We start from the raw sequence: 111,521 nt of genomic DNA, 5'->3' as shown, positions 1-111,521 counted from the left end.
CGGGCCTTCGCCGGGCCGGCCGCGGTGGCAACCGGCCCCGGCCCGGTGCACGGTGGGTGTGTGGATCCCGTGGCGGCGCTGGAGCGGATCGCGTTCCTGCTGGAGCGGCAGGGAGCGGTGACGTACCGCGTGCAGGCGTTCCGCACCGCGGCGTCGGTGATCGGTCAACTGCCCGCGGACGAGCTGCGCGCGCGGGCCGGGAACGGCACGTTGGCGCGCCTCAAGGGTCTCGGCCCCAAGACGACCCGGGTCGTCGAGGAGGCGCTGGCCGGGCAGCGGCCCGCCTATCTCGCACATCTGGAGGAAGAGGCCGGCGGCCCGCTGGTCGACGGCGGGCGGGGGCAGGCGCTGCGGCGGGCCCTGCGCGGCGACTGCCATCTGCACTCGGACTGGTCGGACGGCGGCAGCCCCGTCGAGGCGATGGCCCGGGCCGCCCGCGACATCGGCCACGACTGGTGCGCGCTGACCGACCACTCCCCCCGGCTCACCGTCGCCCGCGGACTGACCGCCGAGCGGCTGCGCAGGCAGCTGGACGTGGTCGCGGAGGTCAACGCGCGCCTGGCGCCGTTCCGGCTGCTGACCGGGATCGAGTGCGACATCCTCGACGACGGCTCGCTCGACCAGGAACCGGAACTGCTGGCGGAGCTCGATGTGGTGGTCGCCTCCGTCCACTCGAAACTGCGGATGGACAAGGGGCCGATGACCCGGCGGATGGTGGCCGCGGTCCGCAGTCCGCTGGTGGACGTCCTGGGCCACTGCACCGGGCGGGTGGTCACCGGCCGGGGCCGCCCGGAGTCGGCGTTCGACGCCGCGGAGGTCTTCGCGGCCTGCGCCGAGCACCACACCGCGGTGGAGATCAACTGTCGCCCGGACCGCCTCGACCCGCCGCGCCGCCTGCTGCGGCAGGCCCTGGACGCCGGCACCCTCTTCGCCGTCGACAGCGACGCGCACGCGCCCGGCCAACTGGACTGGCAGATCTACGGCTGCGCCCGCGCCGAGGAGTGCGGCGTCCCGGCCGGCCGGATCGTCAACACCTGGACGGCCCGCCAACTGGCGGCCTGGAAGCGGACCGGCCGCACTCCGCGCACGACCGGCGGCTGACCACCGCCCGCCCGCGCCGCGCCGCCGACTCGGCACCGGCACACGGCACACGAGCCTCGCCCCGTCAGCCGCCCTGCGCGGCCGCCGCCGTCCGCAGCGCCGCCAGTACCGGACGGAACAGCGGATGGCCCTCCGCACCCCGCCGGACCGCGGCGAACACCCGGCGGGTGGGCGCGACCCCGTCGACCGGCCGCACCACCACACCCCCCAGATCCATCCCGCGCAGCGCCGAGCGCGGCACCAGGGCCACCCCCGCGCCCGCCGACGCCAGCGCCACCACCGCCCGGAAGTCGTCCGAGGAGTGCCGGAGATCCGGCCGGAACCCGGCGTACTCGCAGGCCAGGACGACCACGTCATGGCAGGGATTGCCGGAATAGGGCCCGATCCAGGGGTCCTTGGCGAGCCCGGCCAGCGGCACCGCCGCCGCACCGGCCAGCGGATGGCCGGGCGGCAGCACCGCGTCGAACGGCTCGGCGTAGAGCGGCACGCGGGTCAGCCGGGGGTCGTCGGCGTCCGGCGCGCCCCGGTACTCCACCGCCACCGCCACATCGACCTGCCGGTCCAGCACCATCGGCAGGCTGGCGTCGCCCTCCGCGTCCTGGACCCGGACGCGGATGCCCGGCGCGGAAACGGCGAGTTCGGCCAGGGCCGGGGCGAGCACCAGCCCGATGCCGGTCGCGAACGCCGCGACCGTCACCGTGCCCTCCTCGCCCTTGTCGTACGCGGCCAGCTCCGCCTCGGCGCGCTCCAGCTGGGCCAGCACGGCGTTGGCGTGGCCGAGGAGGATGTCGCCCGCGGCGGTCAGCCGGACGCCGCGGGCACCACGCTCGACGAGGCGGTGGCCGGTCTCCTGTTCCAGCGCGGCCAGCTGCTGGGAGACCGCCGAGGGCGTGAGATAGAGCGCGGCGGCGGCGGCGGTCACCGTGCGGTGGTCGGCCAGCGCACGGAGGATGTGCAGCCGACGTGCTTCGATCATGGATCCAGTTTCGCAGGGCCCGGGCCTGTCCGGTGGATCAGTCGCGGACCCGGCCGTGATCCACATGATCCACCGGACCGGCCCGAAGGCCGCCCTGTGCCCCGGAAACCGTGAGATCAGCTCTCCAGTGCGGCGCGGGCGGCCACGAAGGCGTCCACCGCGCGGTGCACGTCCTCGGTGGAGTGGGCGGCGGAGAGCTGCACGCGGATCCGGGCCTCCCCCTTGGGGACCACCGGGTACGAGAAGCCGATCACGTACACCCCGCGCTCCAGCAGCAGCTCGGCCATCCGGCCCGCCTCGGCCGCGTCACCGATCATGACGGGCGCGATCGGGTGCTCGCCGGGCAGGATCGCGAAGCCCTCCTCGGTCATCCGGGAGCGGAACAGCGCCGTGTTGGCGTGCAGGCGTTCGCGCAGGTCGCCGGCGCCCTCCAGGAGGTCGAGCACCTTGAGCGAGGCGGCCGCGATCACCGGCGCGAGCGAGTTGGAGAAGAGGTAGGGGCGGGAGCGCTGGCGGAGCAGCGCGACGATCTCGGCGCGCGCCGCGACATAGCCGCCGGAGGCGCCGCCCAGCGCCTTGCCGAGGGTGCCGGTGAGGACGTCGACGCGGTCCATCACGCCGCACAGCTCGGGGGTGCCGCGGCCGCCGGCGCCGACGAAGCCGACCGCGTGCGAGTCGTCGACCATCACCATCGCGCCGTAGCGGTCGGCCAGGTCGCAGATCTCCCGCAGCGGCGCCAGGTAGCCGTCCATGGAGAACACGCCGTCGGTGACGATCAGGGTGCGCCGGGCGCCCTGCGCCTCCTTCAACTGCCGCTCCAGGTCGTCCATGTCGCGGTTGGCGTACCGGAAGCGGCGGGCCTTGGAGAGCCGGATGCCGTCGATGATGGAGGCGTGGTTGAGGGCGTCGGAGATGACCGCGTCCTCCGGGCCGAGCAGGGTCTCGAAGACACCGCCGTTGGCGTCGAAGCAGGAGGAGTAGAGGATGGTGTCCTCCTGGCCGAGGAAGCCGGAGATCCGCCGCTCCAGTTCCTTGTGCACTTCCTGGGTGCCGCAGATGAAGCGGACCGAGGCCAGTCCGTAGCCCCAGCGGTCCAGGGCCTCGTGGGCGGCGCCGATGACCTCGGGGTGGTCGGCGAGGCCGAGGTAGTTGTTGGCGCAGAAGTTGAGGACCTCGCCGGGGCGGCCGCCGGCGGTGACCGCGACGGTGGCGGACTGCGGGGTGCCGATCACCCGCTCCGGCTTGTGCAGTCCGGCGGCGCGGATCTCGTCGAGGTCGGTGCGCAGGTCGTCGCGTACGGCGTCGAACATCAGGGGTGTCTCCTTAAGGGTGCGCGAGTCAGTCAGGGCGGGGGGTTCAGGCGCTCCAGTCGAGGATGACCTTGCCGCCCTGGCCGCTCGCCGCGTCGGCGAAGGCGGCGTCGAACTCCTGGTACGGGTAGCGGCCGGTGATCACGGGGGCGAGGTCGAGGCCGCCCTCCAGCAGCACCGACATCGCGTACCAGGTCTCGAACATCTCCCGGCCGTAGATGCCCTTGATCGTGATCATCGAGGTGACGATCCGGGACCAGTCGACCGGGAACTCCTCGGAGGGCAGCCCCAGGACGGCGATCCGGCCGCCGTGCGTCATGTTGGCGATCATGTCGCGCATCGCCTCGGGCCGGCCGGACATCTCCAGGCCGATGTCGAAGCCCTCGCGCAGGCCCAGTTCGCGCTGGCCGTCCTCGATCGAGCGGCCGGCGACGTTGAGGGCGAGGCTGACGCCGACCTTGCGGGCCAGCGCCAGGCGCTGCTCGCTGACGTCGGTGATCATCACGTGGCGGGCGCCGGCGTGCCGGGCGACCGCCGCCGCCATGATGCCGATCGGGCCGGCCCCGGTGATCAGGACGTCCTCGCCGACCAGCGGGAAGGAGAGCGCGGTGTGCACGGCGTTGCCGAACGGGTCGAAGACCGCGGCGATGTCGAGGTCGACGGGCACCCGGTGGACCCAGACGTTGGAGGCGGGCAGCGCGACGTACTCGGCGAAGGCGCCGTCCCGGCCGACGCCCAGGCCGACCGTGGCGCGGCACAGATGGCGCCGGCCGGCCTGGCAGTTGCGGCAGTGGCCGCAGACCAGGTGGCCCTCGCCGCTGACCAGGTCGCCGCCGTTGACGTCGGTCACGTCGCGGCCGGTCTCGACGACCTCCCCGACGAACTCGTGGCCGACGGTCAGCGGGGTGCGCACCGCCTGCTGGGCCCAGCCGTCCCAGGCGCGGATGTGCAGATCGGTGCCGCAGATGCCGGTGCGCAGCACCTTGATCAGCACATCCCCCGGGCCGATCGCCGGCTCCGGCACGTCCGTCAGCCAGAGTCCCGGTTCCGCCTTCTGCTTGACCAGTGCCTTCACCGCATCGGCTCCCGTACGTGAATGAGTGCTGTGACGTCACGGGGGCCAGGTGAGCCCGCCGATCTCGGCCAGAAATCTTCCCTATGGCGGGCTCCGGGTCCATCGAGGATTTCTTAACCGCGCCCTCAGATCACCTTTACGCCCCACTCGTCACATGAATGCGGAGCCGTCACACCAGTCCACGGCCGGCGCCTCCGCGGCCGTCCGGGGATGACAGCTGTCGGCAGCGGCCCGGGCCGAAAACGGCCTGGAGGGGCGGGAGTTGCCGAGGCGCCGGCCGGTGGCCCCCGCTACCGGCATCAGTCCGGCGGTCCAGGCCCCGTCACGGTGAACAGGCCGCCGTCCGGATCGCGCACCATCGCCTGGCTGCCGGTCCCGTCCCGGGTCGCGGTCACCGGGGTGACGGTGCCGCCGGCGTCCACCGCGGCCTCGGTCACCGCCGGCACGTCCGGCACCCGGAAGTGCACATGCCACTGCGGCCGCACCCGCGGATCCGGGGCGGCCTCCACCGCCCCGCCGCGCAGCGCCGCCACCACATGCGTCCCGTCGTGCACGATCACCTCGTCGTGCTCGTACGTCACCTGGCAGCCGCCCGGCTTCTCCGACGCCCAGTCGAAGACCTCGGCGTAGAAGATGGCCGCGGCGAACGCGTCCCTGGTGCGCAGTTCGAGGATCGCCGGGGCGTGGCCGGTGCCCACCGACCAGGCCAGCGTCTGCCCCTCCCAGAAGCCGAAGGTGGCACCGTCGCGGTCCGCGGCGAGGGCGGCCCGCCCCGGGCCGAGCTTGAGCGGCCCCACGGCGACCGTGGCGCCGCGCTCGCGGATCCGGGCGGCGGCGTCGTCGGCGTCCGGCACCGCGAAGTACGCCGTCCAGGCCACCGGCACCTGGAAGCTCGGTGCCAGCGCCCCGATCCCGGCGACCGGCTCCCCGTCGAGCAGGGCGACCGAGAACTCCTCGCCGAGGCTGGCCGAGCGGAACTGCCAGCCCAGCACGGCTCCGTAGAAGCGATGGGCGGACTGCAGGTCGCTGGTCATCAGGCTCACCCAGCAGGGCGCGCCGCGTACCGGAGCGGTCGGGCGGGGCGACGGCATCGGCATCTGCCTCCTGGTGCTCGGGCCGTTCGACGGGTGAACGTGCGTCAGCCGTCAGCCCGCGCGGGACGGCGTGGATCGCGGCCGGGTCCTCGGCGCCCCCTCCCACTGTGCCAGCGACCGCCCGGCCCCGCACCAAGGGACGTCCGCCACCGGTCGCCCGCTCGGGGCAGAGCCGGTTGTGCGGCTCGATACCGGGCTCGATGCTGGAGGTACCGAACCGGGCTGGGTTGATGCCATGAACGCATGGAGCACGGCGACGAGCGCCGACTTCCGTGGTCCCCTCGACGTCACCAGAGCGGCCACGGCGGTACTGGACGCCCGGGGGCTGGTGATCGGGTGGAGCGCGGCGGCCCGGAAGCTGCTGGGCTACGCACCGGAGGACATCGTCGGCCGGCCCGTCGGCGTCTTTCTGCCGGCCACGGCCGACCGTGCCCCGGGCCTCGCGGAGCCGTCGGGCCCGGACATGGCCAGCATCGAGGCCCGGACCGCCCGGCACGCGGACGGCCACCGGCTGCCGGTGGCGGTCACCATGTGCCCGCTGTCCGACGCGCTCCAGGACACCGCTGAGGGGCCGGCCCGGGTCCTGGTGGCGACGGGCCTGGACGACCTGCGGCGGTGGGAGGCACGCCAGGCGATGCTGCACGGGCTGGCGACGCAGTCGCCGGTGGGACTGGCCATCTATGACAACGACCTGCAGCTGACGTGGTTCAACAGCTCGTACGGGCGGGAGATCGGGCTGCCGCTACGGCAGTTGATGGGCAAGCGGGCGGACGAGCTGTATCCGGGCGAGTTCGTGACCGAGGGCTACCCGCACGAGCTGGAGGTGGTGATGCGCCATGTGCTGGCGACCGGTGAGCCCTTCGTCGATCTGCACTTCGTCGGCGAGCAGCCCACCGACCCGGGCACCGAGCACGTCTGGTCCTGCTCGTACTACCGGCTCCAGGACCCGGACGGGCGGGTGCTGGGGGTCTGCGAGGACTCCTTCGACATCACCGACCGCTACCAGGCGCAGCGCCGGCTGAACCTCCTGGTCGAGGCCGGCCGGCGGATCGGCACCACGCTGGACATGGTCGGCACCGCACGGGAGGTGACCGAGGTCGCGGTCCCGGACTTCGCGGCCACGGTCACCGTCGACCTGGTGCGCGCAGTGCTGGAGGGCGGCGATCCGGAGCCGGACGGGGCCGGGGTGCCCGAACTGGTCCGGGTCGCGGCCCGCTCCCGGGACGACCCGCCGGACCGGCCGCCGCTCCCGCCGCACCCGGTCGCCTACCGGCGGGGCATGCTGCCGTACCGGAGCCTGTCGTCGGGCGGGCTGATCCGCACCGAGCGGACGATCGTGGTGCCGCTGCGGGCCGGCGGCCCCCTCATGGGGCTGGTCACCTTCGACCGCGGGGACAGTCCGCGGGTCTTCGACAGCGGCGAGGTCGACCTGGCCGACGAACTGGTCCTCCGTGCCGCGGTCTCCATGGACAACGCCCGCCGGTTCGCGCGCGAGCACACCGCGGCGCTCACCCTCCAGCGCGATCTGCTGCCCCAGCACCTGCCCGCGCAGTCCGCGGTGGACATGGCCTACCGCTATCTGCCCAGCGACGACCGGGCCGGGGTGGGCGGCGACTGGTTCGACGTGATCGGGCTGTCCGGCACCCGGGTCGGGCTGGTGGTGGGGGACGTCGTCGGACACGGGCTCCAGGCCGCGGCCACGATGGGACGGCTGCGCACCACCGTACGGGCGCTGGCCCGGATGGACCTGGCGCCCGACGAGCTGCTCGGCAGGCTCGACGACCTGGTGGGGCAGACCCCGGAGGAACGCGCCGCCGGGGGCGCGGCGGAACCCGGCCCGGACGCCGTCACCCCCGGCGTGACCTGCCTGTACGCGGTCTACGACCCGGTCTCGCGACACTGCACGATGGCCCGGGCCGGGCATCCGCCGCCGGCCGTCGTGGCGCCCGGCGGCGCGGTGTCCTTCCCGGATCTGCCGGCCGGGCCGCCGCTGGGGCTGGGCGGCCTGCCGTTCGAGTCCTGGGAGACCGAGCTGCCGGCGGGCAGCCTGCTGGCGCTGTTCACCGACGGGCTGCTGCGCGGCCGGGAGGGGGACGTCGACGCCGGGCTGGCGATCCTGGCCGAGGTGCTGCGGGCGGACGGGCGGCCGCTGGAGGAGCTGTGCGACCGGGCGCTGGCGGAGCTGCTGCCGGGCGGGACGACGGCCGACGACGCGGCGCTGCTGCTGGTGCGGACCAGAGAGCTGGACGCCCGGCAGGTGGCCGCCTGGGAGCTGCCCGCGGAGCCGGCCGCGGTCGCCACCGCCCGGGAGCTGGCCACCGGGCAGCTGGCGCGGTGGGGCCTGGCGGAGCTGTCCTACGCGAGCGAGCTGACGGTCAGCGAGCTGGTCACCAACGCCGTCCGGCACGCCTCCGGGCCGGTGCACCTACGGCTGCTGCGGGATCTGGCGCTGGTGACGGAGGTCTCCGACACCGCCCACACCTCTCCGCACCTGCGGTACGCCGCCAGCGACGACGAGGGCGGCCGGGGGCTGTTCATCGTGGCGCAGCTGGTGCAACGCTGGGGGACGCGGTACACGCGGACCGGCAAGACGATCTGGACGGAGCAGGCGTTCCCGCCGGACTATCCGGGGGCTCCGCGGCCGGTGGGCTGAGCAGGCAACCCGGGGTACGCCGTGCGGGTCGGCGGAGCCGGTCCCATGATGGAAACCACCAGCGAGGTCCCGGCACTCGGCGGGCGCGGAAAGAGGAGGACCTGTGACGACCAATGGCAGTGAGACCCCGGCCCAGCAGCGGCCAGCGGAGCTGTACACCGGTAGCGAGCGGCCCTTCGACGCGGAGGACCTGGTCAGGGCGTCCGGGCGGGAGCCCACGCCGCACAGTCTGGCCTGGGCCCAGCGCATGATCGATGAGAAGGGGCGGGCCGCCATCGAGCGGTATCTGCCCTAGCAGTGGCGGTGCGGCGAGGTCGCCGCGCCGCCGCCATACGGCCCGGAGGCGGCGGCCCCCGGGCCGCGGCATACAGTGCGGCACGCCGCTACCCTCTCCGTACATGACAATTGAACGGATCGATCCGCCCTCGCAGGCCGGTGAGCGTGAGATGCTCCGCGCCTACCTGGACTTCCACCGGGCCACCCTGGCGATGAAGGTCGAGGGGCTGACCGACGAACAGCTGCGGCGGCGCTCCATGCCGCCGTCGACGCTCTCTCTGCTCGGCCTGGTGCGGCACCTGGCCGAGGTGGAGCGCACCTGGTTCCGCCGGGTGATCAACGGCGAGGACATCCCGCTGATCTGGTCCGACGAGGGCGACTTCCAGGCCGCGTTCGACGACGGCGAGTCCACCGGCGCCGCGGCCTTCGCCATCTGGCAGGCCGAGGTGGCACACTCCCGGCGCATCGAGGAGGCCGCCGAGTCCCTGGACCTCACCGCCCATCAGCCCCGGTGGGGCAAGGACGTCTCGCTCCGCCTGATCATGCTGCACATGATCCACGAGTACGCCCGGCACAACGGCCATGCCGACTTCCTGCGCGAGGGCGTGGACGGGGCCACCGGCCCCTGAGCTCCGCGGCGGACGCCCAAGGCCGACCGCACATGCGACGAGGTCCCTTTCCCGCGCGGGAAAGGGACCTCGTCTTCTTCTCCGGAGCGCCCGGCCGGCCTTGCACCTGCATCTCCCACCGGTTGGTGGACGTCTTTCCTTGGACCACGGACGCGCGACTCCCGTCCGCAGGACCGGAGTTCGGTCATGATCATACCGGACTTCCACGGCCCGCTTCACCAGGCGGACTTCCGGCCGAACATGGCCGAAGATGACGGGAATGCCCCCGCCCGCGACGGTCCGCGAACGACCGGCCCGCGCGGGATGCGAGGGTGGGCAGTCGACGACGGGCCGCGGGGCCCGCCCAGATGAGGAGGAACAGGCATGGCGGCGCCGAGCGAACAGGCCCACGGACCGGGCGGGCCGCCCAGCCGTCTGCCGGACGACACCCTTCCGCTGCGCCCGGCCACCGCAGAGACCACGGCGCAGGCCACCGCACCCGCCCCGGCGTCCGTACCCGAACCGAAGAGCGGCACCGCCCGCCTGGGCAGGTCCAGCGCCCTGATGGCGGCCGGCACGATCGTCTCCCGGATCACGGGATTCCTGCGCACCCTCGTCATGGCGGCCGCGATCGGCGTCAGCACGCTGGGCGACTCCTACCAGGTCGCCAACACCCTGCCCACGATGATCTATGTGCTGGTGAGCGGCGGGGCGCTGAACGCGGTGTTCGTCCCGCAGCTCGTCCGCGCCATGAAGAACGACGAGGACGGCGGCGAGGCGTACGCCAACCGCCTGCTCACGCTCGTCGTCCTCGTCCTCGCCGGCGTCACCACGCTCGGCGTCCTGGCCGCCCCACTGCTGATCCGCATGATGTCCCCGGACATCGCCGCCGACCCCCAACGCATGACCCTCACCGTGGAGTTCGCCCGCTACTGCCTGCCCACCATGTTCTTCATGGGCATCCATGTCGTGCTCGGGCAGATCCTCAACGCGCGCGGCCGCTTCGGCGCGATGATGTGGACCCCGGTCCTCAACAACGTCGTCGTCATCGCCGCCTTCGGCGCCTTCATCTGGGCCTTCGGCGGCTTCACCAGCTCCGGCGTCAGCGCGGCGACCATCACCCCCGAGGGCGTCCGGCTCCTCGGCCTGGGCACCCTGCTCGGCCTGGCCGTCCAGGCACTGGCCATGCTGCCGTACCTCCGCGAGGCCGGCGTCCGGCTCCGTCCCCGCTTCGACTTCCGCGGCCACGGCCTGGGCAAGGCTGCCGGCCTGGCCAAATGGACGCTGCTGTTCGTGCTCGCCAACCAGCTCGGTCTGATCGTCGTCACCGAGCTCGCCACCAAGGCCGGCGCCGCCGCCGACCGCGCCGGCCACCCCGGCTCCGGCTTCACCGCGTACCAATTCGCCTACCAGATCTGGCAGATGCCGCAGGCCATCATCACCGTCTCGGTCATGACCGCCGTGCTGCCCCGGATCTCCCGCGCGGCACTGGACGGCGACGCCACCGCCGTCCGCCACGACATCTCCTACGGCCTGCGCACCTCGGCCGTCGCCGTCGTCCCCTGCGCCTTCGCCTTCCTGGCGCTGGGCACGCCGATGGCCACCCTGCTCTACGCCGGCTCGGGCAGCGCGGGCGCCCAGGGCATCGGTCATGTCCTGATGGCGTTCGGCCTGGGCCTCATCCCCTACTCCGCGCAGTACGTCGTCCTGCGCGGCTTCTACGCCTACGAGGACACCCGCACCCCCTTCTTCAACACCCTCGTCGTCGCCGCGGTCAACGCCGCCGCCTCCGCGCTGTCCTTCGTCCTCCTTCCCGCGCACTGGGCAGTGGCCGGCATGGCCGCCTCCTACGGCCTGGGCTTCGCCGTCGGTATCGCCGTCGCCTGGCGCCGGCTGCGCAAGCGGCTGGGCGGCGACCTGGACGGTGCGCGCGTCCTGCGGACATACGCGCGCCTGTGCGTCGCCGCCGCACCGGCCGCCCTCGCCGCCGGAGTCACCGCCACCGCCCTGCTCCACGCCATGGGCAGCGACGCCCTGGGCTCCCTGACCGCCCTGACCGCCGGCGCGGCCATCCTCCTCACCCTCTTCCTCGTCCTCGCCAGACTCTTCAAACTCCCCGAACTCGACGCGATGTTCACCATGCTCCGCAGTCGCCTCGGCCGATGACCCCGACCGGCCCGACCGGCCCGCCGCCCGGTCATGGCCGGTGCTCCTGCCACGCCAGCTCCCTGAGCGCCATCCGGGCGGCCGGGGCGCGGCCCGGGATGTCGGCCCAGTACGGGTGCGTGGCGATCTGCACGGAGAGCCGCTGAAGTCGGCGGCGCAGCACGGCAGTCCGCGCCGGACTCTCCTCGGCGGCGAGCTGCTGATAGGCGGCGTACCAGGCGGACTGGGCCCGGACCAGGTCGGTGGGAAAGGCGTAGTGCGTCACACCAGAAATTGCATCACATGTTCGAATTTCGCCGCAGCACTCACACGAGTGAATGCGCCGGCGCCATTGTGACTGAGCGTCGTAGCCGGCCAGTGAGCGTCGCACTTGGCCAGTTGAGTCTTGAGTCGTGCCACATTGGTTGACGCCTGGCCACGGGGACTGGAAACGCCAAGGGACCGCTGGCGCGGGAGCGCGCCTCCCCACCCCCACGACGCACGGACGCCCGGCCCGTGACTCGGTGGCGATTTTCGCCCTCCGAACCTGGTACGCGATGCAGGCGAACCAGGGGGCTGAGGTGGGGACTGCTGGGGCGGGATCTGAGGGTCGGTGGGTGCACCCCGATGTTCATGGCCAGTGACTGAAAGGGGATGTGCATGGCCACCGGGCCGACCACCCTTCAGCCCATAGCCGAGCGTTTCAAGGACTCCGACCAGCCCGTGCTCTTGCTTCTGGGGGAGGGCTCCAGCCGACCGATTGCCGAACGCGCGCGGGTCTTCCTCGACGCTCACACGAATACACCGTGCGGCGCAGATGCTTCTCCACCCTGACGGCCTCGCTGAACCTGGCGAGACTGCTGGCATGAAGGTGGCTTCGAGGCCGGCGTCGAGGTCGAAGGCATCGGGGCCAAGGCCACCGCGGAGCTGTCGGTGGAGGTGAGGTACGAGCAGTCTCACGCGGTCACGGTCGTGCAGGAGCGATCGGTCCACGGCGGCGCCGTTGCAAAGGCCCGGCGTGCCACCGCCCCTGTACGCCGGGACCCACACACTGAAGGCCGTACACAAGGATGGTTCCCTGGCCTCGGAACAGAACGGACCGAGGGACGCACTGCTGTGCCACGACAGCCGCCTCGGCAGTCTCGGCGAGCGTGAGCCCTCCGCAAGTACTGTCAGCTGGGGGTCCTCCAGAGGGTGAGGAGGATGTCGAATTCGGGCATGTCGCTCTGGCCGCCGACAGCGTCCTTGAGTTCGAGCATGGCCAGGTTGTGCTCCGTGGTGATCGTGCAGAGCACCATGCCCTTGTGGAGGGTGGTGCGGTCGATCAGGTCCTTCTTGGGGATGTCCGAGGGCAGGACGTTGGTCTGGGCGCCAGCCAGGCATTCCTGGTAGGTGGTTCCGGCGCTGACGCCCATGGGCGTGACGAAGTGCAGCCTGCGGTAGACATCATTGACCGAGCCGTTGACGTTGTCGTACAACAGCTCGATCACGCCCGCCGTGTTGGAGTTGTCGGTCGTGGACTGTGGTTTGTCGAGGTCCACGAAGAGGGTGTTGCCGCTCGGCGGGCGAAGAGTCAGTGGTCTTGCCGCGAAGACGGGCGCGGTGGGCGCGACCGCGGGGGCCGAGGCGGATCCTGCGGACGGCGTTGCCGTGGCGGGGCCGGTGGACGGTGGGGTGGTTGCCGGGGTGCGGCCCGCCGCCGGGGGCTGCTGCGCGCGGGAGGGCGGGGTGTCGCCGTTCGACCACGCATACAGGACTGCGCCCAGCCCGGTTACGCAGGTCAGGGCGATGGCGGCAAGCAAGAGCTTGCGGCGGCGTGCGGCAGGGCGACGGGCGGGGGCGGCAGTCGGGGGTGTGCCAGGGCCGGCGGTCGGTGGGTGCGAGCCCGACTGCGGGGGTTGGGTGGGGGTGTCGGGCCCGACGGTCGCCCCGTACGTGCCGGGCGCGGGCAGCATGGGGGCATCCGGGAGTTCCCGGATGGCCTGTTCCCTGCGGGCGATCTCGGTCGTGAGAGGCGCGGGAAGCCAGCCGCTGAAGTCGCGGAGTTCGCGCCCGCATGCCTGCTCGCACAGGCCGGCCAACTCTGCTGGCTGCGGGCGGAGTTCGGGCTCGGGGGCCAGGCAGCGGTCGAGGAGTGGGCGGAGTTCGGCGGGGTAGCGGCTGAGGTCGGGCGGTTGGGAGGCGGCGTTGCCGATCCGGTGGGCCACGGTGGTGGCCTGGCCGTCGCCGAACGGATGGTCTCCGGTGGCTGCCACCGCTGAGACCAGGCCGAGCGAGAACATGTCAGCCGCCGGGGTGAGGGGCAGCCCGGCCACGTGTTCGGGCGACATGTACTGAGGGGTACCGACCACACCACCGCTGCGGGTGAGCTGCGTACAGTCGGCGGCCCGTGCGATGCCGAAGTCGATCACCCAGGGGCCCTCGGCACCGAGCAGGATGTTGCTGGGCTTGAGGTCACGGTGGATGATCCCGGCGGCGTGGACGGCGCGTAGCGCCTCCGCCACACAGCCGACGAGTTGAAGGACCGCCGGAACCGGCAGGGGGCCGAAGGTCTCAAGGGCGGCGTGCAGGGGCAGCCCCGGGATGTAGGTGCTGGCAAGCCACGGCCGTTCTCCGGTGGAGTCGTGATCCACTACGGGTACGACGTGATAGCCGCGTACCTGGCGGGCGGCGCGGACCTCCTGCAGGAAGCGCAGGCGGTACTCCTCTTCCTCCGCGAACTCACTGCGGATCACCTTGAGCGCGACCGGCTGGTTGCCCCGGGTGCGGGAGAGGAACACCGAACCCATGCCGCCCTCGCCGATGCGGGCCAGCAGCCGATAACCGCCCACCATCTGCGGGTCGTTCGCCTGCAGTTGCCTCAACTGACCATGCTTGCCCGTTGTTTTGATGTGAATCCCCTCCCCGGCCGTACTGAGGGTGCGATGCTAGCGGCGGGACGGGGCCGAGGTGGCCGAAATCCTCGTTGTGCGACCGTGCGGAGGAACGATGGAGCACAATCTGCCGGGTGCGGCCGATCAGGCGGCGTTTCTGGTCGACCTGTCCAACGTCGTGCGCGAGCGATCTCTTGGCGGCCCGGCAGCCCGGTCCCTGCATCGGTTCCGCCTGGTGGTGGAAGCCCTGGGACGCCTGACCGGAGATCCGGACGTCCCTGTCTATCCCGTGGCCGACAAGAGCCTGCTCGGCGAGGCCCGCGAGTTCGCGGATCCAGGGGATGTGCGAACGCTGCGCCGCTGGATCAACAGCGGCTTGGTAGAACAGGCCGGCGACGCCGACCAGCGCATCCTGGAGCTGATGGAACTGACCAGCGCGGCGCACACCCGGGCCGTCACCAATGACCGGTTCGGCGCCTACCGGCGTGTGTTCCCCTGGATCCAGGGGAACACCGACCGGTTCTTGAAACCGGTGGCGGGACCGTCCGGCACGGTACGCCTCATCCCGCTCCACATGGGAACCCGCACCGAGGCCGAGATCTCTCGCAGCGACGAACTGGCGGCATTCAAGAAACAAGAGCTGCTGAAGAGTTCCGGCCAGCCGCTCACCCGCGTCGTCAACCGATTCTGGCGCTGCCCCGAGCCGCGCTGCACCGTCTACGATCCCCGCGGCGGCCGGGTGCTGCTGCCGCGCATGCTCGGGGGCGTGCCCAGCTGCGAGGTACACCGCCTGGCCCTGGCGGACGCGGGTCCCCGTCCGGCCATGGCCCAGCTCAAAGCCATGATCCACGGTGTGTGCAAAGGCCGCTACACCGTGGAAGAGGGCTCCCAAACAGGTGTCGGGCGCAACCCCGTCAACGGCATCGTCCTGTACTCCCTGCTGCCCTCGGACGTCGCCGGCCGGGTCAGTCGTGAGCATGTCGTCGTCTCGGCGCAGAGCGGGATCCTCCTGGTCCGCGATGTCAGCAGATGCGGCACGCGCATGCGCACCGCCGGCCGACGCGGTCGAATGGGCCCCTGGAAAGACCTGCCTCCAGGACAGGACCGCCCCTTCGGCCCAGGAGACGAAGTCGAACTCGCCCCCGGCGTGCTGCTCACCCGCAGCGGCCGCCGCTTCCCCGCCGAGCTGGCGGCAGCCTGGCGGACCGAAGGCACAAGACGGCCGACTCCCACAGCCGCCTCGCAACCGACGGCCCTGGACTGAGGGGTTGCCTGATCAGCTCCCTCACTTCCGCGCGGCTGCGCTTGCCGTCGTCGGCCGCATGCAAGTGGTTGCCGATGCGCACCGAGAGGGCGAGGTCCACCGGCAACCGGTCGCGCAGGGACCCGACCTCGGATCGTCCCCGTTCACCTCCCGCAATCGGACGGGCGGCGAGTGGGCCGCCGAGATGGGCAACAAGACCGTGCACGCGGTGAGGCACATCGGCTGGGTCCCGGACGGGTCCGGAGGCTACCGCGGCCAGATGGCCGTCCTGGTGAAGCCGAACGGGCTGTTCGGCAGTCTCTACATGGCCGCCATCAAGCCCTTCCGGTACATCGGGGTATACCCGCCCCTGATGCGCTCCATCGGCCGCCAGTGGCCGGCGAACGCCGTCAGGCGGAGCGCGCCCTGACGTACCTCTACGGGCACGAGTCCGCGATGGACGCGGGCCCGCGACAGCCCGGTGGCGGATCGGCGCAGTGCGCCGCTGCGCATGTCCGCCGCGGCGGCGGGAAAGACCACTCCCGTACGCGGGAGTCCCGGAAGCGGTCGAGGAACGAGGGGTGTCGGAAGTGATTCGAAGGCTGCAGGCGGTCGCGCTGGACTGCGCCGATCCGGTACGGCTGGCGGAGTTCTACGCGGATCTGCTCGGCGGCCGGGTGGTCGCGAAGCCGGAGGAGCCCGACTGGATCGAGGTGCACGGGTTCGAGGGAACACCCCTGGCCTGCCAGCGGGTGGACGGCTACCGGCCGCCCGCATGGCCCGGCCAGCAGCATCCTCAGCAGCTCCACCTCGACTTCGACGTGGACGACCTGGACGGGGAGGAGAAGCGGGCGCTCGCCCTCGGCGCCACGGTGTTGGAGCGGACGGACCAGCTCCGCCCGGAGGCCAACTGGCGGGTCTACGCGGACCCGGCCGGCCATCCGTTCTGCCTCTGCCTCCACTGAGCCCTTCGGGTCAACCACGGCGAGCCGGTCGCAGACCGGGCCGTCGTCAGCTGATCGACGTGTCGCCGTGGGCTTCGAGGGGGGTGCGCAGTGCCGCGGCGACGCGGTCGCAGGTCTCGCGGTCGAGCGGCTTGAGGATCTCCGCGTAGTTGCGCAGGTGCGCCGCCATCGCCGTGTCGGTGATCTCATGACCCCGCTCGGTGAGGTGGATCTTCACGGTCCGCCGGTCGGAGCCGTCGCGCACGCGCTCGACCAGGCCCTTGGCCTCCATCCGGTCGATGCGATTGGTGATCGCACCCGAGGTCACCATGGCCGCCTTGAGGAAGGCGCCCGCGGTCAGGGCGTACGGCGGGCCGGAGCGGCGCAGTGTGGTCAGGACGTCGAACTCGCGACCTGATCAAGCGCGACCCGACGGCGTTCAACCTGTCCTCGCTGCGCATCACCCTGATCCGCACCCCGGAGGCCCGCGCACGCCTCCTGCCACGCATGGCCGAGGGCAACCGGTCCAAGACCGCCACCGCACCGCTGGTCGCGATCCTCGCCACCGACCACGAATTCCACGAGGAACTCCCGCAATTGCTGCCGCACGCACCAGGACTGAAGGACGAGTACTTCGCCGAGCGGACCGTGCGCGAGCAGGCGAGCCTGCTCAACGGCGCGCTCCAGGCCGCCTACTTCCTCATTGGCGTACGCGCCGCGGGGCTCGCCGCGGGTCCGATGACCGGGTACGACGCCGAGGGCATCCGCAAGGAGTTCCTGGACGACGACCACGGTCTGACACTGCGTCAGATGCCGTCCCTGCGTCGCCGCAACCACCTGGGGTAGTCCGCATGTCCACGTCCGCCACGTCTGCGACGTCCGCCACGTCCCTGTCGTCCACCCCGCCGGCCCCGTCCGCCCCGGCCGCGCGACCCGACCGACCCGTCCGGTCCACCAAGGGGCCCGGCCATGCCCGCCGCCGGAAGGACCCGAGCCAGAATGTCCCCGTCATCTGGCCGGCGTTGCTCGCCACGCCCCTCGCCGCCGGGGCCAACGCGCCGGTGCTGATCCTGCCGGACATGGCCCGCTCCCTCGGTGTCGGCGCCGCGGCCGCCTCCTGGCTGGTCACGACGTTCGCCTGGGCGATGGCCGTCGGCACCCCGTTGATGGCGGGTCTGCTGCGGCGGCGCGGCCTGCGGGCGGTGCTGCGGCTGAGCGGGCCCCTGGTGCTCGTGGGGACCGTGCTGGTCGCGGTCTCCCCCTGGCTGCCGCTCGCCCTCGTCGGGCGCGCGGTGCAGGCGGCCGGGGGCGCGGGACTGGTGACCTCGGCGATGAGTCTCGGCGGTCGCCCTGCTCGCGGTCGTCAAGGTGGGGCGGGTACGCACGTGAAGTCCAGCCCGCCGAGGGCCGGTTCGACGCCCCGGGGGGGCCGCGCTGCTCACCGCCTTCGCCACGGCCCTCGTCCTGCTGCCGACCGTACCGGCGTACGGCGCCGCGTCGACGTCGTACTTCACGCTGTTGTTCGCGGTGCCCGAGCTGCTCGCCGACCGCGCCGGCTGGTCGAAGGGGAGCATCGGGACCGGCCAGTTGGTGGCGCTCCTCGTGGGTGCCGCGCTCTTCTGGTTCTTCGCGGCCGGGTCCGCGCGGCTGAGCCGGGCCATGGTGCGGGTCGTGCTCGTGGTGCTCGGGGTGGCGGCCGCGGGGACGGCGGTGGTGGCGAGTTGGGGTCCGCTGCTCCTGGTCTCGGTGGGGCCTTCGGTCCGGCGATCGCGACGATGCTGGTCCTGAGCTGAGCCACGGACCGGCGTACGTCCACGGACCTCACACCACGGGAGTGCGCGGCGCCCTGCGCCCGCGCCCCGTGGCTCCCCGTACCCGGCATCACGGGCCTTCGGCCGCCGCGATCAGGAAGTTGGGCAGGTGGACATAGCTCTCGATGCCGGGGATGGTGTCCTGCGCTTCGCGTGCCGTACCGGGGTCGAGTCCCGGCTCGGCGATCTCCCGCAACCGGCAGCCGAGGGCGGCGAGTTCGTTGAGATAGGCCGAGAGCGGGCGGTGGAAGTCCCAGGCGTGGGTCTGGGCGATCGGGTACTCCTCCAGATAGCGGCGCAGGCGGTAGTCGCCGTGCTCGCGCCACGTCGACAGCAGCTGCTCGAAGGCCGGGTGGTTGACGGAGAAGAGGAACAGCCCGCCGGGACGCAGGGCCTCGACGCAGGCACGCATGGCCGGTTTCCAGTCCGGGACGGCCGGCAGCACCATGCTGCAGACCACGGCGTCGAACGGGCCGCCGAGGTCCGGCAGCCGGGTCAGATCGGCCTGGACGTATGCGATGCCCTGGGCGCGGGCGCGTTCCTTCTCCTGTGCGTAGGCGAACATCGTGTCGGTGGGCTCGACGCCGGTGACGCGCGCTCTGCGGGCGGCGAGCAGGCGGCTGAAGTAGCCGTGCCCGCAGCCCGCGTCCAGGATGCGGCGCCCGTTCACCTCGCCGAGCATCCGCAGCAGCACCGGGTTGATCAGATGGCGTTTGGCGAAGTCGCCGTCGGGTTCCATCGCCTCCAGGGCCGCCCGGGGAATGTCGTTCCACTGCCGGATCGCCGCGTCGTTCGTCGGTTGCGTGGTCACCGACGGGAGCGTAGTGCGGTTGGGGCGGCCGCCCGTGAGACGCAAAGCGGCCAACCGGGGGCCGGGCGGGCTCACGGCTCGGTCTTGATCTTCTTCATGGTCAGATGGGAGTCCACCCGCAGCACACCGCGCAGGCCGGTCAGCTTGCGCGTCAGGAACGCCTCGTAGGCGGCGTGGTCGGCGACCGTCACCCGCAGAAAGTAGTCCGGCCGCCCGAAGAACCGCCGCAGTTCGATGACCTCCTCGTAGGCGGCCACCGTGTTCTCGAACTCCTCGACGGTCTCGCGGTCGGTGGCGTACACCTCGACGTCGACCAGCACCTCCAGGCCGCGGCCGACCGCGGCGGGATCGATGACGGCGCGATAGCCGGCGATGACACCGCTCTCCTCCAGGCGCTTGACCCGGCGCAGACACGGCGGCGGGGTCAGCCCGACGCGCTTGGCCAGCTCGACGTTGGTCAGCCGCCCGTCCTGACGCAGGTGAAACAAAATTTCCCGGTCGATCGCATCCAGGTCGATTCCGTTACCCATAGGGCGATCATAGGGGCATGACCGGCAACCAAATAAGATCCATTTCCTCCTAAAATTGCGGCATGGCAATACCCCCGGTCACCGCCGACGCTCCCGTCGGGCCCGCACCTCCCGCCCCGTCATCCCGGACGCCGCCCCAATTCCGGGCCGGCTTCAAGGACTCCGCCTCGGTGGGCCTGGCGCTCGTCCCGCTCGGCATCGCCTTCGGTGTGCTGGTCACCCACTCCGGTCTCGCCTGGTGGTGGGCGTCCCTGTTCGCCACCCTCATCTACGCCGGCTCGTTCGAGTTCCTGCTGGTCGGCCTGGTCGGCGCGGTCGCCCCGCTGGCGACGGTCGCGCTGACCGCCTTCCTCGTCAACATCCGGCATGTCTTCTACGCGCTGTCCTTCCCCCTGCACCGCGTCCGGGGCCGGGCCTCCAAGACCTACAGCACCTTCGCCCTCACCGACGAGGCGTTCGCCCTGACCACCGGCGAGCAGGCCCGCTCCTGGCCCGGCGGCCGCATTCTGTGGCTGCAGGTGTTCATGCACCTGTACTGGGCCGGCAGCGCCACCGCCGGGGCCCTGCTCGGCTCGCTGATCCCCGAGAGCGTGCGGGGCCTGGACTTCGCGCTGACCGCGCTGTTCACCGTCCTGGCCCTCGACGCCATCCGGGACCGGCGGGGCGATCTGCCCACCCCGGCCCTGGCCCTGCTCAGCGCGCTCGCCGCCCGCCTGGCCTTCCCCGACCAGCTGCTTCCGGCCGCGTTCGGCCTGTTCACCGCGGGTCTGCTGGCCCGCCACTTCGTTGCCGAGCGGAGGCGCGCCCATGCCTGACACCCCGTACCTCGTCGCGGCGGTCCTCCTCTCCGCCGCCGTCACCTGGGGGCTGCGCGCCCTCCCCTTCGCCGCCCTCGCCCCGCTGCGCGCGAGCCGGACGGTCCAGTACCTCAGCCGCGGCATGCCCGCCGGCGTCATGGTCATCCTGCTCGTCTACTGCCTGCGCGATCTGCCGCTGACCGAGCCGCGCGCCCTCGCCCCGCTGGCGGCGCTGGCCGTCACCATCGGCCTGCACCTGTGGCGCCGCAACGCCCTGCTCAGCATCCTCGGCGGCACCACCGTCCATGTGGTCCTGGCCAGCACGGTGTTCGCGCACTGAGCGCCCGGCGTCGTACTCGCGCGCCGGGCGGAGGCCGCGGGCGGCGGAGCGGGCGTGCCGCCCCCGCATGCCCGCGGCCGGAGGTTCAGTCGCCGAGGAACGTGACCGTCTCGGCGAGCGGCGCCCGGTCGGTCCGGGCCGCGGTCACCGCGGTGTCCTCGTAGCCGATCGACAGGCCGCAGAAGAGGATCAGCCCCTCCGGCGGGGAGACGATCTCCGCGACCGTCGCGTGGTACACCGACCAGGCCATCTGCGGGCAGCTGTGCAGCCCTTCGGCGCGCAGCAGCAGCATGACGGTCTGCAGGTACATGCCGAGGTCGGCCCACTGGGACGACCCCATGGTGCGGTCGATGTAGCAGAAGAGGGCGGCGGGGGCGCCGAAGCACTGCCAGTTCGCGGCGGCGGAGCGCCGGCGTGCCTCGGTGTCCTCCCGCGGTATGCCGAGGGCGGCGTAGCGCCGCTCGGCGGCGGCGAACCGGCGCTCCCGGTAAGGGGATTCCAGCACGTCGGGGTACATCTGGTACTCCCGCTCATCGCCGGTGTCGCCGGCGGCCAGCCGCGCCGCGGTGCGCTTCTTGAGCTGGGCGAGCGGTGACCCGGTCAGCACATAGCTGTACCAGGGCTGGAGGTTGCCGCCGGACGGCGAGCGGGCCGCGGCGCCCAGCACGCGCTCCAGCAGCTCTCTGGGCACCGGCTCACCGGTGAAGCCGCGCACCGCCCGCCGGCTCGCCACCGCTTCGTAGACGTCCATGGGTAATTCCCTTCCCCGTTAGCACTGTTGACCTACCGCAATCTACGACAGCGGCTCCGGCGGGCCGGCGGGCGGCCCGGGCGGCGCGCTTGACCCTCCTGTTACCGGAGGGCCTACGGTCCCAGGCATGAAGATCGTTGTTCATGACACCGCGTCCGCCATGCTGGAGCTCCTGGAACGACCGCAGGAGCAGCGGGCGGACGCCCTGCGCGAGATGTTCGAGCCCCTCCAGCACGTGATGTCCGAGGTGACGGGCGAGGTGGACCTCGTCGGGATGCACCTGAGGGGCGGTGGCTTCCGGATCGACCGCGACGACCCGCGGTATCCGGCCGCCCTGCGCACGATGCGGGACGCGGACGTGTGGAACCGCGTCGAGGAGGCGGTCGCGGCCGCGTGGCAGCGGATCGACGGCGCGGTGCCCGGCGTCCGGCACGCCGGGACCGTACACGTCGTGGTGACGCTCGGCGATCCCGACAACGCGCACCTGACCGGCCGCAGTCGCGGCTATCTCGGCTTCGGCGGGTTCCCGGGCGCGATCCAGCTGTACATGTGGCCCACCGAGACCAGTCTGCGGAACATCGGCCATGCCGCCGCGCACGAGCTCCACCACAACGTGCGCTATGCGAACGTGGTCTGGGACCCGGCGTCCGTCACGGTGGGCGAACAGGTCGTCGCCGAGGGGCTCGCCGAGGCGTTCGTGCGGGAGCTGGCCGGCGAGCAGGCCATGTGCCCGTGGACCCTGGAACTGACCGGCGCCGCGCTGGACGCGGCGTACGAGAAGATCACCGCCGCGGTCGACGTCGCCGGTATGCAGAACCTCACCCCGTACGTCCACGGCGACGCCACCGCACGGCTCATGGGGGCCGAGCCCGTGGGGCTGCCGGACTTCCCCGGGTACGCGGCCGGACTGCGGATCGTGACGGCGCATCTGGCGGCGTCCGGGCTGACGGCCGCGCAGAGCGTCGCGCTGCCGGCCCGCGAGATCCTCGGCAACGCCGGTGTGCCGACCGGCGCGTGACCGTACCGGGCGGGGCCGGCCGGCGGTCGGGGCCCACCACGCGCGCCGCCGCGGGTACGCCGGCTGCGGCGGGCGGGACGGCCCCGGTCGTCAGCCCAGTTCGAGGCTGGTGACACCGAAGGTGTGGGCGGCGTCCACGGCCGGGACCGGCCCGGTGTACATGCGCACGGTGTGGGAGCGGGGGGTCAGGCCACGGGTGGTGGCCAGGGTGTGCGCGGGGGTGTTGGGTTCGGGGATGTCGAGGGTGACCTCGCCCTCGGGGTCGAGGTGCGCGGTGAGGGCGTCGAAGAGGGCCTCGGCGGTCTCGCGGGTGTCGGCGAAGAGCGGACCGATGCGGTGGCCGGAGCGGGCCGGGCGGAGCACGCCGTAGCCGGCGACCTCGCCGTCCCGGAGGTGGACCCGGGCGGTGTGGCCGGGAGCGGTCAGCCAGCGGGTGACGAACTCCCGCCGGTCGGCGGGGAAGCAGCGGCGGTCGTAGGCGGCGATCGCGTCCAGGTGGGCGGCGGTGACCGGGCGGGTGTGCGGGGAGAGCGCCGCGCCGGGGGCGGGGTGGCCGGTGTAGCGGAGGGTGTCGTGGGCGGCGGTGAAGCCGGCGCGCCGGTAGGTGGCCTCCTGGGCGGGGACCCCGTCCAGGCCGATGGTCCGGGCCCCGGCGTACGGGAGGGCGGCGCGCCAGGTGGCGAGGCCGAGGCCCTGGCCGCGGAGGTCGGGGGCGACGAGGTAGTAGCCGAGGAAGGCGTAGGTGTCGGAGTAGTTGACGAGGGAGAGGGAGGAGACGGTGCGGTCGCCGCGGCGGCCGAGGAAGAAGCCGCCCGGGTCGGTCGGGTGGAAGCGGGTGATGTCGCCCTCGCCGGGGTTCCAGCCCTCTTCGGCGGTCCATTCGACGACCTCGTGCCAGAGGTCCAACGGGGCGGCGGCGACGTCGAGTTCGCCGGCTTCCGGGGCGGTGCGGATGGTCGGTCGCATCGGGGGTGCGTCCTTTCTGGTGGGAGCTGGGGTCAGATCAGGTCCATCGCCGCGACCTCGTCGGGGCTGCCGTAGCTGACCGGCCCCTGGAAGCGGCGGCGGGCGGTGGCGAACCACCAGACCGTGGCGATCACCAGGACCACCGCCAGCGCGATCGGCGCGTAGTTGAAGGTCGCCGGGGTGACCGGGGACTGCTGCGGCAGCATGAACAGGACGTTGCTGACGACGATCCAGAGCACGGCGATCGCGGCGACGGGCTTGCCGTAGCGGCCGAGGTTCCACGGTCCGGCCTGAAAGTCGTCGAGCCGCAGGCGGAGGAAGATGGGCACGCCGTAGGAGAGGAAGAGGCCCACGACGTTGATGCTGACGACGGCGGTGAAGGCGGTGTGCGACCACCAGCCGGGGACGACGAGGACCAGCGAGCAGACGGCGGCGAGCCAGACGGCCTTGACGGGGGTGCGGGTGCGGTCGGAGACCGAGTGCCACCAGCGGGAGCCGGGCATCGCGCCGTCGCGGGAGAAGGCGAAGATCTGCCGGGTGTTGCTGGTCATGTTGGCGAGCCCGCAGAAGAGCATGGCGCCGATGACGATCAGCAGCAGGAACTTCGCGGTGTGCACGCCGAGCGCGTCGGTGAGAATCCGCACCGGCGGGGCGTCGTCCTTCGCGGCGCCGGCGTAGTCGCGGATGGCGTACACCAGGGCGAGCATGAGGATCAGCCCGGTGAGGGCGGAGTATCCGATGGCCCGCATGATGCCGCGCGGGGCATTGACGGTCGCCTTCACCGTTTCCTCGGACATGTGGAAACTGCCGTCGAAACCGGTGAAGGTCCAGCTGGTGACGAGCAGGCCGAGCATTCCGCCGTAAATGGCGTTGGTGAAGCCGGTGTTGTTGGCGAAGTGGGTGGCGAAGGACGGCGCTTGATGGTGCGCCGGAATCAGCGTGAGGGTGGCGACGATGACCACCATGCCGATCAGCAGCCACCACACGGAAATCCGGTTGAGCACCGCGACCAGTCGGACGGTGTAGGTGTTCGCGAGGGCTTGCACCAGCAAAATCGCCGCGGTGATGCCGACGGTCTGCGGGCCGGTGGCCTGATAGGACGGCCATTGCATGGCGATGAACGCCTGGATGAAGGTGGCGGCGGCGAAGTTGGTGGCCGCGGTGCCGCCGACCTGACCGACGAAGTTGAGCCAGCCGGTGTACCACGACCAGGCGCCGTGGTGGCGCTTGGCGAGCTTGCCCGCGGAGAAGTAGAGCGCGCCGCTGGTCGGGTAGGCGGAGGCGATCTCGCCCATGGCGGCCCCGACGAACAGCACCATGAGGGAGACCCCGATCCAGCCGAAAATCAGGATGCGGGGTCCGCCGGCGTTCAGGCCGAAGCCGAAGGAGGAGAAGATGCCGGAGATGATGTTGATGATGGTGAAGGAAATGGCGAAGTTGTCAAAGGCGCGGAATCTGCGGGTGAGTTTCCGCGGGTAGCCCATGGCGTGCAGCGTCGCGTCGTCGTCGAGGGCGGCGGGGTCCATGCCCTTCGGTGGTTTCGAGCGGTTTTTGGCGCGAGTCGGGGAGGACGTGCGGTCGGACACTACCGAAACCTTTCTGCTGGTGGGGTCAACGGTTCGGCGGAAATATGCGGCCGGTGCGTCACAAGCCGTGCGGGACGGGAAGTCCGCACGCTCTGCGGGCTTTCGTCAACTGCTCTTCGGGATCGCCGAAAGCGCTCCAGGGCATACGGGAGGCATAGGGCCCCATGGCGGTGAGGACCTCGCGGGCCTCGAATTCGAGTTTCGCCATGAAGAGCGCGTGGCCGAGATAGGCCAGGTCGACGACCGGGGTGAAGCGGTAGCCGGCCACGGTGGGGAACCAGTTGCGGTACACGCCCGTGGCGGCGGTGATCCACTGCGGCTGTTCCCAGGCCCGGGCGGCCAGCGGCGCGTCGGGGTCGTAGTCCTCGACGAGTGCCACCAGGGGCAGCAGCCGGAGCGGCGAGGAGGCCGCGGCGCGCTGGCTCAGGAAGGCGGCGACGTCCCAGCCCGCGCTGGACGAGCCGCCGTAGCGGGCGAAGAAGAAGGACAGGAAGCGGTGGTGGGCCTCGCGGTGCCAGGGGTCGAGCCGGAGGATGTGCGCGAGGAGGTACCAGGGCCCGGTGGGCGAGGTCAACAGGCCCTGCGGGGCGGGGTCCTGGGGGTGGTCGAGCCGGGCGAGGGCGAGCTGGGCGACCCAGGGGGTGGGGTCCCCGGGCGCCAGCTTCGCGGCGCGTTCGCACGCGGTGCGCGCGATGCGCTCCAGGGCGCCGGCCCGCCGGTCGCCGGCGTCGGCCATCCGCAGGGCCCGGAGCATCGCCACCCGTGCCCAGAGCAGGGCGGCTTCCGGGCCCGGCTCCTCGTCGAGCCAGCGTTCGGCGAGGTCGGAGCCGGCCGCTTCGGAGGCGAGTACCAGTGACCGGTGGGCCCGCAGCTCGAAATCCCGGCGGGTCTCCCGGAGTACCTCATGGGCGCTGAAGTAGCGCCCGGCCCGGACATCCACACATGCTTGCGCCAGCGCCCGGTCGTCGGCTGCTGGACTCCATACGTACTGCCCCTCGAAAGAGCCGGCCGGCATGTTCCCCTCCCGGTGCACGCGGATGCCTTGCGGCGCCCGCGCATTTCGTCCATGCCGAATTCGGCCGGACCGCCGCCGCTGGTCGGTCGGCAGCGGCCCACACCCTACTCACTTCCTCCACCTTTCGAAATCAGTCGTCTGGAATATCTGGTTCCGCACCATTTCGTCAGACGGAGATTGAATAAGAAACCAGTGCGCCGGAGGTTTTGGGCGGCATATTCACTCCTTCCCGCACACCAGCCATGCCACCAGTCCGCCGAGGGCCGCGATCGCGCCCGCGACGAGGAACACCGCGGTCAGTCCGGCCGCGTACGCCGCCGGTGCGGCGCCGGCTCCGGTGCCCGGAACGGAGCCGTGGAAGACGGTGCCCAACAGGGCGATGCCCAGCGCCAGTCCGAGCTGCCGGGCACTGTTGACCGCGGCACCGGCGACGCCGCTGTGGGCCGGTTCCGCGAAGGCCATCGCCAGTGCCGGCAGGACCGGTGAGACCAGCCCGGCGCCGACGCCGGTGACGATCAGGCCCGGTGTCAACACCTGCCAGGACGACCCGGTTCGGGCCAGGAGGAGCAGCAGGTCGCCGGCGGCCACCAGGAGGGTGCCGCCGCCGACGCTCCACCGGGCGGGCATCCGGTGCAGTGCGCCGCCGGCCAGCGCGGAGGTGGCGAAGAAGGCCAGCGGCTGGACGGTGAGGACGAGGGAGGTGCCGAACGAGTCGAGCCCGGCGCCGTTCTGGAGCCAGAGGGAGAGCACCGGCAGGAACGCGAACGCGCCGAGGTAGTAGGCGCCGGAGGCGAGCAGGAGCCCGTTGAAGGCGGGCGTGCGGAACAGCCCCGGCGGCGCCATCGGGCGGCGGGCGGCGCGCTCCACGACGGCGAAGGCGAGCAGCAGCACCACACCGGCTCCGAGGCCCAGCAGGGTCGGGCCATCGCCCCAGCCGGCCTCGCCGCCGCGGATGAAGCCGAAGGTGATGCCGGTCGCGGCGAGGCTGAAGGTGGCGATTCCCGGCCAGTCGATCCGGGCCGCGCTCCGGGCATGGTCGGCCGGGATCCTGGTCGCCAGCCACAGCGCCACCGCGCAGACCGGCAGCGCGCCGTAGAAGATCCATGGCCAGGAGAGCAGTTGGGTGAGCATGCCGCCGGCGACGTTGCCGATGCCGGCGGCGGCGCCGGCGACCGCGCCCCAGACGGCGAAGGCCCGGGCCCGGTCCCGGCCGGTGTAGGCCAGGCCGATCAGCGGGACGAGGGTGGCGAACATCGCCGCGCCCGCGATGCCCTGCACCGCGCGGGCGGCGATCAGCAGGCGGACGTTTCCGGCCAGGGCGCAGGCGAGGGTGGCGGCCGTGAAGACGGCGAGGCCGAGGACGTAGAGGCGCTTGCGGCCCAGGGCGTCGCCGAGGGAGCCCATGCCCAGGAGCAGGCCGGCCAGGGCCAGGGTGTAGACGTCGGTGATCCATTGCAGCGCCCCGAAGCCGGCGTGCAGATCGCCGGCCATACGGGGCAGCGCCACCGTCACGATCGTCGCGTAGACGAGCAGCAGGAAGGTGCCCAGGCAGGCGGCGACCAGAGGCAGCCATCTGCCGTGGTCCTGTGGGGAGTTGACGGGCAAGGAGGAGGTACGGGGCGGCCGGCCGGCCAGGTGTGCGTCCATGACCCCACCCTGATGTAATGCCCTTATGCAGCTGAACCCTTACGGGGAGGACCCGGTCCGCTATGTGGTCGACCTCACCAACTCCCCTCCGGCCAGCGCGAACGAGCTGGCCGAGCGGTCCGTCGCGGCCGGCATGGTCCTGGACCACCCGGTGACCGACGACGATCTGACCGAGGTGCTGGCCTACCTGGACCGGTTCGCCGCGGTCGTCGACGCCCCCACCGACGCCCGCCGGGCGGAGCTGCTCAACGCCCTGCTCGCGGAGGCCGCCGCCTATCCACGGCTCACCGACCACGCCGACGGCGGCTGGCACCTCCACTACCGCGAGGACGGCCGGCACCTCGCCGGGGTGCTGCGGGCGGTGGCCAGTGTCGGCACCGCGCTGCATCTGAGCGGGCTGGGAATGCACCGGCTGGGCCGCTGCGCGCTGGCCGAATGTCCCGCCGCCTTCGCGGACTTCAGCCGCGCGGGCCGGCAGCGGTACTGCTCCCCCACCTGCGCCAACCGCGACGCGGTCCGGCGGCACCGCGCCCGGCGCGAGAACCGGAAGGATCCATAAGGAATGTGTAAGGAAATCGATGTGGATTGAACCGATTCCCGGGACCCGGCGACTCTGCGCAACGGGGCCCGGCCGGCGCGAAGCCCGGCAAACATGAAATCGGCTCAAGAGCAACCGTAATTAGCGGAAGCTACTATCCGGAAGCGCGCGATCACATGTAGCGTTCGTTCGGACCGGTGACGTGACGGTTGTTCACGTCACGGCTGAGTACGGGCACGGGCGCGACCGCACTCCCTGACGGGGAGGGAGAGCGATCGGCCCGTTGGGGGCACCCGCATCACGAGTGTCGGTGCACCGGCCCGGCCTGCCACCGGGCTGCGCAGCGATCGCGGCACAGCGGTACGCACGCCGCGCGTCGAGCACCGCCATGTCTGTCCGAACACGCCTGCTTTGCAAGAGGAATGGGCCCAGATCATGTTTATGAACGCGTCGACGACCCCCCTTGCGTTGCGTCCGGATGCCGATTTCGGCGGGCCGGCAAAGTCCGGCCACGGAGGACCACCCCTGGCGGTCGACCGTCTCCCCGACGGCAAGTGGCAACTCACGCTGCACGATTTGGAACCGGTATCGGTTCACCGACTGACCTCGGACAAGCTGCACATCATCCTCGCCCCGTCGTGTACGGACGCGCCCGCGGTGACCGCCGGCGCGCCACCGCAGGCGCCGGAGCCGATCCAGATCGACACCGCGGCCCGCACCGTCGCCATCGACGGCCGGCAGATCGACATCCCCCGGCTGGAGTTCGACCTGCTGGCCCACCTCGTGCTGCATCCGCGGCGGGCGTTCACCCGGCAGCAGCTGATGGCCGCGGTCTGGCCCGACTGCGAGTCCAGCGACCGCACCGTCGATGTGCACATCGCCCGGCTGCGCCGGCGGCTCGGTCCGGGCCGGCGGAAGCTGATCACCACCGTTTTCGGCATCGGGTACAAGTACCTGCCGGTGCCGTGAACCCGGCGGTGTAGGCCGGGACGTACGGGGGCGCACCCGCGGCCACCGGCTCGTTCAGCCGTGCCCGCGGGGTGCGCCGCCGGCCGCCGGGGCGCCGGCGTTGAGGTGCTCCGGGGTGCCGGACCGGTGCTCCTTGCGGACGAAGGCACGGCGCAGGGCGTGATAGGGGGCGTCCGGGTCGGCGAACGTGCGCTGCATTCGGGCCAGTTCGTCCGCGCGGTAGGCGGCGAGCGGGCGCCGTGCCTCGTCGTTCTCCCGGCGGTCCTTCTTGGCGGCGATCCGGGACGGGACGCCGGGGGACGCGGCGAGCCGGCGGGCCAGGCGCCGGGTGTGGTCGCCGAAGTCCTGTGCGGTGCAGTCGATGATCCGGTCGACCAGTCCGAGCCGCTGCCCGTGTGCCGCGGTGAGGGGCAGGGCGCGGTCCATCAGCCGCGCGGCGGTCTGCGGGCCGACCCGGCGGGGCAGGGAGTACGTCCAGTATTCCGAGCCGTAGAGCCCCATCAGCCGGTAGTGGGGGTTGAGGACGGTGGCGTGCCGGCACCAGACCTCGTCGGCGGCGAGCGCCAGCATCGCGCCGCCGGCCGCCGCGTTGCCGCCGAGGGCGGCGACCACCAGCCGGTCGGTGGTGGTCAGCACGGCGTGCACGAGGTCGTCGAGGGCGTTGATGTTGGCCCAGGACTCCGCGGCGGGGTCGGCGGCGGCTTCGATGACGTTGAGGTGGATGCCGTTGGAGAAGAAGTCCCGCTGTCCGCCCAGCACCAGGACGGAGGTGGGCCGGGTGCGGGCGTAGCGGTAGGCGGCCAGCAGCCGGCGGCAGTGGTCGGTGCTCATCGCCCCGCCGGGGAACGAGAAGCGGAGGAATCCGGCCGGTCCGTCCTCGTCGTAGCGGATGTCGGTCCAGGTGCGCGGGGCGCCGTCGCCGGCCTCCAGGGGAGCGGGGATCTCGGGCAGCGGCGGGAGCCGGTCGCCGAGGGCGAGGGTGGCGGGCAGTTTGACCGTGGCGGGCCCGCCAGGGGCGCGGGCCGGACGGAGTTCGGGGATCCAGACGGCGCCGTCGACGGTGGCCCGGCAGAGCGCGCCATGGCGGGTGGCGAGCAGTGCGCCGGGGCGTCCGGTGAGGGTGTCCTCGGGGTGTCCGCCGTGCAGGAACCAGGTCCCGCCGAGGAGTTCGTCCCGTACACCGGGGCGGGAGTCGGCGGCCCTCAGGGTGCGCAGGACGGTCTCGGTGGAGTCCGTCGTCCAGTCGATGCGGCGGTCGTCCTGGCGGAGCGGTGGCCGGGGGCGGCCGAGGAGCCGGGCGGCGGGCACGGTGTGCTGCGGTTCCGGACGGTGGGTGCCGGAGGCGAAGCGGTCGACGGCGGTCAGCAGCGCCTCGATGGCCGCGTCGGCGATCTCGTTGCGGTACAGGTCGCTCTTGCCGACGGCCGGGACGGGGCACTCGGCCGTCGCCCAGACGTCGCCGGCGTCCATCTCGTCGTTGGCCTGGAGGACGGTGACGCCCCAGCGTTCCGCGCCCAGGTGGACGGCCCAGTCCACCGAGGACGGGCCGCGGTCGCCGAGCGGGCCGGGGTGGACGATCAGACAGGGCCGGACCGACCAGATCTCGCGGGGGATGGCCGTGGTGAGCATCGGCGCGACGATCAGGTCCGGGTCGTGCCGCGACACCAGGGCGGCCGGCGGCGTCCCGCGGGCGACCAGTTCGACGCCGAGGCGGTGGCCGCGGTCGGCGAGTTCGGCGTAGGCGCGCTGCGTCAGGCTGTTGAAGGCGCCGGCGAGGAGCAGGATGCGCACAGCGGGCTCCCTGGGGTGGCTGGAGGCGGTGGACGGTCGTGATCGTTACGCGTGCGCGGTGGCCGGGCGGCGGACCCGCCAGGGAGGTCACCCGATAGCGTCCGGGTCGCGCCCGCCGGGCGGCGGACCCGGGGCACTTCTGACGGCACGTCAGGAAGTTCCGCGCCCGGTCGATTCGGCGGAATCTCGCCAAAGTTGGCGCTCCGAGCCGGGCCCCCGGCGTCTCCATATTGCCTTTCATTGACATTCGCTTGGCGCGCCTTTTACTTTCGATGGGTCGGCACCGGCGCAGGTCAGAGCACCGCGACACCGGGTGCCGTCCCCCCTTCCCACACCTTGGAGGTCCCCATGGAGCAGCTCATCAAGAAGATGGCCCAGGACGACGTCTGGCAGAGCTGGGTGGCCGTCAACTCCGCCGGCCCGGACCCGCGGACGGCGAAGAACGGCTGCATCAGCGCCGCTCCCAAGTCCGGCTGCATCAGCGCCGCGCCCAAGAGCGGCTGTATCTCCTGACGCCCGGCCGGCCCCGGCGGGCCGGCGGCGGCCACTCCCCCGCCGCCGGTCCGCCGGCGGGCGCCCGCACCCGACGCCCGCGCGGTTCCCGTCCGCGCCCCGACCCGAGGTATCCCATGGAAGGCCAGCCGACCGCCGAGGTCATCGAGCAGATCCGCGACATCCCGCTCTACCGCGCCGCCCTGGCGAAGGGCCACTTCCCGGTGCTGGAGAAGCCGGAGATCGCCCGCGGCTTCCCCGACAACTGGATGACTCCCCGGCTGGCCGCCGCGCTGGAGTCCGGCGAGGCCGAGTTCGTGCTCTCCACCGGCACCAACTACGCCCGGATGCAGCTCATCCGGCCCCCGTACTTCCTGCTGCACTCCTACTACCGGCTGTGGAGCGAGCACCCCGACCTCGCCGCCACCTGGGCGGCCGGATGCCGCCGCGTCTCGCTGACCACCGTCCTGGCGACGGAGCACGTCGCGCGGGTCAACGCCGCCCGGCGCGGCGCCCCGCCCGACCCCGTACCCACCCTCGACGAGCGCCGGCTCGACGACCGCACCTGCTATGTGAACCTGCGGCTCGACCCGGCACTGTGGAGCCGCGACGACGTCGTACGCATGCTGGACGAGATACGCCTCGCCCAGGAGGCCCACCCGGAGGGCTGGTACCTCCTCGACTGCTCCGGCTACCACCTGGCGCATCTGGTCCGGAAGGTCGGCGACTGGGGCCTGTGGGACGACTTCCCGCCGCCCGCCGGCATCGTCCACGCCTACGAGTACACGCCAGTGAACGTGCGCCGCTTCCTGCACCAGCACTTCGCCTGCCCGGTCATCGACCTCTTCGGCAGCACCGAACTCGGCTACCTCTACTCCAGCGACCGCCGCGGCAACTACCGGCCCCACCTGGACAAGATGAGCGTCGAACTCCACCCGGTCGCCCCGGACAGCACGCTGTACCACCTCGTCGTCACCAGTGTGCGCAACCCTTACATGCCACTGGTCCGCTACCGCTCGGGCGACTGCGTACGCACCACGGACGGCACCCCCGCCCCGGAGCGGATCGCCCAGTTCTGCGGCCGCGAGAAGGAGTTGCTGGACACCCGGCACGGCCCGGTCGCCCAGGGCGACCTCGACCGGTGCGTCGGCGAGGCCACCCCGCACGTCTTCGTTCACCAGCTGCGGCTGGTGGGCGGCACCGATGCCCGGCTGGCGTACACGACCTTCCACGGCGCGCCCCTGGGTCCGGCGGAGACCACCGCGCTGGAGCGGAGCGTCGCCGAACTCACCGGCCGGCGCTGCCGGCTCGACCACCGACCGCACATCCCCATCGGCAGGTCCGGGAAGTACTCCTGGCTCGCGAGAGGAGAGGCATGACCCACCGGACGGCGCCCGGGCCCGCGGCCACGGGGCGGGTGGTGACCGCCGAGGACCTCCGGGACCTCCTCGGCGCGCCGCTGCACGCCGAAGTCGTCGCCCATGTCGAGGAACGCACCGATGCGCCGGCGGAGTTCGTGGCGCGCCAGGTCACCGAGTGCCTGCGCTACCTGTACCTCGTCTCCCGGTATCCCGACCGGCTCGGCGGGCTGTTCCTGCCCGTGGAGCAGGACATCGACGAGATCTGGCACTACCTCATCCTCCAGACCCGCGAGTACCGCGCGCTGTGCGAGGAACGGCTTCCGGGCCGGTACTTCATCGAGCACCGCAGCATCGGCTACGAGGCGTACCAGCGGGAGCCGGGCCGCGAGCAGGTGCTGGAGGAGGCACTGCGCTGGATCCCGCTGTACTGCCGGGAGTTCGGGCCGTTCGACGAGGGGGCGCTGCCGCACTGGACCGTCGTCCGCTTCCTGCACCGGCGGATGGGGCTCTCCCTCACGGAGATCGCGGCGTTGGAGCCGTTGGCCGCATGAAGGGTGCCGCGCCGCGGCGGCCGCTGGCCGTGCTGGTGTTCTCTCAGGTGCTCAGCGGGGCGGGTCTGGCGGCCGGGATCACGGTCGGCGCGCTGCTCGCCGAGGACATGCTCGGGTCGACCGGGCCGGCCGGAGTGCCCAGCGCGCTGTTCACCGCCGGTTCGGCGCTGGGCGCCGCGGGCATCGGCCGCTTCTCGCAACGCCGGAGCCGCCGTTCCGGGCTCGTGCTGGGGTACGGCGCCGGGGTGCTCGGCAGCCTGGGCGTGGTGGCCGCCGCCGCCCTGGACAGCGTTCTGCTGCTCTTCCCGTCCCTGCTGGTGTACGGGGCGGGGACGGCGACCAGCCTGATGGCGCGTTACGCGGGTGCCGATCTCGTCCCGCCGGACCGCCGTGGGCGCGCGGTGAGCACGGTGCTGTGCGCCACCACGCTCGGCGCGGTGGCCGGCCCCAACCTGGTGACGGTGACCGGGGATCTGGCGACGGCCTGGGGCGTGCCCCGGCTCGCCGGACCGTTCCTGCTGGCCGCGGCCGCGTTCGGGGCGGCGGCCGCCGTCCTGGTCTGCCGGCTGCGGCCCGAACCGCCGCCGGCGGACCGGAGCGCGGGCGGGCCGCCGGACGAGCGGGCGGCCGGCGCCGCGGCGGGCCCCGGCACGGCGGCCGTCCGACGCCGCGGCCTGGCCGCCGGTGCGGCGGTGATGGTCCTGACCCAGCTGGCGATGATCGCGTTGATGACCATGACCCCGGTGCATCTGCGGGCGCACGGCCATGCCACGCAGGCGACCGGGCTGGTGATCGCGCTGCACGTCGGCGCGATGTTCCTGCCGTCGCCGCTCACCGGGCGGTGGGTCGACCGGGCCGGGCCGCACCGGGTCGCCGTGGCGTCCGGGGTGACGCTGTCGGCCGCCGGGCTGCTCGCCGCCCTCGCCCCGCCGCACTCGGTGGCCGCGCTCGCGGCCGCGCTGCTGCTGCTCGGCCTCGGCTGGAACTTCGGGCTGGTCAGCGGCACCACCCTGGTCACCGCGGCGCTGCCGCCGGCCCGCCGGGCCGCGTCCCAGGGGCTGGCGGACGTCGGCATCGCGCTGGCCGGAGCGACCGGCGGGATGGCCTCCGGGGCGGTGGTGGCCGCGGGCGGATTCCCGGTGCTGGCACTGGTCTGCGGGGCGCTCGCGGCGGTGGTGGTGCCGGTGGCGGTGCTCGCCGCACGGGGTGCCGGCGCCCCTCGGGAATCCTGAGAAAGCACGCAACATGGCGTCATTTCCCGTTTTCCTCATGGAAACCTGGCTGCCGCACCATGGGAGAGCGTTTCCCGGACGACACGGGACGAAGCGGAGGACGACGATGCGGAAGGACACCGGGATACCGGGGCGGCGCCCCCGGATACCGGCCCTGTGCCGTCTGCCGCTCCTCGCGCTCGCCGTCGTCCTGACGTTGCTGCTCGGCGCGGCGGCCCCGGCGTACTCCGCCTGCTCCGCCCGCCCGGCCGCCGCCGCGACCGGCTCCGCCGGTTCCCCGGCCGCCGCGAACGCCAACTCCGAGGAGGAGGAGAAGCACTCCAAGCGCGAGACCGAGCGCGGCCGCCCCCGGCGGACGGCGCCGGCCGCGCAAGGGTTCCCGGCCACCCGGCGCCCCCTGCCGCCGTCCCCTGGCGGCGCCGCCGACGACGGAACGCGGGGGCGGATTCCGGCCACCCGCGGTGCGCCGGCGCCTCCCAGACCGGACCGACTCCCCGTACTTCACTGCGTCTTCCGCTGCTGAGCGGGCCCGTGGCGGGCGACGGCCCCAGCGCCGCGCCCCGCCGCCCCGTGCCGCACGTCCTCGCCATCCCCACGGTGGCATCACTCTTCAGCAGGAGACCTCCTCGTGGAGACCTTCATCCAGCACGCCCGGAGCCTGACCGCCCGTATAGCCGCGCAGCCCGAGGACCAGGAGTCCTTCGGCCGGCTGGCGGCCGGTCAGTCCCCCCTCGCCCTGTTCATCACCTGCTCCGACTCCCGGGTCGTGCCGTCCCTGATCACGGGCGCCCGCCCCGGTGAACTCTTCGAACTCCGCACGGCCGGCAACGCCGTGCCCGTCTACCAGGAAGGCATGGCGGCCGGCGCGGAGGCCGCCACCATCGAGTACGCGATGCGGGTCCTCCGGGTCGCCGACATCATCGTCTGCGGGCACTCGCACTGCGGCGCGGTCGGCGCCCGGGCCCGCGGCGAGGACCTGACCGGCGCGCCCGCCGTCCACGACTGGCTCACCCGCCAGCTCTCCGACGAACTCCCGGGCGACGACGGGCCGGCCGTCACCGCGGCCGTGCAGCGCCATGTGTGCCGGCAGCTGGACCGCCTGGGCGGCCATCCGTGTGTGCGGGAGCGGCTGGACGCCGGCGAGGTGCGGCTGCACGGCTGGTTCTACGAGGTGCACACCGGGTCGGTGTCCGTATACCGGCCGGCCGCCGACGCGTTCCTCCCCCTGTGAAGGCGAGCTGTACGTGATGAAGCGTTTTCCTTTCCTCCGGGCGGACTTCACCGCCTCCTTCGTCGTCTTCCTGGTCGCCGTCCCGCTGTGCGTGGGAGTGGCGGTGGCCTCCGGCGTACCGGCCGAACTGGGCCTGATCACCGGCATCGTCGGCGGACTGGTCACCGGGCTGCTGCCCGGCAGCAGTCTCCAGGTCAGCGGCCCGGCCGCAGGTCTGACGGTGCTGGTCTTCGAAGCGGTCAAGGAGTACGGACCGGGGGCGCTGGGCGCCCTGGTCCTGGCCGCCGGACTGCTCCAACTGGCCATGGGTGCACTCAAGTTGGGCCGCTGGTTCCGGGCCATATCGGTCGCGGTGGTGCAGGGCATGCTGGCCGGTATCGGGCTGGTCCTGATCGCGGGGCAGCTCTACGCGCTGGCGGACGCCAAGGCGCCGGGCGGCGGACTGGCCAACATCGGGGCGCTGCCGCGGCTGGTGATGGACACCGCGCGGTCCGGCGCCGCCCTGACGGCGCTCGCCGTCGGTGCCGGCACCGTCGCCGTGCTGGTGCTGTGGCCCCGGTGGCGGCGCGCGGCGCGGGTGCTGCCGGCGCCGTTGGCGGCGGTCGCGCTGGCCACCGCCGCGGTCGGGGTGCTGGACCTGCCGGTGGCCCGGGTCCGGGTCAGCGGGCTGCTGGACGCGATCCAGCCGCCCGGGCTGGCCGACATCGGCCAGCTGACCGAACTCGCCGCGCTGGGCACGGTGTTGGCGTTCGCGCTGATCGCGTCGGCCGAGTCACTGTTCAGCGCGGCGGCGGTGGACCGGCTGCACGACGGGCCGCGTACCGACTACGACCGGGAGCTGATGGCGCAGGGCGCCGGCAACACGCTGTGCGGGGTGCTGGGCGCGCTGCCGATGACGGCGGTGATCGTGCGCAGCGCCGCCAACGTCCAGGCGGGGGCGCGGACCAAGGCGTCCCGGGTGCTGCACGGGGTGTGGCTGCTGCTGTTCGCGGCGGCGTTCCCGGCGGCGCTGGGCCTGGTGCCGGTCGCGGCGCTGGCCGGTGTACTGGTGCACGCCGGCTGGAAGTTGATCCCGCTGCGGGAGCTGCGGCCGCTGTGGCGGGCGCATCGCGGTGAGGCGGTGGTGCTGTGTGTGACCGCGCTGGCCATCGTGACGGTGAACATGTTCGAGGGCGTGCTGATCGGTCTGCTGCTGGCCGTCGCCAAGACCGCGTGGGAGACCTCCCAGGCCCATCTGGAGATCCAGGTGCCCGCCGTTCCGGGTCCGGTGCGGGTCCGTGCGGTCGGCAACGCCACGTTCCTGCGGCTGCCCAAGCTCCTCGACCAGTTGGAGGCGCTGCCCGCGGACCGGGACGTGGAGCTCGATCTGAGCGGGCTGCGGCATATGGACCATGCCTGCGAGGCGGCCCTGGCGAACTGGGCCGAGCAGCACCGCCGCAGCCGGAGCCGGGCGGTCGAGCTGGTCTCGTGACACGGGGCGCCGGGCCCGGCACCGGGCCTGGCGCCCCGTCAGATCGTCACCAGTGTGACCTCCGTGGCCTTGACGCTGGTCCAGACGGCCGCGCCGTCGGCGAGTCCGAGGTCCAGGGCCGCCGCCGGGGTGATCTCGGCGACGAGGTCGGGCGCCTCGGGCGAGGTGACGAGGACCCGCAGCCGGCTGCCCGCGGCGGTGATCTCCCGTACGGTGCCGGCCCACACGTTGCGCGGACTGCCCGCGGGCTTCTCGGTGTGCACCGAGACCGCTTCGGGGGCGATCACCGCCAGCGCCCGGGTGCCGTCGGGGAGCGGTTCGGCGGCGACGAGGTGCCCGCCCCCGGTGAGCGCCAGCCCGTCGCCGGCCGCGGTGCCCGGCCAGGCGTTGCGGCCGAGCATCCGGGCCACCCAGGGCGAACGCGGATGGCGGGTGACGTCCGCGGGCGCGGCGTCCTGCAGCGCGCGGCCGCCGTCGAGGACGAGGACCCGGTCGGCGAGCGACACCGCCTCGACCGGGTCGTGGGTGACGATCAGGCAGACCCCGCCGAAGCCGGCGAGATGGCTGCGCAGGGTGTGCCGGACGTGTGCGCGGGTGGTCTGGTCGAGCGCGGCCAGCGGTTCGTCGAGCAGCAGCAGCCGCGGCCGGGCTGCCAACGCCCGGGCCAGCGCGACGCGTTGGGCCTGGCCGCCGGAGAGCTGGGCGGGCCGGCGGTGGGCGAGCGCGCCGACGCCGAGCCGGTCGAGCCACTGCTGGGCGGTGCGCCGGGCCTCGGCGCGCCGGACGCCCTGGGCGCGCAGCCCGTAGGCGGTGTTGGCCAGCGCCGTCAGGTGCGGGAAGAGCGCCCCGTCCTGCGGGACCCAGGCGACGCCCCGGCGGTGCGGGGGCAGCGCGGTGGCGTCGCGCTCCCCCAGGCGCAGCACGGCGCGGGCCCGCGGGGTGAGCCCGAGCAGGGCGCGCAGCAGGGTGGTCTTGCCGGCGCCGTTGGGGCCGACGACGGCGATGGTGGTGCCCGGCTCGGCCCGGAGGGTGAGTTCGGTGAAGCCGGTGACCTCGGCGTCCAGCGGCCAGCGCGCCCCGGTGGACGGGCCGGGCACGGGGATCTCGGGGTGCCCGGCGTCCGGGAGCGCGGCACCGGTGGCCGTGCCGGGCCCGTCGCCGTCGGCCGCCGGGTCGGTGGCGAGTCCCCCGCGGGCGGCGCGGCCGGTGCGGTCCGCGGGTCCGCCCGTCCACCGTCCGCGCAGGCACACCAGTACGGCCATGGCGATGACGAGCAGCAGCAGGGAGACGGAGGTGGCGGCTTCCGGGGCGTCCTGGAGCAGCAGATAGACCTGGAGCGGCAGGGTCTGGGTGGTGCCGGGGAGGTTGCCGGCGAAGGTGATCGTGGCGCCGAACTCACCGAGCGCGCGCGCCCAGGTCAGCGCGGCGCCGGCGGCCAGGCCGGGGGCGACCAGGGGCAGGGTGACGGTGCGGAAGACCCGTACCGGCGAGGCACCGAGCGAGGCGGCGGTCTCCTCGTAGCCGGGGCGGAGGCCGGCGAGGGTGCCCTCCAGGCTGATGACGAGGAAGGGCATGGCGACGAAGGTCGCCGCCACCACCGCGCCGGAGGTGTGGAACGGCAGCGTGATGCCGAACGTGTCCTCCAGCCAGGGGCCGAGGAGTCCGCGGCGGCCGAAGCCGAGCAGCAGGGCGACACCGCCGACGGTCGGCGGGAGCACCATCGGCAGCAGCACCAGCGAGCGGACCAGCGCCTTGCCGGGGAAGTCGACCCGGGCCAGCAGCCACGCCAGCGGGACGCCGAGCAGCACCGACAGGACCAGCGCCCAGCACGACACCAGCAGCGACAGCCGGAGCGCCTGGAGCACGCCGGGGCCGGTCAGATGGGTGCCGAGGTCGCCCCAGCTGGTGCGGGCGAGGATGCCGAGCAGCGGCATCAGCAGGAACGCTACGGCGAGCAGCGCGGGGACGGCCAGGGCGGCCGGGGTGCGGGCGCCGGGTACGCGGCGCCGGGGGGCCGGCGCCGCGGCGGAGGGACTGGGGCGGCTCATCGGGTCACGGCTTCTGGAAGCCCGCCTGCTGGAGGAGCTTCTGCGCCTCGGGGGTGCTCAGCCACTTCACGAACGCGGCGGCCGCGGCGGAGTGCCGGGAGGACTTCAGGGTCGCCGCCGGGTAGGAGGCGACGGCGTTCTGGGCGTCCGGGATGTCGATGGCGTGGACCTTCTCGGGCGCGGTGGCGGCGTCCGTCTTGTAGACGATGCCGGCGTCGGCCTCACCCATTTCCACCTTGCTCAGGACGGCGCGGACGTTGGGCTCCTGCGAGACCGGCTTGACCGTGAGCCGCTGGGCGTCGAGGACCTTCTTGCTGTAGCGGCCGACCGGCACCTCGGGCGCGGCCAGCACCACCTTCAGCTTGCTGTCCGCGAGGTCCTTCAGGGCGCCGACCTTCTTGGGATTGCCCTTGCCGGTGGCGATGACCAGGCGGTTCTTGGCGATGACCGTGGGGGTGCCGGTGTCGGCCCTGAGCCCGTCCATGGTCTTGGTGTCGGCGGTGACCAGGGCGTCGGCGGGGGCGCCCTGTTTGACCTGGGCGGCGAGCTCCTGGGAGCCGGCGAAGGAGAAGGTGACCTTGGTGCCCGGGTGCTCCTTCTCGTAGGCGGCGCCGGCCTTCTGGAAGACGTCGGTGAGCGAGGCGGCGGCGAGCACGGTGAGCTTGGTGGTGCCGCCGGATGCGCCGCCGTCCTTCTTGGCACTGTCGTCGCTGCCGCCGGAGCAGGCGGCGAGCGGGACGAGGAGGGCGGCGGTGACGATCGCGGCGGCGGCGCGGCGCCCGGTGAGGAACGGGGACATGGTGCGGACTCCTTGGGACGCGGGGCGATGCGGTCGCCCGGGCGGAGGGGACAAAGCCGCGCCGTGGACGGCGACGCCGCTGGGTGGGCGGCCGGTCCGGAGGACGTGGGGGCGGACCGCCGGGGATGTCGCGAGGGCTCAGGTGCGGTCGATGTGCACGCTGGTGGATTTCACCCGTGCGACGGCCTGCATGCCGACCTCCAGTCCGAGTTCCTCGACCGCTTCGCGGGTGAGGAGGGACACCAGGCGGTGCGGGCCGGCCTGGATCTCGACCTGGGCGGCGACGTCGCCGAGGGTGACGGCGGTGACGATGCCCGGGAAGGCGTTGCGGACGGAGGTGTAGGTGTCGTCCTCCTCACCGCCGGTGGCCTGGCCCACCTCGATGGAGAAGGCGGCGAGGTCCCGGCCGTCGATGAGGCGACGGCCGCTCTCGTCGCGATGGGTCGCGACCCGTCCGGCGTCCGCCCAGCGGCGGGCGGTGTCCGGGCTGACGCCCAGCAGACGTGCCGCCTGGCCGATTGTGTAGGACTGCATGTGCGACAAGATATGAGCTGCTGCCTCGCATTTACAACACTTTTGGCGTTCCTCCATAGCAAATGCAAGGCCACTTGGAGGAAGGGACAACCGCGGCTACCGCTCCCCCGGCGCCGGGCACATACCCACCCAAATCCCCGTGATGGCTCTGATGTACCGCGCGCCGCAGCGGTCGGACGGCACCACGAGCTGACTGCCCATGGCGTCCAGCGGCCGCCCGTCCATGGCCGTGGCCAGCAGGATCGGGGCGTTGCCGAAGTCGGCGTCGATCTCCGCCCAGGACAGCACGGTGTGGTGGCCGTCCCCGCCGGTGACGGTCAGCAGGAAGCGGGAGCGGTCCTTGCGCCGCCGGGCGTCGAAGGCGGGGCCCGCGGCGTCCAGGACGTCCCGCAGCAGCGGGCCGTCGAAGGTGTGGTGCTGCGGCCCGTTGGTGGCGCACTCGAAGACGACCGGGGCGTGCCGCTGGGGCCAGCGCACCCGCAGGTCGGCGACGGTCAGCGCGAGCGGGCGGCGCAGCTGCCCGCTGATCCGGAAGCGCCGGGCGGCGGCCGGGGCGTCCTCGGACGAGCCGCGGGCGGCGGGGCGGGGCGGCGGACTGAGTCGGCTCATCGGTGTCCCCCTGGAGACGATCCATGCGGAGGCTGCGTCCCAGTGATGCCCCAGCGGCGCATGACTCAATCACATATGCAAGCCAGCTAGGGATGTTTCCCTTGCGTAAATGAGGCGAACAGGGGCAAGAGGGCCGCAGGTCCGAGGACGGTCCCGGTGCGGTCCCGGGCCTGCCGCCCCCGCGGGTGCTCCCGACCGGTCGTGCCGGCCTCAGACCGAGCCCTCCCGGGAGGGGTGCGCCCGGGCCGGCCGGCCCTCCTCGCCGCCCGCCGCCCGGTGTTCCGCCAGGGCCAGCCACACCTTGTCCCGCAGGAACGGCACCTCGGTGAAGCGGACCCCGGTGGCGTCCCGCAGCGCGTTGCCGAAGGCGGGGGCGACCGGGTTGAACGGGCTCTCGCTCATCGACTTCGCGCCCAGCGGCCCGATGGCGTCCGAGGTCTCCGTGAAGTGGACCTCGGTGCGCGGCACGTCGGCGTAGGCGGGCAGCCGGTAGCGGCGGAAGGCGGGGGTGAGGACCGCGCCGCGCTCGTCGACCAGGACCTGCTCGAAGAGGGTGGCGCCGAGGGCCTGGGCGACCCCGCCCTCGACCTGGCCGCGGCACTGCATCGGGTTCATGACCCTGCCGGCGTCGGCCGCGTGGACGCTGCGCAGGATCCTGATCTCGCCGGTGCCGGGATCGACGGCGACCTTGAACCACTGGGCGTTGAAGGCCACCGAGCGCGGCGAGCCGCCCCAGTGCCCGGCGGCCGCCAGCTCCACCCCGCGCTCGCGGGCGGCCGCGTGCAGCTCCTTGAGCGGAACCGTCCGGTCCGCGCACGCCACCGCGTCGGCCAGCAGCCGGCACTGGCTCCGCGGGGTGCGGGCGTATTCGGCGGCGAACGAAAGGACCTTCTCCGCCAGGCCGTTGGCCGCCCGCATCACGGCCTTGCCGGCCACGACGGTGCCGGCCGAGCCGAAGGCGCCGGTGTCGTGCCGGACGACGTCGGTGTCGGACTGCCGGACGGCGATCCGGTCGACGGTGGTGCCGAGCGCGCCGGCGGTGATCTGCCGGTGGACGGTGGTGGTGCCGTTGCCGAACTCGGCGGTGCCGACGGCGATGTCGTAGGCGCCGTCGTCCAGCAGGGTCACGGTGGCGTCGGCGTAGTGGCCGCCGGGCGGCCCGGTGGCGATCATCGACAGGGCGGCGCCCTGGCCGACCAGCCAGCCCTCGGGGACGTCCGGGCCGTCGCGGTCCTCGGCGAGCGCGTCGCGGACGACCCTCAGGCACTGGTCCAGGCCGTAGCTGGCGATCTCCAGGTCCTCCTCCTCGCCGCCGGGGCTGATCATCTGCTCCCCGGGGCCGATGAGGTTGCGCTCCCGGAAGACCAGCGGATCGATGCCCAGCCGTCGGGCCAGTTCGTCCATGGCCGACTCCACGGCGAAGGTGACCTGGCCCAGTCCGTAGCCGCGGAACGCCCCGGCGGGAACGCAGTTGGTGTAGACGGAGAAGGCGTCGACCTTCTTGTGGGGCGCGCGGTAGACGGCCATCGACTCGCCGACGCTGTGGAACATCACCGCCGGGCCGTGGTTCCCGTACGCGCCGGTGTTGGCGACCACCCTCAGCTGAAGGGCCGTCAGGGTCCCGTCCCGTTTGGCACCGGCCTTGACACCGATGGTGAACGGGTGCCGGGTGGTGGCGCCGAAGAACTGCTCGGCGCGGGTGAACTCCAGCTTCACCGGCCGGTGCAGCCGCCTCGCGGCCAGCACCACGATGTCCTCCGTCAGCATCTCCTGCTTGCCGCCGAACCCGCCGCCGACCCGGCCCGCGACCACCCTGACCTCGTCCTCCGGCAGGTCGTAGAGCGCGCACAGGGCGCGCCGGGTCAGGAAGGGGACCTGGGTGCTGGAGCGGACCACGATGCGCTCGCCGGCGCCGTCCTCCGCCTCCTCGAAGTAGGCGACGGCGCCGTGGGTTTCGAGGCTGGCGTGCTGCACCCGCTGGGTGCGGAAGGTCTCCTCGTAGACCAGGTCGGCCTCGGCGAAGCCCTGGGCGACGCTGCCGGTCTCGCCGTGCACCTCGCCGACGACGTTGTCGTCCGGGCGGGAGATCCGGGCGGCGCCGGGGTCCTTGGCGTGGATGACGGGCGCGCCGGGCCGCATCGCCTCCTCCGGGTCGAGGACGTGCGGCAGCACCTCGTACTCCACCGCGATCCGGCGGCAGCCCTCCTCGGCGGCGCCCTCGGTGTCGGCGACCACGGCGGCCACCCGCTGGCCGACGAAGCGGACCACGTCGTCCAGGACCCGGGTGTCGTCGGGGTCCTCGGTGGGGTGCTCGTGGCGGGCGGAGGAGAACAGCCGCTCGGGGGCGTCGTGGTGGGTGAGGACGAGGCGGACGCCGGGGACGCGCAGCGCGTCGGCGGTGTCGATCGCGACGATCCGGGCGTGCGGGTGCGGGGAGCGCAGCAGCTTCATGTGCAGCAGCCCCTCGACCTCGATGTCGAAGGTGTAGCGGGCGGTGCCGGTGACCACCTGCGGGCCGGCGGGGGCGCCGAGGTTGCGGCCGACGGACTCCCCGGGCCGCGGCTCCTCGACGTGGGTGACACCGCGGATCGCGTCCTCGATGGCCCGGTAGCCGGTGCAGCGGCACAGGTTGCCCTTCAACGCCCTTGGAAGGTCGGCGAGTTGGCCGTCGCCCAGGGTGGCGGTGGTCATCAGGAAGCCGGCGGTGCAGAAGCCGCACTGGAAACCCTGGGCGTCGAGGAACTTCCGCTGGACGGGGTGGAGTTCGCCGTCCGGTCCGGCCAGTCCCTCGACGGTGGTGACCCGGCGGCCGGCGGCGCGGACGGCCGGGTAGAGGCAGCTGTGGACCGGCTCGCCGTCGACATGGACGGTGCAGGCGCCGCAGTCGCCTGCGTCGCAGCCCTTCTTCACCCCGAACCAGCCGCGGTCCCGCAGGTAGGTGCGCAGACACTGGCCGGGGCGCGGTTCGGCGTCGTGGTCCCGGCCGTTGACGTGGAGGGCGTAGCTCATCGGACGGCCTCCTTGGGGGACGGCGGGCGGGCGGTGAGTTCGGCGCGGACCTCCTCGGCGAGGCGCAGCGCCATGTGGCGCCGCCAGGCGGGCAGGCCGTGGAGGTCGTCGCACCACTCGGCGCCGGTGACGGCGTCGTCGAGGGTGCCGCGCAGCGCGGCGGCGCCGGGCGGGGTGGGGAACCAGAGGCGGAAGGGGCGGACGGTGGCGGCGGTGACGGTGACGGCGAGCGAGCCGTCCAGGGGGTCGAGGGCGCCGATGACCAGGGCGCCGGAGCGGCCGAGCCCGTAGAGGGAGACCTGGCGGAAGGCGGTGCGGCAGGTCAGCGCGCGGGCGGGCAGGGTGACCGAGCGGAGGAGTTCGCCCTCGCCGAGGTCCTTGCGGCCGGCGCCGGTGACGAAGTCGGTGACCTTGACCCGGCGCCGGGAGCCGTCCTGGGCCTGGAGCAGGCAGCTGCCGTCCAGGGCGGCGGCGAGCGAGATCATCGGGCCGGCCGGCAGCCCGTTGCAGAGGTTGCCGCCGACGGTCGCCATGTTCCAGATCTTGAACGAGGCCAGAAAGGCGCGGCAGCACTGCTCGAAGAGGGGCGCGGCCGGGACGGGGAAGGCGGCGGCGAAGCGGGAGAGCTGGGCGATGGTGCAGGTGGCGGCGATCTCCAGGGAGCCGTCCGGGAGCCGGGTGACCGGCTCCCAGCCCATCCGGCTCAGGTCCACCAGGCGGCGGAGGTGCGGCTGCGGTTCGGAGAAGAGGTAGGTGCCGCCGCCCAGCCAGGCGTCGCCGGTGCGCCAGGGGGCGTGCTGCCGGGCGTCGCGCACCTCCAGCACGGTGTTCAGGTCCATGCCGTCGAGTGAAGCAACGCGGCGGCCCGGTGCACGACTGGTCCGCAGCACGGAAAACACACCACCGCCGAAGCCCGGAACTGGATGATCAACCAAGAGGGATATCGCTGTGAACGGCTGGCATTTACGATGCCTGGACCCGCATTCGCCTGGTGAATGTGAGATGTCGGGGAAGGCGCCCGGCAGCCGTCCAAGGAGCCACCACATGCACGTCCACGATCTTCTCCAGCTCGCCGCGCTCGACCTGACCGTCCTGTGGGGCGACGATCCGCTGCTCGCCCAGGAGGTCAGCGGTGTCACCGCCACCGACCTGGAGGACCCGGCCCGCTTCCTCCAGCCGGGAGAGCTGGTGCTGAGCGGACTGGTGTGGTGGGCGCCCGGGGACGGCCGGGAGAAGGTGGACCGCTTCGTGGCGGCACTGGCGGACGCGGGGGCGGCGGCGCTGCTGGCCGGGGAGGAGACCCACGGGACGGTGCCGGAGGTCCTGGTCGAGTCTTGCCGCACGCACCGGGTCGCGCTGCTCGCGGTGCCCGCGCACACCACCTTCCGGGCCATCACCGAGGCGGTGTACCTGCGCCGCTGGGGCGACCTCAGCCGCCGGCCCGCCGGCCACTACGCGCTGCCGGAGAACGTCCGCACCGAACTCGCCGGCCTGCTCGCCGGGGGCGCCGCGCCGGACGCCCTGCTGGACCGGGCGTTCGCGCACCTGGGCGGCCCGGCGTGCTATCTGCTGACCGCCACCGGCCGGGTGGTCGCCCGCACCCCCGCCGCACCAAAACTGACGAGCCGTCAGGCACGCCTGGACATGGCCGCGGGCGTCGGCACCACCCTGCGGATCGAGGGCGAACAGGGGCCGTACGACGCGTGGTTGCTGCATCTGCGCGGCGCGGACGACGCACCACCGCGGGTACTGCACGAGATCGCCGAGGTCCTGGCCCAGTACCGGCACCACGACGGTGCGCGGGAGTCGGCCGCGCGGCGGGCGGCGGACGCACTGCTGGCACTGGTCGCCGCGGACGCCACCGAGCGGTCGGCACTCGACGCGGCACTGCACGCCTGCGGGCTGCCCGCGGACGGCCCGTTCCGCGTGGTGGTCGCCGCGCTGGACGGCGCGGAGCCCGGCCAGGCGGTGCGGGCGCTGGCCGAGGCGCTGCGGCACTCCCCCGACGAGCCGTTCGCGGCCGGACTGCTGCCCGGCGGCCGGCCCGCCGCGGTGATCGCCACCGGCGCAGGCAGGCAGGCCCCGCCGCCCCTCGACGCGATATGGCCGGCGCTGCACGCGTGCCGTCCGCAGGCGCCACTGCACGCCGGGGTGAGCGGCCCCGCGGCCACCGCAGGGGACCTCGACTCGGCGCTGCGCCAGGCCCGTTACGCGCTGGCCGCGGCCCGGTCGGCCGACCCGGCGGGCGCCGGGGTGACCTCCGTCGACGAGCTGACCACGCTGGGCGCACTGCTCTCCGGGGTGCCCGCCGCGGTGCGGGAGGCGTTCAGCAGCCGGGTGCTCGGGCCGCTGGCGCGCGGCGGCACTGCCTCGCACCGGATGCTGATGGAGACGCTGGAGGTGTTCCTCGCCCAGCACGGGTCCTGGGCGCGGACGGCGGAGATCCTGCATCTGCACGTCAACACCGTGCACTACCGCATCCAGCGGGTCGAGACGCTCACCGGCCGCGACCTGTCCCGGCTCGACCACAAACTGGATCTGCACGCGGCGCTGCTGTGCCGCTGACGGCCGCGAGGCGGGGCGGGGTCAGCCGCGCGCGTCCGGCCGGTCCACGTGCACATGGGTGGACTTGACCCGGGCGGTGGCCTCGACGCCGACCTCGATCCCCAGCTCCTCGACGGCCTCCCGGCTGACCACCGACACCACCCGGTGCGGTCCCGACTGGATCTCGACCTGGGCGATCACGTCGTCGAGGGTGACCGCCGTGACGATCCCGGCGAAGGCGTTCCGGACCGAGGTGCGGATCTCGCCGGGCACCGGGTGCTGCCCCAGGGCCCGTTCCTTGGCGAACGCGGCCAGGCTCGCGCCGTCGATCACGCGGTTGCCCGCTCCGTCCCGGTCCATCCGCAACTGCCCGCCGTCGGCCCAGCGGCGGACGGTCTCGGAACTCACTCCCAGCAGCCGCGCTGCCTGGCCAATGCTGTACGAGGGCACGTCGGCACTCTACGGGCGCGGCGCGGCGCGGTACAGGAAGTCCCGGCGAAATCGATCTTGCCGGGCGGGCCGTCCCGCCGGGGCGGAGCCGAGCTGCGGCGCTGGGTGCGGAGTTGATGATCCGCCGCCGAAAACCCACCGATCAGAGCAGTGCGGAACGGGCGCGTCCGGGCCCGCACGGGCGGCGCGAGGCGGCAACGAAGGGCCGATTTTCGCACCTTCGGAACCGCCAACTCCCTTGGCGGGCAAGGGCATTACGCGGACCTTGATCATCCGGCCCCATAGCGGCACGCCGCGGCAACCGGCAACCCAGTCACACACGGTCATCATCCGGATTGCGACCGTTTATGCCGAATGTCAGCCTGGTGTCCCCGCTCATCGAAGGAGTTGAATCACATGGTTACGGATCGCACAGCGCCGGTCGAGACAGCTGCCCTGGCCTCCGAGGTCGAGGGGCTCCTCAGCCCCGCCGAGCCCGACGGCATCTACCGCGACAGCCGCGAGTGCGGCGGCGGGCTGCTCATCCTCGGCCTGGCACTGCTCGCACCCCCCACCCCTCGCCCCAAGTCCGGCGATCGCTGAGGGGAATCGTGTTGGCTGAACAGACGCAGGGAGCCGTCCCGCTCAGCGCTGTGATCGCCGATGCCGCAACCGGGGTCGCCCTCGCCCTCCAGGGCGGGGGCGACCCCTATGCGCTCTCCCGGATCCTGCGCCAGGGCGACCCGCTCGCCCCGGCAGCGGTCCGGGTCCTGGGCGCCGACGCGCTCGCACCGTACGCCCTGGAGCACCGGGCGGTGCCGGTGGGCGCGGACGACGAGGCGGTGGTGCGGCAGACGTTGGCGAGCTTTCCGCCGGGCGCGGACGCTTCCGAAGTATCGGCATGGAGCTACCGCGGACTGGTCGAGGCCACCCACGCCTTTCTCCCCTCCGGGACCCAGCCCTGGCCGCGGCCCCCCGAGGCCGGCGCGGAGTGGATCGACACCGACCCCTGGCCGCGGCTCGCGCACCGGATCTCCCAGCTCGCGGCGCTGGCCCTGCCCGGCCTGGCATCCGACGTGGCGGAGCAACTGGCGGCGCGGACCGACGACTTGGCCCGCGGGTTCGTCCGGGCGGTACGCCGGAGGGACTGGCTCCAGGCCGCCGGGGTGGGCCGCTGGTTGGCCCGGCTCCCCGACGTGCCGCCCACCCTGGGACTGGACGCCGGGCTGGCGTTCGTACGGCAGATGGGCGGCGACGACCCGCGGGTGACGCTGCACGTGGTGGCCGCCCAGCGGTTCTTCGGGCGGGGCCGGTGACCGCCGGCCGGGGCGACCCGGAGCTGCTGGACCGGGTGGCCGGCGGCAGCCTGGGCTGGCTGGCGGAGCGGCGGGAGTTCTTCCGCCTGCCGCCGGACGCCACCACCGACGCCGACCCCGACCTCACCCTCAAACCCCTGGGCGAACTGGCCGAGTTGACCCAGCTGATCGCCACCGCTCACCCGCGCGCCGCACTGCGGGCCGTGGCGGCGGAGCTGTTGGACTTCGCCTGGCAGGAGGCCCGCGAGGGTGAGCTCTTCGCCGAACTGATCCGCGGCGAGCCGTACGCCACCTACCCGGTGGAGATCTACGGGGCCTTCGCCCAGGCCGGGCTGCGGCATCCGGCCGTCGAGGAGCTGGCGCTGACCACCACCGGACTGCGCGGCTGGCGGGTGGCCCGCGAGGACCACACCCGCACCCTGGCGGTGCTCAACGCCGAACGCCGCATCGGACTGGCCCAACACGGCGACTTCGACCGCGAGTTCGCCCAGACCGGGCTGGGGATGCTGACGGAGCCCTGGGTGCTGGACGGCAAGGCGGCGTACGGCGTGACGCACGACGTCTTCCACCTCACCGACTGGGGCCGCGACCGCCGGCGACTGCCCCCCGAGACCGCCGGCTATCTGCGGCTCTGGCTCCCCTCCTGGCTGGAGAACTGGCTGGACGAGCAACTGTGGGACCTGGTCGGCGAGTTGCTCGCCGTCGCGGCCGTCCTCCCCGCGGCGCCCTACCACGCGGCGGCCTGGCGCCGGCTGGCCGCCGCGCAGGACGCCGACGGCGGCCTGCCCGAGACCGGTACCGTGCCCCGGCCCACCGACCCCACCGAGGACTTCCTGGCCTGCTACCACTCCACCCTGGTGTCCGCGTTCGCCGCCACCCTCGCCCGTGTCGCCTCGGACGAGGCCGAGGCCGAGGCCGGCCCGGCGGCGGCCGGGGACGCGGTGGCGGTGGCCGGACGGGCCCCCTTCGAAAGCGAGGCTGCGCTGTGACCGTGACGGCTGCGTCCCAGGCCCCGCCGGCCTCCCCGGCGGTGCTGCACCAGGTCGGCGACCGGGCCCTGAGCTGGCTCGACGCGCACCGCGAGCACTTCCGGCTGACCCCCAAGGACCGCACCACCGGCCGCGCGACGATCGAACGGCTCAAGCCCATCGGTGAGTTGGCGGTCAACATGCGGGTGCTGTTCCGGGAGGGCGTGGCCGGCTCCCGGCAGCGCACCCGGGCCGGCGCCCTGCTGGACTTCACCTGGCGGGAACTGCTCGACGGCGGCAACGTCCTGGCCGCGCACCAGCACGACGAGCCGCACTCGCCCGTACCCCTGGAGATCTACGCGCCGTTCCACGAACTGGGCCACCGCCACCCCGGCCTGGAGGCGGCGCTGGCCGTCGCCCGGCGGACCACCACCTGGACCGCCCTGGAGATGGTGCCCAACCGCCGGCTCGGCCTGCTCAACACCGAACGCAAGCTCGGGCTGACGCCCAGCGCCGACTTCGACCAGGCCCTGGCCCGCACCTGGCTCGGCCGGATGCCCGAGCCCTGGACGGTCCAGCTGCACATCGCGTACGACATCACCCACACCGTCTTCCATATCACCAACTGGGGCGAGGCCCCGGACCGGATGCCGCCGGACATCGCCGACTACCTCACCCGCTACCTGCCGGCCTGGCTGGACGACTGGGCCGACCTCGAACACTGGGACCTGATCGGCGAACTCCTGGTCGTGGACGCCTGCCTGCCGCGCCCCGCCCTGGACGCCCGGCTGTGGGAGCGGTACGCCGCCGCCCAGGACGCGTCCGGCGCGATGCCCATCCAGCGCGCGATGCCCGAGGGCGATCCCGACGTGGTCTTCGACCTGGTCCACCACCCCACGCTGGTCGCCGCGTTCGCCTCGGCGATGGCCACCTCCCGCGCGCTGAGCGCCGACGCCGGCTGATGCGGACCGCACCCGCACCCGGCGGGCCGGCGCTCGCGGGCCGGCTGGCGGAGGCGCTGCACCGGATCGACGCGCCGGATGTCGTGCTGGCCGTCACCCGCCGGGGTCACCGCACGGTGGCCGACGGCGGCACCGCGCTGCCACCGCCCACCCCGCGCCCCGCCCTGCGCTACGAACTCGGCTCGCTGTCCAAGACGTTCACCATGCTGCTGCTGGCGGACCTCGTCGCCGACGGGACGCTGTCCCTGGACGACCCGCTCACCGCCCGGCTGCCGCGGCTGCCGCTGCGCCACCCCCGCTCGGGCCGGATCACCCTGCGCCACCTGGCCACCCACACCTCCGGGCTGCCCCGCGTCCCCACCGACCTGCTGTTCTCCGCGCTGGTCCGCCCGTACGAGAACGGCTACGCCGGCTACGACACCGAGCGGCTGCTGGCCGCCTTCGCCCGGACCCGGCCCCGCCACCGGCCCGGCACCCGCTGGCACTACTCCAACCTCGGGCCGGCGCTGCTCGGCGCGGCGATCAGCCACACCACCGGCACGGACTACACCGACCTCCTCACCGCCCGGGTACTGAAACCGCTCGGCCTGACCGGCACCACCCTGGCGCCCGGCACCACCGGCACCGACGCCGTCGGCCACCGCACCAACGGCATCACCCCGGTCCGCAGCGCCGACATGGGCGCCTTCGCCCCCTCCGGGGCGGTCCGCGCCACCCCCGGCGACCTGCTCACCTACCTGGAGGCGCACCTCTTCCCGGAGGACCGCCCACTGACCGAGGCGCTGCGCATGGTGCGCGTCCCGCTGCTGCGGCGCGGCTGGCGGCACCGCAACACCCACACCCTGACGTGGTACCAGCACCCGGCGGCGCGCGGGCCGCTGCTCTTCCACGTCGGGGCGACCTTCGGCCAGCAGGCGTTCGCCGGCTACCACCCGGCGTCCGGGACCGGGCTGGTCGCGCTGGCCACCCGCCGCGGCCGGACCTGCCGGCTGATCACCACCGCCTACGAGCTGCTGTACGCGCTGGCCCGCGAGGACGGCTGAGCCGGGGCCGGGCCGGCCGTCACAGCTCCCCGCCGAGAATGCGGTCGAGCAGCACCTCCGGGTCCTGCTCGGCGGCCCGGTCGAACGCCGCGGTGTACGCCGCGTCGCCGAGCACCGCGCGGGCCCGCTGCTCGCACTCCTCGCGCACCGCGCGGAGTTCGGGGGTGCCGCGCTGCGGGTGGCCGACGGTGCGCCAGACGGCCTGGCCGCCGCCGCAGACCTGGGCAGCGGCCGCGCCGTCGCCCTGGGCGGCGACCGCGGCGGCCAGCAGGTCCAGCCCGAGCGCGATCCCGAAGTTGTCGCCGATCATCCGCTTGGCGGCGAGCATGGCACGGGCGTGGTCCGCGGCCTCCTCGGGCCGGTCCTGCAAGAGGGAGATCAGGCCGAGCTGGTAGTCGGTGTAGGAGCGGGACCAGTACTCGCCGCGCTCGACGCAGCCGTGCCGCAGCGCGGTCGCCTCGTGCCGCGCCTCGTCGAGCCGGCCCAGGGCGGTGAGCGCGAAGAGCCGTACGAGGTAGCAGCGGAGCCGGCTCGCGGAGCCGAACGGGTCGTACGGGGGCGGGCCGAGCACCTGCCCGGCGACGGTGAGGGCGGTCAGCGGGCGGCCGGCCATCAGGTGAGTGAGGCCGATGAGGTAGCCGGCGGCGACCAGCGCGTCCTGGTCGCCGCCCTCCCGGGCCGTGCGGGCGCACTGCCGGCCCAGGGACTCGGCGGTCTGCAGGTCGCCCTGGAGGAGCACCGCGAGACCCAGCGCCCACCGGGCCCGGGTCCGGGCCGGACCGGGAGAGTCCTCGGCGGCCAGGGCGCGCTCCAGGTAGTCACGGGCCTCGTGCAGATGGCCGCAGCAGCTCCAGTAGAAGCCGATGGCCGCGGACAGCTCCTGGGCGCGGTCCGGGGCACTGCCCAGCAGGTGGTCCAGCGCGGTGCACAGGTCGACGTACGACTCGGCGATCCGGCCGTACCAGGTGACCTGGTCGGGGCCGAGCCAGCCGTGTTCGGCGCGGCGGCCGAGGCCGACGAAGTGCTCGGCGTGCCGGTCGGCGACGGCGGCCGCCTCGTCGAGTTCGGCCAGCCACATCCGGCCGTACTCGCGCAGCGTGTCCAGCATCCGGAAGCGGTTCCCCTCCCGGCTGAGCACGGACTTGGCGGCCAGGCCGGCCAGCGCGGTGCGCACCCCGTCGGCGGAGAGCGGCCCGCCGGCGCAGACCGCGGCCGCGGACTCGGCGTCGAACGTGCCGCGGAACACCGAGAGCCGGGCCCACAGCAGCCGCTCCAGCGGTGCGCACAGCTCATGGCTCCAGCCGATGGCGTTGCGCAGGGTGCGGTGACGCGGGGTCCAGGGCAGGCCGGTGCCGTCCAGGGCGTCGAGGCGGGAGCTGAGCCGCTCGGCGACCTGGGCCAGCGGGCGGTCCGCCAGCTGGGCGCCGGCCAGCTCCAGGGCCAGCGGGATGCCTTCGAGGCGCCGGCAGATCAGGTCGGCGGCCCGGGCGTTGGCCGGGTCGGTGAGCCTGAGGTCGGGGGCCGCGGCACCGGCCCGCTCGGTGAAGAGCGCCAGCGCGTCGTTGTCGCCGGTGCAGGGCAGCGGGCCGACCTCGGTGATCCGCTCCCCGGCGACCCCCAGCGGCTGGCGGCTGGTGACCAGGACAGTGAGGCCCGGGGCGGCGGTCAGCAGGTCGCCGACCAGGTCGCGGCAGGCCGCGACGAGATGCTCGCAGGAGTCCAGGACCAGCAGCAGGTCCTTGTCGGCGAGCCATGCGCACAGCGCGTCCACCGGCGTCCGTGCCGAGTGGTCCGCCAGCCGCACGGCGTCGCAGACGGTGGCGACCAGGAGCTGGTCGCCGTGTAAGGGCCACAACGGGGCCCAGCGGACGCCGTCGGGGAACCGCCCGGCGGCGGCCCGGGCGGCCCGCACCGCGATCCGGGTCTTGCCCACGCCACCGGGTCCGGTCAGGGTCGTCAGCCGGTTGCGGGTCAACTCGCTGCTCAGTCGCCGTAGTTCGGCTCTCCGGCCGACGAAGCTCGTCGACTCCTCGGGAATGTTGCTCGCCACGCGGGTCAGTATCGCCTGCGCTTGCCTTTGCTTCCCACGTAGCCGGCTTTCCCGCCGTAGGGGTTCGCCGCTTGCTTTTGCGCCTGCGGCGCATTCTTGTTCCGCTGCGCGGGGCCCTTCCGCTGCGCTTGGCCGGCTTCCCACGTTGCCGGGTGCGGCGCCGTGTCGCCTGACGGCGGATTGTTGTCCGCTGCGCGGGGCTGTCGGGTGCGGTGACGGGCCTCCGGGGCAGGGGTGTGCCGGACTGCTTCGCTTTACGTCCGGCACACCCCTGCCCCTCCGACCCGTCCCCTCCCGTGGGTTGGGTGGAGACCAGGTGCATTGGGCTGCCCGCCCGGTGGGCCCCTGCGGGCTCCGGATTGATGGGTGACCGGCAACTGTCAACTGTCAACCTGATGAGCGACCCGCACAGCACCACTCGGGCCGACCCCCACTCACCGTTTCCATGACCACCCACGGGAGGGGACGGGCCGGAGGGGCAGGGGGTGTGTCCGGACGTAAAGCGACAGCAGTCCGGACACACCCCCTGCCCCGGAGGCCCGGCACCGCGGCCGAACAGCCCCGCGCAGCGGATCCGCGCCGCAGGCGCAAAAAAGCGAACCCCGCACGGCGGGAAAGCCGACAACGTGGGGTTAGGCCGCAGCCACGCAAGGGCACAAGAACGCGTGTGGCCCCCGACGACGACCCCCGACTCCGCGAGTTCGCGGAGGAGTTCCCGTCCGATGCCGCCCCCTGGGCGGCCACCGCGGCGCCGTTCCGGCGTTGGGCGGTGTGGCTGATACTGGCCACCGCGATCGCGGTGCTGGTCACCGGGGTGGCGCTGGCGCACGGGCTGGTGCTGGCCGGTGGGCTGGTGCTGGCCGGTGTGGCCGGACAGCTCGTCACGCCGAACCGGCCGGGCGGCCCGGAGTCCGACCACCGCCGGTAGCCGTACAGGCCCGTACGTCGCCGGACGTGCCCGGCCCGCCTGCCGTCGCTCTGTAACCGAAGGGCAGGCGGGTCGGTGGTTCTCACGCGCCCCCGCGGGCGCGCGTCTCACGTGACACGGCGGCTCTTCGACGCCACGGCGACACACAGCGCGCCCAGCAGGAACGTCAGGGCGCCGATGACGACGTTGTTCCAGATGACCCCCGCGTCGGGGCCGCGCCCGACGACCCAGGGCGCAATGATCAGCCAGGCACCGATCGCACACATCGCACCGCTCAGGCCGTACATGCGCTCCGGAGTGACGGTGAACCCGACCGCCAGCAGGGCGATCGCGATCCCGACGATGAGGTTGTGGGTCCTCAGCGCCGGCTGCGAGGCGGCGAAGTGCACGATCCACGGGGATACCGCACAGTACAGACCGACCAGGAAGACCGGCCCGTCGACGAGCACCACATCACGCCCGCCGACCGTCCGCTCGAACCGTGCTCTCATCTCGGAAACGTCGGGGTGACCAGCGAGATCTCCCCTGGGGTGTGAGACGTCGGCCATACGACTCGCCTCCTTCGCTCACAAGTCGGGCCGTGTCGCGTGGCAACAGCCGCGCACCTTTATTTTGCTCTTATGTCGCCTTTATGTGTAGATGTGGGACGGGAAAATTTGGCGCGAGCCGGACAAATCTGGCGCTTATGGTCAGGGCGGGCCGGGGATGCCGTCCAGATGCGGGAGGTCGTGGTCCAGCCGCTCCCGCTTGGCACGGAGGTAGCGGAGGTTCTCCGCGCCGGGCGGCACCAGCAGCGGCAGCCGTGCGGCGACCGGGACCCCGTACCGCTCCAGCGCCTCGCCCTTGCGCGGATTGTTCGACAGCAGTCGTACCGAGCGGACGCCGAGGTCGCGGAGCATCCCGGCCGCGCAGGCGTAGTCGCGGGCGTCGACCGGCAGCCCGAGCGCGAGGTTCGCGTCGACCGTGTCCAGACCGTCGTCCTGCTGGAGCCGCATCGCCCGCAGCTTGGCCAGCAGCCCGATGCCGCGGCCCTCGTGCCCCTGGAGGTAGACCAGGACGCCGCGCCCCTCCTCCGCGATCGCCCGGAGCGACGCGGCCAGTTGCTCACCGCACTCGCAGTGCGTGGAGCCGAAGGCTTCGCCCGTCAGGCACTCCGAATGCAGCCGGGTCAGCACCCGCTCCCCCGCCGGATCCCCCTGGACCAGAGCCACTTGCTCGGTGCCGGTGCGCCGGTCGAGATAGCCGACCGCCCGGAACTCCCCGTAGGCGGTGGGGAGTCGGACCTCCACCACGCGTCGCACGCCCTCGTCGGCGGCGCCGGACGCGCCATCGGAGTCCGTCATGACATGATCGTACCCGCGTGCGGACCCGCGGCGGCCGGCCCGGCCCTCGCGGTTCCGCCGACTCCCGCCCTCCCGTGCCGGATTGCCGACGAATCGGAGCCGCCGATGCCCACGACCGCGCCGGGACACCGGAGTTCGCCCGCCGTACTGCCGGACGACACCACCGAGGACCTCCGCACCAGACGTCCCGCGCTGGCCCTGCTGCCCGTCGGCAGCTTCGAACAGCACGGCGCCCACCTGCCGTTGACCACCGACACCCTGATCGCCTGCGCCGTCGCCGAGGAGATCGCCGCGCGCCACGACGTGCTGTCGCTGCCGCCGCTGACCTTCTCCTGCTCCCACGAGCACGCCGGCTGGCCGGGCACCGTCAGCCTCTCCGCCCGGACCCTGCACGCGGTGGTGACCGACATCGCCACGTCGCTGCACCGCTCCGGCCTCGCCGCGCTGGTGCTGGTCAACGGCCACGGCGGCAACTACGTGCTGCGCAACGTCGTCCAGGAGGCGTCGGCGGACGACGGCATCCGGATGGCGCTCTTCCCCGGCCCGGCGGACTGGGACGCGGCGCGTGAACGGGCCGGTATCGAGACCTCCGCCCACGACGACATGCACGCCGGCGAGACCGAGACCTCGATCCTGCTGCACGCCCGTCCCGACGTGGTCCGGGACGGGTATGCCGCCGCCGATCACGACGGCGGCGCGCGGCCGCACCTGCTCACCCTCGGCATGGCCGCCTACACCGCGTCCGGCGTGATCGGGCGGCCCTCGCTGGCCACGGCCGAGAAGGGCCGGGCGCTGCTGGCGGGGCTGGCCGAGGCGTTCGACGGGTACCCGGAGGCGTGCGGTGCCGGCGGCGGCTGATCCGCTGGGCGCGGCGGAGGTCTGGGAGCTGCTGCTCGGGGTCCGCGGCGCGCCGGACGCGGCTGCGGCCGGGCTGCCGGCGGGCGGCACGGACGGTCGGGGCGGCGGTGGGGGGCGCGCGGCCCGGGTGCTCTCGCCCGCCGCGGCCGAGTTGGCCGAGCGGTATCTGCCGCTGTGCCTGGCCGGGCCCCGGGTGGCGTTCGCCCAGCTCGGGCAGAGCCTGGACGGCTTCATCGCGACCCGCACCGGCGACGCCGACTATGTCACCGGGGAGGCGGACCGCCGCCATCTGCACCGGCTGCGGGCGCTGGCGGACGCGGTGGTAGTCGGCGCCGGCACCGCGGTGGCCGACGACCCCCGGCTGACCGTCCGCGCCTGTGCCGGGCCCGACCCGGTGCGGGTGGTGCTCGATCCGCGCGGGCGGGTGCCGCGGAACCGGCGGGTGTTCACCGACGGTGCGGCGCCGACGCTGTGGGTGGTCGGCCCGGGGGTGGCCCGGGAACGCGTCGGGGACGGCGTCGAGGTGCTGGTGCTGCCCGGCCGGGACGCGTTCGCCCCGGTGCGGCTGCGGACCGCGCTGGCGGCACGCGGCCTGGGCCGCCTGCTGGTCGAGGGCGGCGGGGTCACCGTCTCACGGTTCCTGCGGGCGGGGGCGCTGGACCGGCTGTACCTCACCGTCGCGCCGGTCCTGCTCGGCGACGGCGTGCCCGGCCTGCGCTTTCCCGGTACGCCGGTGATGCGGCGGGCGCTACGGCCGCCGGTCCGGCGCTCCGCACTCGGCGAGGACACGCTCTTCGAGCTGGAGCTGCGGGCGCCGGGCGGCGCGCGGTCCGGCGGCCCAGCGGACCACCAGAACCCCGGCGCCGGGCAGGCTCGCGGCCAGTACGAGCACGCCGTAGACGACGGCGGTGGCGAGGCCCTGCCCGGCTCCCAGTCCGGCGGCGCCGAAGGCCCAGGCCGCGGCGCCCTCGCGGGGCCCCCAGCCGCCGACGTTCAGCGGCAGGGCCATGGCCAGCAGGGCCGGCAGCACCAGCGGCAGCAGGTCGGCAGCGGGCGCCGGTACTCCGGCGACCCGGGCGGCCAGCAGGAACGTCGCCACATAGCCGGCGAGGACGGCGAGTGACGAGGCGGCGACGCCCGTCCAGAGCCCGCGGGCGGCGCCGGCCCGCCGGGCCTCGGCCAGTGCGGCGCGCAGCCGTCCGCCGCCGGGCCCTGCGGGGGCGCCCGTGCGGCGCCGGCGCGCGCGGACGAGCAGTGCGGCCGCCGGGACGCCCACCGCGAGCAGCGCGAGCAGCGGTCCGGCCGGCGGCGTGCCGAGGGCCCGGCCGAGCGCCGTCCGCACCGGTGAGGGCCGGACGGTCAGCACCACCGCGCCGGCCGCGAGCAGGACCAGCTGCCCCGCGGCCCGCTCCAGGACCACCGCGCCGGCGGCCCGCCGCACATCGCCCGCGGTGCGGCCATGGTGCACCGCGCGGTGGACGTCGCCCAGCACACCGCCGGGCAGCGCGGCGTTGAGGAAGAGCGCCCGGTAGTAGTCCGCCACCGCCCGGCCCAGCGGGAGTCGCAGGCCGAGGCCGCGGGCCACCAGGCACCAGCGCCAGGCGCTGCACACCGTCGTCAGCACCCCGATGCCCACCCCGGCGAGCAGGGTGGCGGCGTCGATCCGGCGCAGGCCGTCGACGAAGGCGCCCGAGCCCAGGTGCCACAGCAGTACCGCCAGGACGGCGAGTCCGCCGCATACCCTCGCCCAGGGCCAGAGGTGACGGCCCATCAGGCCGGGCGGGGGGCCGGGACCCGGGCCGGTCCGGGGAGCGCCAGCAGATCGGTGTGGTGGACCTTGACCTCCAACTCCCCCGCCGCGCATGCCGCCAGGCGCCGCCGCAGATACCCGTCGGCCGCGGCGGCCAGCTGCGGGCGCTGCGCGCGGGCGGCGGCCACCCGGCCCCGCAGCCAGTGCTCGGTCAGCGCGCGCTCGGGCCCGCCCAGCCGCCAGGGGCTGAGCCGGGCCGTCACCCGTGCGCCGCGCCGGGTGAACGCCTCGGTGGCCGCCGCGACCGCGTCCGGGCCCAGCAGTCGGCGACCGCCCGTGGTCCGCCGCTGGTGGGCGTCGAACGCGGCGGCGAGCGCGGCGTCGAGCGGGTCGGCCGGGGAGAGGTCGACCCGGCCGGTGACGGAGAGCGCCAGCAGGGCCGGGCAGCCGGCGCCCGTGCAGGCCGCGGCGAGGGATTCCAGCTCGTCGCGGGTGAGCAGGTCGAGCAGTGCCGAGGCGGTCACCAGGGACGTGCCGGCGAGCGCCTCGGCGGTCAGGGCGGTCAGGTCGCCGGGCGCGGTCACGGCCGTAACCGGCCGTCCGTCGGCGGCGGTTGACGGCATCCGGCTCCCGGCGCGGGCGAGCAGTTCCGGGTCGTGGTCCTGGAGGATCCAGTGCTGGGGGCCGGGCAGCCGGACCGCGAGCCAGCGGCCCATCGCGCCCGTGCCGCAGCCCAGGTCGCGGATGACGAGACCGCCCGCGCCGGCGGCGAGCACCTCGCGCAGCGGGCGCAGCAGCTCCGGTGCGCGGGCCGCGGCGTCCGCGGGCTCGCGCAACTCCAGCCAGTCGGGGCGGAATCGTGGGCTGCCGACCGCGCCCCTTATGGGTTCCGCGGTGCGGTCCGCAGTCGTTCCAGCGCCCCGGCCAGGCTGTGCGACGTCGTCTCCCACCCCTCCAGCATGGCACGGCGGGCCCGGGCGGCGTCCCCCAGTCGCCGCCGCAGCGCCGGGTCGCCGAACCATGTGCGCAGCGCCCCGGCGAGCGCCGCCGGGTCGCCGGGCGGGACCAGCAGGCCGGGCACGCTGCCGTCGGGGGCCCGCCCGACGGCCTCGGGCACCCCGTCCACGGCCGTGGCCAGCACCGGGATTCCGCGCGCCAGCGCCTCGGTGAGCACCATGCCGTACGTCTCGGCGTACGAGGCGAGCAGCACCAGGTCGGCGGCGGCGTAGCAGGCGGCCAGCGCGGCGCCGGTGCGCGGCCCGGCCAGCCGGACGCGGTCCGTCAGGCCCAGCTCCCGTATCCGCGCGCGCAGTTGCCGGGCGCACTGCGGGTCCTGGTCCGTCGCGCCGACGAAGGTGCACCTCCAGGGCGCGTCGGTGACGGTCGCGAGGGCGTCCGCCAGGCGGCGGTGGCCCTTGCGCGGGGTCACCGACGCCACGCACAGCAGTCCGCCGGCGCCGTCCGTGCCGGGGGCGGGCGGTGCCGGGTCGGCGCCCGGCCGGGCGACCGTCACCGGCGGCAGCCCCGGCCCGTGGTGGGCGCGGATGCGGCGGGCCGCCCAGTCGCTGGTGGCGATCACCGCGCCGGCGGTGTGCAGGGCGCGCCGTTCCCGGGCGTCCAGCTCCGCCGCCGTCGCGGGGTCGAGCCCGGTCTCGTCGGCGAGCGGCAGGTGCAGCAGGACGGCCAGGCGCAGCCGGGCGGCCGCGGGGCGGAGGACATCGGGCACCCCGCATGCCACCAGGCCGTCCAGCAGCACCGGTGCGCCGTTGGGCAGTTGGGCCAGCAGCCGGGCCAGTCGGGCGGTGGCGGCGGCGTCCGGGCGCGGCCAGCCGCCGGGCAGCGGGTGGCGGTGCACCCGCCAGCCGAGGGCCGTCAGCTCGCGGCAGACCCGCAGGTCGTAGATGTTGCCTCCGCTGGGTGCCGAGGGGTCGGCGACGCCGCCGGGCAGGACGGCGTGCACCTCGCGCGGGCCCTCTGGGCCGGGGGCGGTCACCGGGTGCGGCCGGGCCGGCTCACAGCGCGCGCTCGTAACTGGCCCAGGCGATATGGGATTCGTGCAGGGTGACGGTGAGGCCGGCGAGTGCGCGGGCGCCGGCGCCGAGGTTGCCGGCGTGCACCCGGTCGGCGAGCCGGTCGGCGATGACCTTGGCGAGTGCCTCGGTGGAGGTGTTGGTGCCGGCGAAGGCGGGTTCGTCGTCGAGGTTGCGGTAGTTGAGCTCGGCGACCACCGCGCCCAGTTCCTGGGTGGCCAGGCCGATGTCGACGACGATGTTGTCGTCGTCGAGTTCGGCGCGGCGGAAGGTGGCGTCCACGATGAAGGTGGCGCCGTGCAGCCGCTGCGCCGGGCCGAAGACCGCGCCGCGGAAGCTGTGCGCGACCATCAGGTGGTCGCGGACGGTGATGCTGAACACGGTGTTCCTCCAGGTGTGCGGTGAACGGGGCGTCGCGGGACGGCGTCACGCCGGGTAGCGGATGCGGTGGCAGAGGGCCGGGAGTGCGCCGGAGGCCAGCCGGGGCAGCACCGACGGCAGCTCGGCGAAGAGGGATTCGCCGGTGATCAGCGCGTCGAAGGCGGGGTCGGCGAGGAGGTCGAGCGCGAGCCCGAGCCGGTCGGCGAAGCCGCGCCGGCCGCGGCGGGCCGGGGCGACGGCGCCGACCTGGCTGCTGCGGACGGTCAGCCGGCGGGAGTGGAAGGACTCCCCCAGCGGCAGACCGACCCGGCGGTCGCCGTACCAGCTCAGCTCGATCACGGTGCCTTCCGAGGCGAGGAGTTCGAGGGCGCGGACCAGGCCCTCCTCGGTGGCGCTGGCGTGCACGACGAGGTCGCAGTCGCCGTGGGCGTCGGCGGGCAGCGCGAACGGGACGCCCAGCGCCGCGGCGGTGGCGGCGCGCGCCGGATCGGCGTCGATCAGCTGCACCCGCGCGGCCGGGTAGCGGGCCAGCAGCGCGGCGGTCGCGGCCCCGACCATGCCCCCGCCGACCACCGCGATCCGGTCACCGAGCAGCGGGGCCGCGTCCCACACCGCGTTCACCGCGGTCTCGACGGTGCCGGCGAGGACGGCGCGCGCCGCGGGGACGGCGTCCGGGACGGGGGTCACCGCGTCCGCCGGGACGACGTAGTGGGTCTGGTGCGGGTAGAGGCAGAAGACCGTGCGGCCGCGGAGCGGGTCCGGCCCCTCCTCGACCACGCCCACGCTCAGATAGCCGTACTTGACGGGTGCCGGGAACGCGCCGTCCTGGAACGGGGCCCGCATCGCCGCGTACTGGCTCTCCGGGACGCCACCGCGGAAGACCAGGCTCTCGGTGCCGCGGCTCACCCCGGAGTAGAGCGTGCGCACCAGGACCTCGCCGGCGGCGGGGCGCGGCAGCTCGGCCGTCCGGATCTCGCCGCGGCCCGGGGCGCTGAGCCAGAAGCTCTGGGCGACGCGCGGCACGGAATCCTCCTGGACGGTGCGGCAGGGCGTCCTGAATGCTGAGGGACGCATGCCGGGGATCATGGCGACGCGGTCACCCTACGCGGCGTCCCCCGGCTCCGCCACAGGGTCGGGGAGGTGCGATGGCCGGACAAGTGCGATGCGGGGCGCGGCCGTTCGGCCCGGACCTGGCCGTCGGGGCGGTCGCGCAGCTGGTGCTGCTGGCGGTGCTGTGCCGGGCGGTGGGGCTGGGGCCGGCGGGCCGGCTGGCGGGCGCCGCCTTTACGGCGGTCACCGTGGCCCTGCTCGCCCGGGCGGTGCGCGGGTCCTGGCCGCGCCGCTTCGGGCCGGCCAACCGCGTCACGCTGGCCCGGGCCACGTTCGTCGGCGGGGTGACGGCGCTGGTCGCCGACTCCTTCGCCCGGCCGGTGCCGGTGGCGGTGCTGGTGGGGCTGGCCGCGGTCGCGCTGGCGCTGGACGCGGTGGACGGGCCGGTGGCCCGGCGCACCGGGACGGCGACGGCGCTGGGGGCACGGTTCGACATGGAGGTCGACGCGTTCCTGATCCTGGTGCTGTCCCTCTACGCGGCGGGTCCGCTGGGGCCGTGGGTGCCGGCCGTCGGCGCCCTGCGCTATCTGTTCGTCGCGGCGTCCTGGGTGCTGCCGTGGCTGCGGGCGCCGCTGCCGCCCAGCGTGGCGCGCAAGACGGTGGCCGCGGTGCAGGGTGTGGTGCTCGTGACGGCGGGCGCCGGGATCGCGCCGCGGGCGCTGGAGCGGGGCGCGGTGGCGGGGGCGTTGGCGCTGCTGGTGTGGTCGTTCGGCCGCGATGTCGGGTGGCTGTGGCGGACCCGGGAGGGGGCCGGCGGGGCGTCCGCGGCGCGGGCGGCCGGCGGGGAGCCGGTGTCGCGGTCGGGGTGAGGGCGCCGGCCGTGTCAGGTCCCGGCGTGCCGGCCGAGGTAGACGACCAGCGCGAGGAACACCAGCGCCAGGTGGGTCACGGCGAGGTAGAGCAGCACCCGTATCCACAGGCTGCGCCGGGCCGCCTCGTGGGCGGCGGCCCGGTGGGGCACCAGGACGGTGGCGGGCAGACGGGCCAGGCGGGTGCCGGGGCGCACGGCGGTGGCCCGGGCCCGGCGGACGCCGCAGCGCGGCGACATCCGGTGCCGGGCGGCGAGATCGGGGCAGCTCCGCCCGTGGCCGCGAACGGGGCGCAGCGGGCCCGGGCCGAGGTGGCGGCCCCGGCAGGTCCGGGCGGCGGTGGGTATGCAGGTGCGGGAGCGGACCGCACGCCACGGCGGCGGCCCTTTGCGTCGTGGTGCGCCGGACATCGGCGGTCACCCGGCTCCGGCGGTGCCGGACCGCGCCGGGCGCGGCCGCGGCGGCGTGCCGCTCACTCCGGCGCCCCGCCCCGGGGCGCGGCCGCGGAGCCGCGGTCCGGGGCGATCCCGATGCCGTGCGCGATCCGCGGCGCGTCGTCCCGTTCGTCCTCCGCGACGGCCGGCGCGCAGGCGTCGTCGGCGGCGCGCGCCGCTTCGACGGCGGCCCGTGCCGCGCGCACCCGCTCCCGTACCGACTCGGCGAAACCGCCCACGCATGCCCTCCGCGTTCAGGCCGACCGGCCATCGCGTTGATCGTTGAACAGGGGAATTCCTCAACTGTAGACGAAGGACCCGCCGGGTTGAATGGCCGGGGCGCGACCGGCGGGTCCCCTCCCAGGGCGTGTCCGGTGGGTCAGGGCCGGACATGCCCCGGTACCGAACCGGCGGCCCGCCCCTGCCACTTGCCGCCCTTGAATCTCCCGTTGGGGGAGCTTCTACGGTCCGGAGCCCGCGGCCGCCGTCCCCGGCGGACCCGCGTGGTGGACGGGAAGCGAGGAGTACGCGTAATGACGGCATTCGTCTTGGTTTCGGGCGGCCACACCGGTGGCTGGATCTGGCGGGAGGTGGCCGCCCTGCTGCGGGAGCGGGGGCACACCGCGCTTCCGGTGACGCTGACCGGGATGGGCGACCGGCGGCATCTGGCCGGACCGGACACCGACCTGGAGACGCACATCGAGGACATCGTGCAGCTGCTGGACCACGAGGACGTCCGGGAGGGGGTGCTGGTGGGGCACTGCTACGGCCTGCTCCCGGTGCTGGGGGCCGCCGACCGGCGCCCGGACCGGGTGGGCGCGCTGGTCTACCTGGACTCCGGGATGCCGGGGGACGGCGACGCGGGGGTCGATGTGATGCCCGACCCGGCCGTGCGGGACCGGCTGCTGCGGCGGGCCGAGGAGGCGGGCGGCGGGCGGTTCGTGCCGCCTCCGCCGCTGGACGACGAGGAGCTGTGGGGCAGTCTCACCGGCGTGTCGCCGGCCGACCGGGAGCGGCTGGCGCGACTGGCGGCGCCGCAGCCGCTGGCGACGCTGACCCGCCCGCTGCGCCTGACGGGGGCGGCCGCGGAGCTGCCCGGCACCGGCGTCTTCTGCACCGCCAACGGGGCGAGCATCGCGGCGGTGGCGGCCCTGGTGGCCACCGGGGATCCGCGGTTCGCGGTGCTCACCGAGCCCCGGGTGGGCTTCTTCGACCTGGACACCGGGCACTATCCGATGCTGTCGCGGCCCGGCGAGCTGACCGAGGTGCTGGTCCGGGCGGCGGCCGGCGAGGGCCGCCGCCTCGGCTGACCGGCCCGGCTCCCGGCGGGGCGGTGCGGGCGGCCCCGGTGGCGGCCGTTGGGGTGATGAAGCGGACGGGAGCGTGGCGGACGGGTGTCGTCCGGCCGCGTGACGGCGTTGAGCATCCGTGACCGTCCCGCGCCTCCGCCCGTGGTTCCTGCCCGCCAGCCTCGCGGCCCTGTTGACGGAGGCCCTGCCGGACGGTCCGGCTGATGCCCCGTCCGATCCCGGGCCGGGCCCGGCGCCCGACCAGCGGCCGGTCCCCGGGAGCGGCGAACGGCCGGCCGCGCCGCGCTCCCCCGGTCGCCGTCCGACCGCCCCCGGGCCGGAAAGCTGAGCGCTGCACGCACTGTGCCCACCGGGTTACCCCGTGTGGCGAGCGCGGATGATCGCCCATAGCTTCGCTTCATGGCACTACGACAAAAGGCCCGCGGACGGCAAAAGGCCCGCGGGGTACGGCGGATGAGCTACCTGGGCTGCGCGGCGGCGGTCCTGGCCGGGGCACTCGGTACGGCGCCGCCGTCCCAGGCCACACCGGACCGGGACGACGAGGTGCTCGTCGTCCACCCCGGCGAATCGATCCAGCGCGCGGTGGACGCGGCACACCCCGGCGACACCGTGCTCCTGCTGCCGGGCGTGTACCGCGAGAGCGTACGGATCGACAAGTCGCATGTGACGCTCCGCGGGAGCGACGGCGACGCCGTGATCGCCCCGCCGGCCAGGCGGGCGGGGAACGCCTGCGGGCGGAACGGCGACGGCATCTGCGTCACCGGCGGCGCCGGCGGCCCGGTCACCGGCGTCACGCTGCGGCGGCTGACCGTCGAGGGCTTCCGCCGGAACGGCGTCTGGGCCTCCGGTACCGAGGACCTGACGGTGCGCGGCGTCACTGCGCGGCACAACGGCCAGTGGGGCATCGCGCTGGAGAAGTCGGTGCGCAGCCGGCTCCGCGACAACACCGCCTCGGAGAACGGCGACGCGGGGATCTTCCTCGCCAACGTGGTCACGGAGGAGGGCGGGGCGCTCGACACCCGGCGCACCCGCGTCGAGGACAACCGGATGCTCGGCAACCGCATCGGCCTCACGGCCCGGCGGCTGCGGAACCTGGTGATCGACCACAACACCATGTCCGAGAACTGCGCCGGGATCTTCGTCGTCGGCGACGAGGGCCGGCCCAAGGCCGGGGCGCTGACGGTCCGGGACAACCAGGTCTCGCGGAACAACAAGCACTGCCCGAAGACCAAGCGGCTGCCGTTCCTCCAGGGCTCCGGCGTCGTCCTCACCGGCACCGAGGACACCCTGGTGACGCACAACCTCGTCCGCGACAACGTCGGCAATTCACCGCTCTCCGGCGGCGTGGTGCTCTTCCCCAGCTTCGTCAAGGCCACCGGTGACCGGAACAGCATCAGCGACAACGTCGTGCTGCGGAACGTTCCGGCGGACCTGATCAACGCGGACCGGAACGGGCGCGGGAACGTCTTCACCCGCAACACGTGCCGGACCTCCAGGCCGGCCGGGCTGTGCGGCTAGGGCGCGTCCGGCCCTGATCCGTCACGGCCCAGCGAACGTCAACGGAGAATCGAGGCGGAATGACCACCGTGAGCCCCACCCCCCAGGCCGGCATGCGGCTGCGGGAACTCGTCTTCGGCGCCGCGTGCGCGGCGGCCGTCCGGGCGGCCGCCCGGCTCCGCGTGGCCGACGCGCTGGGCGAGCGGCCCACCCCGGTGGAGGAGTTGGCCGCCGCGGTGGACACCGAACCACGGCCGCTGCGGCGGCTGTTGCGGGCGCTGGCCTGCTACGGGATCTTCGAGGAGACCGAGGACGGGTCGTTCGCCCACACGGAGATGTCGCGGCTGCTGCGGGAGGACGCCCCGAACAGCCTGCGCTACATCACGCTGTGGTGCACCGAGCCGTGGACCTGGGCGGCGTGGCCGCGGCTGGACGACGCGGTGCGCTCGGGCCGGAACGTCTTCGAGGACCTCTACGGCAAGGGGTTCTTCGACTACCTGCACGAGGACGCCCAGGACTCCGCCCGGGTCTTCGACCGGGCGATGACCACTTCCAGCCGGCAGTCGGCCCGCGACATCGCCGAACTCCTCGACCTCACCGGGGTGTCGTCGGTGGCGGACATCGGCGGCGGGCAGGGCCACGTCCTGGCCGGCCTGCTGGAGAAGCACCCGGCGCTGCGCGGCACCCTGCTGGATCTGCCGTCGGTGGTGGGCAGCGCCGACCCCCGGCTCAGGGAGGGCGGTGCGCTGGCCGGCCGGGCGCGGATCGTGCCCGGCGACTGCCGCGAGGACATCCCCGTCCAGGCCGACCTCTACCTCATCAAGAACATCCTGGAGTGGGACGACGACAGCACCCGGCGGACGCTGGCTCAGGTCGTCGAGGCGGCCCGGCCCGGTGCCCGGGTGGTGGTCATCGAGAACCTCGTCGACGACAGCCCGTCGATGAAGTTCACCACCGCCATGGACCTGCTGCTGCTCCTGAACGTGGGCGGGGCCAAGCACTCCAAGGAGAGCCTGGTGCGGCACCTGGCCGAGGCGGGGCTGCAGGTCCACGACATCGTGGTGGTCAACCCGTATCTGCACGCCTTCGAGTGCACCGTCCCGGCGAAGTGAGGCGGGCGTGAACGGTCCGGCGGACACGGTGGCGGCCTCCCCGCCCGGTATAGCGGGGAGGCCGGTCGTCGTGCGCCGGCCGGGATCAGCCGGTGCCGTCCCGCTCCCAGCGGTAGAACTGCCGGGCCATGGCGTCCTCGGGACCGCGCCAGGTCTCCGGGTCGTAGGCGCTGACGTACGCCGACAGCCGCTCGCTGATGGACCGGAACTCCGGGTGCTGGTGCACCTTGGCGATCTGCGGGCCGGGGGGCACGTCGGACTCGATGAGGTGCAGGTACACGTCGCCGAACTGGAACAGCGTGCGCCGGTTGACGCCCACCAGGTGGGGCAGCTCCGTGCGGTCCGAGGCCGCGAAGACCTCGGCGATGTCGGGAGCCGAGCCGGGCTTCATCCGGGCGACGATCAGAGCGTGGTGCATCGGGGAGGTTCCCTTCGTTGCCGCCGGGCGGCGGTCCGGGGTGGGACTGACGGGGCGTCAGGCGCGTCAGTCGGCCGGGGCGCCGGCGCGCAGTTCACGGTCGCGCTGCTCGATCCGGTCCCGGATGAGCTCCATCTGGATCCGGGAGTTGCGGTTGATGTGCTCGGTCATGCCCTTGTCGTCGATCGGGGCCTCGGGCTTCATGGCGAAGTCCTGGGTCCAGTGCATCGACGTGCCGCCGGGGATCTCCTTGTACTTCCAGAAGATGTCCATGAACTTGAACGGGCCGGTCTCCACGCGGCGGGCACGGACGGTCAGCGCGCCGCGGTCGGGGGTCCGCTCGGAGACCCAGCTCCAGACCTTGCCGTTCTCGTCGGGGTGCATGGTCAGCCGGAAGGTGGTCGTCTCGCCCTCGCGGGCGAGCACCTCGACGGAGGCGTACTCGCTGAAGAGCCGGGGCCAGTTCTGCAGGTCGTTGGTCATGTCCCAGACGAGGCTGAGCGGGGCGGCGATGGTGATCTCGTTCTCGGTGTGGCCGGGCATGTTCAGGCTCCTGTCGTAGTGACGGTGTCGGTGTTGGTGTTGGTGTTGACGAGGTCGAGGAAGTCACGGGGGGTCCTGGCGCGTTCGGCGTCGGGTGGCAGCGTCCGGCCGTACCGGTTCTCCAACTCGCCCACGATGCCGAGCAGGCCCAACGAGTCCAGTCCGTACTCGGCGAAGGTCGCCTCGGGCCGGTCCGCCATCTCCTTCGGGTCGACGGTGAGGCCGGCCGCCGACTTCATCAGCGTGGCCAGTTCGTCGAGGGTCAGTCGAGCGGTCATGGGTTGCTCCTTTCAGGAGGGGGACTTCTCGCACCGCCGCAGCACCAGCGCCGCGTTGGAGCCCATCAGTCCCCGGCTCAGCACCAGCGCCGTCTGGAGCTCGGCGGGCCGGGACCTGCCGGTCACCACGTCGAGATCCACGTCGACGTCGACGATGTTGGGGGTCGGCGGCACGACGGAGCCCTCCATGGAGAGCACCGCGGCCGCGATGTCCAGGACGGGGGCTCCGCAGTACGCCCGGCCGATGCCGGTCTTGGGCGCGGTCACCGGCACCTCCGCGGCGTGCCGGCCCAGGGCGTCGGCGAGCGCCTGCGCCTCGGCCCGGTCCGCCGCGAGCACCCCGAGGGCGTCCGCGAACACCACGTCGATCTCCTCGGGGGCGCAGCCGGCCTCCGCCAGCGCGCCCTGGATCGCCCGCGCCAGGCCCTCCCGGGACGCGTCCCAGAGGGCGGCCCCGGTGAAGGTGGCGGCGTGACCGGCGAGCACGGCCCGCGGCCGGGAGCCCCGGTCCACGGCGGCCGTCCGCTCCTCGACGACGAGCATCGCGCCGCCCTCGGCGGGCACGAACCCGCACGCCGAGGCGGTGAACGGCCGGTAGGCGCGGTCCGGTTCGACGGCCCGGCTGAGGTCCTCGTAGCCGAGCTGGCAGACCACCGAGTACGGGGCCAGCGGCGCCTCGGCGGCGCCCACCACCACGGCGTCGGTGCCGCGGTGGATGGCGCGGCCGGCGTGCGCCAGCGCGTCCAGCCCGCCCGCCTCGTCGCTGGCCACCACGCCGCACGGCCCCTTGAAGCCGCCGCGAATGGAGATCTGGCCGGTGCTGGCCGCGTAGAACCAGGCGATCGACTGGTACGGGCCGACATGGCGGGAGCCCTGGCCCCACAGGTGCTGCAGCTCCCGCTGGCCGAACTCGCCGCCGCCGGAGCCGGCCGCGGTCACCACTCCCACCGCGAACGGCGAGCGGTTGTAGTCGGCCCGGCCCAACAGGGCGTCTTCCAGGGCGAGGTTGGCCGCGGCCATCGCGAAGTGCGTGAACCGGTCGGTCTGGACGAGGAAGCGCTCCTCGATCAGCTCGGTCGGGTCGAAGTCGCGGACCTCTCCGGCGACCTTCAGCGGCAGCTGTTCGCACCCCTCGCGGGTGACCGTGTCGAGGACGCTGATGCCCTCCTTGGTGGCCTTCCAGAAGGCTTCGGTGTTGGCCCCGTTGGGGGCGATCACCCCGATGCCGGTGACGACGGAACAGCGTGTGCGCGGGGAGTTCATCGGGTCCTCCCACCCGGGCGGGTCAGGACCACGGCCGACTGGAACCCGCCGAATCCGCTGCCCACGGACAGCACCGACCGCAGCGGTACTTCCCGTGCGGTCTTCGGCACGTAGTCGAGGTCGCACTCCGGGTCCGGGTTCTCGTAGTTGGCGGTCGGCGGGACCACCTGATGGATCAGGGCCAGGACGCAGGCGACGACCTCGATCGCGCCGATCGCGCCCAGCGAGTGCCCCACCATCGACTTGATCGAGCTCATCGGCACCTTGTAGGCGTAGGCACCCAGCGACCGCTTGACCGCGGCGGTCTCATGGCGGTCGTTCTGCTGGGTGCCCGAGCCGTGCGCGTTGACGTAGTCGACCTGGGTGGGGTCGAGCTGCGCGTGGGCCAGCGAGCGGTTGATCGCCTCGGCCATCTCCAGGCCCTCCTGGGTCAGGCCGGTCATGTGGTAGGCGTTGCCGAAGGTGTTGTAGCCGCGGATCTCGCAGTGGACGGTGGCACCGCGGGCCCGGGCGTGCTCCAGCTCCTCCAGGACGAGGACGGCGCCGCCCTCGCCCATCACGAACCCGTCGCGCCGGGCGTCGAACGGCCGGGAGGCGTGGGCCGGGTCGTCGTTGTTGGCGGAGGTGGCCTTGATGGCGTCGAAGCAGGCCACCGTGATCGGGGAGATCGGCGAGTCCGAGGCGCCCGCGACGCAGACGTCGGCCCGGCCCTCCTCGATGGTGTGGAAGGCGTAACCGATCGCGTCCAGGCCGGAGGTGCACCCCGTGGAGACGGTCTGCACCGGGCCGTGCGCGCCGATCTGCTCGGCGACCGCGGACGCCAGCGAACTGGGCGAGAAGGCCCGGTGCAGATGCGGCCCGGCGGGCCGGTGGTCCACGTCCCAGCGGCGGCCGGACTCGCTGACCGCCACGTAGTCGTGCTCCAGGCGCGTGGTGCCGCCGACCGCGGTGCCCAGGGACACCCCGATCCGCCAGGGGTCCTCCCGCTCCATGTCCAGGCCGGCCTCCCGCAGCGCCTCGGCCGCGGCGACCAGCGCGAACTGGATGTACCGGTCCGACCTGGCCACCTGCTCCTCGTCCAGACCGTGCGCGGCCGGATCGAAGTCGCACTCGGCGGCGATCCGGGACCGGAAGCCGGTCGGGTCGAAGAGGGTGATGCCGCGGGTGGCCGTCCGTCCGGCGGACAGCAGGTCCCAGAAGGCCGGGATGCCCACGCCGCCGGGGGCGACGACACCGAGGCCGGTGACCGCCACGCGGCGGGTCATGACACCGGCTCCGGTCGTTCGGGTGGGGCGGCCGGTGCGCTCTCCTCGGAGCCCTCGGTGTCGACGTGGCCCAGTTCCGGCCGCGGCGCCAGCGGGCCGAGGTGGAAGACCATCCGGGCCTCGGTGTCCCCCACGTTGCGGAAGCGGTGCCGCATGTACGGCGGGATCATCAGCCCCTGGTCCGGGCGCAGCGGGTACGTCACCCCGTCGAGGTCGGCCTCCAGGGAGCCCTGGACGACGTACACGAACTCCTCGGAATACGGGTGGTAGTGCTCTCCGATGCGTTCGCCGGGCTGGACCAGTGCCATGCCCATGAAGCCGCTCGTGGCGCCCACCGCGCTGGGTGTCAGCATGGCGCGCAGATCACCTCCGCGCCGGCGGTTGGGCTGGGTCTCGCTGAGGTCCACGATGCGTGGGCGGTGCGTGGTCATGGCTGATTCCTCCAGGGGCGTGCTGCCGGTGGACGGGTGGGACGGTGCAGACGTCGATGAGGCCGTGAAGGGCGAGAAGATCGAGAAGGGGGACGGCCGCGTGGTACGGCCGGTGGCTCGTCGGCAGGTGACCGGCGCGGCTCAGGCGCCGGCGGCCCGGCGGTCGGTGACGAGGTCCATGTCGGCGCGGGCCAGGAAGCGCGCGAGCTCGCGGTCGCTGGTCAGGCCGCCGGCCAGGTCGCCGTCGAGCAGCCGCCGCAGCACGGCGAGGCCACGGGGGCCACGGGCGCCGAGGGACACCAGCGGGTCGCGGTCGAGCGGGGCCCGCAGGTCGACGAGGCGGACGACGATGTCGTCGCGCTGGAAGATGGTGCTGCTGTGGACGGGCCACGCCGGGTCGTCGGCGGCCTCCTCGTCCTGACGGGCCAGCAGCTTGGCCAGCGTCATGCCGCAGCCGTCCTTGGCCGGGTAGAAGAGCGCGTGCCGCTCGATGTCCCCGGAGTCCCCGGGCTGCCGGCCGCCGGTCGCCACGTGGTGGACCGCGGGCAGCGCGGCGCGGGTGAAGAACACCCGGGCGGAATCGGGGTCGTTGAGGTCCCGGTCCTGCTCCAGGTACGGGTTGATGGCCTCCTCGACGGCCCGGACCTCGGGCTGCCGGGAGACATGGCGCAGCGCGGCGACCAGGTCGCCCTGCACCTCGATGGTCCGCACGACGCGGTTGCCGTACATGAAGAGGGAGGTGCGCAGCAGCCGGGTCGCGTCGTCGACCCGGGCCTCGGGGGAGGTGTAGCCGGAGAGGATGTCGGCCACCATCGACTCGCTGCCGGGCTTCACGGTGAAGGTCAGGGCGTGCCGGACCACGCCGTCGCCGACGCGGGGGTGTGCCTGGAGCCGGCCCTTGGCGGACTCGGGGGTGCGGGCGGCGGCACCGGAGGTCTCGCGCAGGACGCTGAAGCGCAGGGAACGGGTATCGCGTACGCAGCTGTGCAGCGGCTGCACCATCTTCACGTGCTCCTCGCTGTTGACCCAGGCGAGGAACGGCGGGGCGCTCTCCCACTCGCTGGTGATCAGCCACTGGGAGGGGTTCTCGATGGACTGGCACAGCTGGTCGCTGATGTGCCCGGGGACGGACGCGACCTGGTTCCGCAGCTGCTCATAGGCTTCCAGGAACTCCTGCTGGGCACCTTCCTGCAGGTCCAGCAGGAGCACGACCCGGAGTCTGGATCCGTCGAAGGCGGACTGCGATATTCGTTCCGACAGCGGTGTCATCGTCTACGCATCTCCTCCGGGGCGGCGGGCCCCTGTGGTGCGTCGTCAGTTCCGGGCGACCCGGGATTCCGGTGTCTCCCGCACTCCCGGTGCGATCCGGGCGACTGAGCCGGATGGGGGGACCTCCGGCCCCGGCGTGTCGCGGGCGGCGGTCCGGATTCGATCGTGGCCAACACCCACGGTCGGCGCGAGATCTGTGAGCCATGCAGGTGAACCGTGATGGAAGGCGCCGCAGGCCGGGCATGCGTTGCTCCATCTCCCGTACGCGTCGCTGGAGCTGGAGCCAAGCACATGAACCCGAAGGCCGAGGACCGGGTGCCGGTACTGATCGTGGGCGGGTCCCTGGTGGGCTTGTCCGCCTCGCTGTTCCTGGGACGCCTGGGGGTCCCGCACGTCCTGGTCGAGAAGCACCCGGCGACGTCGCGGCATCCTCGCGGACGGGGGAACAACGTCCGCACGATGGAGCTGTACCGGGTGGCCGGCGCCGAGCGCCGGATCCGTGAGGCGGCCTCGGTCCTCGCCGACAACCACGGGATCCTCCAGGCCCGTTCACTGACCGGCGACGAGCAGGAGTGGCTGTTCCGGGAGATCGACCCGGGCGGCGCGCTGGCCCGCTTCAGCCCGTCCCGGTGGTGCCTGTGCAGCCAGAACGACCTGGAGCCGGTGCTGCTGGAGTGCGCCCGTGAGCTGGGCGGCGACCTCCGCTTCCACACCGAGCTGATGACGTGCGACCAGGACGCCGACGGGGTCACGGCCGTGGTCAAGGACCGGAACACCGGCGAACACACCACCCTGCGCGCCGACTACCTCGTCGCCGCGGACGGGCCGCGCAGCCCGGTACGGGAGCGGCTGGGCATCGGCCGGTCCGGCCCCGGCGACCTCTTCCACAACGTCAGCATCACCTTCCGGGCCCCGGAGCTGGCCGACGCGGTCGGCGACCGGCGCTTCATCGCCTGCTACCTGACCGACCCGGAGGCCGACGGGGCGCTGCTGCCCGTGGACAACCGCGCGGAATGGGTCTTCCACGCGCCCTGGCACCCCGACCGGGGCGAGACCCTGGAGGACTTCACCGACGCGCGCTGCATCGAGCACATCCGCCGGGCGACCGGCGTACCGGGCATGGCGGTCGAGATCACCGGCAAGGCGCCCTGGCACGCCGCGGAGCGGGTCGCCGAGCGGTACTCCGCGGGCCGGATCTTCCTCGCCGGCGACTCCGCCCACGAGATGTCCCCGACGGGCGCGTTCGGCTCCAACACCGGCATCCAGGACGCGCACAACCTCGCCTGGAAGCTCGCCGCGGTTCTCGACGGCTCCGCGGCCCCCGCGCTGCTGGACACCTACGAGGAGGAGCGCCGGCCGGTTGCCGAGGTGACCAGCGCCCGCGCCTCGGCCCGGTCCGCCGAGCACAGCCACCCCGGCTACGACCCGGGCCCCGGTGGCGGCGGCCGGCAGAGCGGGGTACTGACCGTCGCCCTCGGCTACTGCTATCCGCGCGGCGCGGTCATCGGCGCCGACCCCGAACTCCCCGTCGTCCCCGAGCGGATGCGACTGACCGGCGAGCCGGGCACCCGGGCCCCGCACCTGTGGGTGCACGCGGACGGCGCGCGGCGCTCCACACTGGACCTCTACGAGCGGTCGTTCGTCCTGCTGACCGGTACCGAGGACGGCAAGATCTGGCGCGCCGCGGCGGAGGCGGCCGCCGCGCACCGGACGGCCCGGCTGGACCACTACCGCGTGGGAACCGACGCCGACGCCGACCTCGTCCCGGAGGGCGGCGCCGACTGGGCCGAACTCCACGGGACGACTCCCGAGGGCGCGGTGCTGGTGCGACCGGACGGTTTCGTGGGGTGGCGCGCCGAGGGCCGGGTCGCCGACCCGGAGGGTGCGCTGCGCGAGGTACTGGGCGGCCTGCTCCGCCGGGCCTGAGCCAACGGGCCGGCCGGGCCGGTCCCTCTGGAACGTATCTTCTGACCTTCACCGCCGCAGGGGTCATCTGGCGCGTGACCGGCCCCGTGCCGCAACTCCCGGGGCGATGTGGTGTTGAGTCCGGGCATGGACGCCAAGAAGACCGCGGGGCCTTCCTTCCACCGCATCTCGCTGCCGCACCAGCCGCCCCGGCTGCCGCCGCCCGCCGCCCGGCGGCCCGCCGACGAGGAGACGCCGATCTTCGACCAGCTGCTCAGGGAGTGGCGGGCCGGCGAGCTGCGGCCGGCGGTCACCTGGCCGATCGACGAGGCCGGGAAGACCAGGCCGGGCACGGTTGTTGGGGGCGATGACGGACGTCCCCGTCCACGGAACCGTACTGAGGAGCCCGAGCATGAGCCTGTACGACATCCCGCTGCGCACCCTGACCGGTGAGCCCGCCTCCCTCGCCGACTATCAGGGCAAGGCCCTGCTGGTGGTCAACGTGGCGTCCAAGTGCGGGCTGACCCCGCAGTACACGGGCCTGGAGCGGCTCCAGCAGCAGTTCGCCGACCGTGGTTTCAGCGTTCTGGGCTTCCCCAGCAACCAGTTCGCGGGCCAGGAGCCGGGCACGGCCGAGGAGATCGCGACGTTCTGCTCGACGACGTACGGCGTCAGCTTCCCGCTGTTCGAGAAGACCGACGTCAACGGCGCGGACCGGCACCCGCTGTACGCCGAACTGACCGCCACCCCGGATGCCGAGGGCGCGGCCGGCGACGTCCAGTGGAACTTCGAGAAGTTCCTCATCGACCACACCGGCGCGGTGGCCGGCCGGTTCCGGCCGCGGACGGAGCCGGAGGCGGCGGAGCTGGTGGCGGCCATCGAGGCGGCACTGCCGGCCTGATCCGCGGCGTCCCGGCGGCGGGCCGGGCCGGTGCGCGGTGCCGGCCCGGCCCGGGCGACGGCGCGGCCGTCCCGATGTCCCTCTTCCGGGCGAATTAGACTGGTCGCAGCCGTATCGTTTCACCCCGTTTCCGCGCTGCGCCGAACCAGAAGCCGTCCTCATGCCGCCCGTGTCGCCGTTCCCCGAGCCCACCGACCCGCACGCCGGGGCCGGGGCCGAGGGCTCGGCGGCGGAGCTCGCCGAGCAGACCGCGCAGAGCCTGCGGCATCTGGCCGGCGGTCCGCTGTCCCGGCTGCCGCAGCTGCTGGAGGCGATGGTCGCGATCGGCTCCGACCTGGACGTGCACCGGGTGCTGCACCGGATCGCCGAGACCGCCGCGTCGCTGACCGGCGCCCGCTACGCGGCCGTGGAGGTGCTGGACGAGGACGGCGAGGGGCTGCGCGACCTCATCACCCACGGCAGCCCACCCGAGGGCCGGCCGACCGGCCCGTTCGCCCTCCGGGTGCCGATCAGGGTGCAGGGCGAGCTGTTCGGGAGCGTCTTCCTGGCCGGGAAGGCGGACGGCGCGGCGGCGGGGTCCGCCGCGCACGACGGGCGGTTCGGCGAGGTGGATCTCCAGCTGGTGCGGGTGCTGGCCACCGAGGCCGGCATCGCCATGGGCAACGCCCGGATGCATGCCGCGGCCCGGCAGCGCAGGCGCTGGATCGACGGCGCGGCGTCGGTGACCACGGCGCTGCTGGCCGGTCCGGAGACCGGTTCCACGACCGAGCACGCACTGACGGTGGTCGCCGAGAAGGGCCGGGAGCTGGCCGAGGCGGCGACCGGCGCGGTGCTGCTGCCGCAGCCGGACGGCGCGATGGAGGTGGTGGCGATCTCCACGGAACTGCCCGAGTCCGTACGTGCCGAGGCGTACGGGGGCACGATCCCGCCGGAGAGCCCGGTGCTGCACCGGATCCACGCCGGGCAGGCGGTCTTCTCCGACGACTTCGCCGGCGATCCCCGCTCGATCTCCCCGCTGTCGCGCCACTACGGGCCGACGATGCTGCTGCCGCTGCGCAGCGGCAGCCGGGTGCTGGGCGCGCTGGCCCTGTGCCGGGCGTCCGGCGGGCCCCGTTTCACACAGCTGGAGCGGACGCTGGGCACCCAGTTCGCGTCCCAGGCGGCGCTGGCGCTGGTCCTGGCCGACCGCCACCGCGACCGGGAGCGGCTCGCGGTCTACGAGGACCGGGACCGGATCGCCCGGGATCTGCACGACCTGGTGATCCAGCGGCTGTTCGCCACCGGGATGCTGCTGGAGAGCGCCCAGCGGACCGCGGTCCTCCCGGAGGTCAAAGAGGGCGTGGGGCAGGCGGTCGACGAGCTGGACGCGACGATCCAGGAGATCCGCACCGCCATCATCGCGCTCCAGCAGGGACCGCCGGAGGTGCCGGCCGGGCCGCGCACCCGGATCCTGCGGGAGGCCGGCGCGGCCGCGGCCGTGCTGGGCGCCCGGCCGTCGGTGCAGTTCGTCGGGCCGGTGGACGCGCGGGTCGGCGCGGAGTGTGCCCGGGAGCTGGTGGCCGCGGTCGGGCGGGCGCTGGCGGAGGTGGCGCGGACGGCGACCTCGGCGCGGGTCGTCGTGGACGCGACCGCCACCCTGGCCGACGGCCGGGCGGGGGTGCGGATGACGGTGACCGGCGAGGGCGGTGAGGACGGTGCGGGCAGCCAGGAGCGCGAGGACGGTCCGGGCGCGCCGGTGGTCTGGGAGAGGCCCCTGCAGCCGTAGGGCAGGGGCCCGAATCCCTTGACCTCAAGATTGGTTGAGGTTCTAGGTTCTTTCGTGTCGCCGGCTGCACGGCGATCCCGTGACGACCGGCAAACAGGAGGCCGCGATGGACATGGAAGTCACCGCCTGGCACGCGCTGCACAGCACGATGACCGCCCAGCGGGGGAGGCACCGCTTCTCCCGGGGGACGCTGCGCCGGATCGCGGCCTTCGCCCGCCCGCACCGCCGGATGCTGGTGTGCTTCCTGGTGCTGAGCACCGTCACCGCGCTGCTCGCGGTGGCGACCCCGCTGCTCGCCGGGCGGGTGGTGGACGCGATCGTCGGCGGCAGGTCGGCGGGGCTGGTCGTGGAGCTGTCCGGGCTGATAGCGGCCATCGCGCTGGCCGAGGCGGGGCTGGGGCTGCTGACCCGCTGGCTGTCGGCGAGCATCGGCGAGGGCCTCATCCTCGACCTGCGCACCACCGTCTACGACCACGTCCAGCGGATGCCGATCGCCTTCTTCACCCGCACCCGCACCGGCGCCCTGGTCAGCCGGCTCAACAACGATGTGATCGGCGCCCAGCGGGCGTTCAGCGACACCCTCTCCGGAGTCGTCAGCAACATCGTCACGCTGCTGCTCACGCTCGGTGTGATGCTCAGCCTGTCCTGGCAGATCACGCTGATCGCGCTGGTGCTGCTGCCGGTCTTCGTGCTGCCCGCCCGGCTGGTCGGCCGGCGGCTGGCGGCCCTGCGGCGGGAGGGCGCCGACCACAACGCCGCGATGGGCACCCAGATGACCGAGCGGTTCTCCGCGCCCGGTGCCACCCTCGTGAAGCTGATGGGCCGGCCGGCCCACGAGTCCGCGGAGTTCGCCGCCCGGGCCCGCCGGGTGCGCGACATCGGCGTCCGCTCGGCGATGGTGCAGACGTACTTCGTCACCGCGCTCACCCTGGTCTCCGCGCTGGCGCTGGCCGTGGTCTACGGGCTGGGCGGCTTCCTGGCGCTGCGCGGGCAGTTGGAGGCGGGCTCGATCGTCTCGCTGGCCCTGCTGCTCACCCGGCTCTACGCCCCGCTGACCGCGCTGTCCGGCGCGCACATCGAGGTGATGAGCGCGCTGGTCAGCTTCGAGCGGGTCTTCGAGGTGCTGGACCTGGAACCGCTGATCACCGAGCGGCCGGACGCCCGGCCGGTGCCGCGCGGCCCGGTGTCGGTGGAGTTCGACGCGGTGCGCTTCGGCTACCCGTCCGCCGACAAGGTGTCGCTGGCCTCCCTGGAAGAGGTCGCCACCCTCGACACCCGGGGCGGCGAGGAGGTCCTGCACGGCGTCTCCTTCCGCGCCGAGCCGGGCCAGATGGTCGCCCTGGTCGGCTCCTCGGGCGCCGGCAAGTCCACCATCGCCCAGCTGCTGCCGCGGCTGTACGACGCGGATTCCGGTGCGGTGCGGCTGGCGGGGGTGGACGTCCGGGATCTGACCGCCGCCTCGTTGCGCGACACCCTGGGCATGGTCACCCAGGACGGCCACCTCTTCCACGACTCCATCCGGGAGAACCTGCTGCTGGCCGCCCCCGAGGCCACCGAGGACGCGCTGTGGGACGCGCTGCGCCGGGCCCGCCTGGACGAGCTGATCGCCGGCCTGCCCGACGGTCTGGACACCGTCGTCGGCGAACGCGGCTACCGCCTCTCCGGCGGCGAACGGCAGCGGCTGACCATCGCCCGGCTGCTGCTGGCCCACCCCCGGGTGGTGATCCTGGACGAGGCCACCGCCCACCTGGACAACACCTCGGAGGCGGCCGTCCAGGAGGCGCTCACCGAGGCGCTGGAGGGGCGGACCGCGCTGGTCATCGCCCACCGGCTGTCGACCGTGCGGGCCGCCGACCTGATCCTCGTCGTCGAGGGCGGCCGGATCGTCGAGCGGGGGACGCACGAGACGCTGCTGGCGGCCGGCGGCCGGTACGCCGAGCTGTACCGGACGCAGTTCGCCGCCGCGGACGCCGGGCCGGAGCCGTCCCCCGCCCCCTCACTGGTGAACTGACGACACCGGTGAACTGGCGAATCTGGTGAGCTGACGACGGCGGCCGCCGGACCGGTCGAAGGCCCTCGCCTCTTGGGCGGGGGCCTCTCTGTACCCACCACGGGAGCGGCGATCCGGGTGCACGAGAAGTGGCGGAAGCCGGGGAGGGCTGACAACCCTTGAGCGTGGCAAGAGATACCGACGGGATGCACCGGACGTGGGAGCAGGCACGGCGACAGGGAGCCCGTATGGACATACCGTTCGGCCACCGGAGACGGGAGGCAGGTTCCCTCTGGATACGCGGCCCGGCCGCCGCGCTGGCGGGCGCGCTGCCCGCCCTCGCCTTCCCCGCGCCGTCCTGGTGGTGGCTCGCCTACGGGGCACTGGTGCCGTGGCTGCTGCTGGTGCGGTCGGCGCACACCGCCCGGCGGGCGGCGGTGTACGGGTGGCTGGGCGGCACCGGCTTCATGCTGGCGGTGCACCACTGGCTGCTGCCGAGCCTGCATGTCTTCATCCTGGTGCTGGCGCTGCTGCTGGGGGCGCTGTGGGCGCCCTGGGGGATGCTGGTGCGGACACTGCTGGGCGGGGCGCCGTCCGCCGGGCGGGCCGCCGCCGCGCTGGTGCTGGTGCCATCGGGCTGGCTGATGGTCGAACTGGTCCGTTCCTGGGAGTACTTGGGCGGGCCGTGGGGGCTGCTCGGCGCCAGCCAGTGGCAGGTGCCGCCCGCGCTGCGGCTGGCGTCGCTCGGCGGGGTGTGGCTGCTGAGCCTGCTGATCGTGGCGGTGAACACCGCGCTGGCCGGGCTGATCGCCGTCCCCGCGGCCCGGGTGCCGGCCGTCGCGGGCCTGCTGGTGTGCACGCTGGCCGGCACCGCGGCCTGGCTGTGGGCGCCGCTCCCCCGGCCCGCCGGGACGGTGCGGATCGCGATCGTCCAGCCGGGCCCCGGCGGCACGCCCACCCAGCGGCTGGACCACAGCGAGGCGCTCACCGGCGCGCTGGCGGGCCGCGGGGTACGCCTGGTCGTCTGGGGCGAGAGCAGCCTCTACGAGGACCCGGCCGACCATCCGGCGCTCGCCGCCCGGCTGGCCGCGCTGTCCCGGCGTACCGGCGCCGACCTGCTGGTGAACGCCGACGCACCGGACTCCGGCAAGCACGGCATCGCCAAGAGCGCGGTGCTCATCGGCCCGCACGGCCCGACCGGCGACCGCTACGCCAAGATGCGGCTGGTGCCGTTCGGCGAGTACATACCCGCGAGGTCCCTCCTGGGCTGGGCGACGAAGGTGGGCAAGGCCGCCGCCAGCGACCGCCGGCGGGGCACCCACCAGGTGGTGATGGCGCTGCCCGCCGCGGCCGGACTGCGGGCCGGGCCGCTGGTCTGCTTCGAGACCGCCTTCCCCGACATGAGCCGCCGGCTGGCCGCCGACGGTGCGCAGCTGCTGGTCGCCCAGTCCTCGACCGCGACGTTCCAGGACAGCTGGGCGCCGGCCCAGCACGCCTCCCTGGGGGCACTGCGTGCCGCGGAGACCTGGCGCCCCATGGTGCACGCCACGCTCACCGGCGTCAGCGCGGTGTACGGGCCACGGGGCGAACCGGTCGGCGAGCGGCTGGGCACCGACCGCAGCGCGGCGGCCGTCTACGACCTGCCGCTGGCCCACGGCACCAGCCCGTACACCCGGTGGGGCGACTGGGCGGTCGACGGGGCGGTCGCCGCACTGCTCGCCTACGGGGCGATCGAGGCGGGCCGCGCCGTCCGGCGGCACCGCGCCGATCGCTCCGCGGGGCCCGGGGCTAGCTCGGGGCGGCAGCCTGTGCGAGCGCCTCGGTGACGACCCGTTCGCACAGTTCGTGCGTGCGCAGCGCGTCCCGGGCCGACGGCCGCCGCCCGGCCCGGACGTCGTCCAGGAAGGCCAGCACGATCTGCTCGATGCCCCGCTGACGGGCCACCGGCTCCCAGTCACCGCGGCGGCGGATGCTCGGCTGCCCCTTGTGGTCGACGACCTCGGCGAGGTTGACGACCTGGCGCCGGGCGTCCTGGCCGGAGACGTCCAGGAGTTCCTCGACGGAGCCGCTGCGGCGGTTCATGGTGCCGAGCGCGGTGAAGCCGTCGCCGGACAACTGGAGCACCACATGGTCCATCAGGCCGTCCCGCACCCGGGCCCGGACGTCGATGTGCTCGATCTCGCCGGGCACGAGGAAGCGCAGGGTGTCGACGACGTGGATGAAGTCGTCGAGGACCAGCGTGCGGGGGTCCTCGGGCATCCCGGTGCGGTTCTTCTGGAGCAGGATCAGTTCGCGGGGGTGCTCCAGGCACTGCGCGTAGCCGGGGGCGAAGCGGCGGTTGAAGCCGACGGCCAGGCCCACCCCGCGCTCCTCGGCGAGGGCGACGATCCGCCGGGTGTCGGCGATGTCGTAGGCGATCGGCTTGTCCACGTAGGTCGGCACGCCGGCCTCGATCAGCCGGGTCACCAGCTCCGGGTGGGCGACCGTCGCGGCATGGACGAAGACGGCGTCGGGCTTGGCGGCGAGCAGCCCGTCCAGGTCGGCGTGGAGCTGCCGCCCGGTCAGCCGGTAGGTGTCCCCGGCCTGTTGCAGCGCGGCCGGATTGCGGGTCTGCAGATGCAGCTCGACCCCGGGCTGCGCGCCCAGTACGGGGAGATACGCCTTGCGCGCGATGTCCCCGAGTCCGATACAGGCGACCTTCACTCGACTTCTCCCTTGGTTTCCGCGGTCCGGTGCCCGGCTCGTCGCCGGCTCGTCACTCGTCCGGGCATCTGATCACGCAGCCTACGGGGCGGTCGGCGGCCGCCAGTCGGCGATGCCGTCCAGGCCGCGCAGCGCGAGGTCGGGCGCCAGGCGGGCGGTGACCGCGAGCAGGACGCCGCGCAGCGCGCAGGCGGGCCGGGACCGCCAGGTGGTGAGCCGGCCGATCCGCCCCGAGCGGCGGACCACGGCCATGGTGCGGGGCAGCCGCTGCCGGGTGTAGGCGGCGAGCGCCGGGGCGAGGGCGGCGTCCGGCGCGGCGTGGTGGGCGAGGACCACGGCGTCCTCGACGGCCTGGCAGCCGCCCTGCCCGAGATTGGGCGTCATGGGGTGCACCGCGTCGCCGAGCAGCGCGACCCGGCCATGGTGGAAGGCCGGCGGCGGGGCGGCCGCGGCGTACACGTCGTTGCGGAGGACCGCGGCCGGGTCGGCGGCGGCCAGCAGCTGCGGGACGGGCCGGTGCCAGTCGCCGAACCGCCGCAGCAGCTCGGCCCGTTGGTCGCCGCCGTCCCGGCCGCCGCCGGGCGGGACGGCCGCGGTGGCGTACGCGTAGATCCGCCCGTCGTGCAGCGGCAGGGTGCCCCACAGGCTGCCCGGCCCCCAGGTCTCGTGCGCGGTGTCGGGGTCGGAGAGCCCGGCGGCGTCGGCGGCGGGCACCACGAAGCGCCAGGTGGTGAAGCCCGCATAGCGGGGCGCAGGGTGGGCGGGGAAGAGCGCGCGGCGGACGGCGGAACGGATGCCGTCGGCGGCGACGACGAGGTCGGCGGTCAGCTCCTCCGGTTCGCCGTCCGGGCCGGTGGTCCGGACCCGGGCGGGCCGGTCGTCGCGCAGCGGATCGCCGGGGTCCATGAGGGTGGCCGGAGCGCCCGTGCGGACCGCGGCGCCGGGCAGGCGGCCGGCGAGCAGGGCGACCAGGTCGGCACGGTGGGCGACCACGACGGGGCCGCCGAACCGTCGGACGGCGGCCGCGTTGTCCGTGCGGGCCAGCAGCCGCCCGTCGGGCCGGCGGAGCTCGCCCGTCAACTGCCGGGAGGCCATGGCGCGGACCGCGTCGCCGACGTCGACGGCGTCCAGCGCGCGCTGTGCGTTGGGGGCCAGCCCGATGCCCGCGCCCACCGGCTCCAGGGCGGCGGCCCGTTCCCGTACGGTCACCCGCCAGCCCCGCCGGTCCAGCGCCACCGCGGCGGTGAGCCCGCCGATCCCGCCGCCGATCACGATCGCGGTGCGTTCCGTCATGTCACAGCCTCCTTGTGGCTTGGTGTCGCCGGGGTTGCATGTCCAAGTGCTGACATGCCGAAGTGTCGACGTGCCGGGGTGCCGACAATGCGACTACATCTGTAGTGGCGACTCACGGCGAGACTACAGATGTAGTTGCGCAACGGTGAACGGAGGGCCCGAGATGCGCCGCACTACGCCCGCAGTTCCCGTGCCCCGGCCCGCGTTAGGCTCCCCCGCATGAACGCCCGTACCGCCGCCGCCTCGTCCGCTCCGCTCCCCCGGCACCGGCTGATCGCCGACACCGCCCTGGCCCTGCTCGCGGAGCGGGGCATGCGGGGGCTGACGCACCGCGCCGTCGACGAGGCGGCCGGGCTGCCGCAGGGCTCCACGTCGAACCTCGCACGGACCCGGGCGGCTCTGCTGACGGCCGCGGTGCGGCGGCTGGCCGAGCGCGAGGCGGCGGTGCTGACGCCGGATGAGATGCCGCGCGCCGCCGACCCGGCGGACGGCGCCCCGGCGGCCCTCGCGGATGCGCTCGCGCTCGCTCTGCACCGCTATCTCTCGCACCACCGGGCGTTGCTGATCGCCCGCTACGAGCTGGCGCTGGAGGCCACCCGCAGGCCGGAGTTGCGGGAGGTCTACGACGGGGCGGGCCGGGCCTTCAGGGAGCCGGTGGAGGCGTTGCTGAGGGCGGCCGGTTCGCGCGCGCCGGAGCGGCAGACGCTGGCCCTGGTGGCGTGGTGCGACGGGGTGCTGTTCTCCTGCGTCGCGGGGCAGTTCCATGCCGCGGCGCCGACCCGCGACGCGCTGCGCGCCTCGTGTGCGGAACTGCTCGACGGGATGCTGCGCGGCTGAGCCGGTGACCGGCGCGGCGGGCGACGGGCGGGGACGACGGCCCGCAGGGCCAGCCGCGGGCAGACCCTGGGCGGTCGGCCGGCAACGCTATCGGGATGGCCCCGAGGCGCCCTCGATGCGCAGTTCCAGGCGCTCGATCGCGGCGGTGAGGCGCCGCCGGTAGTCGCCCTCGGCGAGGGTGCGCACCGAGGCGCGGGCCCGCCGGAGCTGGGCGCGGGCGTCGGCCGGACGGTCCAGTCCGGCGTAGTCGGCGGCGAGGTTGAGGTGGAGGGCGGGGAAGAACGCCCGGACCGCGGCGAAGGGGTGGCGGGCGCCCGGCCCGCCGGCGGGGCCCGCTTCGCCGACCGTCGCGGTCCCAGTGGCCGGCTCGGCGACGGTCTCGGCGGCAGGCTTCGCGGCCCGGGCCCCCGGGGGCCGCTCCGTGACGAAGCCCTCCGCCTCCTGAAGGGCACGCAGGTTCCAGTCCAGCGCGTCACGGGGGTCGTCCTGGGTGCCGGCCATGTAGTGCGCGAGGGCACAGCGATGGAAGGCGTCACCGCGTGGGCCGATCTCCTGCCACAGCGCGGCCAGGCGATTGCGGGCCTCTTCCCGGTCGCCGGCGCGATGCAGCATGATCGCCTGGCCGATCCGGGTCAGCATGCGGTCCTCGTGCTCCGCCTCCCGTCGCTGCTCCGCCACCGCGCACTCCCCGTCCTCGATCGCCGCCACCGCCTGCTCCCCCCGACGCTAACCGCCGGGGGGAAGCTCCGCGCGGTGTGCGCGACGCACCGGGTGGCCGGTCAGCCCAGGTCGGGGATGCGCCAGTCGATCGGGGCGTGGCCCTGGGCGGCGATCGCGTCGTTGATCTGGGTGAAGGGGCGGGAGCCGAAGAACTTCTTCGCGGACAGCGGCGAGGGGTGCGCGCCCTGGACCACGGCGTGCCGCTCCTCGTCGATCAGCGGCAGCTTCTTCTTGGCGTAGTTCCCCCAGAGGACGAAGACGGCCGGGTCCGGGCGGCTTGCGACGGCGCGGATCACCGCGTCGGTGATCTTCTCCCAGCCCTTGCCCTTGTGGGAGTTGGCCTCGCCCTCGCGGACGGTGAGAACGGCGTTCAGCAGGAGGACGCCCTGCTGGGCCCAGGGCATCAGATAGCCGTTGTCCGGAACCGGGTGGCCCAGCTCCTCCTTCATCTCCTTGTAGATGTTGCGCAGCGACGGCGGCGTCTTGATCCCGGGCTGCACGGAGAAGCACAGGCCGTGGCCCTGGCCGGCGCCGTGGTACGGATCCTGGCCGAGGATGAGCACCCTGACCTGGTCGTAGGGCGTGGCCTCCAGCGCCGCGAAGACCTGCTCGCGGGGCGGGTAGACGGGGCCGGCCGCGCGCTCCTGCTCGACGAAGTCGATCAGCTCCTTGAAGTAGGGCTTCTCCAACTCCTCGCCCAGGACCCCGCGCCAGGACTCGGGCAGCATGTCGGTGACCACGTCAACAACCTCCGGTGTGCGTTCCGTTCTCTCCTCAGAACCTACCGGCGACCACTGACAATCCCCGCCGCGGGCCGTCCGCCGGGGCCCTCGGCGGCATTCCCGCTCCTCAGGCGACGTCCAGCGGGCCCGCCGGCACCACCGTCACCGGGCCGGGCCGGACCCGTGGGATCAGGCCGGGGGCCGCCCCTTGCGGCGGCCCCCGGCCGTCACACCCCGGCGTTCAGGAAGAGCCCGCCGTCCACGACGAGATTCTGCCCGGTGATCCAGCCGGACGCGTCGGACAGCAGGAAGGCCGCGGCCCCGCCGATGTCCTCCGGGACGCCCAGCCGCCCCATCGGGTAGGCGGCGGCCGCCTCCTCCTCGCGGTTCTCGTAGAGGGCCGCGGCGAACTTGGTCTTGATCACCGCGGGGGCGATGGAGTTGACCCGTACCGCCGGCGCGAACTCGTGCGCCAGCTGGAGCGTCAGGTTCACCATGGCCGCCTTGCTGATCCCGTAGGCGCCGATGAACGGCGAGGGCGCGACCCCGGCGATCGAGGCGATGTTGACGATCGCGCCGCCGTTCTCCTTCTGCCAGGCGTGCCAGGTGCGCTGGGCGAAGCCGAGCGCCGAGACGACGTTGGTCTCGAAGACCTTGCGCGCCACATTGAGGTCGAGGTCGGCGATCGGGCCGAACACCGGGTTGGTGCCGGCGTTGTTGACCAGGTAGTCGACCCGGCCGAAGGTCTCCATGGCCCGCTCGACGGCGGCGGCCTGGTGCGCCTCGTCGTGGGCCTTGCCGGCGACGGCGAGCACCCGGTCGGCGCCGAGCTTCTCGGCGGCCTCCTTGAGGGCGTCCTCGTTGCGACCGGTGATGACGACCCGGTCGCCGCGGGCCACCAGGGCCTCGGCGATGCCGTAGCCGATGCCGCGGCTGGCCCCGGTGATCAGGGCCACCTTGCCGGAGAGCATCGGCAGCCCGCCGTCCCGCTCTGCCATATCCCGAATATCCCTCATACCCCGCATATCCCGTTCTCCTGCCCGTGTGCTTCTGCGGTCGGTCCGGCGGTCAGCACAGCGGGCCGCCGGCGACGTACAGGACCTGGCCGGAGACGAACCCGGCCGCCTCGCCGGTGAAGAAGGCGATGGCGTTGGCGATGTCGTCGGGGTTGCCGACGCGCTGTACCGGGATCTGGGAGGCGGCCGCGGTCTTGAAGTCCTCGAAGTCCATGCCCACCCGCGCGGCGGTGGCGGCGGTCATGTCGGTGGCGATGAAGCCGGGGGCGACGGCGTTCGCGGTGATGCCGAACTTGCCGAGTTCGATGGCGAGGGTCTTGGTGAAGCCCTGGAGGCCGGCCTTGGCCGCCGAGTAGTTGACCTGGCCGCGGTTGCCGAGCGCCGAGCTGGAGGAGAGGTTGACGATCCGCCCGAACTTGGCGTCCACCATGTGCTTCTGACAGGCCCGCGACATCAGGAACGCACCGCGCAGGTGGACGTTCATGACGGTGTCCCAGTCGCTTTCGCTCATCTTGAACAGCAGGTTGTCGCGGAGCACGCCCGCGTTGTTGACGAGGACGGTGGGTGCGCCGAGCTCCGCCGTGACCCGCTCGACCGCGGCCGCCACCTGGTCGCCGTCGGAGACGTCGCAGCCGATCGCGGCGGCCTTGCCGCCGACCGCGGTGATCTTCGCGACGGTGTCCTTGCAGGCCGCCTCGTCGAGGTCGAGTACGGCGACGGCGCGGCCCTCGGCGGCCAGGCGGACGGCGGTGGCCGCGCCGATGCCGCGGGCGGCGCCCGTCACGATGGCGACACGCTGCTCGGTGGTGGACATGCGGGTTCTCCTCACCCTCGATCGTCGATACCTCGAACACCAGCGGCCCGCTCCCGATCCAGGTGAGCAACCGCTTAGTAGCCTCAGCAGGGCTGACGCTAGAAGCCCGGCCACCCCCTGTCAACGCCCCACCACCGCACACCGGCCGCGAACAGCGCACGGGGCGGATCCCCGAAGGAACCCGCCCCGCGCACCGTGTGCCCGACACGCCTCACCGCACCAGCAGCTCCAGCAGCCGCTCCGCCTCCACCGTGGGATCGGCGGTCAGTCCGGTGTGCACCGGCCCCGGCTGGACGATCGTGCTGCGCGGCGCGATCAGCCAGCGGAAGCGCTGCCCCGGATCCTCGCCGGCGGCCTGTCCGGCCCGCGCGCCGCCCGCGCAGACGCCTTCCACGGCACCCAGCGCGGCCCGTACACCGGCCATGTCCACCTCGGGGTCCAGCGCCCGCAGCCGGGCCTCGTCCAGATACGTCCGGGCCTCGACGAACCGCCGCGCGCGGCAGTACACCACCACCCCCGCGTTGATCATCTCCCCGCGCTCGACCCGCGGTACGACCTTGAGCAGCGCGTACTCGAAGACGTCGCGCCCGTTGTGCAGTCCGCTCACTTCACGGCCCTCCGCGGCAACTTGCCCGCCAGCCACTCCGGTGCCTGCGACGGCCTGTCCTTCGTCGGCTCCCCGACGGTGATCCGCTCGCTGATGGTCCGCGCCCGGGCCATCAGCGTGCGCACATACGCCGCGCGCAGCTCCTCCGGCGAGTCGAAGCCCGGCTCGTCCGCCAGCCACTCGTCGGGCACGTCGGCGGCGATCCCGTCGAGCAGTTCCTCGGTGATCAGCGGTGCGAACTCCTCGGCCGCGGCGGCCACATCGGGCCCGAACGTGGCAAGTGCGTGATCGGAGGCGTCGTACGGCCGGGCCGACGCCTTCTCCGCGGTCGGCCAGTTGTGGTGCCAGATCATCGCCGCACCGTGGTCGATCAGCCACAACTGCCCGTGCCACACCAGCAGGTTGGGGTTGCGCCAGGACCGGTCCACGTTGTTGATCAGCGCGTCGAACCACACCACCCGGCCCGCCTCGCGCGCGCTCACCTCGAACGCCAGCGGATCGAACCCCAGCGACCCGGGGAGGTAGTCCATCCCCAGGTTGAGTCCCCCGCTGGCCTTCAGCAGCGCCTGGACCTCCTGGTCCGGCTCGCTCAGCCCGATGACCGGATCGAGCTGCATCCGCACCAGTTCCGGCACCCGCAGCCCCAGCCGCCGCCCGAGCTCCCCGCAGATCACCTCCGCGACCAGGGTCTTGCGCCCCTGCCCGGCCCCGGTGAATTTCATGATGTACGTCCCGAGATCGTCCCCCTCGACGATCCCCGGCAGCGACCCGCCCTCACGCAGGGGCGTGACATAGCGCGTCGCGACGACCTCCCTCAACGCTCTCTCAAGGCCCACGGTCCATTTCCTTAGATTCCTTGGATTCCACAGAGTCCACGGCCAACGGCCGAAAGCCGCAGCTTTCCAGCCTGCGGCACAAAGTGAGCATAGTAACCGAGCGTGATGGCCGCAGGTGATTTTCCGGGCCCTCGCAACCAGCGGTTGTTGCCAGTCGCCGTTCAGACGTCCAGCCGTTCGGACGTCTGGCCGTTCAGGCGGCTACTGCTCTTCCCAGCGGTAATCGCGCACCAGTGACTCCACGTCGGGCACCCGCGACAGGACCTCCAGGCCCATCTCCCGCGGGAGGATCTGGCCTTCGGGCCACATCGTCGTATCGCCCGAAACCTGGATCTCCCGCATGTCGTCGCTGTCGGAGACCGCGAGGTTGTAGAAGGTGTCCTCCCTCATCAGCGAGACCGTTGAATAGTCGTCGCCGACCGTGACGATCAGGACTTCATCGCCGAGATCGTTCCAGGTGAAGGTCGGGGAGGCGCTTTCCTTGGCTTCTCGGTAGACGAGGGGCACGTCCGCCAGGTCCACCATGCGCGTCTCGTGCGTCGGAACCCAGGTCTCGAACTTGATCTGCACGCGTACCACCTACGCCAAGACGTACTTGCCGCCCCTAGTATACGTACCGTGCAGCCCGTTCGGGCCGTACACATGCAGGGAATCCAGGTCCAGCCAACGGCCGTATCCCGCCATGCTGTTGCGGCAGAAGTTGCACGGATCACGATCGAGATAGAGCCGCGCGGTCCCTCCGGTTTGTCCCCTGGCCATGGCCTGGGAGAAGACATCGCCCTCGGCGTGGTCCTCGAACGACAACCGCGAGATGCCGTTGCCCGCGCCGGGATAGGGGACGGGGCGGGGCAGGCGGCCGTTTTGACCGTAGAGGGGATCGTGCCCGTCCATGTCCAGACGTCCCAGCGTGCTCATCGGCTTCTGGGTGTCGTTCGCGATGGCGGGGATACCCATCTCGGAACGCATTTTCGCGAGGTCCGCCTGGGCCGCGGTGTTGCAGACGCTCAGTCCCAGCGGGTCGACGGCGGTGTGCGGATTGGGGACGTGCATAGCGCGTGACATTGCCGAGGGGGTCGGTGACCGCCGTCGCCCGGTCCATGGCATCGCGCTCGGTACGCGTGGTGTGGCCCAGCGGATCGGTGACGGCGACGACCTGGAGCCGCTGGTCGAAGAGGTAGCGCGTGGCGGCGCCCTGCGCGTCGGTGAGCGTGGTGGTGCGGTGACCGGTCTCCGGGTCCGGTTCGCCGTAGCTGAAACGGTTGGCCAGGTGGCCGTCGGCGCCGGACTGGGCGACGCAGCGGTGCCGTTGGTCGTAGGTGTACTCGTAGCGGAATCCGTTGGAGTCGACCCAGGCGGTCATCCGGTGCTCGGAGTCGTACTCGAAGCGCGTCGTCGCCCCCGTGGCGCTGGTGACGGTGACGAGGTTGCCGGCCTCGTCGTGTCCGTAGGACTTCACCAGGCGGTCCGCGCCGTCCTCGGCCGCACCCGCCAGGTGCAGGGCCGTGAGGCGGCCGTCCTCGTCGCAGGTCAGCTTCAGTTCGTGGCCGGCGCTGTGCCGGATGGCATAGGGGATGCCGGTCTCGTCCGCGTAGTCGAAGCTGATGCGGTTGCCGTTGCGGTCCGTGATCTCGTCGGGCAGGGCGAGGCCGGGGGCGTGCAGGGCATCGCTGAAGTAGCGGGTCAGGCCCGAATCCGGTTCGTGAACTGCCCAGTCACCTTGGACGGTTCGCATCAACGGCCAGCGAGGACCGTCCTCGGGCCATACCCGTTCACCGGTCTGAGGAGTCTCGTAGCGCAGCAGCATGCCGCTTTCGGTGACGAAGACGACGCCCTCGTCACCGATCTCCAACCGCTGGTCGATGAGGGAGGACCAGGACGGTCCGATATGGCGACCGAGACGGGTGGAGGACTCGAATTTGCGGGTGAAGGCGAGCGGCAGCACACCGGGCAGCGCGATATCGGACTGGGTGAGGAACACCCGGCCCGAGGCCAGGTCGACGGGGTCGGTCCCATCGGTGCATTTGCCGTTGTCGCCGCGGGTCTTGTCCTGGGGATGGCCGGATTCGGCTTCCTTGCGGGCGCCCTCGGACGAGCCGCTCTTGGTATGGGGACGGCCACCGCCATCCGTGCCGCGCGGTGCATGCGGCATGTCCTTCTCGCCGCCCTTGAGGATCTTTTCGAGTTCCGCGGCGTGTTTGGCGTCGTTCTCGGCGTGATTGGTGGCGACCTTCTTCAGCCGGGTGCCGGCGCCGTGGTACAGGTCCTGAATGGCCTTACCGGCATCCTTGGCCAGCGTCTTGCCCAGTTTCTCGGCGCCGCCTTCCAGCGCCTTGACTATCCGGTTGCTCATGCGAAGCTCACCCCTGCCGCCTTCGCCTCGAAATCGGCGGCGTGCGAGGCGACCGTCCGCGCATGGCCACGCAGTCGTTCGGCGCGTGCGTGCAGTTCCTCCGGGTGGATGGAGAAGCTCTCCCCCACGCCTCCCTGACCGCCTCCGGCGGAGACGCCGAGCGCGGACTCGGCGGCCTGGAAGACCATGCCGCTCACCGCCTTGCCGACCACCTCCACCAGGGGGTCGACCGCGGCCTCGATGACCTGGCCGATGATGTACTGCTCCAGCTGCTGCTCAAGGAAGCTGACGACCTTCTTCCCCGCCGCCACGACGAGGGCCTCGGCCGCCTCGGCGATGCCGAGCGTGGCCGCGGCGGCGGCCTGGTCGGCGACGAAGGTGATGGCCAGCACGACGAGTTCGGCGATCGCCGCCACCTTCATCGCCACGATGGTCTCGGCCGCGAGGTCGAGCGCGGTGGCCACCGTGTGGCAGGCGGTCACCAGCTCCGTCATGTGGCCGTCGGACAGCTGCCCCCATTTGGCGAGCAGCGCCTCGTAGGACGCACCCTGGTAGACGTCCTGTAACTGGTGGATCGTCGACGTGGAGTCCTTGTGGGTGTCGTCGATCTTCTGCGCGAAGTCCCGTACGTGGGAAGCGAACTCGCGGACCTTGTCCTCGTTGACGGTCGGCCAGTTCACCCCGACGAACTGAAGGAACGTCACCACCGGTTCAGGCAGCTCAATCGCCACAGCGTCCCCCTCGGCATCTGGCGCAAATGCCCATGAGGACGATAGCCACGAAAGCGCAAGGCGCGGGCAAAGGCATGCCCTGCTCTGGGCCAACTCCTCGTATTCGTGGGCAGGTTGAGGAAGATCGACGGTGGGTGGTCGCCTCGCGGTGACGGACGCGCCCTGACTGTGCGGGCGTGCCCGGCCGACTGTGACGTTGGTGTGGTGTTCTGCCGTCGGCTCAGGTATCGCCCTGGACGCGCGCGTGGAGGTGCATGTCGTGCCAGCCGTCCGGTTGCAGATGTGCGCTGCGGCGGGTGCCCTCCAGGGCGAAGCCGGACTTGGTGGCCACCCGGCAGGAGGCATCGTTGGCGGTGGAGTGGGCGAGTTCAAGGCGGTGGAAGCCGGCCTCGTCCAGCGCCCAGGCCGCCAACGTGGCGAGGGCCCGCGGGGCGACCCCGGTGCCGCGGGCGTGCGGCAGGACCCAGTACCCGCACTCGGCGAGGCCGTGGAGGAGGTCCGGCCGGAGCAGGGCTATCCGGCCGAGGACGTCGTCGCCGCCCCGCGTGATGGCCCACTGGGCGGCCTGCTCCTGTTGCCAGGACCGGTGGGAGGCGGCGATCCAGTCCCGGGCCTCCGCCGGCGAGGTCACATGGTGCATGTGCCAGCGCCGGATCGACGGGTCCTCGTAAGCGCGTTGGAGTACGGGAGCGTCCGCCGCCTCCCAGGGGCGCAGCAGCAGGTCACCATCGCGGGAGGGAAGGGCGGGCTGGGCGGTGGCCGCGAGGGTTCCGGCCGGGATGGCGGGTGCGATGGCTAAGGTCATGCGCGGCATGGTCCCTCATGACCTGGCTCGAAGCCCAGGAGGCGCCGGCTGCTCCGCCTTGGGCGGGCAGCGGGGGAGGGTTGGCCGGGTGGGCGGTTCAGAGGTGGTCAGCGAGGGGTTTTTCGGGGACGGGGGTGGTGGTGTGGTCCAGGGCGTGGCCGTGGGTTTCGGTGGTGAGGTGGATTGCGGTGGCGCTGATCAGGCAGGCGACGACCATGTAGAGGGCGACCAGGGTGGGGCGGTGAGTGCCGGAGACGGAGAGCAGGGTCGTGGCGGCCAGTGGGGCCAGGCCACCGCCGAGGACGGCGGCCAGTTGGTAGCCCATGGACACTCCGGTGTAGCGGGTGCTGGTGCCGAACATCTCGGAGAACAGGGCCGGTACCGGTCCGAGCAGCGCGCCCATCGGGAGCGGGGCGAGCAGGCCCAGGGCGAGCATCATCAGCGGCACCGAGCCCGTGCCGACCATCAGGAACACCGGGAAGGCGACCACGGCGAGGGTGAGTGCCGCGCCGAGGAGGACCGGTCGGCGGCCGATCCGGTCCGACAGGGCCGCCGAGAGCGGCATCGCGGCGGCCGCGGTGATGCCGTTGAAGAGCTGGCCGACCAGGATGTCGGTGCGTGCGTAGCCGACGCCGGTGGCGAAGCTGATGGCGAAGACGCTGGTCAGTGCCTGGGACACGGTGGCGCCGAAGACCACGAAGCAGGCCAGGAGCAGGGGTTTGGGCCGGCGCAGGATCTCGACCAGGGGTCTGCGCACGACGGCGTTGTTCTGCCGCACCTCGGCGAACAGCGGGCTCTCGGTCACCTTCAGCCGGACGAACAGGCCCATCGCGAGCAGGGCCGCACTCAGCAGGAAGGGCACCCGCCAGCCCCAGGACAGGAATTGGTCGTCCGGCAGTGTGGCGAACAGGGTGAGGACCAGGGTGGACAGGACCGTGCCGGCCGGCCCGCCCATCTGTACGTAGCTGGTCAGCAGTCCGCGTCTGCGGCGCGCCGCGTGCTCGGCGGTCAGCAGCGCGGCCCCGCCCCACTCGCCGCCGACCGCGACGCCCTGGACCAGGCGCAGCACGACCAGGAGCGTCGGTGCCAGGTTGCCGACCTGGTCGTGGGTGGGAAGGAGCCCGATGAGGGTGCTGGCGACGCCCATCATCGCCATCGAGAGCACCAGCATCGCCTTGCGGCCCAGCCGGTCGCCGAAGTGGCCGAAGAGCGCACCGCCCAGCGGACGGGCCAGATAGCCGACGGCGAAGGTGCCGAAGGCCGCGATCGTCCCGGCCGGCGGCGTAAGGCCGGTGAAGAAGAGCTTGTCGAAGACGAGCGAGGCGACGGTGCCGTAGAGCATGAAGTCGTAGTACTCGATGGTGCTGCCGAGCAGGCCGGACAGCACGACGCGGCGCATCTGGGTCCGGCGCTGCTCGCCGGGTCCGGGAACGGGTTGGGCGGCTCGGACGGGCTGGGACATCGCGGTACCCCTTGCCTGTGCGGATGCGGTCGGGAGGATGCGGTCGGGGGACGTGGATCCGGGCTGCGGGAGCAGGGGCGATCAGTGGGGGCGGTCAGCGCGGACGGCCGGTGCGGCGGTAGTGGGCCAGTGCGCGGTCGACGAGTTGGCCGGCGGCGCCGGTGTAGCGCTCCGGGTCCAGGAGTTCGGCCAGTCCGCTCTCGTGCAGGTGGTCCAGGTGGTCCAAGTGGCCTGCCAGATCGGGGAGTTCGCGCAGGACGGCGGCGAGCGGCCGGCCGGTGCGGGCCGACTCGGCGGCGGCCCGGCTCATCAGGGTCTTCGCCGTGGCCTTGCCGACGACGGGCGTCAGCACGGCGGCCAGTCGTTCGGTGAGCAGCAGGCTGCCGGTGAGGGTCAGGTTGTGCCGCATCCGGCGAGGGTCCGCGGTGAGCCCTTCGGCCAGTTCGGCGGCGGTGTGGGCCGCGCCGCCGGCCAGCCGCAGACAGTCCCGCAGGGGCTGCCACTCGGCGTGCCAGGCACCGGCGGGCCGCTCGTCCTCGGCCAGCATCGACTGGGCCAACACCAGGGAGAGGGAGGGGAGTTGGAGTGCCGCCGATCGGATGAGGGTGGCCAGGGCCGGGTTTCGTTTGTGCGGCATCGCGGACGAGACGCCCCGGCCCGCCGCGGCCGGCTCGGCGACCTCGGCGATCTCGGTCCGGGAGAGGGTCTGGACGTCCACGGCGAACTTGCCGAGCGCTCCGGTGACCGTGGCGAGCGCCGCGCCGAGCCGGGCGAGGGGGGCTCGCGCGGTGTGCCAGGGCAGCACCGGTTCGGCGAGCCCCACCTCGGCGGCGAAGGCGGCGATCAGCTTCTCGGCGTAGCCGGGCACGCCGGACGGGGCGTCGTCGGACGGCGCGTCGTCGGTGGACGACGTGCCGGAGGAGTGCGCGGTGAGCCGGGCGTATTCCAGGTAGCCCGCCAACGTGCCGGCCGCGCCCCCGAGTTGGGCCGGGAGCGCGGTGCGCAGCGTGCGCAGCTCCGCCGCGGCGTCCAGGACGGCCTGGAGCCAGCCGGCCGCCTTCAGCCCGAAGGTGACCGGCACCGCGTGCAGGGCCAGCGTCCGGCCCGGCATGGGGGTGTCCCGGTGCTGTTCGGCCAGGCGGGCCAGGGCCGCCGCCACCCGGTCCAGGTCGGCCAGGATCAGTCCGGTGGTCCGGTGGGCGACCAGCATGGCGGCGGTGTCCATGATGTCCTGGCTCGTGGAGCCGCGGTGCACATAGTCGGCCGCGGCCGGGTCGGCCGCCGCCACCGCGCTCGTCAGGTCCTCGACGAGTGCCACCACGGGGTTGGCGGCGCCGCGGCTGCGCCGGGCCAGGGTGACGAGGTCGAACCGCTCGGCCCGGGCGGCGCGGGTGAGGGCCGCGGCGGCCGCCGCGGGCACGACGCCCAGGGCGGCCTGGGCGCGGACCAGGCCCGCCTCGGCGTCCAACAGCGCCTGGAGCCATGCCGCGTCGGAGGTCGCGCCCTCGGCCGGTGCCCCGGCGCGGACCGGGGAGAGCAGCCCGGAGTCCGGGCCGGCGTCGAAGGCCGGGGAGGGGGCGTCCTGGGGAGCGTCCTGGGGTGTCATACCGTCGCCTCCGTGCAATCGGGTGTGGTCGCGGCCGCCTTCGCGACCAGGGCGAGGGCGGTCCTGGCGAGGGCGTCGGCGTCGGCGAGGGTCACCGAGTTGACGCCGGGCCGGATGCCGGCGGCGGTCACCCAGTGCACCGCTTCCGTCGGCACGCCGAAGGCGAAGCGCCGCGGGTGGGGGCGGCCCGCCGCGTCGACCAGCCGGTAGTGCTCGGTCACTTCCAGGCCGCCGGTCTGGTAGACGGTGCCGTCCGGATCGGGTATCGCGTACGGCCGGCACCCGCCGTCGGCGAGGAGGTGGCGTAGCAGCGGATCGGCGGTCCGGCGCAGGTCGGTGTCGGGGAGCCGGGCGTCGACGAGGACGGTGGTGCGGATGCCGGAGGCGCGGACGCCGCCCGCCTGGAGAACGAAGACGCCGGCCTCCGCGTCGGCGTGGGCGGTCACGTCCGGGCCGAGGACCTCCAGGACGCCCGCGTCGATCAGGGCGACGGCCTCCTCGATGCGCCGGAGGGGCGGGCCGATGGACAGGAAGGCGTTCAGCGGTGTGTACCACCCGTCGAGGTGCCGGTGGTGGGAGCCTCCGGTGAGGCCGCGGTGGTCCACCACGAGCCGCAGTTCGTTGCGCAGGTCGCGCAGGACGTCCAGCGCGGCCTTCAGGGGTCCGCTGACGTTGCCGGCCCGCGCCTCGGCGATGTCGTGGTTCAGGTGGTCCCTCAGCCAGTCGCGGAAGTCGCCGGGGCCGGTGAATCTCCGGTCGCCGTACGGGCGGGCGAGGCGTTCCCAGTCCCAGCGGCGGTCCCGGGGGACGCCGAAGACGTCGAGGATGCGGGCCTCCTCCGGGGTGTCCCAGGGCACGTCGAGATAGCGCCGGCGGAAGCATTCGGCGGCTCGCAGGCCCTGGTCGGCGGCGAGGAAGGTGGCGTAGTAGACGGTCTCCACCTCCTTCGCCACCAGCGGCCACACGTCGCGGCGGAAGTCGACACCGGCGCCGTCGGCCGCCCGGGCCCGCAGCCGGCCGATCACGTCGGGCGTGAGCACCACCGGCACATGCCGGCCATACGGGCCCTTCTCGTTCTCGCCGCGGGAGTGGAAGGGGACGCCGCGGCGCGAACCGGCGTACAGGCGCGGCTCGTCGCCGGACGGCCGGTAGCGCAGCGAGCCGTCGTCCCGGCGCTCGAAGCGGCCGCCGCGGCCCGCGGTGAACAGCGCCATGTAGTCGAAGAAGTTGAGGCCCAGGCCGAGGAGGCCGACGCGTTCCCGTGGGCGGACGGGGGTGAGGTCGGCGTCCGCGGGGTTGGCCGGCGGGAGGTAGCGCAGGCCGTGCTCGGCCGCGAAACGGGTCAGTTCGGTCTCGCGGGCGCTCGGGCGGGTGGGCAGATGGCCCTGCGCGAGGATCACCGTGTGCAGGTCCCGCAGGCGGGTGCCGTCCGCCAGGCGCACGGTCTGCAGCGGGCAGCACCGGTGCGCGGCGTCCCCGGCGTCCGGCGCGGTGGTCGTGGGCGTCGTGGCGGCGGGGCCGGCGTCGTCGAGGGCGACCGCCCGCGAGCGGTGGGTGCGGACGGTGACGTGGTCCGGCGCGGTGTCCACGACGCGTTGGAACACCCAGCGCAGGTAGTGCCCGTAGAAGGCGCGGGTCGGGTACGAGTCCGGCCCGAGCGCGGCGGCCTCCGCGAGGACGTCGGGCGGGTAGTGGTGCCCGTCGAACGGCCCCGTCAGGGCGAGGAAACGGGCCCACTCGTGCAGGCTCGGCCCGGGTGACAGCGGCCCTTCGAGGTCCACGCTCGGGTCGGTGAACATGGTCACCTGCGAGGCGACGGTGTTCATCAGAAGGTGCCGGGACTGCCCGGTGCGCCATACCTTGCCCGCGCCCGCCGGGTGGGGGTCCACGACGTGCACGGTGAGCCGGATGTCCGGCGCGGTGTACCGGGCGTTGGCACAGACCCTCTCCAGGACCGAGAGTCCTCGGGGGCCCATGCCGATGATGCAGATGTCGAACCGTCGACCTGCCATGACGTTCTCCCATGGGTAGCGTGCGCGGGGCAGACGGGCCGCGCGGGCGGCGCCGGGGCGGCCGCCGTCTGCGCGTACTGTGCTGTCCCCGCCGCGCCCTGGATGTCATGGGGCGGCGGGGGCGGTTCACCGAAGGTACAGTCCGAACTCGCTCGCCAGGCCCGCGGTGCCCTCGGCGGTGACCACGACGGCTCGTTGGTGCTCGCGGGCCCTGGTGATCCAGCCCAGTGCGAACAGCCGGTCCGTCAGGGCGGTGGCGGCGGTGCCGGCAAGGTGGTGGCGGCGCTCGCTCCAGTCCACACACCCCTTGATCAGGGGCTGTCCCTCGGCCTCCAGGGCGCGGGTGGCCAGCCCGAGCGGCTCGCAGGCGTCCCAGCGGGCCGCGTCGATCTCCAGTCCGCCCGCCGTCCGGCGGACCAGTCCCTGCCGGCACAGCGCCTCGGCCAGCTCCACCCCGGTGCGCCCGGCCAGGTGCCGGTAGCAGGTGCGGGCGTGGCTGAGCGTCTTCAGCAGCCGCGCGGAGCGCAGCGAGGTGGGCTGCCGGACGGGTGCGATGACGGCCAGTGCCTCGACGAGTTCGGCGACCTGGGCGCTGGAGATCCGGTAGTAGGCGTGCCGGCCCATCCGCTCCACGGAGAGCAGGCCGTGCTCCACCAGCCGGGCGAGGTGTTCGCTCGCCGTGGGGCGGGAGACGCCGGCGATCGAGGCGAGTTCCCCGGCGGGCATCACGAAGTCCCCCACCAGCGCGCTGACCATCGCCGCGCGGGTCGCGTTGCCCAGGAGTTCCGCGACCGTCGCGATGTCGGGTCGGGGCTGCGAGGGATCCAGCATGATTCCTCCGTCGTCATGCCGTGGGCCGGGCCAGGGCGACGCACTGCACCTCGACCTGGAGGTTGGGCAGCGGGAGTCCGGAGACGGCCACGGCGGTGCTCGACACCAGGATGTCGCCGAGGATCTCGCGGCGGATCTCGAAGAAGCGGGGCGCGTTGCGCATGTCGGTCAGATAGATGGTCATGGAGACCAGGTCCTCGAAGCCGCCGCCGGCCGCGCTCAGTACGCGCCGGACGTTCTCCATCGCCCGGTACGCCTGGTCGTCGAAGCGGTCGCTGACCGGCTGGTACTCCTCGTCGATGCCCAACTGGCCGGAGATGTAGAGCAGTCCGCCGGCGGTCACCGCCTGGGCGTAGCCGAACTTGCGCGGGTCGCCGACCCCGGGCACGTCCACATGGCGCACGATGGCCTCGTCCGCCGCGGCCTTGTCTTCCTGTCGCTGGGTGTCGCTCATGCCTGCTCCTCGAACTGCTCGGACTGCTCGGACTCGGTTGCCGGAAGGGCCTGGATGCTGCCGGCCGGGAGGCCGGAGCCCGCCAGTGGCGGGGTGAAGCGGGTGGGCAGCTGCTCCTGGGCGCAGCATTCCGCGAGGTAGGCGGCGACGCGCCGGCCGTCCTCGCTCTGCGGTGCCACCGGCACCGGCTCGTTACGGGTGTCGATCACGGCGGGGCAGAAGCCCGCGGCGCGTACGCCCCCGGCGTCGACGCGGACCACGGCCACCCCGGTCATCCGCGCGTCCGGGTGGAAGGGCAGCAGGGGGTACTCCTCCTGCGGGCGGATCCGGAACTCGCCGAAGCGGCGGCTGAGTTCACGCTCGTCCTGCGGGCGGGCGGCGCTGAGGTAGCCGTCCTTGGCCAGGCGCTGGGGGAGGTCGGGCAGGTCGAAGACGTAGTGCCCGAGTCCGTAGAAGACCGGCTTGCCCTTGTAGAACTCGATGCCGCGCAGCATGTGGTGGTGGTGCCCGAGGACCACGTCCGCGCCGGCGTCGACGGCGAGCCGGGCCAGTCGGCGCTCGTTGTCGGTGAGCAGGAACGGCCGGGTGAAGTCGCCCCAGTGGAAGCTGGTGACGACGAGGTCGGCCTGTTCCCGCGCGGCGTGCACGTCACGGGTGAAAGCGGCCACGTCCTCCGGGAAGTTCTCCGTGGTGACGCGGGGAAGGAGGCCGGGATTCCATTCGTTGAGTTCCCACGGCGTGTAGCGGGTGTGGGCGCGGATCGGGGCGAGTCCGGGCACCCCGGCGCGGGCCTCGTAACCGTGCGGAAAGACCGAGGAATAGGCGAGAAAGGCGATCCGCAGCCCGTCGCGTTCGACGATCGCCGGGGTGCGTGCCTCGGCGATGTCGGCGCCGGCGCCGGCCGTGGCGATGCCCAGTCCCCGGAGGGTGTCCCGGGTGTTGAGCAGTGCCTGGTGGCCGCCGTCCACGCTGTGGTTGTTGGCCAGGGACATCACGTGGAAGCCGGCGTCGGCGAGCGGCTTGGCGTTCCGGCCGGGGGCGACGACGGGGGATCCGGAACTCGGCGCCCTTTCCCAGGTGTCGCTGAAGACGCCCTCGCAATTTCCGAAGACGACGTCTCCGGTGTTCAGGAATGTGCCGGCCGTCTGGAATGCGGTCTCGGGATTCTCCCGGTCGATGAAGACGTCGCCCACCGCGAATAAGGACACTGTCATGGTCACTCTTTCGGATGCTGGAGACCGGATGTGGAATGTGGCCACTCCGTTTCGCTGAACAAAGCCTAGTTGCCGGGGAGTTTGTCCCCGGCCGAACTGTCGTCGGGCGCGGCGGGGCGCCATCGCGCCCGACGACGCCGCGGGTTGCGGACGGTGCGCGGTCAGGCGGTGCGCGGGTGCCGGCCGGCGTGGCCGACGAGGAGCAGCCGGTGCATCGGGGCCTCCAGTACCGCCACCCGCTCCAGCCCGGCCTCGGCCAGCCACTGGTCGTACTCGCTCAGCGCGTAGGCGTCGCCGCCTCCGGTGGCCAGCATGGAGGCGGCGAACAGCAGGGCGAAGCGGTCCTGCGCGGTGGTGGGCCGTGCCTCGTCGACGACGATCTGGTCGGCGATGCAGATCAGGCCGTCGGGGGCGAGGACATCGGCGGCGCTGCGCATGAGCTTCTGGACGGAGTCGGCGGTCTGGAGGTGGAAGATGTTGGCGAACAGGATCAGGTCGACGATCTCGCCCCAGCCGTCCTGCCAGAAGTCCCGGACGGTGCCGGTGAAGCGCTCGGCGACGCCGAGCCGTTCGGCCTGCCGGTCGGCGAGGCGGATGATGCGCGGGGCGTCGATGCCCTCGGCCGTCCAGGACGGGAAGCGTTGGAGCAGCAGCTGGCTGTAGAGGCCGGTGCCGCAGCCGACGTCGAGGACGGCGGCGGTGCGGTGCCGCTGCCACCCGGATTCGGCGAGGTGGGACGCCAGTACGTCGACGATCGGGGGCGCCCAGAAGTTGATGCCGGAGGTCAGGTCCTCGTAGTCGGCCTCGGAGATCTGGTTGGTGCGGTCGTTGCCGGACCGGTCGCGGGTGCCGTGCCGGACGGCGTCGCCGAGGTTGCGCCAGGCGGCCCAGGCCACGTGCCGGTCGTGGGCCATCTTGCCCACCAGGCTGAAGGTCCCGCCGGGGAGGAGGGCGTGCCGGAAGTCCTCGGGCAGGGTGTAGCGGACCTCGCCGCCGGCGGCGGAGCGCTCCAGCACGCCGTAGGCGAAGAGGCCGTCGAGCAGGACGCGGGTGGCGCGCCGGTCGGTGTCCAGGTCGTCGGCGAGCTGCTCGGCTGTGCCCGGGCGCTCCGCGAGCCAGGCGAAGACGCCGAGGTCATGGGCGGTTTCGATGAGGGCGGGCGCCCAGAGACCGATGAGGTGTTCGTAGAGTTGGTGGGCCGCGCGGATGGTTTTCCGTTCGCCGGTGGTGGCGGACAGGTAGGTGTAGTCCACCAGGCTCCGGACGCTGTTGTCGCGGCGGGCCAGGGCCCCGGTGGCGCGGGGGTGGTCGTGGGTGGCGGTGGCGGTGGCGGTGCTGACGGATTGCTCGATCATGAGGGGAGTTCCTCTCGTGGCCGGACGGCCGGAAGGGTTTCCGGGCGCGGCCGGCGGGATGGTGGGTGGCCCGGGCACGGTCGCGGGTGGGGGGAACGGCCGCCGGACCGCAGCGTCGGCTGCGGTCCGACGGCCGTGTGACGGCGGCCGTCAGGCGTGGGCGCGGGCCCGGAAGCGGGTGTCGAACCGCGTGGTGCCGTCGGCGACGTGCGCGGGCCGCTCCTGGCCGTGGACGTCGAGGGACCACAGGCGCAGCCAGCCGTCCGCGGTCGCCGCGTAGAGGGCGCCGGACTCGGTGCGCAGCGTCCCGGGCACGTCGGGAGCGGGGAACGCCTGTCCCGCGTCCTCCGCCGTCAGGACGGTGAGTTGGTCGCCCCGGTCGGTGTGCACATAGGCACCGGGGCTGCGGTATCCGGCGCGGACCGTGCGCAGGACGGTGTCGGTCGGCCCGCCGAAGTCCAGCCAGTAGTCGCGGTCGCCCGGCTTGCCGAAGTAGCTGCGCCGGGTGGGGTCCTGGGGTGTGGTGGGGTACTCGCGGGCGATGAGCCGCGGGAGGAGCTGCCGCAGCAGCGCCACGTTGGCGATCGTGTGCGACTCCCGGACCTCCAGGGCCGTCTCGTCGCCGGCCAGCCGGATCCGTTTCTGCATGACGACCGGTCCGCCGTCGATCTCCGGCGTCATCTCGATCGCGGTCACCCCGCTGTCGCGTTCGCCTTCCTTGACCGTCCAGAAGAACGGTGCCCAGCCGGCGTAGCGCGGCAGCGGGCTGGGGTGGAAGTTGATCGAGGTGACGGCCGGGACGGCCAGCAGGTCGGGCTTGAGGATCTGCTGGTAGTTGCCGGTCAGGAAGTAGTCCGGGCGCAGTGCGGCCAGTTCGCGGATCAGCCCGGGGTCGTTGACCTTCGCCGGGCGGAAGAGCGGAACGCCGCGCTCGCCGGCCTGCTTTTCGAGGTCGACCTGGTCCTCTTCCCCGATGAAGTAGGGGCACAGCTTTCCCGGCGGGCTGGTGACCACGCCGACCAGGCGGACCAGCGGGTGCTCCGCGAGAATCGACAGGAAGGGCGCGCCCAGCTTCGAGTTGACTTCGGAGAAGAGCACGACCCGGATCGGGGGTGGCTCGCTCACTCGGTCCACCACTTTCCGGGGACCATCTTGGCGGTCCAGGTCAGGGAATCGAAGATGGCGTAGCCGGGCTGGACGGGGAGCGGTTCGAGGCCGGGGATTTCCAGGATCTCCAGGGCGAGTCGCTCGGTGAGGATTCCTTCGGCCATCGGCGGGCAGGCCCCGAAGATGGGCATGCGCTGCATGTCGACGAACCAGTGGTCGATCATCTCGCGGCTCGGGTACGACGGCATGACCGCGATGGCGCGCTCGACGAGTTTGTGGATGACGTCGGGGGTGAACTCGGCGTCCTCGGGGATGTCGTACACCTCCTCGATGGTCATCGAGTCCTTGGTGTACTTGTAGACGATGACGGTGTGTCCCACCGTCGGTATCTTGAGCATGAATTTGCAGCGGTCGGACTTGCGGAACGCCCGGTGCAGAGCGTAGCGATTCTTGATCTGGTAGAACTCCATCTGGTCCATGACGTAGTCGCAGCCGTCCATGAATTCTTCGGCCGACTCCGGGGTGATGCCTTCCGGGAACACGTCGATGTTGACGTCCCGGGTGAGGTCGTAGGCCAGTTCCGCGACGACCTCGGCCTTGTTGCGGCCGAGGTGCTCGACGTCCGCGCCGATCTGCCGCTGCACGTTGGAGAGTTCGAAGAGGTCGGGGTCGGCGAGCTTGAGGTTCCGCACGCCCATGCGGACCAGTCGGAGCGCCACCGCGCCGCCGATTCCGCCGGTGCCGACGATTCCGATGACGGAGTCGCGGAGCTTCTCCTGGCGGGCCCGCTGTTCTTCCGGGGTGTCGCCGAGCCAGCCGAGATTGCGGTCGACGCGCTCCCAGTAGAATTTGTCGTCGTAGGTGCCGCGGTGGGTAATCCTGTCAGCCATTGCGTGGACCCTCTCGTGAATGAGCGGACAACTTGGCGTACCAGGCGCGACAAGGGGGTTCAGCGTGATCATTTCCCCCGTACCGCCCGTTCGAAAAACTACCTGAGGAACAGTTCGGAGGCCGCCTAAGTGTGGGTAGCGAGCGCAGCTCCGCGACAACGAGTCGGAAGATCTCATTCCGACACGAGACCGAATCCTCGATTCCGCCCGAATTCTTGGATAATGAAGTGCAGTTCTGGTCTGCCTGGCCGGAAACGGCCGCTCGAAGCTCTTCTTCCGGCCGCCCCCAGATTATGGTGATCGACATGCCACGTACACCGGAGATCGGGCCGGATATCGCCACCGTCGCGCAGCTGTTGGGGGACCGGACACGTGCATTGATGGTCAGCGAGTTGGCGACCGGCGAGCCGCTGTCGGCCAGTTCACTGGCGGCGCTGGTCAGCGTTTCCCGGCCCACCGCGAGCGAGCACCTGGCCAAGCTGGTCGAGGGCGGGGTGCTCCATGTCGAGCGGGTGGGACGGCACGCCTACTACCGGCTCGCGAGCGAGGACGTCGCAGTGGCGCTCAGAGCCCTGGCCTCGGTCGCCCCGGGCCTGTCCCGGCCGGCCGCGGCGCCGACCCACGGCCCGGGCGTCCTCAGCACGGCGCGGACCTGCTACGACCACCTCGGCGGCCGGCTGGGGGTGGCGCTCACCGACGTACTGCAGGAACGCGGCCTGATCCGCCGGCACGCCCAGGAGTGGGAGGTGGCGGCCGACGCCTGGGACGCGTGGCGTCCGCTGGGCATCACCTGTGCGCCGTTGAAGGGCTCCCGGCGGCCGATCGTGCGCGGCTGCGCGGACTGGAGCGGCCCGCGCCACCACATCGCCGGGGGGCTGGCCGCCGCGGTGACCGAGCGGCTCTTCAGCCTGGGGTGGCTGACCCGGGTGTCCGCGGACGACCGGGTCGTCACCGCGACGGCGGCCGGGCTGGTGGGCTTGCGCCGGACCTTCGGACTGTCGCTGAGCGACTTCGGGCCCGACCGGTGAACACCGCGCCACCGGCCGGGCCCGAGGCCGCCAGGGCGCTGCCCACGCACCACACGGCGGCGCCCGGGAGGCAACTCCGGCCTCCCGGGCGCCGCTTCGCCCGCCGCGCGCTCCGCGCCGTCAGGCGTCGATCGTCCGCATGATCCCTTCCGGATACCGCTCGCCCGCGATCGCCTCGCCGGGCATCAGCTCGTCGAGCGTACGGACCTGTTCCCCGGTCAGCTCGACCTCGGCGGCCGCCGCGTTCTCCTCGACGTAGCGCACCCGCTTGGTGCCGGGGATGGGGACGATGTGCTCGTCCTTGGCCAGCAGCCAGGCCAGCGCGATCTGGCCGGGAGTCGCCCCCGCCTCCTCGGCGAACTCCTGGATGCGCTCCACCAGGGCGAGGTTGTGGGCGAGGTTCTCGCCCTGGAAGCGGGGGTCGGTGTGCCGGTAGTCGTCGGCGGAGAGCGCCGCCAGGTCGCGGACCGTGCCGGTGAGCATGCCGCGGCCCAGCGGTGAGAAGGCGGCCACCCCGATGCCCAGTTCCCGGCACGCGGGCAGCACATCGGGCTCGGCGTGCCGGGCGAACAGCGAGTACTCGCTCTCCAGGGCCGCCAGCGGGTGGGTCGCATGGGCCCGCCGAAGGGTTTCCTCGCTGACCTCGGACAGGCCGATGTGGCGCACCTTGCCCTCGGTCACCAGCTCCGCCATCCCGCCGATGATCTCCTCGATCGGCATCGAACGGTCCCTGCGGTGCAGGTAGTAGAGGTCGATCACGTCGACCCCGAGCCGGCGCAGCGACGCCTCGCACGCCTGCTTGGCGTACGCCGGGCTGGAGTCGAGGACGAAGCTGCGGTCCTCGGACCAGCCCTTGATGCCGAACTTGGTGGCGATCACCACCTCGTCCCGGCGTCCGGCGATCGCCTCGCCGATCAACTCCTCGTTGTGGCCCCGCCCGTACATGTCCGAGCTGTCCAGGAATGTCATACCGAGGTCGAGGGACCGCCGGAGCGCGGCGATCGACTCACCGCGGTCGGCGGGGCCGTAGTTCTGCGACATGCCCATGCAGCCGAGGCCGAGGGCGGAGACCTCCAGTCCCCCCAGCTTGCGCGTCTTCATCGTGGTGCCCTCCCGTATGGTGCCCGGACAAGGCCGTGAAGGCCGCTGTGCGGACAGAGTTCCGATGGCCTGGGAAACGGGGCACGGCCCGCGCCCGGTGCGCTGCCGGCCGGCGCCCGGTGCTCACTCGGGGTGCAGTTCGAGTTCCGCCGCGATCTCGACCGGTACGTCCCACGGCAGCCCGACCATGCCGACCGCCACGCGGGCGTGGTAGCCGATCTCCTCGCCGAACACGTCGAGCAGGAGCTGCGAGGCGGGGTTGAAGACGGCGGGGAAGTCGATGAAACCGGGCACGGAGTTGGCCATGCAGTGCAGCCGGCACCAGCCCTTCACCCGGCCCAGGTCCTCCACCTCCTGCTGGATGCTCGCGAGCATGCCGAGGATCGTGCGCACCGCGGCGTCCTGCGCGGAGGGGAGACCGACGGTGTCGCCGATCTTGCCGTACGGCCCGGAGAGCTCCCCGTCCTCGGTGATCGGCACATGGCCCGAGACGAAGGCCCGGGAGCCGACGACCCGGACGAGCTTCGCCGGGATCCGCAGGTTCGGGCTGGTCGGGATGCGCCACGGCGCCGGCAGCGCCAGCCCCTGCCGGGCCAGCCGGTCGGCCACCTCACGGCTCGATACGCGGTCGGGTGCCGTCACCGTCTGCGTCGGTGCGCCGGTCGTCACGCTGTGCCCCACGATCTCCTCCTCCATGCCAACGGTCGCGGACGACGGCGGTCGTCAGGCCCGGCCCGCGCCGTACCGTGCCCGCAGGGTCTTCTTGTCGGTCTTGCCGATGCTGGTCCTGGGCAGTTCGGCCACCGGCTCGACGGTGTCCGGCACCCAGGTCGGGGCGAGGCGGCCGGCCAGGAACTCCCGCAGCTGCTCCCCCGTCACCGATCCGTCGTCCTCGGGGCGCAACACCACGCAGGCCAGGGGGCGTTCGCCGGTCCTGGCATCGGGGACGGCGACGACGGCGGCCTCGGCGACCGCCGGGTGGCCGAGGAGTTCCTCCTCCACCCTGAGCGACGAGATCCACTCGCCGTCCGACTTCACCAGGTCCTTCATCCGGTCGACGATCCGGACATAGCCGAGGGCGTCGATGACGGCGACGTCGCCGGTGCGCAGCCAGCCGTCCATGAACTTGTCGGGCCGGGCGCCTTCCTGGGCGTACGCGCGGGCCACCCAGGGGCCGCGGACCTGCAACTCCCCCATCGTCCGCCCGTCCCAGGGCTGTTCCGTCCCCGTGTCGTCGGCGATCCGCATCTCCACCAGGGGCAGCGGGCGGCCCTGGGAGGTGGCGTAGTACCCAAGGGTCTCCTCGGACGGGTCGTCGCCGACGTCGGCGGGCAGCTTGCTGAAGCTGCCGTGCCCGCTGGTCTCGGTCATGCCGAAGACCTGGACGATCGGGAAGCCGACCTCCTCCTCGAACGCCCGGGAGATCGGGCGGGCCACCGGCGAGCCGCCGCACACCATGCGGCGCACCGAGGACAGGTCGGGGCGCTCGGCGCGCCAGTGGGCCAGCAGCCCGGGCAGCGCGGCGCCGAACCCGACGGCCACGGTGGGGCGTTCCTTCTCCACCAGCTCGCAGACGCCGGCCGGGCTCAGGTCGCGGCCGGGCAGCACCAGCGCGGTGCCGTGCAGGGCGGCGGCGAACGGCAGCCCGACCTGACTGAGCGCCAGCGGCACCAGGGCCAGCAGGGTCTCGGACGAGCCGAGGCCCTCCGCGTCGGCGAGGCCGGTGCAGAAGCTCTGCAGGACGGTGCTGCGGTGGGTGTAGACGACGCCCTTGGGAAGTCCGGTGGTGCCGGTGGTGTAGCTGGTGTGGGCCGGGGCGTCCTCCGCCACGGCCGGCCAGGTCGCCATGGGCTCGGCGGCGGCCAGCAGCGTCTCGTAGTCCAGCGCGTCCCCGTCGTGGGTGGTGTCGTCGGTGTCGGGCAGGAGGACGACGCGCCGGGCGCGGCTCAGGTGCGGCTCGACGCGGCGCCAGTCGGCGAGCAGGCTGCGGTCGCAGAGGACGATCGCGTCGTCGGCGTGGTCCACGATGTAGGCCACCTGCTCGGCGGCGAGGTTGATGTTGACGGTGTGCAGCACGGCGCCCATCGACGGCACGGCGAGATACGCCTCCAGGTGCCGGTGGGTGCTGCCGGCGAAGGTCGCCACCCGGTCACCCGGTCGGATGCCGAGCTGATCCAACGCCCCCGCCAACCGCCGTGCCCGGTGCACCACTTCGCCCCAGGTCGAGCGGTGCAGGGCCGTTCCGACCCGGCTGACCACCGGCCGGCCGGCATACAGCTTCTCGGCCCGCGGGGTGATCAACGCCGGGATCGTGAGAGGGAACTCCGACACTGCGTGCTGCTGCATCCGACTGCTTTCCTTCCTCCGGTATTCCGCAGACCGGCCGGCGCCTTACGTCGGCGCCTGACACCGGTGCACCGGCCGGGAGAGGCCCCTCTGCGCTGCGGGCCGACTGGTGAGGGCACCGGCACGGCGTCGTACCGGCTGCCCTGATCCAGTATTCGGAATTTCCGTTTGGCCGGGGCCGAAGTGTCCTCGCGGGCGTCCGGGAAGCGTGGTGCGGCCTATGACAGCCACTCCACCGGGGTCGCCCGACGGAAGTGGACGAGCACGTCGAAGGCGTCGGCGAGGGAGGCCACCGCGAGGTGTTCCTGGGCATCCCGGGACGGGTCGTAGACGCCGCTGATGACGCGGAGCTTCGCCGGTCCGTCCCAGCGGCGGCGGACGTCGGCCCGGCGCAGATCCAGCCAGTGGGCGGGCAGGTCCACCGTGCCGAGCCGGGCGTCCAGGAAGTCGCCGGCCGGCTCGGGGACGGCGACGACGCCGAGGTCCCCGTGGTGGAAGCCGACGGCCACGGAGGCGTAGCCCGCGCCGTGGCGCTCGCGCAGCAGGCTGCCGACGCTGGGCTGCGGGCCGCGCTCGGGGGCCAGGCCCAGGGTGCCGCCGGTGGCCGAGGTGTGCGCGATGCCGTCCCAGTAGACGACGCGCAGCCCGGTCCGGCGCTGCTGGTCGCCGAGGACGTCGGCCCACACCGCGGCCTCGCCCGCGTAGCTGCCGCGCCCGGCGACGCTGTGCTCGTGGAACTCCACGATCCGGCGCATCCGGGCCAGGACGCCCTCATCCTGCCCGGCGCCGGGCAGGGAACGGAGCAGCGCCAGCGCGTCCCGGGCGTGCTCGGCGAACGGACGGCCCGGGTGGGTGCCCCGGGCACGCTGCACATGCTCGTCGACGCGATGGGCGGTGCGGATCGGCGCCAGGTGGGCCTCCACCTCCGCCAGCCGGTCCGGGGCCATGACGCCGACGTGCGCCAGCACCGCGTCGTAGTCCTCCGCGCGCGCCCGCGCCGGCTGGACGCCGAAGATGCGGACGGGGTCGTGCGGATGGTCCTGGTTGAAGCCCCGGATCCACTCCAGGGCGGCGGCCGTCCCAAGGGTGCGCATCGGGCGCCAGGCGCCGTCCAGTGCGGCGGCGGCCGTGCCCTCGCCGGTGGCCACGTACCGGTCGAGGCGGGCGGCGGCGTCGACGCTGTCCTGAACGGCCAGGGCCCGGAAGCCGTGGTACCGGACCAGCCGGCGGAAGAGCTGGTCCTGCACGTCGAAGGTCTCCCGGGCGAAACGGGTGGACGCACCGATGCCGACGATCGTGGTCCCGTCCGCGAGCCTCGCGGCCAGTTCACCGAGCGCGGCGTCGGACAGCGGTACGGCACCGGATGACGGCGCGCGGTCGGACAGCGGTGCGGCATGCGACAAGGGTGCAGGGTCGGACAGCGATGCGGGGGCCGACGATGGTGCGGGGTCGCGGAGTTCGGGCGCCTCTGCGGACGCGGCGGAGGAGAAGGCGCGGGAGCGGGAAAATGCGATGTCATCAATCATGACACCCAACCTGGTACCTCAAGTTGACTTGAGGTCAAGCCGGCGCCTGACTGACCGCGTCCATCGAGCACCATGACCGCCCCGCTGCACGCGGCGATTTCACGCCTCTCGCCATACCGTTCAGCCGGCCGGACCGTTCAGCAGTCCGCCGTCCGTTCCTCGGCCCGCTCCCGGAGTCCCCGCAGGGCACGGCCCGTACCCGTGCCCGGGGCCGTCGTGTACACCATGACGCGCTGATCGGAATCCGGAACGGCGAGCACCTCGCAGCTGAGTTCCAGGACACCCGCGACGGGGTGGTCCACGGTCTTGGTGACGGTTCGGTTGACACCGACCTCATGGCGCGCCCAGAGGCCGGCGAATTCCGCGCTCTCCCGGGAGAGTTCCGCGACGAGCTGCCGGACGCCGCGATCGTCCGGGTAGCGGCCGGATCCCCTGAGATCAGCGACGAAGCGGCGGGCCAGCTGTGCCCGGTCGTGCGGGGCGAGCGCGCGGGGCCGCCCGGTGAACAGCCAGCGCAGGGTGTTGCGCCGCCTGCCGTCCCGTTGCGCCGCTGCCGCGCCGTCCTCCGCCCTTCTGTTGCGTTCCGCTGCGGCCGCCCCTGCCATCCGGGTATGATCCGTTGAATCTCAGTTGGCTCTGAGTCGACTCTGATCGACCGTCGCCTGTCCGATCGCCACAGGCCGCCGTCGTCCCCGCGCAGACGCCCGGCAGGACGGCAACACGCCGAGGACCGCCTCCCACACCCGGCCCCGGCAACGGCTTGCGACACCCGGTTCAACCACCGGTACCGCGCGACGAATTCCCGGCTCTGCGACCGGACCGCACGCGTACCCGTATACCCGTATCTATCCAGCCACTTGGTGACGCCTGCACTGTGGCGTGCGCAAACTCTGCACGCCACACAACCCGTTACGGGCATGCATGCGCGCCTGCCCTTCGCGTCACCGCTCCTTGGAGGACACCACCGTGAAACACCAACACCAGTCAGACGACACCGACACCGCCGCCTTCCCCGAACAGTTCGCCCGCACCCGGCGCTTCTCCCTCGGTGTGCCCAGGCAGTTCACCGTCTCCCCTGATGGGCGGCGGGTGCTGTTCGTGCGTACCGGGTCGGGCAGCGATCCCGTCGGACGGCTGTGGCAGTACGAGGCAGGTGAGGAGCGGCTGTTGGCCGACCCGGCGCTCCTGGTGGGCGGGGGTGCCGAGGACGCTCCCGAGGAGGAGCGGTTGCGACGCGAGCGGGCGCGGGAGCGCTCCGTGGGGGTGGTGGAGTATGCGACCGATGCCGCGGTGCGAGTGGTGGCGTTCGCGCTGTCCGGTGCGCTGTGGGTGGTGCGTACGGACGGCGGTGCGCCGTTCTCCGTGCCGGCGGCCGGTGCGGTGGTCGATCCACGGCCGTCGCCGGACGGGCGGTGTGTCGCGTATGTGAGCGGTCGTTCGCTGCACGTCGTCGGGCTGGACGGTGACGACCGGCTGCTGGCGGGGGCGGAGGGGCCGGAGGTCTCCTACGGGCTCGCCGAGTACGTCGCCGCCGAGTCGATGGGTCGGTCGCGCGGCTACTGGTGGGCGCCGGACAGCCACCGTCTCCTGGTGGCGCGGGTCGACACCTCCCCGGTGGCGCGGCGCTACCTCAGCGACCCGGCGGCCCCGTCCCGCCCGCCCCAGGTGATCCGCTATCCGTCGGCGGGCACCGCCAACGCGGAGGTGACGCTCCATCTGCTCACTCTGGACGGCGGCCGCACCGAGGTCTCCTGGGACCGGGCTGCCTACGAGTACGTGGTCGATGCGGGCTGGGACGCGCACGGCCCGTTTGTGGCGGTGCAGAGCCGGGACCAGCGGGTGGTGCGGACGCTCGCGGTCGATCCGGGGACCGGTGCCACAGAGGCGCGGCACGAGCGGACCGATCCCGCGTGGGTGGAGCTGGTGCCCGGCACCCCGTCCCGTACTGCCTCCGGCGCCCTGGTGCTCCCGGAGGACGCGGACGGTACCCGCCGGCTGACGGTGGGCGGGCGGCGGGTCACGCCGGACGGGCTGCAACTGGCCGCCGT

107 protein-coding genes and 3 pseudogenes (1 of these 110 running past the window's edge) are annotated in these 111,521 nt (G+C 73.3%); 45 read left to right on the top strand and 65 right to left on the bottom strand.

The window, feature by feature from the left end; translation table 11 throughout:
* Window positions 1–60: 60 nt before the first annotated feature.
* Window positions 61–1,101 (top strand): PHP domain-containing protein, encoded by a 1,041-nt coding sequence (locus ACRAS8_RS31070; RefSeq protein WP_438489300.1) that lies wholly within the window; start codon window positions 61–63, stop codon window positions 1,099–1,101.
* Window positions 1,102–1,165: 64 nt separating this feature from the next.
* Here the strand turns inward: ACRAS8_RS31070 and ACRAS8_RS31065 are convergent, their stop codons facing one another.
* From ACRAS8_RS31065 to ACRAS8_RS31050, 4 genes are all read right to left on the bottom strand, one after another.
* A complete protein-coding gene (locus ACRAS8_RS31065) occupies window positions 1,166–2,077 on the bottom strand; it encodes a LysR family transcriptional regulator (protein ID WP_438489299.1) in 912 nt (303 codons plus the stop codon).
* 116 nt (window positions 2,078–2,193) lie between these two features.
* Window positions 2,194–3,387: a glycine C-acetyltransferase gene (locus ACRAS8_RS31060; RefSeq protein ID WP_438489298.1), complete on the bottom strand. Its 1,194-nt coding sequence runs from the start codon at window positions 3,385–3,387 to the stop codon at window positions 2,194–2,196.
* A gap of 46 nt (window positions 3,388–3,433) precedes the next feature.
* Window positions 3,434–4,462: an L-threonine 3-dehydrogenase gene (gene tdh / locus ACRAS8_RS31055; RefSeq protein WP_438489297.1), complete on the bottom strand. Its 1,029-nt coding sequence runs from the start codon at window positions 4,460–4,462 to the stop codon at window positions 3,434–3,436.
* Window positions 4,463–4,761: 299 nt separating this feature from the next.
* Complete coding sequence (locus ACRAS8_RS31050; RefSeq protein ID WP_438489296.1) at window positions 4,762–5,496, bottom strand: VOC family protein; 735 nt, start codon at window positions 5,494–5,496, stop codon at window positions 4,762–4,764.
* 295 nt (window positions 5,497–5,791) lie between these two features.
* Between ACRAS8_RS31050 and ACRAS8_RS31045 the strand changes: the two genes are divergently transcribed.
* From ACRAS8_RS31045 to murJ, 4 genes are all read left to right on the top strand, one after another.
* Window positions 5,792–8,209 (top strand): SpoIIE family protein phosphatase, encoded by a 2,418-nt coding sequence (locus ACRAS8_RS31045; RefSeq protein ID WP_438489295.1) that lies wholly within the window; start codon window positions 5,792–5,794, stop codon window positions 8,207–8,209.
* A gap of 103 nt (window positions 8,210–8,312) precedes the next feature.
* Entirely contained in the window at window positions 8,313–8,504 is a 192-nt protein-coding gene (locus tag ACRAS8_RS31040; protein ID WP_438489294.1) for a hypothetical protein, read from the top strand.
* A gap of 103 nt (window positions 8,505–8,607) precedes the next feature.
* A complete protein-coding gene (locus ACRAS8_RS31035; RefSeq protein WP_438489293.1) occupies window positions 8,608–9,114 on the top strand; it encodes a DinB family protein in 507 nt (168 codons plus the stop codon).
* 363 nt (window positions 9,115–9,477) lie between these two features.
* Complete coding sequence (gene murJ, locus ACRAS8_RS31030; protein WP_438489292.1) at window positions 9,478–11,259, top strand: murein biosynthesis integral membrane protein MurJ; 1,782 nt, start codon at window positions 9,478–9,480, stop codon at window positions 11,257–11,259.
* A 31-nt stretch (window positions 11,260–11,290) separates the two neighbouring features.
* Here murJ and ACRAS8_RS31025 read toward each other — a convergent pair whose 3' ends face one another.
* Window positions 11,291–11,524, bottom strand: a complete 234-nt coding sequence (locus ACRAS8_RS31025; protein WP_438489291.1) for a hypothetical protein — start codon at window positions 11,522–11,524, stop codon at window positions 11,291–11,293.
* Between the two features lie 886 nt (window positions 11,525–12,410).
* A complete protein-coding gene (locus ACRAS8_RS31020) occupies window positions 12,411–14,102 on the bottom strand; it encodes a protein kinase domain-containing protein (protein WP_438489290.1) in 1,692 nt (563 codons plus the stop codon).
* A 124-nt stretch (window positions 14,103–14,226) separates the two neighbouring features.
* On the opposite strand from ACRAS8_RS31020, the gene ACRAS8_RS31015 reads away from it, so the two are divergent.
* From ACRAS8_RS31015 to ACRAS8_RS31005, 3 genes are all read left to right on the top strand, one after another.
* Window positions 14,227–15,375 carry an FHA domain-containing protein gene (locus tag ACRAS8_RS31015; protein ID WP_438489289.1) on the top strand — a complete coding sequence of 383 codons (1,149 nt, stop codon included), beginning with the start codon at window positions 14,227–14,229 and terminating at the stop codon, window positions 15,373–15,375.
* 58 nt (window positions 15,376–15,433) lie between these two features.
* Entirely contained in the window at window positions 15,434–15,784 is a 351-nt protein-coding gene (locus ACRAS8_RS31010; protein WP_438489288.1) for a DUF2867 domain-containing protein, read from the top strand.
* A gap of 160 nt (window positions 15,785–15,944) precedes the next feature.
* Entirely contained in the window at window positions 15,945–16,319 is a 375-nt protein-coding gene (locus ACRAS8_RS31005; RefSeq protein WP_438489287.1) for a VOC family protein, read from the top strand.
* Window positions 16,320–16,365: 46 nt separating this feature from the next.
* Here ACRAS8_RS31005 and ACRAS8_RS31000 read toward each other — a convergent pair whose 3' ends face one another.
* On the bottom strand, window positions 16,366–16,659 hold the full coding sequence (locus ACRAS8_RS31000) for a MarR family transcriptional regulator (RefSeq protein WP_438490649.1): 294 nt from the start codon (window positions 16,657–16,659) through the stop codon (window positions 16,366–16,368).
* Between the two features lie 50 nt (window positions 16,660–16,709).
* Between ACRAS8_RS31000 and ACRAS8_RS30995 the strand changes: the two are divergent.
* The 3 genes and pseudogenes from ACRAS8_RS30995 to ACRAS8_RS30985 form a co-directional block, all read left to right on the top strand.
* Window positions 16,710–17,090: pseudogene (locus tag ACRAS8_RS30995) on the top strand (malonic semialdehyde reductase); the annotation flags it as partial.
* Window positions 17,091–17,149: 59 nt separating this feature from the next.
* Window positions 17,150–17,578 (top strand): annotated as a pseudogene (locus ACRAS8_RS30990) (hypothetical protein); the annotation flags it as partial.
* 247 nt (window positions 17,579–17,825) lie between these two features.
* Window positions 17,826–18,086 carry a hypothetical protein gene (locus ACRAS8_RS30985; RefSeq protein WP_438490696.1) on the top strand — a complete coding sequence of 87 codons (261 nt, stop codon included), beginning with the start codon at window positions 17,826–17,828 and terminating at the stop codon, window positions 18,084–18,086.
* A gap of 93 nt (window positions 18,087–18,179) precedes the next feature.
* Here the strand turns inward: ACRAS8_RS30985 and ACRAS8_RS30980 are convergent, their stop codons facing one another.
* Together ACRAS8_RS30980 and ACRAS8_RS30975 are read right to left on the bottom strand one after the other, a co-directional pair.
* Window positions 18,180–18,920, bottom strand: a complete 741-nt coding sequence (locus ACRAS8_RS30980; protein ID WP_438489286.1) for a class I SAM-dependent methyltransferase — start codon at window positions 18,918–18,920, stop codon at window positions 18,180–18,182.
* 71 nt (window positions 18,921–18,991) lie between these two features.
* Window positions 18,992–19,450, bottom strand: a complete 459-nt coding sequence (locus tag ACRAS8_RS30975; RefSeq protein ID WP_438489285.1) for an Lrp/AsnC family transcriptional regulator — start codon at window positions 19,448–19,450, stop codon at window positions 18,992–18,994.
* A 170-nt stretch (window positions 19,451–19,620) separates the two neighbouring features.
* Between ACRAS8_RS30975 and ACRAS8_RS30970 the strand changes: the two genes are divergently transcribed.
* The gene (locus ACRAS8_RS30970) at window positions 19,621–20,265 is read left to right on the top strand and encodes an AzlC family ABC transporter permease (RefSeq protein WP_438490648.1); all 645 of its coding nucleotides are present in this window, start codon (window positions 19,621–19,623) and stop codon (window positions 20,263–20,265) included.
* Complete coding sequence (locus tag ACRAS8_RS30965) at window positions 20,258–20,587, top strand: branched-chain amino acid transporter permease (RefSeq protein WP_438489284.1); 330 nt, start codon at window positions 20,258–20,260, stop codon at window positions 20,585–20,587. Before ACRAS8_RS30970 ends, ACRAS8_RS30965 begins: the two co-directional genes overlap by 8 nt.
* Window positions 20,588–20,672: 85 nt before the next feature.
* Here ACRAS8_RS30965 and ACRAS8_RS30960 read toward each other — a convergent pair whose 3' ends face one another.
* Entirely contained in the window at window positions 20,673–21,338 is a 666-nt protein-coding gene (locus ACRAS8_RS30960) for a nitroreductase (protein WP_438489283.1), read from the bottom strand.
* 127 nt (window positions 21,339–21,465) lie between these two features.
* Here ACRAS8_RS30960 and ACRAS8_RS30955 point away from each other — a divergent pair, with 127 nt between their 5' ends.
* Window positions 21,466–22,356, top strand: coding sequence for a DUF2268 domain-containing protein (locus ACRAS8_RS30955; RefSeq protein WP_438489282.1), 891 nt, complete (start codon window positions 21,466–21,468; stop codon window positions 22,354–22,356).
* 90 nt (window positions 22,357–22,446) lie between these two features.
* Here the strand turns inward: ACRAS8_RS30955 and ACRAS8_RS30950 are convergent, their stop codons facing one another.
* The 4 genes from ACRAS8_RS30950 to ACRAS8_RS30935 all read right to left on the bottom strand — a co-directional run bounded on the left by ACRAS8_RS30950 (window position 22,447) and on the right by ACRAS8_RS30935 (window position 27,570).
* Window positions 22,447–23,322, bottom strand: coding sequence for a GNAT family N-acetyltransferase (locus ACRAS8_RS30950; protein ID WP_438489281.1), 876 nt, complete (start codon window positions 23,320–23,322; stop codon window positions 22,447–22,449).
* A 32-nt stretch (window positions 23,323–23,354) separates the two neighbouring features.
* Window positions 23,355–24,848 carry an amino acid permease gene (locus tag ACRAS8_RS30945; RefSeq protein ID WP_438490647.1) on the bottom strand — a complete coding sequence of 498 codons (1,494 nt, stop codon included), beginning with the start codon at window positions 24,846–24,848 and terminating at the stop codon, window positions 23,355–23,357.
* Between the two features lie 118 nt (window positions 24,849–24,966).
* Complete coding sequence (locus ACRAS8_RS30940) at window positions 24,967–25,923, bottom strand: hypothetical protein (protein WP_438489280.1); 957 nt, start codon at window positions 25,921–25,923, stop codon at window positions 24,967–24,969.
* 219 nt (window positions 25,924–26,142) lie between these two features.
* On the bottom strand, window positions 26,143–27,570 hold the full coding sequence (locus ACRAS8_RS30935; protein WP_438489279.1) for an MFS transporter: 1,428 nt from the start codon (window positions 27,568–27,570) through the stop codon (window positions 26,143–26,145).
* A gap of 25 nt (window positions 27,571–27,595) precedes the next feature.
* Between ACRAS8_RS30935 and ACRAS8_RS30930 the strand changes: the two genes are divergently transcribed.
* Window positions 27,596–28,129, top strand: a complete 534-nt coding sequence (locus ACRAS8_RS30930; protein ID WP_438489278.1) for a CGNR zinc finger domain-containing protein — start codon at window positions 27,596–27,598, stop codon at window positions 28,127–28,129.
* Window positions 28,130–28,684: 555 nt separating this feature from the next.
* On the top strand, window positions 28,685–29,077 hold the full coding sequence (locus ACRAS8_RS30925; protein ID WP_438489277.1) for a winged helix-turn-helix domain-containing protein: 393 nt from the start codon (window positions 28,685–28,687) through the stop codon (window positions 29,075–29,077).
* A 54-nt stretch (window positions 29,078–29,131) separates the two neighbouring features.
* On the opposite strand, the gene ACRAS8_RS30920 is transcribed toward ACRAS8_RS30925, so the two are convergent.
* Window positions 29,132–30,868 (bottom strand): hydrogenase maturation protein, encoded by a 1,737-nt coding sequence (locus tag ACRAS8_RS30920; RefSeq protein WP_438489276.1) that lies wholly within the window; start codon window positions 30,866–30,868, stop codon window positions 29,132–29,134.
* A gap of 348 nt (window positions 30,869–31,216) precedes the next feature.
* Between ACRAS8_RS30920 and ACRAS8_RS30915 the strand changes: the two genes are divergently transcribed.
* The 7 genes from ACRAS8_RS30915 (at window position 31,217) to ACRAS8_RS30885 (ending at window position 37,206) form a co-directional block, all read left to right on the top strand.
* Window positions 31,217–31,381 carry a hypothetical protein gene (locus tag ACRAS8_RS30915; protein WP_438489275.1) on the top strand — a complete coding sequence of 55 codons (165 nt, stop codon included), beginning with the start codon at window positions 31,217–31,219 and terminating at the stop codon, window positions 31,379–31,381.
* A 116-nt stretch (window positions 31,382–31,497) separates the two neighbouring features.
* Window positions 31,498–32,739, top strand: a complete 1,242-nt coding sequence (locus ACRAS8_RS30910) for a hypothetical protein (RefSeq protein WP_438489274.1) — start codon at window positions 31,498–31,500, stop codon at window positions 32,737–32,739.
* Window positions 32,736–33,272, top strand: coding sequence for a hypothetical protein (locus tag ACRAS8_RS30905; RefSeq protein WP_438489273.1), 537 nt, complete (start codon window positions 32,736–32,738; stop codon window positions 33,270–33,272). Before ACRAS8_RS30910 ends, ACRAS8_RS30905 begins: the two co-directional genes overlap by 4 nt.
* The gene (locus tag ACRAS8_RS30900) at window positions 33,269–34,504 is read left to right on the top strand and encodes an MFS transporter (protein ID WP_438489272.1); all 1,236 of its coding nucleotides are present in this window, start codon (window positions 33,269–33,271) and stop codon (window positions 34,502–34,504) included. The genes ACRAS8_RS30905 and ACRAS8_RS30900 overlap by 4 nt, the downstream gene beginning before the upstream one ends.
* Window positions 34,505–34,610: 106 nt before the next feature.
* On the top strand, window positions 34,611–35,027 hold the full coding sequence (locus ACRAS8_RS30895; RefSeq protein WP_438489271.1) for a hypothetical protein: 417 nt from the start codon (window positions 34,611–34,613) through the stop codon (window positions 35,025–35,027).
* A 105-nt stretch (window positions 35,028–35,132) separates the two neighbouring features.
* Complete coding sequence (locus ACRAS8_RS30890) at window positions 35,133–35,735, top strand: carbonic anhydrase (protein ID WP_438489270.1); 603 nt, start codon at window positions 35,133–35,135, stop codon at window positions 35,733–35,735.
* Window positions 35,736–35,751: 16 nt separating this feature from the next.
* Window positions 35,752–37,206 carry a SulP family inorganic anion transporter gene (locus tag ACRAS8_RS30885; protein ID WP_438489269.1) on the top strand — a complete coding sequence of 485 codons (1,455 nt, stop codon included), beginning with the start codon at window positions 35,752–35,754 and terminating at the stop codon, window positions 37,204–37,206.
* Window positions 37,207–37,244: 38 nt separating this feature from the next.
* Here the strand turns inward: ACRAS8_RS30885 and ACRAS8_RS30880 are convergent, their stop codons facing one another.
* The 6 genes from ACRAS8_RS30880 to ACRAS8_RS30855 form a co-directional block, all read right to left on the bottom strand.
* Window positions 37,245–39,254, bottom strand: coding sequence for an ABC transporter permease (locus ACRAS8_RS30880; RefSeq protein ID WP_438489268.1), 2,010 nt, complete (start codon window positions 39,252–39,254; stop codon window positions 37,245–37,247).
* A gap of 4 nt (window positions 39,255–39,258) precedes the next feature.
* The gene (gene modA / locus ACRAS8_RS30875; protein ID WP_438489267.1) at window positions 39,259–40,053 is read right to left on the bottom strand and encodes a molybdate ABC transporter substrate-binding protein; all 795 of its coding nucleotides are present in this window, start codon (window positions 40,051–40,053) and stop codon (window positions 39,259–39,261) included.
* Window positions 40,054–40,191: 138 nt separating this feature from the next.
* Entirely contained in the window at window positions 40,192–40,587 is a 396-nt protein-coding gene (locus ACRAS8_RS30870) for a TOBE domain-containing protein (RefSeq protein ID WP_438489266.1), read from the bottom strand.
* Window positions 40,588–40,683: 96 nt separating this feature from the next.
* The gene (locus tag ACRAS8_RS30865; protein ID WP_438489265.1) at window positions 40,684–41,196 is read right to left on the bottom strand and encodes a molybdopterin-dependent oxidoreductase; all 513 of its coding nucleotides are present in this window, start codon (window positions 41,194–41,196) and stop codon (window positions 40,684–40,686) included.
* A gap of 210 nt (window positions 41,197–41,406) precedes the next feature.
* Window positions 41,407–44,205: a molybdopterin-dependent oxidoreductase gene (locus tag ACRAS8_RS30860; protein WP_438489264.1), complete on the bottom strand. Its 2,799-nt coding sequence runs from the start codon at window positions 44,203–44,205 to the stop codon at window positions 41,407–41,409.
* Window positions 44,202–45,044, bottom strand: a complete 843-nt coding sequence (locus ACRAS8_RS30855) for an FAD binding domain-containing protein (protein WP_438489263.1) — start codon at window positions 45,042–45,044, stop codon at window positions 44,202–44,204. Before ACRAS8_RS30855 ends, ACRAS8_RS30860 begins: the two co-directional genes overlap by 4 nt.
* A gap of 205 nt (window positions 45,045–45,249) precedes the next feature.
* Between ACRAS8_RS30855 and ACRAS8_RS30850 the strand changes: the two genes are divergently transcribed.
* Window positions 45,250–46,770 carry a PucR family transcriptional regulator ligand-binding domain-containing protein gene (locus ACRAS8_RS30850; RefSeq protein WP_438489262.1) on the top strand — a complete coding sequence of 507 codons (1,521 nt, stop codon included), beginning with the start codon at window positions 45,250–45,252 and terminating at the stop codon, window positions 46,768–46,770.
* Window positions 46,771–46,791: 21 nt separating this feature from the next.
* Here the strand turns inward: ACRAS8_RS30850 and ACRAS8_RS30845 are convergent, their stop codons facing one another.
* Entirely contained in the window at window positions 46,792–47,199 is a 408-nt protein-coding gene (locus ACRAS8_RS30845; RefSeq protein ID WP_438489261.1) for a TOBE domain-containing protein, read from the bottom strand.
* A 396-nt stretch (window positions 47,200–47,595) separates the two neighbouring features.
* On the opposite strand from ACRAS8_RS30845, the gene ACRAS8_RS30840 reads away from it, so the two are divergent.
* From ACRAS8_RS30840 to ACRAS8_RS30820, 5 genes are read left to right on the top strand one after another with little or no spacing between them, the layout of a single operon-like run.
* Window positions 47,596–47,781, top strand: a complete 186-nt coding sequence (locus ACRAS8_RS30840) for a hypothetical protein (RefSeq protein ID WP_438489260.1) — start codon at window positions 47,596–47,598, stop codon at window positions 47,779–47,781.
* 11 nt (window positions 47,782–47,792) lie between these two features.
* Window positions 47,793–48,494, top strand: a complete 702-nt coding sequence (locus tag ACRAS8_RS30835; protein WP_438489259.1) for a hypothetical protein — start codon at window positions 47,793–47,795, stop codon at window positions 48,492–48,494.
* Window positions 48,491–49,483 carry a DUF6895 family protein gene (locus tag ACRAS8_RS30830; RefSeq protein ID WP_438489258.1) on the top strand — a complete coding sequence of 331 codons (993 nt, stop codon included), beginning with the start codon at window positions 48,491–48,493 and terminating at the stop codon, window positions 49,481–49,483. The genes ACRAS8_RS30835 and ACRAS8_RS30830 overlap by 4 nt, the downstream gene beginning before the upstream one ends.
* Window positions 49,480–50,424, top strand: a complete 945-nt coding sequence (locus ACRAS8_RS30825; protein WP_438489257.1) for a DUF6895 family protein — start codon at window positions 49,480–49,482, stop codon at window positions 50,422–50,424. Before ACRAS8_RS30830 ends, ACRAS8_RS30825 begins: the two co-directional genes overlap by 4 nt.
* The gene (locus ACRAS8_RS30820; protein ID WP_438489256.1) at window positions 50,424–51,467 is read left to right on the top strand and encodes a serine hydrolase domain-containing protein; all 1,044 of its coding nucleotides are present in this window, start codon (window positions 50,424–50,426) and stop codon (window positions 51,465–51,467) included. The genes ACRAS8_RS30825 and ACRAS8_RS30820 overlap by 1 nt, the downstream gene beginning before the upstream one ends.
* 19 nt (window positions 51,468–51,486) lie before the next feature.
* On the opposite strand, the gene ACRAS8_RS30815 is transcribed toward ACRAS8_RS30820, so the two are convergent.
* Window positions 51,487–53,517 (bottom strand): ATP-binding protein, encoded by a 2,031-nt coding sequence (locus ACRAS8_RS30815; protein WP_438489255.1) that lies wholly within the window; start codon window positions 53,515–53,517, stop codon window positions 51,487–51,489.
* Between the two features lie 667 nt (window positions 53,518–54,184).
* Between ACRAS8_RS30815 and ACRAS8_RS30810 the strand changes: the two genes are divergently transcribed.
* Window positions 54,185–54,445, top strand: coding sequence for a DUF3040 domain-containing protein (locus tag ACRAS8_RS30810; RefSeq protein WP_438489254.1), 261 nt, complete (start codon window positions 54,185–54,187; stop codon window positions 54,443–54,445).
* 107 nt (window positions 54,446–54,552) lie between these two features.
* Here the strand turns inward: ACRAS8_RS30810 and ACRAS8_RS30805 are convergent, their stop codons facing one another.
* Both ACRAS8_RS30805 and ribA read right to left on the bottom strand, forming a co-directional pair.
* A complete protein-coding gene (locus ACRAS8_RS30805; protein WP_438489253.1) occupies window positions 54,553–54,993 on the bottom strand; it encodes an SPW repeat protein in 441 nt (146 codons plus the stop codon).
* Between the two features lie 141 nt (window positions 54,994–55,134).
* The gene (ribA, locus tag ACRAS8_RS30800; protein WP_438489252.1) at window positions 55,135–55,788 is read right to left on the bottom strand and encodes a GTP cyclohydrolase II; all 654 of its coding nucleotides are present in this window, start codon (window positions 55,786–55,788) and stop codon (window positions 55,135–55,137) included.
* A gap of 105 nt (window positions 55,789–55,893) precedes the next feature.
* Here ribA and ACRAS8_RS30795 point away from each other — a divergent pair, with 105 nt between their 5' ends.
* Both ACRAS8_RS30795 and ACRAS8_RS30790 read left to right on the top strand, forming a co-directional pair.
* Window positions 55,894–56,646, top strand: coding sequence for a creatininase family protein (locus ACRAS8_RS30795; protein ID WP_438489251.1), 753 nt, complete (start codon window positions 55,894–55,896; stop codon window positions 56,644–56,646).
* A pseudogene (locus tag ACRAS8_RS30790) lies at window positions 56,630–57,292 on the top strand (RibD family protein); the annotation flags it as partial. The gene ACRAS8_RS30795 and the pseudogene ACRAS8_RS30790, both read left to right, overlap by 17 nt.
* A 102-nt stretch (window positions 57,293–57,394) precedes the next feature.
* Here ACRAS8_RS30790 and ACRAS8_RS30785 read toward each other — a convergent pair.
* From ACRAS8_RS30785 to ACRAS8_RS30765, 5 genes are read right to left on the bottom strand one after another with little or no spacing between them, the layout of a single operon-like run.
* Window positions 57,395–58,417 (bottom strand): lysylphosphatidylglycerol synthase transmembrane domain-containing protein, encoded by a 1,023-nt coding sequence (locus ACRAS8_RS30785; RefSeq protein WP_438489250.1) that lies wholly within the window; start codon window positions 58,415–58,417, stop codon window positions 57,395–57,397.
* Window positions 58,417–59,280: an SAM-dependent methyltransferase gene (locus tag ACRAS8_RS30780; protein WP_438490646.1), complete on the bottom strand. Its 864-nt coding sequence runs from the start codon at window positions 59,278–59,280 to the stop codon at window positions 58,417–58,419. The genes ACRAS8_RS30785 and ACRAS8_RS30780 overlap by 1 nt, the downstream gene beginning before the upstream one ends.
* A complete protein-coding gene (locus tag ACRAS8_RS30775) occupies window positions 59,277–60,389 on the bottom strand; it encodes a glycosyltransferase family 4 protein (protein ID WP_438489249.1) in 1,113 nt (370 codons plus the stop codon). The genes ACRAS8_RS30780 and ACRAS8_RS30775 overlap by 4 nt, the downstream gene beginning before the upstream one ends.
* Before the next feature lie 19 nt (window positions 60,390–60,408).
* On the bottom strand, window positions 60,409–60,807 hold the full coding sequence (locus ACRAS8_RS30770) for a 6-pyruvoyl trahydropterin synthase family protein (protein WP_438489248.1): 399 nt from the start codon (window positions 60,805–60,807) through the stop codon (window positions 60,409–60,411).
* Between the two features lie 45 nt (window positions 60,808–60,852).
* Window positions 60,853–61,881, bottom strand: a complete 1,029-nt coding sequence (locus ACRAS8_RS30765; RefSeq protein ID WP_438489247.1) for a zinc-dependent alcohol dehydrogenase — start codon at window positions 61,879–61,881, stop codon at window positions 60,853–60,855.
* 71 nt (window positions 61,882–61,952) lie between these two features.
* Between ACRAS8_RS30765 and ACRAS8_RS30760 the strand changes: the two genes are divergently transcribed.
* The gene (locus ACRAS8_RS30760) at window positions 61,953–62,726 is read left to right on the top strand and encodes a CDP-alcohol phosphatidyltransferase family protein (protein WP_438489246.1); all 774 of its coding nucleotides are present in this window, start codon (window positions 61,953–61,955) and stop codon (window positions 62,724–62,726) included.
* A gap of 14 nt (window positions 62,727–62,740) precedes the next feature.
* Here the strand turns inward: ACRAS8_RS30760 and ACRAS8_RS30755 are convergent, their stop codons facing one another.
* On the bottom strand, window positions 62,741–63,136 hold the full coding sequence (locus tag ACRAS8_RS30755; RefSeq protein ID WP_438489245.1) for a DUF6126 family protein: 396 nt from the start codon (window positions 63,134–63,136) through the stop codon (window positions 62,741–62,743).
* Between the two features lie 62 nt (window positions 63,137–63,198).
* Window positions 63,199–63,399 carry a hypothetical protein gene (locus tag ACRAS8_RS30750; RefSeq protein ID WP_438489244.1) on the bottom strand — a complete coding sequence of 67 codons (201 nt, stop codon included), beginning with the start codon at window positions 63,397–63,399 and terminating at the stop codon, window positions 63,199–63,201.
* Between the two features lie 294 nt (window positions 63,400–63,693).
* On the opposite strand from ACRAS8_RS30750, the gene ACRAS8_RS30745 reads away from it, so the two are divergent.
* The 3 genes from ACRAS8_RS30745 to ACRAS8_RS30735 all read left to right on the top strand — a co-directional run bounded on the left by ACRAS8_RS30745 (window position 63,694) and on the right by ACRAS8_RS30735 (window position 67,079).
* Complete coding sequence (locus ACRAS8_RS30745; protein ID WP_438489243.1) at window positions 63,694–64,470, top strand: alpha/beta fold hydrolase; 777 nt, start codon at window positions 63,694–63,696, stop codon at window positions 64,468–64,470.
* Between the two features lie 453 nt (window positions 64,471–64,923).
* The gene (locus tag ACRAS8_RS30740) at window positions 64,924–65,988 is read left to right on the top strand and encodes a right-handed parallel beta-helix repeat-containing protein (protein ID WP_438490645.1); all 1,065 of its coding nucleotides are present in this window, start codon (window positions 64,924–64,926) and stop codon (window positions 65,986–65,988) included.
* A gap of 59 nt (window positions 65,989–66,047) precedes the next feature.
* Window positions 66,048–67,079, top strand: coding sequence for a methyltransferase (locus tag ACRAS8_RS30735; protein ID WP_438489242.1), 1,032 nt, complete (start codon window positions 66,048–66,050; stop codon window positions 67,077–67,079).
* A gap of 85 nt (window positions 67,080–67,164) precedes the next feature.
* On the opposite strand, the gene ACRAS8_RS30730 is transcribed toward ACRAS8_RS30735, so the two are convergent.
* The 7 genes from ACRAS8_RS30730 to ACRAS8_RS30700 all read right to left on the bottom strand — a co-directional run bounded on the left by ACRAS8_RS30730 (window position 67,165) and on the right by ACRAS8_RS30700 (window position 72,546).
* Window positions 67,165–67,497: a TcmI family type II polyketide cyclase gene (locus tag ACRAS8_RS30730; protein ID WP_438489241.1), complete on the bottom strand. Its 333-nt coding sequence runs from the start codon at window positions 67,495–67,497 to the stop codon at window positions 67,165–67,167.
* 66 nt (window positions 67,498–67,563) lie between these two features.
* Window positions 67,564–68,040, bottom strand: a complete 477-nt coding sequence (locus ACRAS8_RS30725) for an SRPBCC family protein (protein ID WP_438489240.1) — start codon at window positions 68,038–68,040, stop codon at window positions 67,564–67,566.
* Window positions 68,041–68,042: 2 nt separating this feature from the next.
* Window positions 68,043–68,318 carry an acyl carrier protein gene (locus ACRAS8_RS30720; protein ID WP_438489239.1) on the bottom strand — a complete coding sequence of 92 codons (276 nt, stop codon included), beginning with the start codon at window positions 68,316–68,318 and terminating at the stop codon, window positions 68,043–68,045.
* Between the two features lie 12 nt (window positions 68,319–68,330).
* Window positions 68,331–69,581, bottom strand: a complete 1,251-nt coding sequence (locus ACRAS8_RS30715) for a beta-ketoacyl synthase N-terminal-like domain-containing protein (protein WP_438489238.1) — start codon at window positions 69,579–69,581, stop codon at window positions 68,331–68,333.
* Complete coding sequence (locus ACRAS8_RS30710; RefSeq protein WP_438489237.1) at window positions 69,578–70,846, bottom strand: beta-ketoacyl-[acyl-carrier-protein] synthase family protein; 1,269 nt, start codon at window positions 70,844–70,846, stop codon at window positions 69,578–69,580. Before ACRAS8_RS30710 ends, ACRAS8_RS30715 begins: the two co-directional genes overlap by 4 nt.
* Entirely contained in the window at window positions 70,843–71,277 is a 435-nt protein-coding gene (locus ACRAS8_RS30705) for a cupin domain-containing protein (protein WP_438489236.1), read from the bottom strand. Before ACRAS8_RS30705 ends, ACRAS8_RS30710 begins: the two co-directional genes overlap by 4 nt.
* A gap of 141 nt (window positions 71,278–71,418) precedes the next feature.
* Window positions 71,419–72,546, bottom strand: coding sequence for a SchA/CurD-like domain-containing protein (locus tag ACRAS8_RS30700; RefSeq protein WP_438489235.1), 1,128 nt, complete (start codon window positions 72,544–72,546; stop codon window positions 71,419–71,421).
* A 291-nt stretch (window positions 72,547–72,837) separates the two neighbouring features.
* On the opposite strand from ACRAS8_RS30700, the gene ACRAS8_RS30695 reads away from it, so the two are divergent.
* From ACRAS8_RS30695 to lnt, 6 genes are all read left to right on the top strand, one after another.
* Window positions 72,838–74,472: an FAD-dependent oxidoreductase gene (locus tag ACRAS8_RS30695; protein WP_438489234.1), complete on the top strand. Its 1,635-nt coding sequence runs from the start codon at window positions 72,838–72,840 to the stop codon at window positions 74,470–74,472.
* 126 nt (window positions 74,473–74,598) lie between these two features.
* Window positions 74,599–74,904 carry a hypothetical protein gene (locus tag ACRAS8_RS30690; RefSeq protein WP_438489233.1) on the top strand — a complete coding sequence of 102 codons (306 nt, stop codon included), beginning with the start codon at window positions 74,599–74,601 and terminating at the stop codon, window positions 74,902–74,904.
* Entirely contained in the window at window positions 74,864–75,352 is a 489-nt protein-coding gene (locus ACRAS8_RS30685) for a glutathione peroxidase (protein WP_438489232.1), read from the top strand. The genes ACRAS8_RS30690 and ACRAS8_RS30685 overlap by 41 nt, the downstream gene beginning before the upstream one ends.
* Before the next feature lie 160 nt (window positions 75,353–75,512).
* Window positions 75,513–77,117, top strand: coding sequence for a GAF domain-containing protein (locus ACRAS8_RS30680; protein ID WP_438489231.1), 1,605 nt, complete (start codon window positions 75,513–75,515; stop codon window positions 77,115–77,117).
* A 106-nt stretch (window positions 77,118–77,223) separates the two neighbouring features.
* The gene (locus tag ACRAS8_RS30675; RefSeq protein ID WP_438489230.1) at window positions 77,224–79,128 is read left to right on the top strand and encodes an ABC transporter ATP-binding protein; all 1,905 of its coding nucleotides are present in this window, start codon (window positions 77,224–77,226) and stop codon (window positions 79,126–79,128) included.
* A 227-nt stretch (window positions 79,129–79,355) separates the two neighbouring features.
* Window positions 79,356–80,933, top strand: coding sequence for an apolipoprotein N-acyltransferase (gene lnt / locus ACRAS8_RS30670; protein WP_438489229.1), 1,578 nt, complete (start codon window positions 79,356–79,358; stop codon window positions 80,931–80,933).
* Here lnt and ACRAS8_RS30665 read toward each other — a convergent pair.
* Both ACRAS8_RS30665 and ACRAS8_RS30660 read right to left on the bottom strand, forming a co-directional pair.
* Window positions 80,896–81,810, bottom strand: coding sequence for a Gfo/Idh/MocA family protein (locus ACRAS8_RS30665; RefSeq protein WP_438489228.1), 915 nt, complete (start codon window positions 81,808–81,810; stop codon window positions 80,896–80,898). The two genes, lnt and ACRAS8_RS30665, sit on opposite strands and share 38 nt — an antisense overlap.
* Window positions 81,811–81,891: 81 nt before the next feature.
* Window positions 81,892–83,103: an FAD-dependent monooxygenase gene (locus tag ACRAS8_RS30660; protein ID WP_438489227.1), complete on the bottom strand. Its 1,212-nt coding sequence runs from the start codon at window positions 83,101–83,103 to the stop codon at window positions 81,892–81,894.
* A gap of 219 nt (window positions 83,104–83,322) precedes the next feature.
* Here ACRAS8_RS30660 and ACRAS8_RS30655 point away from each other — a divergent pair, with 219 nt between their 5' ends.
* Complete coding sequence (locus ACRAS8_RS30655; protein WP_438489226.1) at window positions 83,323–83,940, top strand: TetR/AcrR family transcriptional regulator; 618 nt, start codon at window positions 83,323–83,325, stop codon at window positions 83,938–83,940.
* An 87-nt stretch (window positions 83,941–84,027) separates the two neighbouring features.
* Here the strand turns inward: ACRAS8_RS30655 and ACRAS8_RS30650 are convergent, their stop codons facing one another.
* From ACRAS8_RS30650 to ACRAS8_RS30560, 19 genes are all read right to left on the bottom strand, one after another.
* Window positions 84,028–84,648 (bottom strand): hypothetical protein, encoded by a 621-nt coding sequence (locus ACRAS8_RS30650; RefSeq protein WP_438489225.1) that lies wholly within the window; start codon window positions 84,646–84,648, stop codon window positions 84,028–84,030.
* 71 nt (window positions 84,649–84,719) lie between these two features.
* Window positions 84,720–85,388 carry a uracil-DNA glycosylase gene (locus tag ACRAS8_RS30645; protein WP_438490644.1) on the bottom strand — a complete coding sequence of 223 codons (669 nt, stop codon included), beginning with the start codon at window positions 85,386–85,388 and terminating at the stop codon, window positions 84,720–84,722.
* A gap of 221 nt (window positions 85,389–85,609) precedes the next feature.
* Entirely contained in the window at window positions 85,610–86,380 is a 771-nt protein-coding gene (locus ACRAS8_RS30640; RefSeq protein ID WP_438489224.1) for an SDR family oxidoreductase, read from the bottom strand.
* 70 nt (window positions 86,381–86,450) lie between these two features.
* Complete coding sequence (gene fabG / locus ACRAS8_RS30635) at window positions 86,451–87,212, bottom strand: 3-oxoacyl-ACP reductase FabG (protein WP_438489223.1); 762 nt, start codon at window positions 87,210–87,212, stop codon at window positions 86,451–86,453.
* Between the two features lie 211 nt (window positions 87,213–87,423).
* Window positions 87,424–87,819, bottom strand: a complete 396-nt coding sequence (locus tag ACRAS8_RS30630; RefSeq protein ID WP_438489222.1) for a DUF3037 domain-containing protein — start codon at window positions 87,817–87,819, stop codon at window positions 87,424–87,426.
* Window positions 87,816–88,655, bottom strand: a complete 840-nt coding sequence (locus ACRAS8_RS30625; protein ID WP_438489221.1) for a HipA family kinase — start codon at window positions 88,653–88,655, stop codon at window positions 87,816–87,818. Before ACRAS8_RS30625 ends, ACRAS8_RS30630 begins: the two co-directional genes overlap by 4 nt.
* A gap of 201 nt (window positions 88,656–88,856) precedes the next feature.
* Complete coding sequence (locus ACRAS8_RS30620; RefSeq protein ID WP_438489220.1) at window positions 88,857–89,225, bottom strand: hypothetical protein; 369 nt, start codon at window positions 89,223–89,225, stop codon at window positions 88,857–88,859.
* A gap of 139 nt (window positions 89,226–89,364) precedes the next feature.
* Window positions 89,365–91,005 (bottom strand): DUF6531 domain-containing protein, encoded by a 1,641-nt coding sequence (locus ACRAS8_RS30615; RefSeq protein WP_438489219.1) that lies wholly within the window; start codon window positions 91,003–91,005, stop codon window positions 89,365–89,367.
* A complete protein-coding gene (locus ACRAS8_RS30610; RefSeq protein WP_438489218.1) occupies window positions 91,002–91,736 on the bottom strand; it encodes a WXG100 family type VII secretion target in 735 nt (244 codons plus the stop codon). The genes ACRAS8_RS30615 and ACRAS8_RS30610 overlap by 4 nt, the downstream gene beginning before the upstream one ends.
* A 220-nt stretch (window positions 91,737–91,956) precedes the next feature.
* Window positions 91,957–92,541 (bottom strand): GNAT family N-acetyltransferase, encoded by a 585-nt coding sequence (locus ACRAS8_RS30605; RefSeq protein WP_438489217.1) that lies wholly within the window; start codon window positions 92,539–92,541, stop codon window positions 91,957–91,959.
* A gap of 97 nt (window positions 92,542–92,638) precedes the next feature.
* A complete protein-coding gene (locus ACRAS8_RS30600; RefSeq protein ID WP_438489216.1) occupies window positions 92,639–94,003 on the bottom strand; it encodes an MFS transporter in 1,365 nt (454 codons plus the stop codon).
* A gap of 94 nt (window positions 94,004–94,097) precedes the next feature.
* Window positions 94,098–95,609: a lyase family protein gene (locus tag ACRAS8_RS30595; protein WP_438489215.1), complete on the bottom strand. Its 1,512-nt coding sequence runs from the start codon at window positions 95,607–95,609 to the stop codon at window positions 94,098–94,100.
* On the bottom strand, window positions 95,606–97,621 hold the full coding sequence (locus tag ACRAS8_RS30590; protein ID WP_438489214.1) for an FAD/NAD(P)-binding protein: 2,016 nt from the start codon (window positions 97,619–97,621) through the stop codon (window positions 95,606–95,608). Before ACRAS8_RS30590 ends, ACRAS8_RS30595 begins: the two co-directional genes overlap by 4 nt.
* A gap of 126 nt (window positions 97,622–97,747) precedes the next feature.
* Entirely contained in the window at window positions 97,748–98,452 is a 705-nt protein-coding gene (locus tag ACRAS8_RS30585) for an ArsR/SmtB family transcription factor (RefSeq protein ID WP_438489213.1), read from the bottom strand.
* A 13-nt stretch (window positions 98,453–98,465) separates the two neighbouring features.
* Complete coding sequence (locus tag ACRAS8_RS30580; RefSeq protein ID WP_438489212.1) at window positions 98,466–98,906, bottom strand: RidA family protein; 441 nt, start codon at window positions 98,904–98,906, stop codon at window positions 98,466–98,468.
* Window positions 98,903–100,120, bottom strand: coding sequence for a CapA family protein (locus ACRAS8_RS30575; protein WP_438489211.1), 1,218 nt, complete (start codon window positions 100,118–100,120; stop codon window positions 98,903–98,905). Before ACRAS8_RS30575 ends, ACRAS8_RS30580 begins: the two co-directional genes overlap by 4 nt.
* Before the next feature lie 161 nt (window positions 100,121–100,281).
* Complete coding sequence (locus ACRAS8_RS30570) at window positions 100,282–101,475, bottom strand: class I SAM-dependent methyltransferase (RefSeq protein WP_438489210.1); 1,194 nt, start codon at window positions 101,473–101,475, stop codon at window positions 100,282–100,284.
* Between the two features lie 150 nt (window positions 101,476–101,625).
* A complete protein-coding gene (locus ACRAS8_RS30565; protein WP_438489209.1) occupies window positions 101,626–102,600 on the bottom strand; it encodes a methionyl-tRNA formyltransferase in 975 nt (324 codons plus the stop codon).
* Complete coding sequence (locus tag ACRAS8_RS30560; protein WP_438489208.1) at window positions 102,597–103,472, bottom strand: ThiF family adenylyltransferase; 876 nt, start codon at window positions 103,470–103,472, stop codon at window positions 102,597–102,599. The genes ACRAS8_RS30565 and ACRAS8_RS30560 overlap by 4 nt, the downstream gene beginning before the upstream one ends.
* A gap of 305 nt (window positions 103,473–103,777) precedes the next feature.
* On the opposite strand from ACRAS8_RS30560, the gene ACRAS8_RS30555 reads away from it, so the two are divergent.
* A complete protein-coding gene (locus ACRAS8_RS30555) occupies window positions 103,778–104,500 on the top strand; it encodes an ArsR/SmtB family transcription factor (RefSeq protein WP_438489207.1) in 723 nt (240 codons plus the stop codon).
* Window positions 104,501–104,620: 120 nt separating this feature from the next.
* Here the strand turns inward: ACRAS8_RS30555 and ACRAS8_RS30550 are convergent, their stop codons facing one another.
* The 5 genes from ACRAS8_RS30550 to ACRAS8_RS30530 form a co-directional block, all read right to left on the bottom strand.
* On the bottom strand, window positions 104,621–105,601 hold the full coding sequence (locus ACRAS8_RS30550; RefSeq protein ID WP_438489206.1) for an aldo/keto reductase: 981 nt from the start codon (window positions 105,599–105,601) through the stop codon (window positions 104,621–104,623).
* A gap of 123 nt (window positions 105,602–105,724) precedes the next feature.
* On the bottom strand, window positions 105,725–106,282 hold the full coding sequence (locus tag ACRAS8_RS30545) for a RidA family protein (protein ID WP_438489205.1): 558 nt from the start codon (window positions 106,280–106,282) through the stop codon (window positions 105,725–105,727).
* Window positions 106,283–106,324: 42 nt separating this feature from the next.
* Window positions 106,325–107,947, bottom strand: a complete 1,623-nt coding sequence (locus ACRAS8_RS30540; protein ID WP_438489204.1) for a long-chain-fatty-acid--CoA ligase — start codon at window positions 107,945–107,947, stop codon at window positions 106,325–106,327.
* A 218-nt stretch (window positions 107,948–108,165) separates the two neighbouring features.
* Window positions 108,166–109,473 (bottom strand): erythromycin esterase family protein, encoded by a 1,308-nt coding sequence (locus ACRAS8_RS30535; protein WP_438489203.1) that lies wholly within the window; start codon window positions 109,471–109,473, stop codon window positions 108,166–108,168.
* A gap of 137 nt (window positions 109,474–109,610) precedes the next feature.
* A complete protein-coding gene (locus ACRAS8_RS30530; RefSeq protein ID WP_438489202.1) occupies window positions 109,611–110,078 on the bottom strand; it encodes an MmyB family transcriptional regulator in 468 nt (155 codons plus the stop codon).
* 361 nt (window positions 110,079–110,439) lie between these two features.
* Between ACRAS8_RS30530 and ACRAS8_RS30525 the strand changes: the two genes are divergently transcribed.
* Window positions 110,440–111,521: the beginning of a prolyl oligopeptidase family serine peptidase gene (locus ACRAS8_RS30525; RefSeq protein ID WP_438489201.1), read on the top strand. 1,177 nt of this gene lie beyond the right edge of the window; 1,082 of the gene's 2,259 nt are visible here — the first part of the coding sequence; the start codon lies at window positions 110,440–110,442; the stop codon falls past the right edge of the window.

The sequence above is a fragment of the Streptomyces sp. S186 genome (assembly GCF_051603415.1).
Lineage (GTDB): Bacteria > Actinomycetota > Actinomycetes > Streptomycetales > Streptomycetaceae > Streptomyces.
Note: the sequence above shows the minus strand (reverse complement) of the source record. Positions and strands in the feature narration are given on the sequence as shown.

Bases quoted from the DNA above. Each gene is read 5' to 3' on its own strand.
- ACRAS8_RS30960 (WP_438489283.1), bottom strand. From the start codon at position 21,338: ATGGACGTCTACGAAGCGGTGGCGAGCCGGCGGGCGGTGCGCGGCTTC.
- ACRAS8_RS30690 (WP_438489233.1), top strand. From the start codon at position 74,599: ATGGACGCCAAGAAGACCGCGGGGCCTTCCTTCCACCGCATCTCGCTG.
- ribA (WP_438489252.1), bottom strand. From the start codon at position 55,788: ATGACGGACTCCGATGGCGCGTCCGGCGCCGCCGACGAGGGCGTGCGA.
- ACRAS8_RS30855 (WP_438489263.1), bottom strand. From the start codon at position 45,044: ATGGACCTGAACACCGTGCTGGAGGTGCGCGACGCCCGGCAGCACGCC.
- ACRAS8_RS30575 (WP_438489211.1), bottom strand. From the start codon at position 100,120: ATGACAGTGTCCTTATTCGCGGTGGGCGACGTCTTCATCGACCGGGAG.
- ACRAS8_RS30550 (WP_438489206.1), bottom strand. From the start codon at position 105,601: ATGAAGACGCGCAAGCTGGGGGGACTGGAGGTCTCCGCCCTCGGCCTC.
- ACRAS8_RS30705 (WP_438489236.1), bottom strand. From the start codon at position 71,277: ATGACCACGCACCGCCCACGCATCGTGGACCTCAGCGAGACCCAGCCC.
- ACRAS8_RS30640 (WP_438489224.1), bottom strand. From the start codon at position 86,380: ATGGCAGAGCGGGACGGCGGGCTGCCGATGCTCTCCGGCAAGGTGGCC.
- ACRAS8_RS30715 (WP_438489238.1), bottom strand. From the start codon at position 69,581: ATGAACTCCCCGCGCACACGCTGTTCCGTCGTCACCGGCATCGGGGTG.
- ACRAS8_RS30785 (WP_438489250.1), bottom strand. From the start codon at position 58,417: ATGGGCCGTCACCTCTGGCCCTGGGCGAGGGTATGCGGCGGACTCGCC.
- ACRAS8_RS30645 (WP_438490644.1), bottom strand. From the start codon at position 85,388: ATGCTGCCCGAGTCCTGGCGCGGGGTCCTGGGCGAGGAGTTGGAGAAG.
- ACRAS8_RS30530 (WP_438489202.1), bottom strand. From the start codon at position 110,078: ATGGCAGGGGCGGCCGCAGCGGAACGCAACAGAAGGGCGGAGGACGGC.
- ACRAS8_RS30680 (WP_438489231.1), top strand. From the start codon at position 75,513: ATGCCGCCCGTGTCGCCGTTCCCCGAGCCCACCGACCCGCACGCCGGG.
- ACRAS8_RS31050 (WP_438489296.1), bottom strand. From the start codon at position 5,496: ATGACCAGCGACCTGCAGTCCGCCCATCGCTTCTACGGAGCCGTGCTG.
- ACRAS8_RS30935 (WP_438489279.1), bottom strand. From the start codon at position 27,570: ATGGACGCACACCTGGCCGGCCGGCCGCCCCGTACCTCCTCCTTGCCC.
- ACRAS8_RS30710 (WP_438489237.1), bottom strand. From the start codon at position 70,846: ATGACCCGCCGCGTGGCGGTCACCGGCCTCGGTGTCGTCGCCCCCGGC.
- ACRAS8_RS30975 (WP_438489285.1), bottom strand. From the start codon at position 19,450: ATGGGTAACGGAATCGACCTGGATGCGATCGACCGGGAAATTTTGTTT.
- ACRAS8_RS30945 (WP_438490647.1), bottom strand. From the start codon at position 24,848: ATGGACCCCGCCGCCCTCGACGACGACGCGACGCTGCACGCCATGGGC.
- ACRAS8_RS30900 (WP_438489272.1), top strand. From the start codon at position 33,269: ATGAAGGGTGCCGCGCCGCGGCGGCCGCTGGCCGTGCTGGTGTTCTCT.
- ACRAS8_RS30655 (WP_438489226.1), top strand. From the start codon at position 83,323: ATGAACGCCCGTACCGCCGCCGCCTCGTCCGCTCCGCTCCCCCGGCAC.
- ACRAS8_RS31060 (WP_438489298.1), bottom strand. From the start codon at position 3,387: ATGTTCGACGCCGTACGCGACGACCTGCGCACCGACCTCGACGAGATC.
- ACRAS8_RS30910 (WP_438489274.1), top strand. From the start codon at position 31,498: ATGGAAGGCCAGCCGACCGCCGAGGTCATCGAGCAGATCCGCGACATC.
- ACRAS8_RS30675 (WP_438489230.1), top strand. From the start codon at position 77,224: ATGGACATGGAAGTCACCGCCTGGCACGCGCTGCACAGCACGATGACC.
- ACRAS8_RS30740 (WP_438490645.1), top strand. From the start codon at position 64,924: ATGAGCTACCTGGGCTGCGCGGCGGCGGTCCTGGCCGGGGCACTCGGT.
- ACRAS8_RS30930 (WP_438489278.1), top strand. From the start codon at position 27,596: ATGCAGCTGAACCCTTACGGGGAGGACCCGGTCCGCTATGTGGTCGAC.
- ACRAS8_RS30755 (WP_438489245.1), bottom strand. From the start codon at position 63,136: ATGTCCGGCGCACCACGACGCAAAGGGCCGCCGCCGTGGCGTGCGGTC.
- ACRAS8_RS30700 (WP_438489235.1), bottom strand. From the start codon at position 72,546: ATGACACCGCTGTCGGAACGAATATCGCAGTCCGCCTTCGACGGATCC.
- ACRAS8_RS30860 (WP_438489264.1), bottom strand. From the start codon at position 44,205: ATGAGCTACGCCCTCCACGTCAACGGCCGGGACCACGACGCCGAACCG.
- ACRAS8_RS31045 (WP_438489295.1), top strand. From the start codon at position 5,792: ATGAACGCATGGAGCACGGCGACGAGCGCCGACTTCCGTGGTCCCCTC.
- ACRAS8_RS30660 (WP_438489227.1), bottom strand. From the start codon at position 83,103: ATGACGGAACGCACCGCGATCGTGATCGGCGGCGGGATCGGCGGGCTC.
- ACRAS8_RS30880 (WP_438489268.1), bottom strand. From the start codon at position 39,254: ATGAGCCGCCCCAGTCCCTCCGCCGCGGCGCCGGCCCCCCGGCGCCGC.
- ACRAS8_RS30965 (WP_438489284.1), top strand. From the start codon at position 20,258: ATGCCTGACACCCCGTACCTCGTCGCGGCGGTCCTCCTCTCCGCCGCC.
- ACRAS8_RS30915 (WP_438489275.1), top strand. From the start codon at position 31,217: ATGGAGCAGCTCATCAAGAAGATGGCCCAGGACGACGTCTGGCAGAGC.
- ACRAS8_RS30905 (WP_438489273.1), top strand. From the start codon at position 32,736: ATGACCCACCGGACGGCGCCCGGGCCCGCGGCCACGGGGCGGGTGGTG.
- ACRAS8_RS30560 (WP_438489208.1), bottom strand. From the start codon at position 103,472: ATGGCTGACAGGATTACCCACCGCGGCACCTACGACGACAAATTCTAC.
- ACRAS8_RS30840 (WP_438489260.1), top strand. From the start codon at position 47,596: ATGGTTACGGATCGCACAGCGCCGGTCGAGACAGCTGCCCTGGCCTCC.
- ACRAS8_RS30760 (WP_438489246.1), top strand. From the start codon at position 61,953: ATGGCCGGACAAGTGCGATGCGGGGCGCGGCCGTTCGGCCCGGACCTG.
- ACRAS8_RS30765 (WP_438489247.1), bottom strand. From the start codon at position 61,881: ATGCGTCCCTCAGCATTCAGGACGCCCTGCCGCACCGTCCAGGAGGAT.
- ACRAS8_RS31010 (WP_438489288.1), top strand. From the start codon at position 15,434: ATGCAAGTGGTTGCCGATGCGCACCGAGAGGGCGAGGTCCACCGGCAA.
- ACRAS8_RS30570 (WP_438489210.1), bottom strand. From the start codon at position 101,475: ATGATCGAGCAATCCGTCAGCACCGCCACCGCCACCGCCACCCACGAC.
- ACRAS8_RS30805 (WP_438489253.1), bottom strand. From the start codon at position 54,993: ATGGCCGACGTCTCACACCCCAGGGGAGATCTCGCTGGTCACCCCGAC.
- ACRAS8_RS31015 (WP_438489289.1), top strand. From the start codon at position 14,227: ATGGAGCACAATCTGCCGGGTGCGGCCGATCAGGCGGCGTTTCTGGTC.
- ACRAS8_RS30820 (WP_438489256.1), top strand. From the start codon at position 50,424: ATGCGGACCGCACCCGCACCCGGCGGGCCGGCGCTCGCGGGCCGGCTG.
- ACRAS8_RS30745 (WP_438489243.1), top strand. From the start codon at position 63,694: ATGACGGCATTCGTCTTGGTTTCGGGCGGCCACACCGGTGGCTGGATC.
- ACRAS8_RS30585 (WP_438489213.1), bottom strand. From the start codon at position 98,452: ATGCTGGATCCCTCGCAGCCCCGACCCGACATCGCGACGGTCGCGGAA.
- ACRAS8_RS30725 (WP_438489240.1), bottom strand. From the start codon at position 68,040: ATGCCCGGCCACACCGAGAACGAGATCACCATCGCCGCCCCGCTCAGC.
- ACRAS8_RS30850 (WP_438489262.1), top strand. From the start codon at position 45,250: ATGCACGTCCACGATCTTCTCCAGCTCGCCGCGCTCGACCTGACCGTC.
- ACRAS8_RS30580 (WP_438489212.1), bottom strand. From the start codon at position 98,906: ATGAGCGACACCCAGCGACAGGAAGACAAGGCCGCGGCGGACGAGGCC.
- fabG (WP_438489223.1), bottom strand. From the start codon at position 87,212: ATGTCCACCACCGAGCAGCGTGTCGCCATCGTGACGGGCGCCGCCCGC.
- ACRAS8_RS30615 (WP_438489219.1), bottom strand. From the start codon at position 91,005: ATGAGCAACCGGATAGTCAAGGCGCTGGAAGGCGGCGCCGAGAAACTG.
- ACRAS8_RS30955 (WP_438489282.1), top strand. From the start codon at position 21,466: ATGAAGATCGTTGTTCATGACACCGCGTCCGCCATGCTGGAGCTCCTG.
- ACRAS8_RS30895 (WP_438489271.1), top strand. From the start codon at position 34,611: ATGCGGAAGGACACCGGGATACCGGGGCGGCGCCCCCGGATACCGGCC.
- ACRAS8_RS30540 (WP_438489204.1), bottom strand. From the start codon at position 107,947: ATGCAGCAGCACGCAGTGTCGGAGTTCCCTCTCACGATCCCGGCGTTG.
- ACRAS8_RS30735 (WP_438489242.1), top strand. From the start codon at position 66,048: ATGACCACCGTGAGCCCCACCCCCCAGGCCGGCATGCGGCTGCGGGAA.
- ACRAS8_RS31035 (WP_438489293.1), top strand. From the start codon at position 8,608: ATGACAATTGAACGGATCGATCCGCCCTCGCAGGCCGGTGAGCGTGAG.
- ACRAS8_RS30795 (WP_438489251.1), top strand. From the start codon at position 55,894: ATGCCCACGACCGCGCCGGGACACCGGAGTTCGCCCGCCGTACTGCCG.
- ACRAS8_RS30535 (WP_438489203.1), bottom strand. From the start codon at position 109,473: ATGATTGATGACATCGCATTTTCCCGCTCCCGCGCCTTCTCCTCCGCC.
- ACRAS8_RS30595 (WP_438489215.1), bottom strand. From the start codon at position 95,609: ATGACACCCCAGGACGCTCCCCAGGACGCCCCCTCCCCGGCCTTCGAC.
- ACRAS8_RS30685 (WP_438489232.1), top strand. From the start codon at position 74,864: ATGAGCCTGTACGACATCCCGCTGCGCACCCTGACCGGTGAGCCCGCC.
- ACRAS8_RS30940 (WP_438489280.1), bottom strand. From the start codon at position 25,923: ATGCCGGCCGGCTCTTTCGAGGGGCAGTACGTATGGAGTCCAGCAGCC.
- ACRAS8_RS30600 (WP_438489216.1), bottom strand. From the start codon at position 94,003: ATGTCCCAGCCCGTCCGAGCCGCCCAACCCGTTCCCGGACCCGGCGAG.
- ACRAS8_RS30870 (WP_438489266.1), bottom strand. From the start codon at position 40,587: ATGCAGTCCTACACAATCGGCCAGGCGGCACGTCTGCTGGGCGTCAGC.
- ACRAS8_RS30555 (WP_438489207.1), top strand. From the start codon at position 103,778: ATGCCACGTACACCGGAGATCGGGCCGGATATCGCCACCGTCGCGCAG.
- ACRAS8_RS30730 (WP_438489241.1), bottom strand. From the start codon at position 67,497: ATGCACCACGCTCTGATCGTCGCCCGGATGAAGCCCGGCTCGGCTCCC.
- lnt (WP_438489229.1), top strand. From the start codon at position 79,356: ATGGACATACCGTTCGGCCACCGGAGACGGGAGGCAGGTTCCCTCTGG.
- ACRAS8_RS30950 (WP_438489281.1), bottom strand. From the start codon at position 23,322: ATGCGACCGACCATCCGCACCGCCCCGGAAGCCGGCGAACTCGACGTC.
- modA (WP_438489267.1), bottom strand. From the start codon at position 40,053: ATGTCCCCGTTCCTCACCGGGCGCCGCGCCGCCGCCGCGATCGTCACC.
- ACRAS8_RS30590 (WP_438489214.1), bottom strand. From the start codon at position 97,621: ATGGCAGGTCGACGGTTCGACATCTGCATCATCGGCATGGGCCCCCGA.
- ACRAS8_RS30885 (WP_438489269.1), top strand. From the start codon at position 35,752: ATGAAGCGTTTTCCTTTCCTCCGGGCGGACTTCACCGCCTCCTTCGTC.
- ACRAS8_RS30865 (WP_438489265.1), bottom strand. From the start codon at position 41,196: ATGAGCCGACTCAGTCCGCCGCCCCGCCCCGCCGCCCGCGGCTCGTCC.
- ACRAS8_RS30605 (WP_438489217.1), bottom strand. From the start codon at position 92,541: ATGACCTTAGCCATCGCACCCGCCATCCCGGCCGGAACCCTCGCGGCC.
- murJ (WP_438489292.1), top strand. From the start codon at position 9,478: ATGGCGGCGCCGAGCGAACAGGCCCACGGACCGGGCGGGCCGCCCAGC.
- ACRAS8_RS30720 (WP_438489239.1), bottom strand. From the start codon at position 68,318: ATGACCGCTCGACTGACCCTCGACGAACTGGCCACGCTGATGAAGTCG.
- ACRAS8_RS31065 (WP_438489299.1), bottom strand. From the start codon at position 2,077: ATGATCGAAGCACGTCGGCTGCACATCCTCCGTGCGCTGGCCGACCAC.
- ACRAS8_RS30695 (WP_438489234.1), top strand. From the start codon at position 72,838: ATGAACCCGAAGGCCGAGGACCGGGTGCCGGTACTGATCGTGGGCGGG.